Below are 115,343 nucleotides of genomic sequence, written 5' to 3'. Positions count from 1 at the left end.
AAAACGGGCCAACTCGCTCGCCACTTCAAATCCTTTTTGCATCATTCCCTCAAAAACTTCCCCTTTATCGCAGGCTGACCCGACTAAGATCCCTTCACGATACTTTTGAAGCTGAGATCTAGGAATTCGTGGAACTCTGTAAAAATAGTGAATCTGTGAAATCGAAACAAGCTTAAACAAATTCTTTAGCCCAATTTCATTCTGGACGAGGAGCGAACAATGATATGGACGGGCACGTTGAAAAGCATTACCTTGTCCCATATGATCGTTAAACTGGTCGTGATATTCAATCCCTTTCTCCGTTGCATCCTTAAGCATTTTAAGCAGTAAGTACCCTGTTGCTTCAGCGTCATAAATTGCTCTGTGATGCTGAGTAAGTTCGACTTCAAGCTTTTTCGCTAATGTGTTTAAGCGATGATTCTTCATTCCAGGAAATAAGAACCGTGCTAGCTCAAGTGTATCGATGACTGGATTTGTTGCTTTGCCAAGTCCAATATTTTTGTAGCCCACATTTAAGAATCCCATATCAAATGTCGCATTATGAGCAACTAAGATCCCATCCTCAGCCCAGTCATAAAACCTTTTGATGACTTCTGCCTCTTCAGGTGCAGATTCTACAAGGTCATCGGTGATTCCAGTCAGATTGATTGTCGTTGCCGAGAGTTTATGATGTGGATTTATGAATGATTCAAAGCGATCTATTACCTCACCGCCTCGAATTTTGACAGCGGCTAACTCGATGATTGTATCGTAAACTGAAGATAGGCCAGTTGTTTCCACGTCAAACACAACAAAGGTATCATCAGCCAGCAAACGATGAGCATCATTATAGGCAATAGGTACTCCATCATCAACGAGATTTACCTCGACACCAAATAATATTTTAATATCATTTTTCTTACCAGCACCGAATGCTTCTGGAAAGGATTGAACCACGGCGTGATCGGTAACAGCAATCGCCTTGTGGCCCCATCTTTTTGCTTGAGCAATCAAGGCCCCAACCGGCGTGACCGCATCCATCTGGCTCATCGGCGTGTGAAGGTGAAGTTCAACTCTTTTTTCATCTTCAGGGGCTGTGTCTTTCCGCTCGACTGGCTTTACTTCGTTTAGATCATTACCAATCATGACCAAATCCCGGACAAATGTATCGTTTTGGACACTTCCTCGAACCTTAAGCCACATGCCCTTTTTAACGTGCTGGAATAAAGCAGCATCCTCTTTATCTCTTGAAAACATTTTTACCATAATCGAACTTGTGTAATCGGTGATTTTAAAGGTTAACAAAGTCCGACCACTCCGCAATTCCTTCGTTTCGGCATCGAAAACATACCCTTGGACTGCTACACGGCGTTCCTCTTCATTAATTTCTTCTATTCTACGAAATTCGGAATTATCCTTAATCGTTAAGCCAACTGTCAGCGGACCTTGAGGTGCACCTTCTCCACCTTTTTCCTTATCAGCATCCTTCTTCTGCATTTCAACAAGTGCAAGGAATGCCTTTTCTTGGTCTTCCTTTTCTTTCGCCTTGATAAAGTTTTCTACTTCTTTTGTATCGTGTGATACTTCTATATCCATGGCCAAAAGCGGAAAACCAAAGGATTGATAAATATCAGAAATGACGGTGGCGTGTTTTTTCTTGATACTTTGACCTTCTGGTTCATTGCGAGCGGTAATGATGATTTTATTTCCATTTATTTTCGGAACTTGCTCATGAAGAAGCTTTTGTGTCGGAGGGGACATCCCGTCAATTTCTTGAAGACATAAATTCCAATAATCCTGCGCTGTCTCAGCTTGAAATTGGTGGTCCCGAACTTGTAGTGAAAAGGTAGAAGTCTTCGCAATATATGAAAATGTCCTTTGCAATCTTGCAGCCAATAGACTAAAGATATTTGCAGGTAGTATTTTTTCAATTAAAAAGTGAAAATGATATTTAGTTAATTCCTTATCGACAACTACTTTTTGCAATTGGGCATGTTCAAAATGCTGTACGATTGCATCTTCAGTCATTTGTAGCTGTTGGAGCAAGACTAGGAATTGCTCTTTTTTGCCTTTATCATCGCTCAAAAGTTCTCACTCCCATTTATTAAAAATTTATCTCTTTATAAAATTAGATTTTTTTACTATTAAACTGGCTTTGCTAAACTAGAATGTTGTTGATTTCCGTTCCAGGCGCTTCGCTTTCCGCGGGGCGGGCGGTGAGCCTCCTCGGCGCTTATGCGCCTGTGGGGTCTCACCTGTCCCGCTGCTCCCGCAGGAGTCTCGCGCCTTCCACTCCAATCAACATTTGAGCAACATCAGCAATCAGCTTTAACACAGCCTCACTTTTAAATATAAAATAGAACAAAGGATATTATAACATATCGCTAACTTGATTATCAGATAAAAATCGATAAACAACCTTGTCGTGAAGTGGGGGAGATTGATAAAAAATTGCTTTCGCGGATTGGCCTGCTTTTTTCGCGGATTGGCGGCTTATTTTCGCGGATTGAATCCATATTTTCGCGGATAAACGGCCGATATTAGCGGATTGGCCTGGAAAACTTAAATAAAGAAAGGCTGACGAGGGTTTCTCGTCAGCCGTTTATTTATAATGATAACAAAAGTTGTGTTAATCGCTCGACTAGCTCATCTTTTTGCACTTCTAGTACTTCTCCGGTTTTGCGAATTTTCACTTCGACAATCCCTTCAGTTGCTTTTTTACCAATTGTTACACGAATTGGTAATCCAATTAAATCAGAATCAGCAAATTTTACACCTGGACGCTCAATTCGATCATCAAGTAACACATCAAAGCGGTTTTGTTTTAGTGTCTGATAAAGTTCCTCTGCCAATGACGACTGATTTTCATCCTTCATATTAACAGGAATAAGATGAATATCGAATGGAGCGATTTTAACTGGCCAAACCAAACCTTTTTCATCATTAAATTGCTCGGCTACGGCTGCCATGGTTCTGGATACACCAATTCCGTAACATCCCATAATCATAGGTTTCGCTTTTCCAAATTCATCTAAATAAGTGGCATTCATCGCTTCACTATAGCGTGTGCCAAGCTTAAAGACATGGCCAACTTCAATTCCTTTTGCAAATAAAATCTTTCCATTCCCATCTGGAGAAAGATCCCCTTCTTGGATAAAACGAAGATCGACATATTTACTAACAGTAAAATCACGGCCTGCATTAACATTTGTATAATGGTAATGTTCTTCATTAGCTCCCGTCACACCATTAACGACGAATTCAATAGCGTGATCAGCAATGATTTCAACACTTTCTACACCGATTGGTCCTAATGACCCGACAGGGCAACCAAGAATGGCTGCAGTTTCTTCCGCATCGGCTAGTTCAACGGAGCTTGCTTCAAACATATTTTTAAGCTTGATATCATTTACTTCATGATCACCACGAACGAGCACTAATACATTCCGATCATCAATTTTAAACATTAATGATTTTATGCACTTTGACGCATCCACTTTTAAATAATCTGAAACTTCTTCAATTGAGCGTTGGTTTTCAGTTCTGACCTTCTCAAGTCCTAATAATGCATCGTTTGACTTTTCATAATTCGAAATAACTGGAGCCATTTCGATGTTAGCAGCATAATCGGACGTATCTGAATAGGCAATTGTATCTTCACCCACATCTGAAAGTGCCATAAATTCATGTGTGTCCTTCCCACCCATTGCACCTGAGTCAGCAATAACAGCTCGGAAGTCTAAGCCACACCTGGCAAAGATATTAGAATAAGCTGCAAATAATTTATCATACACATCATCTAAACTTTCCTTGGATGAATGGAATGAGTATGCATCCTTCATGATAAACTCTCTTCCTCGTAATAATCCAAATCGAGGTCGTTTTTCGTCACGAAACTTAGATTGGATTTGATAAAGGGTAAGTGGTAATCTTTTGTAGGATTTTACTTCATCACGTACCAAGCTCGTGATCACTTCTTCATGTGTAGCTCCAAGCGCAAATTCTCGAGCGTGTCGGTCCTTCATGCGCATCAACTCTGGTCCGTAAGTATACCAGCGACCAGACTCCTGCCATAATTCAGCTTGTTGCAATGCGGGCATAAGTAATTCCACCGCACCAGCATTGTCCATTTCTTCACGAACAATAGCTTCAACTTTTTGTAGGACTTTTTTTGCCAATGGTAAGTAACTATAAATCCCACTAGCATTTTGCCGCATAAAGCCGGCACGTAATAATAATTGATGGCTCTTAATTTCCGCGTCAGCAGGAACTTCGCGGAGTGTAGGAATAAACGTCATACTCTGTTTCATCTATTAGCACCTCTTATTTTATAAGAAAAATCTTTGTATATCATTCCAAGTAACGACTAGCATCAATAGCATAAGCAATGCGAAACCGATGAAGTGTACCATTCCTTCTTTTTGGCGATCAATTGGTTTTCCACGCAACGCTTCAATCGCAAAAAACAATAATCTTCCTCCATCAAGTGCAGGAATTGGTAACAAATTCATGATTCCAAGATTGATACTTAAAATACCAGCCCATTTCATTAAGTAGTAAATCCCCGATTTAGCAACCATATCTGTCGATTGGTATATACCTACTGGTCCAGAAAGGGCATCGATTGAAAATTGACCGGTAACCAATTTACCTAACATTCCAAAAATATCCTTTGTCCAATTATAGGTTTCATGAAATCCATACGTTACAGCTTTTAAGGGTGATTTTTCTACAGGACTATATACACCAATTATTCCAATGTTTTCCCCTTCGACTTTCTTTTGTTCAGGAGTAACAGGGATTTCCAATGTTTTCCCATTCCGTTCAATCGCAAACTCTAATTCATTATTAGGATTTTTACGGATCATTTCCACTACATCTGTCCAGCTTGAAATTTCAGAGCCTTGAATGCTTTGGACGATATCCCCTTCTTTTAGACCTGCTTTAAGTGCAGCTCCGTCAGGCGTTAGTTTACCGAGCATTGGATCTAATGAAGGTACACCTTGTAACAAGGCAATAATCACAAACACCACAAAGGCTAAGATAAAATTCATCATAGGTCCGGCAAATATAGCCATTGTTCGCTGGCCCAAGGTTTTCGAGGAAAACTGACGGTCATATGGAGCAATTTGTGTTTCAGTTCCATCTTCGACCATAACTGCATCCCGATTAATCGAGAAGGTTTGGAGTGTTTCTTCATCTCCATCGGCATACCCTTTTATGAATAAATCCCGTTCAATATCCGCAGATTCTACTTCAACAATTCGCGCCTCGGGAAACTTATCCTTATTATTTAGAATTATTTTCGTGATTTTTTCATCTTGATCAAGTAAAAGACCGATTCGATGCCCAGGCTTGATTTCAACCATTTCGGGATCCTCACCAGCCATACGAACAAATCCACCAATTGGAAGCAAGCGAATCGTATAGGTGGTTTCCCCTTTTTTATGGGAAAAAACTTTTGGACCGAAGCCAATTGCAAACTCTCTACAAAGGATCCCAGCTCGTTTGGCGAAAATGAAGTGTCCTAATTCATGAAAGAATACGAGGGCGCCGAATATCACAATAAAGGCTATAACTGTAGTCAAACTTAAAAACCACCTTTTTTATAGAAGTGTTTTTATATAGTGTCTCGTTTCTTTATCAATTTCTTGAATGGTTTCAAGACTTGGATTTTTAATACTTTGATGAGCGGTAAGTGCTTTTTCAATTAAATCCTCTATTTGTAAAAACTTAATTTTCCCATCTAAAAATGCTGAAACTGCTGCTTCATTTGCTGCATTCATTACTGTCGGCATTGTGCCTCCAATTTTCCCAGCTTCATAGGCAAATTGTAAACAACGGAATCGTTCAAAGTCCATTTCAGTAAAATGCAATTGACCCACTTGGGCTAAATTTAGCCGCTTTGCGCTTGGAAATGGTAGTCTATCAGGATAGGTTAACGCAAATTGAATCGGAACTCTCATATCAGGGGAACCCAACTGAGCAATAATACTACTATCATGAAACTCAACCATGGAATGAATAATACTTTCTTTATGAAGCAATACACCAATCTTTTCGTAAGGGACTGAAAACAGCCAATGTGCTTCAATTACCTCGAGCCCCTTATTCATCATAGTAGCTGAATCAATTGTTATTTTTGCCCCCATTGACCAATTCGGATGTGCTAAAGCTTCATCTAGTGTTACGGTTTCTAAATCTTCCCGAGTTCGATCCCTAAAGCTTCCGCCTGATGCAGTTAAAATTAACCGTTCAATATTTTTCGCCTTTTCGCCTTGAAGTGCTTGAAATATAGCAGAATGTTCACTATCGACGGGTAACAATTCAACGCCATTTTTCTTCACTGCGTCCATAACTAGATGCCCTGCTGTTACAAGTGTTTCCTTATTAGCAATCGCAATTGTTTTTTTCGCTGCAATTGCTTGGAGGGTTGGGAATAGACCAACACTTCCTAATACAGCATTCACTAAAATATTTGCCTGATCAAAGACAGCCACTTCAGTTAAGCCTTCTTCACCATATGTAAAGGTTGTATCAGGAAACTCCACTTTTAATGTTTCGCATGTTGATTTTTCTAGGACAGAAACTAGCTTAGGACTAAATTGAGAGATGATGGTCCTGGCGAGATTGATATTCCGACCGACAGACATGGCAACCAAAGTAAATTCATTTGGATGTTCTTTAATAACATCAAGTGTTTGTGTTCCAATTGAACCGGTAGCACCTAACAAACTAATATACTTCACTATATTCCAACTCCTAAAAACTACAAAAAATGTCCATTGTCCTTTATAACAAATGGAAAAAATGCATTAATGGTAAGACAAAAAGTAAGCTGTCAAAACGATCTAAGATTCCACCATGCCCTGGCAGGATATTCCCAGAATCCTTCACATTATAATGGCGTTTGATTGCCGATTCGACCAGGTCACCAATTTGCCCAAAAATAGATAGCAGAGTGGTGATCCATAACAATTGCATTAAAGTAGCATCAATGTCTGATAGATATACAAACAAGACAGCTACAACAAGTGCACATAAAATGCCGCCAATGAAACCTTCCACCGTTTTATTAGGACTAATTTCTGGCCAAAGCTTATTTTTCCCAAAGGCTCTACCAATAAAATAAGCACCAGAATCAGTTGCCCAAATGATAAATAAAGAATAAAAGATATAGATTAAGTCAGCTTCCCTTGTTTCAATTAAATAATAAAAACCAGTTCCAACATAGATGATGGCTAATGTCGAAAATCCAACATCCTCAAATGTAAAACGGTTTTTGGACGCCACTGTATAGGTCAAGAATAATAAAATGGCAAGTAATCCAAGCTCTGATTTTGTATAATTTATGTTATCTAGGACGCCCTCATATTGCGTTGGTATCAAAAAAATCCACAACAGTATAAGTGAAATCATTCCTGGAATAGAAAACAGGCTAAGCTTACGCATTTTTAATAACTCAAACAGTGCAATAGATGCAAGGAGGTATGCTAAAAAAATGAAAAGACTTCCTCCAAAAATAACAATCGGTAAAAAAATGGCTGCTGCAATAATCGCTGTTACGATTCGTTGCTTCATTCAGTACTTCAACACCTTTTCATGATGAGAGTGTTTTACACTCCTCCAAATCTTCTTTGACGATTCTGATAGGCTTCGATGGCCTCCATAAAATGTTGTTCTTCAAAATCAGGCCAAAGGACTTCCGTAAACCAAAACTCTGAATAGGCTAGCTGCCAAAGCATAAAATTGCTCAATCGAATTTCTCCGCTTGTTCGAATTAACAAATCAGGGTCTTTTATATTTGCTGACATGAGGTACGATGAAAATGTTTCTTCTGTCAATTCATTTTCATCTAGTATACCATTTTTGCAATCATTTAAGACCTTCTTCACAGCATCAACAATTTCCGCCCTACTCCCGTAATTCAAAGCAAAATTTAAGATTAGTCCTGTATTGTCCTTTGTTTCATCCATCGCTTTTTGAATTGCCCTTAATGTATGACTAGGCAATTTATCCTCATAACCCATCATGGTTACTCTTACATTTTCTTTAACAAGTTCTGGTAAGAAAGTACCTAAGAATTCTTCAGGGAGTTTTAATAAATAATCCACTTCTTTTTTAGGACGTTTCCAGTTCTCCGTTGAAAATGCATATAAGGTTAGGACATCTATTCCCATTTCGCTTGCTAATTTCGTAATTTTCCGAACTACCTTCATACCCTCATGATGTCCAGCAATGCGTGGTAAGGCCCTTTTTTTCGCCCATCTTCCATTACCATCCATGATAATTGCGACATGTGAAGGAACTTGCTGCCCTTTTATTTGTACCATTCGCTCTCGGAGATTGGAAGAGTGTGGCCCGTTCTTCCATAGCTTTAATTTATTTAACATTAGATAGCTCCTCCAAAAAATAAGTTAATCTAAACCAGTGAAAAAGAATCTGAAGTCCATTCTTTCGACTGAGTTTTGTTAAAATTTCCTATTATCATTTTCACATGCTCTTATCATACCAAAAATACAGTAAGATATCTCTATAAAAGACTATGTACAAGGACCTTAATTCAGAAGGTAGAAGTAGTAAAAAAACCCCCTATTAACAGAGGGTTTTATGTGGTGGGTCTTTTGGATATTAGACTTCCATTATTTCTTTTTCTTTATCTTTTGTAATACCATCAATTTTGCTAATGTGATCATCAGTAAGCTTTTGGATATTATCATTGTAGCCCCGAAGTTCGTCCTCCGTAATATCCCCGTTCTTCTCAAGCTTTTTCAAATCTTCATTTGCATCACGACGAATATTTCGGACTGCAACTTTAGCCTCTTCTGAATCCCTTTTAATAACCTTTACAAGTTCCTTACGGCGCTCTTCGGTCAATTGAGGAATCGCCAAACGGATAATGCTTCCATCATTTGATGGATTCAGACCTAAATCTGATTTTAAAATAGCCTTTTCAATGTCACCTAAAATGGTTTTATCATAAGGTTGGATGACCAAAAGACGTGCTTCTGGAACAGAAATCCCTGCAATTTGATTGACAGGCGTTGGGGCCCCATAATATTCTACCGTAAGTTTATCAAGTAAAGATGCGTTAGCTCTACCAGCACGAATACTAGCAAGCTCACGAGTATAGGCAGAAATTGCTTTTGACATCTTATCTTTTGTATTGGCAATAACTTGTTTTGGCATGATTATTTCCCCCTTACAATGGTTCCGATGGTTTCACCCATGACGACACGTTTAATATTACCCTTCTCCATAATAGAGAAGACAACTAAAGGAATATCGTTATCCATACATAGTGAAGATGCAGTTGAATCCATCACTGCTAATCCTTCTTTTAATACATCAAGATACGATAATTCATCGTATTTTTTGGCGTTTTTATCAATGCGCGGGTCAGCTGAATAAACGCCGTCAACATTGTTTTTGGCCATTAAAATAACATCTGCTTCAATTTCAGCAGCTCTAAGTGCGGCTGTCGTATCAGTTGAGAAATATGGATTCCCTGTTCCTGCAGCAAATATGACAACACGTTTCTTTTCTAAATGACGGATAGCTCGGCGGCGAATATAAGGTTCAGCAACTTGACGCATTTCAATTGATGTTTGAACACGTGTTTCAATTCCACATTGCTCAAGGCTATCTTGAAGAGCAAGAGAATTCATCACAGTGGCTAACATTCCCATATAATCTGCTGTGGCCCGATCCATCCCCATCTCGCTGCCAATTTTACCGCGCCAAATGTTTCCGCCACCAACAACTACTGCGACTTCTACACCTAATTCAGCAATTTCTTTCACTTGGTCTGCGACGGACTTAATGACAGAAGGAAGGATTCCAAATCCTTGATCTCCTGCTAATGCTTCACCACTTAATTTTAACACAACGCGTTTATATTTAGGGCTGCTCATAAGAACCTCCAATTAGCTTTTCAGTAAAATTACTCTTAAAAATAGGGAACACTCTGTGTCCCCTATACCATTCATTTAAAGCGATCACTGCTTAAACAATTGTTTGAAAGCAATTCTCTTTAAAAATTATTTTTTGATTTGATTCATAACTTCTTCAGCAAAGTTTTCTTCACGTTTTTCAATTCCTTCGCCCACTTCATAACGAACAAACTCGCGAAGAGTTGCGCCTTTTGATTGAACAAATTGACGGACTTTTTGGTCTGGATTTTTGATGAAAGCTTGGTCAAGAACACATACGTCTTCGAAATATTTACCTAAACGACCTTCAACCATTTTTTCAACAATCTTTTCTGGCTTTCCTTCATTAAGCGCTTGTTGAGTTAAAACCTGACGCTCATGTTCTACTTCTTCAGCAGATACTTCATCACGAGAGACATATTTTGGGTTTAAAGCTGCGATATGCATAGCCACGTCTTTTGCTGCTGCTTCCTCAGTAGTTCCTTCAAGAACTGCTAATACACCAATACGTCCACCCATATGCAAGTATGCACCAAAGGAATCATTGTCTGTTTTTGTTTTAACTGCAAAACGGCGAAGGCTTAATTTTTCACCAATTTTTGCAATCGCTGCATTTACGTATTCAGCAACAGTTGCACCGTTTTCCATTGTTTGAGCTTCAGCCTCTTCAACAGTAGCTGGTTTGTTTTTAAGAAGGTGTTCACCTAATTCTTTTACAAGAACTTGGAAACCTTCATTTTTTGCTACAAAGTCAGTTTCAGAGTTTACTTCTAAAATAACTGCGTTATTACCTTCAGTAACAATTGAAGTGATACCTTCTGCTGCGATACGATCAGATTTCTTTGCTGCTTTTGCAATTCCTTTTTCACGCAAGAAATCGATTGCTTTTTCCATATCACCATCAGTTTCTTGAAGGGCCTTTTTACAATCCATCATCCCAGCGCCTGTTTTTTCACGAAGTTCTTTAACCATTTGAGCTGTAATTGCCATAATGAAAATTCCTCCTTAATATATCTATGTACTATTTTTTACAAGTTCTAATAAAGCTAAACTTAAACATGTTCTGATATTCTTTAAAAAAAGGTGATAAAGGGTGTTCCCTCTTATCACCTTTAATGTCTGCTTAGTTTATCAAATGGAATGAAGAAGTTTAAATTAAGCAGTAACCTCTTCGCCTTGTTTTGCTTCTAGAATCGCATCCGCCATTTTACCAGTTAAAAGTTTAACAGCACGGATCGCATCGTCATTTGCAGGAATTACATAATCGATTTCATCAGGATCGCAGTTTGTATCAACAATACCAACGATTGGAATGTTCAATTTATGTGCTTCAGCAACCGCAATACGCTCTTTGCGAGGGTCGATGATAAATAAAGCGTCTGGAAGACCTTTCATATCCTTAATCCCGCCTAAGAACTTTTCTAAACGCTCTTGTTGCTTTCTTAATTGAACAACTTCTTTTTTAGGAAGAACTTCAAATGTTCCATCCTCTGACATTCTTTCGATATCTTTTAAACGTGAAATACGTTTTTGGATTGTTTCGAAGTTTGTTAATGTACCACCTAACCAACGTTGGTTAACAAAGTACATACCAGAACGAGCTGCTTCATCTCTAACAGAATCTTGAGCTTGTTTTTTTGTACCAACGAAAAGGATTTTACCGCCGTTACCAGCAAGTTCCTTAACGAAATTATAAGCTTCTTCAACCTTTTTAACTGTTTTTTGTAGGTCGATGATGTAGATACCGTTACGCTCAGTGAAGATATATTTCTTCATCTTAGGGTTCCAGCGACGAGTTTGGTGTCCGAAATGTACACCAGCTTCAAGCAATTGTTTCATAGAAATGACTGACATGTTTTTTCCTCCTAAAGGTTTTGGATTTCCTCCGCTAAATTCATCTTTAACCGGAAACTGTTATGAACAGCACCAACCGATTAAATCCATTAGCGTGTGTATTAACACCATGAAATAATATAGCACATGTGGTTATGACAATCAAGTGATTCCTTGCTAATTGCTGTCATTTTATCAAAAAAATTTTATAATCCACCACTACAAAATAATTCAGCAACGTTGTGCTCGTTTCAAAAAAACAACAGAAGTTGGGTTTTCAGATTGTCGAGAAAGGGTATTTTTCTCGGCAATTTTTCATTTTGTCATAGCATTAAATGCCGATTTTTAGATTGTCTATGCTAACGGACCTGTTGATTTCCGCTTCAGGCGCTTCGCTTTCCGCGGGGCGGGCGGTGAGCCTCCTCGTCGCTAGAGCTCCTGCGGGGTCTCACCTGCCCCGCTGCTCCCGCAGGAGTCTTCGCACCTTCCGCTCCATTCAACAGGGGGGAATCAACCCAAAGAATGACAACACAACCAACCTAGCTTTTTTGATCGTGTACATTGGGATAGAAGTGGGCAGTTCTCACATTTCTTCGAATCAGACTTATATTCTCTATAACCCGAATTTCCATAGTCTTCTGCATGTCTCCCTTTCCTTTAAGTGCTTTTTCCCATGCTTTATTCTGTCTTCTTCTACTGCCTTGTTTAGTTCTTTAAAGTATTCACGAGTCTCTATTTCAACCTCTTTTTATGTAAACTTATGCTTATTTGCATTAGCATTGCCTTTAAATGAGTAGAGTCCGTAAATAAAACCCGACCACCCACCATTTATGATTCATTGCTTGAAGGACAATCTCATCAAAAATTTCCTGAAAGATATTGGTATCCTTAAAACGTGTTGACGATTCCAACTAATCGTAGAGTGATGGGGAACTGGATTTTTGAACTTCAAACCTAAAAACCAGCGGTAGGCAACGTTCATTCTTATTTCTCTTTCTAATTGGCTCTCGGAACGAATACCGTAAAGAAAACCAATAAACATCATTTTAAATAGAACAAATGGATCAGAAGGATGACCGTTATCATCACTATAAAAAGGGTGAACTTTTTCAAGAAGAAATGAAAAATTAAAATATTTATCAATCAAACGGAGGAGATGATCGTCAGGAACTAATCCATCAATAGACACAAATTCATATTCACTTTGGCTAGACTCTTTTGGCTTAAACATTGATTTCATCACTTATTTTTATTATTTAATGGTTGAGTGGAAGGTCTGTATTGGAACCGACCTGTTGATTGGAGTGGAAGGCGCGAAGACTCCTGCGGGAGCAGCGGGACAGGTGAGATCCCGCAGGAGCGTAGCGACGAGGAAGCTCACCGCTCGCCCCGCGGAAAGCGAAGCGCCTGGAACGGAAATCAACAGACCTATTGAGCAGCCTATTTATTATTAATTAAATTATAACAAGTTAACGCGGTTAATCGCTAAAGTTTTTTGGTAAAATAATAGGCTGTCGAGAGTTTCTCGACAGCCTGACAACCCAAGTGGGTTGTTTTTACATTTTAATTTATTAGTTAGATTTTAATTTTTCAAGTTCAACAAGAAATTTATCATTAAGAACTTTAATATAAGTTCCTTTCATCCCAAGTGAACGTGACTCAATTACTCCAGCACTTTCTAGTTTGCGAAGTGCATTAACAATGACTGAACGGGTAATTCCGACGCGGTCAGCAATCTTTGAAGCGACAAGTAAGCCTTCATTTCCGTTAAGTTCTTCAAAAATATGTTCAATCGCTTCAAGCTCACTGTAAGATAATGAACTAATCGCCATTTGAACAACAGCTTTACTTCTTGCTTCTCCTTCGATCTCGTCTGCTTTTTCATGAAGAATTTCCATTCCTACTACAGTTGCTCCGTACTCAGCTAAGATCAAGTCATCGTCATGAAACTGCTCTTCTAAACGGGATAAAATAAGCGTTCCTAAACGTTCACCACCACCGATGATCGGTACAATTGTTGTTAAGCCGGCATTGAATAATGATTTATTTTCAACTGGAAAGGCAGTATATTCACTTTCAACGTCAATATTTGAAGAAGTTTCTTGAATGTTAAACAAACTCTTTGTGTAATCTTCTGGGAATTGACGATCTTCTAACATTTGTTTCATACGCTCATTTTCGATTGATTGTTTGATGGCAAACCCTAACAGTTTACCTCGGCGACTTACTACGAAAACGTTCGCTTCAATTACATCACGTAATATTTCAGCCATTTCTTTGAAGTTAACAGGTTTTCCTGCAGCCTTTTGTAGCATCTTGTTGATCGTTCTTGTTTTTGTCAATAAATCCATTGTTCTTCCTCCTATGTGCTTCGAACAAACATCATATTTTATTGTGTTTTTTATCTCTATTTAAACTATTAATTAGTTCCACTAAATTTAATTCACACCTTGCTAGAGAATGAACTGACTTAAATCTTTATCTCGAGCAATAACTCCGAGCTTTTCTTCTACGTAGTTTGGTGTAATTTTCACTGTTTCTAAAGTAATTTCAGGTGCCTCGAAGGATAAATCCTCCAAGAGTTTTTCAAGAATCGTGTGCAGACGTCTTGCCCCAATATTATCGGTATTTTGATTAACCTCAAATGCCACTTCAGCTATCTTACGAATAGCATCGTCAGAAAATTCAATTTGTATACCTTCAGTATTTAATAATGCTTGATATTGTTTTATGAGAGCATTATCCGGCTCGATTAAGATTTTAACAAAATCATCAATAGTCAGTTTTGTTAACTCCACGCGAATTGGGAAACGCCCCTGTAATTCAGGAATCAAGTCAGAAGGCTTAGCCGTATGAAACGCACCCGCTGCAATAAACAAGATATAGTCAGTCTTAACCGAACCGTATTTTGTCACGACAGTTGACCCTTCCACAACTGGAAGAATATCCCTTTGGACACCTTCACGAGATACATCTGCAGAAGACCCACCAGAATTTTTGCTGGCAATTTTATCAATTTCATCGATGAAAATAATTCCGGTCTGTTCAGCACGACGTACCGCATCTAAAGTAACTTCATCCATATCGATCAGCTTTTGAGCTTCTTCGTTGATCAAAACCTTTCGGGCTTCACGGACGGTAAGCTTCCGCTTTTTACGCTTTTTAGGCATCAAGTTACTAAGTGCATCTTGCATGTTCATTCCCATTTGTTCCATGCCAGAACCTTGAAGCATATCAAACATGGACGGCTGTTGCTCTTCAACCTCAACCGTTACCACTTCGTCTTCTAATGTCCCTAATGCAAGTTTTTCTTGCACAATTTTTCGTTTTTCATAGTTCGTTGATTCTTCTGCTGATTCATTATCATTTTGATCGTTTTGTGAAGTGTTTCCCCCAAACAGCATTTCAAGGGGATTTTTGTAAGTTGATGACTTCTTGGTACTTGGAACTAACAACTCCACTAAACGCCGGTTTGCATTTTCTTCTGCTCGATCCTTCACACTGATGATTTTTTCTTCTTTCACCAATCGGACAGACGTTTCCACTAAATCTCGTACCATGGACTCAACATCTCGACCTACATAGCCCACTTCAGTGAATTTTGTTGCCTCTACTTTAATGAACGGGGCACTAACTATTTTTGCCATTCGACGAGCAATTTCAGTTTTACCCACCCCAGTAGGACCAATCATTAAAATATTTTTCGGAACGATTTCCTCACGTAGCTGTTCAGATAAAAGGCTTCGTCGATATCGATTTCTAAGGGCAACAGCAACGGCTTTTTTTGCGTCTTTTTGTCCGACGATATATTGATCAAGCCTTTCAACGATTTGACGAGGGGTTAAATTTGTTGTTTTTCCCATTGACTCAACACTCCTTTTCGTTAAAGCTCTTCAACAATAATATGGTCATTTGTAAAAACACAAATGTCAGCCGCAATTTCAAGTGCTGACTGAGCAATTTCCCGAGCAGTTAAATGATCACCAGTGTATTTTTTTAAAGCTCGTCCTGCAGCTAATGCATAATTGCCACCAGAGCCAATTGCCAAAATACCATCATCGGGCTCAATCACTTCACCAGTCCCTGAAATTAACAGTAAATCCTTTTCATTCATAACAATCAACATGGCTTCCAATTGTCTTAACATTTTATCGCTTCGCCACTTCTTCGCCAATTCTACCGCAGCTCTTTGAAGATTACCGTTATATTCTTCGAGTTTTCCCTCAAACAATTCAAATAATGTAAATGCATCTGCAACTGAACCAGCAAAACCAGCAATCACTTTTCCATTAAACAACTTTCTGACTTTTCTGGCTGTGTGTTTCATCACAACTGTATTCCCAAATGTGACTTGACCGTCGCCAGCCATCGCACACTTTCCATTATGTTGGACAGCAAAAATCGTAGTAGCATGAAATTGAGTCATGTAACAAATCCCCTTTCTTTTCGCTTAAGCCCTCGGATGATGAGACATATATGTTTTTCGTAGAAACTCTTTTGTAACATGTGTGTAAACTTGAGTCGACGAAAGGAAGGCATGACCAAGTAACTCTTGCACTGTACGCATATCGGCTCCGTTGTTTAAAAGATGAGTAGCAAAGGTATGGCGTAGCATATGTGGATGAATCTTACCGCTTAATGCTGACCTATCGATGACAGAATTTAAAATTGTTCGAACTCCCCTTGGTGTTAAAGGACCTCCTCGAAAATTCACAAACAAGAAGTCGTGATCGTCCTTTTTACTTGAGAGAATTTCTTGTCTCCCTTGTTGTATGTACAATTCTAACGCGTCATGTGCAAAGCTTCCAAAAGGTACATATCTTTGCTTTTGCCCTTTCCCGTGTACAAGAACAGTCGAAATAAACATATCTAAATCTTTTAAACTAATTTGGCACAATTCGCTGACACGAATTCCAGTAGCATAAAGAAGCTCTAGTAATGCTTTATTTCTTTGACCGAGTGGGGTTGTTAAATCACAGGCTTTAAAAAGTTGGTCAAGTTCTGTTTCGTAAAAAAAAGCAGGTAGTCGCTTTTCAATTTTGGGTATGGATACTAAAGAAAAGGGGTTATCTTTTACCATTTCTTCTCTGAGTAAGAATTTATAAAAACTGCGTAAACTAGAGACTTTACGGGCCACTGACTTTCTGGCAAGTTTTTTCTCATACAGTTTAGTTAAATAAATCCTTACATCTAAATATTGCACATGCTCAAAATGATCGATTCCTTGTTCAGACATGAACATAAGGAATTCTCTAATATCATGTTGATAATATTCAATTGTATATTGTGAAGAATTTTTTTCTATTTGTAAATATTCAATAAATAACTTTAAAGAAACGTTCACATTTGCCGTCAATTTGGCCACCTCACAAGGGCTTCTAAATATTATCATATTTAATAAGCCGTGACAAGAAACTTTACAAAACTTTCACAAAGTTCTGAATTGTTTGTATTGCTCTGTTTGCATGCTGTTCATTTCGTTCCTTTTTCCCTCTAATTTTTTCCGGAAGTTCTGGAAATAATCCGAAATTTGCATTCATTGGCTGAAAGCTTTTAGGATTGGCTGTTGTAATATATCGGGCCATGCTTCCCATCGCTGTTTCAGGAGGAAATTCTACCGTTTCTTTTCCAAGTACATATCTGGCCATGTTTACCCCAGCAATGAGACCACTTGCTGCTGATTCTACATAACCTTCAACCCCGGTCATTTGACCAGCAAAAAACAAATCACTGCGCGTTTTAAATTGATAGGTCGCATTTAATACTTTTGGTGAGTTCATGAACGTATTCCGATGCATAACACCGTAACGGACAATTTCAGCTTGTTCTAAGCCAGGTATTAATTGTAACACTTCTTTTTGCGGACCCCATTTTAAATGTGTCTGAAAGCCGACAATATTATATAAAGTACCGGCTGCATCATCTTGACGCAATTGAACGACTGCAAAAGGTCTCTTTCCAGTGCTGGGGTCTTCTAATCCTACAGGCTTCATTGGGCCAAACAGCATTGTTTTCTTACCTCGATTTGCCATGACTTCAATCGGCATACAGCCTTCAAAGAATACTTCTTTTTCAAACTCCTTTAAAGGAACAGTCTCTGCACTGATCAATGCTTCATAAAAGCGTTCAAATTCTTCCTCGGTCATCGGACAATTTAAATAGGCTGCTTCACCCTTGTCATATCTTGACTTTAAATAAACTTTATCCAGATTGATGCTATCTTTTTCAATAATCGGTGCTGCTGCATCGTAAAAATAAAGATAATCTTCTCCACTTAACTCTGTTAATTTTTTAGAGAGTAATTCACTAGTTAACGGACCTGTAGCAATGACAGTGGGACCCTCAGGAATTTCCGTTACTTCTTCGTGGATAACAGTTACGTTGGGATGTTCCTTCACTTGTTTGGTTACATATTCTGCAAATTCATGGCGGTCAACAGCCAATGCCCCTCCAGCTGGGACTGCACAGGCGTCTGCAGCTCCCATGATGATTGAGTCTAACATTCTCATTTCTTCTTTTAATACACCGACAGCATTTGTTAGCGTATTAGCGCGCAATGAATTGCTACATACCAATTCGGCAAATTTGTCTGTATGATGAGCAGGGGTTTGTTTCACTGGTCTCATTTCATATAAACGAACCTTAATACCGCGTTTTGCTATTTGCCATGCTGCTTCACTACCTGCCAATCCTGCTCCGATTACGTTTACTGACACTTCCATTCTTTTTAGCCCCCTGTTGAATATATACTCAAAGTTATTTCTATTATTTGCAAAATATTTAGATATAGACTAGTTTCCTGGATATTTTTCCACTTGGCTCTGTATAAATGTTGATTTCCATTCCAGGCGCTTCGCTTTCCGCGGGGCGGGCGGTGAGCCTCCTCGTCGCTAAAGCTCCTGCGGGGTCTCACCTGTCCCGCTGCTCCCGCAGGAGTCTCGCGCCTTCCACTCCAATCAACATTGTGCAAAAATTCACATTGAGCTTTAACACAGCCTTCCACTCTGTCCTATCTCTCTCGCATTTTACATTACGATTCAAAATAAAAATAGTTTCAAATTAAAATTTCAAAACAAAAGAGTGAGCAAGGTGCTCACCCTTTATTTTTGCTGTTCTTCTTTGTAATCACACTGGATACATTGAACTTGGACACCTTTTTTGAGTTTCTTTTCTACTAACACGCTGTCACATTTTGGACAATTACGTGGCAATGGCTTATCCCAAGAAATAAATTCGCATCCAGGATATTGATCACAGCCATAGAAAATCCGCTTTTTCTTACTTTTTCGCTCAATGACATTGCCTTCCTTACAACTAGGACACTTAACACCAATATCCTTAACAATTGGTTTCGTATTACGGCAATCTGGAAAATTACTACAAGCCATGAATTTTCCATAGCGGCCCATTTTAAAAACCATCGGGTTCTGACATAACTCGCAGTCTTCCCCAGCAGGTTCATCTTTTATTTCCACATGTTGCATTTCTAATTCAGCTTTTTCAAGACTTTTTTCAAAACCTTGATAAAAGTCGCTGATGATATTAACCCAATTTACTTTTCCGTCCTCAACATTGTCAAGGTTTTGTTCCATTATTGCGGTGAAGTCTACATTTAATACTTCTGGAAAAAATTCAAGTATTAACACATGAATGATTTCACCTAACTCAGTTGGTACAAACCGCTTATTGTCTAAGGATACATATCCTCTTTTTTGAATCGTATCCAGGGTTGGAGCGTACGTCGATGGTCGACCTATCCCAAGTTCTTCAAGTGTTTTTACTAACCTCGCCTCGGTATATCGTGGTGGTGGTTGCGTAAAATGCTGCTTTGGCTCAATGTCCTTTTTAAGCACTTTATCGTTTTCCTGAAGATTTGGAAGCATTTTTTCGCTTTCTTCCGTCTGATCATCTGTACCCTCTACATATACCTTCATAAATCCAGGGAATTTTACTTTTGATCCCGTAGCTCTAAATTTGACCTCACCATTTTTTAGGTCAACACTCATGGTGTCCATCACCGCTTGAGCCATTTGACTAGCTAAAAATCGTTCCCAAATTAGCTTATACAATCTAAGTTGATCTCGCGAAAGAAATTCTTTCAAACTGCTTGGCTCACGAAGAGTGCTAGTCGGACGAACTGCTTCATGAGCATCTTGGGCGTTTGATTGTTTCTTTTCTTTTCTTTTCTCAGTCTGAAGGTAAGCTTCACCAAACTTATTTTGAATATATTCATTCGCTTCTTTTTGGGCGACTTCAGAGATACGGGTTGAATCTGTTCTCATATAAGTGATTAATCCAACCGTACCTTCTTTACCAAGATCGATTCCTTCATAAAGTTGCTGAGCTAACATCATCGTTTTCTTTGCTCTAAAATTTAACTTCCGAGCTGCCTCTTGTTGTAAAGAGGAAGTAGTAAATGGCACTGCCGGGTTTCTTCTTCGTTCCTTTTTCGTAACGGAATCGACAGTAAATTTATTACCCTTTAGCTGTGCTAGAACATTGTTTACGTCATCTTCGGAATGAAGTTCTACTTTTTCCTTCCCGATTCCGTAAAATGATGCTTCAAACATCTCCGTTCCTAGCAAGAACTCCGCGTTAATAGACCAGTATTCTTCTGGTATAAAATCTTTAATTTCCTTCTCACGGTCGATAATTAGCCTAACAGCAACTGATTGAACACGTCCGGCACTTAGCCCTTTCTTCACTTTTTTCCATAAAAGTGGGCTAATATTATAACCAACCAATCTGTCCAAAATCCGACGTGCTTGCTGCGCATCCACCAAATTCATGTTAATCGGTCGTGGGTGTTTAAACGATTCCGTTATGGCATCCTTGGTAATTTCATTAAAAACAACTCGACAATCAGATGTTATATCTACGTTTAAGCTGTGCGCTAAATGCCACGCAATCGCCTCTCCCTCTCTATCGGGGTCAGCTGCGAGATAAATTTTCTTCGCTTTTTTTGCCGCTGTCTTCAATTCTTTTAAAACAGGACCTTTTCCACGAATCGTTATGTACTTAGGTTCAAAGTTGTCCTCTTTATATACGCCCATTTGGCTCTTCGGCAAATCACGAACATGACCCATGGATGCTTTAACTTTATATTTTTTTCCAAGATACCGTTCAATCGTTTTCGCTTTTGCTGGCGATTCAACGATTACAAGATAATCTGACATCCAGTAGTCCTCCTTAAGAGGGAATATTCTTAAATCATAGCTTAATATCATTTAAGTGATTTATTCACAGTTTGAAATAATCATTATTATTGAACAAGAAACTAAGTTTTGTCAACGATTTGCACTAAGCAATCGTTTTCATTCACTGTACTGACACATTTTCCCCTTGAAAAGTGAACGAACACCTGTTGCAAAATGTATAACAGATTGGCAATAATTTCAACCTTTTTTTACAAAAAAATTCAAAACGTCATTTTTTTATGGCTCTGTTAACTAGAATGTTGATTTCCGCTCCAGACGCTTCGCTTTCCGCGGGGCGGGCGGTGAGCCTCCTCGGCGCTTAAGCGCCTGCGGGGTCTCACCTGTCCCGCTGCTCCCGCAGGAGTCTTCGCGCCTTCCACTCCAATCAACATTGTGCACAAAATCAACATTGAGCTATACCACAGCCTTTTTTATAAAAATGTTCTGTTAAACTTGCCTGTTGATTTCCGCTCCAGGCGCTCCTATCAACTCGTGGCAAAGTCAACAATGTGCTTAAACATCGCCTATGAAAAAAAAGAGAATTCCTCGGTTATATCTGCTCCTGTTTTGACTAGCTTTGCACCTTGTTGAATCAAGTCATTAGTACCCATAGAATGAGGACTAAAAATATTTCCAGGGACTGCAAAAACTTCTCTTCCCTCGTTTACAGCATAGCTTGCAGTAATTAATGAACCGCTTTTCCTTTGCGCTTCGATGATCAATGTACCTAGACACATTCCACTAATAATCCTATTTCTTAATGGAAAATGCCATCTTTCAGGTCTAGATCCAGGTGGATACTCGGAAATAATCAACTGGTTCTCGAACATCTCTTTCGCAAGGATAAGGTTTTCCTTTGGATAAATGTGGTCAAAACCTCCTGCAATCACTCCTATTGTATTCCCACCTAGCTTCATCGCATAATCGTGACTAAGAGCATCAATGCCAGTAGCTAATCCACTAACGATAATAAATCCCTGATTAATTAGTTCAGGAAATAGAATTTGAATAGCCATTTTTCCATAAGATGTTGCATTTCGTGATCCAACTACGGCAATTTTTTTAGTATTCTTCAGAAATTGCAGATTCCCTTTGGCGAAAATAACCCATGGAGGTTGATAAATCTCCTTAAGCAGCGGTGGATATTGATCGTCAAAAATAGTGATTGGATTAATACCATTTCGTTGATAGTGGTTGAGGAGCTCGAGGGTAGCGTTTAAGGGTAGGTCTTGCAACTTAGTGGTTTGTACAGGGACTCCGACATGGCGAAGCTCTACAACTGTAAAAGAATTGAAGGATTCTAGTGTGGGGTCATTTTTAATAATGGTTTGCGTCATAGACCAACTCAATCCCTTCCAGTGATGGAGGAGGATTAGCTTCTTTTGAAAAAGATCCATTCATTAACACTCCTTATAAAAAGATTCACAAATCGTTTAGAAATAGAATTTTTTTGTTGGTAGTTCAATATATTGGAAGTATAGTAGGTGAAGGTTTAAATGAAGATAAGCCCCTCTGAATGAGGGACTTCTTTTTAGGAGATTAGTGTAGAGAAAATGGAGGTATTCCATTTTCTCCAACTAAACCTATCTTAATGAGTTTTACACAAATCGTATATACCTTTGTCCTTAATTACTTCAATTAATGTTTCACCCATTACAGATGGTGTTTCCGCAACCTTGATTCCACATTCATTCATGACACGGATTTTCTCATCAGCCGTCCCTTTACCACCAGAAATAATCGCTCCAGCATGACCCATACGCTTACCTGCAGGCGCTGTACGACCGCCAATGAAGCCGACAACTGGTTTTGTCATGTTTGCCTTAACCCATTCTGCTGCTTCTTCTTCAGCTGTTCCACCGATTTCACCAATCATAATGACAGCATATGTTTCTGGGTCTTCATTGAAGGCACTTAAAGCATCAATAAAGTTTGTCCCATTTACAGGGTCTCCGCCAATCCCAACCGCTGTTGTTTGACCGATTCCAGCCTGTGTCAATTGATGCACTGCTTCATATGTTAATGTTCCAGAGCGGGAGACGACACCAACATGTCCCTTTGTATGGATATAACCTGGCATAATTCCAATTTTGCACTCATCAGCTGTAATGACGCCTGGGCAGTTTGGGCCCACAAGTCGAGTCTTTTTACCTTCCATATAACGCTTTACCTTAACCATGTCTAAAACAGGAATATGCTCTGTTATACAAATAGCAAGGTCAAGCTCTGCTTCCACTGCTTCTAAAATTGCATCAGCAGCAAAGGCGGCTGGTACATAAATAACGGAAGCGGTTGCACCTGTAATTCGGACAGCATCTTTAACTGTATTGAATACAGGTACACCCTCAACTTCAGTTCCACCCTTACCTGGGGATGTTCCGCCAACAATTTTCGTACCATATTCAAGCATTTGTTTTGTATGAAATAATGCTGTCGCACCTGTTATTCCTTGTACAATAACTTTAGTATCTTTATTAATGTATACGCTCACATGTATTCTCCTTTCCTAATCCATCCTTTACTAAGGAAACGATTTTTTGTGCTCCATCAGCCATAGATTCTGCTGCGATAATGCTTAAACCTGACTCATTTAAGATTTTCTTTCCAAGGTCAACGTTTGTTCCTTCTAATCGAACAACAAGTGGCACCTCAAGACCAACTTGTTTCGCAGCTTCAACCACACCTGTAGCGATAACATCACATTTCATAATACCGCCAAAAATGTTGACAAAAATTCCTTTAACGTTTGGATCTGAAAGGATAATTTTAAATGCTTCTGTTACTTTTTCAGCTGTTGCTCCGCCACCAACATCAAGGAAGTTTGCAGGGTCTCCACTATAATGTTTGACGATATCCATTGTTGCCATTGCAAGACCAGCACCGTTAACCATACAACCGATATTTCCGTCTAATGAAACATAGCTTAGGTCGTACTTTGATGCTTCAATCTCTTTGGAATCCTCTTCATCTAAGTCACGATAGGCTAGTACTTCCTTTTGGCGATATAAAGCGTTATCATCAAAGTTTAATTTTGCATCTAAAGCCATAACTTTCCCATCCCCAGTTGTTACTAGTGGATTGATTTCAGCAATGGCGCAATCGTTTTCAATAAAGGCCGTATATAACCCTAACATGAATTTTACTGCTTGGTTTACAAGTTCTTTAGGAATATTGATTGAGAAGGCAATTCGACGAGCTTGGAAAGCTGTAAGTCCAATGATAGGATCAATCTGTTCCTTAAAGATTTTTTCAGGTGTTGCCTCAGCCACTTCTTCGATCTCTGTTCCACCCTCTTCAGATGCCATTAAGACAACTTGGGATGTAGCACGATCTAATACTAGTCCAACATAATATTCTTTTTTAATGTCACAGCCTTCTTCAATTAACAAGCGTTTGACTTCTTTGCCTTCTGGGCCTGTTTGATGAGTCACTAAAGTTTTTCCTAAGATTTCGGTTGCATATGTACGAACTTCATCTAGGTTTTTAGCTACTTTAACTCCGCCGGCTTTACCCCTACCACCTGCGTGAATTTGTGCCTTTACAACACAAACTTTTGTTCCAAGAGATGTTGCTGCTTCGACAGCTTCCTCAACTGTAAAAGCCACTTTCCCGTTCGGTACAGATACCCCGTATTTTCTGAGGATTTCTTTCCCTTGATACTCATGGATATTCATTTCCCATCCTCCTATCAAACTTTCAAATATAGACTGTGAATTCATTTTAATAAAAAAAATGATGCACTGTCTAATAATATATCACAGATACAAAATATTTTGTTATAAAATTCTGAAATTTTAATATTTTTAATATCAAAATTATTATAGAATAACAAAAAAGGAGACCACTAATTTTGTGGTCCCCCAAATTTGAGAATTCTCCCATCCTTATACATAATCTTTGACTGGTGCAAAACTTTTTCGATGATGTGGAGTAATCCCGTTTTTTTCAATAGCTATTAGGTGTTCTTTCGTTCCATAGCCCATATTGTTGGCAAAGCCATACTCTGGATAAACAAGTCCAATTTCTTTCATCAGTCGGTCTCTTGTTACCTTTGCAACAATAGAGGCAGCTGCAATCGAAATGCTTTTGGCATCACCTTTTATAATTGCTTCATAAGGGTAGGGTGAAGTTAGCTTCATTGCATCTATGAGCAGAAAATCGGGTGCGGTATCTAGGCCAGAAACCGCTGCTAGCATAGCTTTTTTTGTTGCTTCATAAATATTTATGTTATCGATTTCTTCTGGAGAAATAGATCCTATACTTACGGAGATTGCTTTGGCCATTATTTGGTCATAGTACTCTTCACGCTTTGTTTCAGTTAACTTTTTGGAATCGTCTATTCCAAAAAGCAAAAAGTCTTCAGGTAAAATAACAGCAGCTGCAACAACGGGACCTGCAAGTGGTCCGCGGCCTACTTCATCGATTCCAGCTATTAATTGGTACCCTTGCTTTCGGACAGATATTTCATATTTGCTCATTTCTGCAAATTTTTCGCGAGCGAGATTTTCCTGCTCGCACTGTCTTTTCCATTTTAATACAAGCTGCTGGACACCTTTTCGTTCATCATTAGAAATAATTCTAATAAACTGTTCGTCGTCTTTTTGGTAACTCTTTAAACGCTCAGCAATTTCTCTAATTGATAATTTACTCACTCTAATCTGATCTCCTGACTATGTAGGGTTTCAATATTCCAAAAAAAATGAATCAAGGGCCCGATTTTTATACGGGTCTTGATTCATTCTCTAGCTCGTCGATTTTTTCCAAAAGATCGCTTGGTCTTTCAAAACTGAGCGGACCTAATTTCTCCATCCGGATTTCACGGATAATCAATTCGGAGACCTTATCGTAATCTACTTCTCCACCACCAACTAAGCAGCCACGGAATTTTCCAATTACATTAAACTGCTCCACTGTATCTTCCGGAATCATTTCAAGTTTGTATCGTTCCTTCAGCCTTTCAGGGTACACTCTTTCCAAATATTGAAGGGCATATGCTGCAATTTCATACATATTAAGGAGCGTGTCTTTAATTGCCCCTGTTACGGCTAATTTCAGACCTACCTCTTGATCGTCAAACTTTGGCCAGAGAATACCAGGAGTATCTAGTAACTCCAACTCCTTGCCAACCTTTATCCATTGCTGTGCTTTTGTTACCCCAGGAGTATTACCGGTTTTGGCAATGTTTTTCTTGGCTAGACGGTTGATAAGAGTTGATTTTCCGGCATTGGGAATCCCGACAATCATGGCTCTAATTGCCCTAGGATTAATTCCTCTAGATTTCATTTTATCAAATTTTTCACTTAGAAGTTTTTTTGCCTCAATAACAATTTCTTTCATTCCAATGCCTTCTTGAGAATTAATTGCTAATGCGGCGACTCCATTATCTTGAAAATAACGAATCCATTGTTTCGTTACTTCCCGATCAGCCATATCGGCTTTATTTAATAAAACCAATCTCGGTTTATGCTGGATTATCTCATCAATCATCGGATTTCTAGATGAAAAAGGAACCCTAGCATCCACCAATTCAAATATGATATCAACCAGTTTAAGCTTTTCTGTCACCTCTCGGCGAGCTTTTGCCATATGTCCGGGGAACCATTGAATCGTCATCACTGTCACCCCTTTTACTTGTTCTAATTTACCTTTTTAATCCACAATCTGCATATCCTTTATTGGCCAATATAGGATGCTTGTCTTTCCTAACACCTTTTTATATGGTACCGTACCGATATGTCTTGAGTCTTTACTATAACGGCGATTATCACCCATAACAAATAAATTATCTGCTGGTACCTTCTTCTTGCCGATTTTTTCTTCGAGAGTAAACGGCTCCGTTAGCGGGCCATCAATGACTGATTTTTTATATTCATCTAAGTATGGCTCTTTATATGCTTTCCCATTTATATAAAGGGTATCATTTTTATATTCTATTTCATCACCGGGTAAGCCAATTACACGTTTTATGTAATCTTTACCTTCTGGAGCGTGGAAAACAATAATATCAAAGCGCTTAGGGTCACCAATTTTATAACTAAATTTATTAACAATCATTCGATCCGAATTATGAAGTGTCGGCATCATAGATAGACCATCAACAACTATTGGTGCGAATAAAAAGGTGCGAATTACAGCAGCTAAAATAACTGCAATTACTAATGCTTTTGTCCATTCCCAAAGTTCGTTTTTCTTTTTTGTCATTAAATTCCCCACCATTCTCAACTTAAAAAGTGTTCACCTAGGTCTATTTTACATAAGTCTAAAAAAATAAACACGATGGGATTACCTTTTTCATAAATATTTAACCTTTTTGTATCTTGTTGGAAATATTTATTTAAAATATGGACGAAATTTGCCCACATGCTTACTTGGCTCTGTTAAAGATTTCCGTTCTAGGCACTTGCCTTCCGGGGGCAGGCGGTGAGCCTTCTCCACTCCAATCAACATTGTGAAAAAAATCAATATTGAGCTTTAACATAGCCAAACTATTAAAGTGGTAATGCTAATTTATTCCTACAAAAAAGGGGCTTGAAACCAAGCCCCCACTTTTTGTTTATTAGCGAATCTCTTTAATACGAGCTTTTTTACCACGAAGATTACGTAGGTAATAAAGTTTCGCACGACGGACTTTACCGCGACGAAGAACTTCTAGTTTCGCAATTTTTGGTGTGTGTACAGGGAATGTACGTTCAACACCTACACCGTAAGAAATCTTACGAACTGTAAATGTTTCGCTGATTCCACCGCCACGACGCTTAATCACAACACCTTCAAAGAGCTGAACACGTTCGCGAGTACCCTCGATAACTTTTACGTGTACACGTACAGTATCACCAGGACGGAACGAAGGAAGATCAGAACGAAGTTGTTCTTTTGTGATATCTTCAATTAATTTTTGCATCGTTTTCAACTCCTCCCACAGATGCTCTTACATTCCTTTTTATGATTGCAGCGGAACATCGTTATCAAGACTTAGTACTTTACAGCCCAAGTCACAAAAATTATCATACCACAAACACTATGCTTTCGCAACAGTTAGTCGTGCTGATTCCGCAATTCTTCCAGCCACTTTTGTTGCTGTTCTGTAAGTTCTACTTTTTCAAGTAAATCAGGACGCCTTAAGTACGTACGACGCAACGATTCCTTTGTCCGCCACTCTTCAATCAATCGGTGATTTCCAGATAAAAGAACATCAGGTACGTTCATGCCACGGAATTCTGCTGGTCTAGTATAATGGGGATGCTCAAGAAAGCCCGTGCTAAATGAGTCTTTCTGATGAGATTCTTCATTTCCTAGGACCCCAGGAAGGAGGCGAACGACGCTATCAATGATGACCATTGCCCCAAGCTCTCCTCCGGTTAAAACATAATCACCAATGGAAATTTCGTCTGTAATTAAATATTCGCGAATTCTTTCATCATAGCCTTCATAATGGCCACAGATAAAAATTAGATGCTGTTCTTCTGACAGTTCCTCTGCCTTTTTTTGCGTAAATCGTTCTCCTTGTGGGCAAAGCAGGATTACACGCGGAGTAGCATCGGTATCAGCATTCAAAAGCTCTGAAACGGCATCAAAAATAGGTTGAGGCTTTAAAACCATTCCTGCTCCCCCACCGTACGGGTAATCATCTACAGTCTGATGTTTATTATCCGAAAACTGCCGAAAATTGACAACATTATAGTTAACCGAACCGCTGTCAGCAGCTTTTTTTAAGATTGACTGGGTGAATACACCTGAAAACATTTCAGGGAAAAGCGAAAGAACATCAATTTTCATCATGATAAAAGGCCTTCCATTGGCTCTATCAAAATGATTTTTTCTTTAACATCTATCTTTTTTACGATTTGCGCAATATAAGGGATTAAAATGTCCCTTCCTGTTTTAGGCTTAATAACCCAAACATCATTTGCACCTGGGGTTAAAATCTCGGTTACTTTTCCTATTTCTTCGCCATGTACTGTACAAACAAGACAGCCTACAATTTCATGGAAATAGAATTCACCCTCATCGAGTGCACCAAGCTGATCTTCAGGAACTTTTAATATCCCGTCCCTAAATTTCTCGACGAGATTAACATCCTCGAATCCTTCAAAGGTTAGTAACTCAAAGTTTTTATGAGTGCGATGACTAACCACTTTTAATTCAATTGGGCTGTTTGAATTCGCCCCTGGCATAAATAAAAATAAATGATTTCCAGGCTTGAACCGCTGAGCAACAAAGTCCGTTGTTGAAATTACCCGAACTTCTCCTTTTAAGCCATGTACATTAACGATTTTTCCAACATTAAACCATTTATCCATAATTAAAGTCACCTTTCTCGTATTTCTGCCACTAAACCATCTTTAATCACAATGGTTTTGCCAGTTAGAAACTCCTCCCAGCTATCTCCTTCATTTAACTCAACAAGTGCTTGTACTTCTCGTTCTTTTAATTCGCTTCCTAATGGTAGGATATGTAGTTGTTCGATTTGGAAGTCTGCTAACTTGATTTTTTCATGCCGTGCTTGGATTTCTTTTTCAAAATGCTTCATTAAACTAGCAGGCTGATATTTTTTTGCTTTTTCCAACTTTTTTAATTCAAACCTAAGTTGATCACATTCTTTTTGTAACTGCAATTTTTTTGAATGGTATTTATCAAATAAATTGTCCTTACTTTGTTCCGTTAATACTTGTTTTATCACGACAGTTTGAAGTAGTTTCATTTCGATCGCCTCCCATAGCACTTATTCCCCGAGGAAAAGACATATGATGGAACTATCTATTAATATATACGAAAAGAGGAGGGATGCCCCTCCTCATTCTGAGATTTCTAAAAAAATCTTCTTCTGTTGTGATGATCCTGCTGCATAGACTACTGTTCTAATGGCCTTTGCAACGCGCCCCTGCTTTCCAATTACTTTTCCCATGTCAATCTTGTTGACAGAAAGCTTATAGGTTACGCGGTGATCCTCTTCAATGACGTCAACTAAGACATCATCTGGAAAATCAACAAGGGGCTTAACAATCGTTTCAATAAGCTGCTTCATAGGAATCTCGAATTACTTGCTGTTTTTAACATTATGGAATTTTTCCATGATGCCTTGGCTAGAGAAAAGGTTACGAACTGTATCAGATGGTTTTGCACCATTTTGTAACCATTTAAGAGCAAGCTCTTCGTTGATTAATACTTGTGCTGGTTGAACAACAGGATTATATGTTCCAACTGTTTCAATTTGACGTCCATCACGTGGTGAACGAGAATCAGCAACTACAATACGATAGAAAGGAGATTTTTTTGCTCCCATACGTTTTAAGCGAATTTTTACTGCCATTTTAAATAGCACCTCCGAATAGTTTCACACAAGATAATATAATAACAATGAATAAAAAGTTTGTAAAGTGTTTTTTCTTAACACCTAAATTTTGGATGCACCAATCAAGCTTTAGAAAGGATTAAACGGTAGCTTAAAACCACCTTTTTTCTTCCCTTTTTGCTGCATGCCAGTCATTTGTTTCATCATTTTCTTCATGTCTTCAAATTGTTTTAGAAGACGATTGACATCAGGAACTGCTGTTCCACTTCCTTTGGCGATCCGTTTACGACGATTCGCATTAATCACCTCAGGATGCAGCTTTTCTTCCTTTGTCATCGATTGAATGATGGCTTCCACATGGGAAATTTGTTTTTCATCAATTTGAACATTATTCAAACCCTTAATCTTGTTCGCACCAGGCATCATCTTTAATAGTTCATCAAGCGGACCTAGGTTACGAACTTGCCCGAGTTGATCAAGAAAATCGTCCAGAGTGAAAGAAGCTGTGCGCATCTTCTTTTCTAACTCTTTTGCTTTCTCCTCATCTACATTAGCTTGGGCTTTTTCGATAAGGGTTAGCATATCTCCCATTCCTAAGATCCTTGATGCCATGCGTTCAGGATGGAAAGGCTCCAACGCATCCATTTTCTCACCAAGACCGACAAATTTAATCGGTGTATTGGTAACAGAACGAATCGACAAGGCTGCACCACCACGAGTATCACCGTCTAACTTGGTTAAGACAACACCCGTAAGTCCCAGAGTCTCATTAAAGCTTTGGGCTACGTTTACAGCATCTTGACCAGTCATCGCATCAACGACAAGGAAGATTTCATCAGGCTTCGTAAGCTCTTTTATCTGTTTTAATTCATCCATAAGTGCTTCGTCAACATGCAATCGACCTGCTGTATCAATTAATACATAGTCATGATGATCTTCCTTAGCTTTTGCAATCGCTTGTTTCGCTATTTCAACCGGATTTACTTGATCACCAAGGGAAAAGACAGACATTCCAAGCTGCTTGCCAAGCGTCTCAAGCTGTTTGATTGCTGCTGGACGATAAATATCGGCCGCAACGAGCAACGGGTTCCGATTGTACTTTTTTCGAAGTAGGTTTGCAAGTTTTCCTGATGTTGTTGTTTTACCAGCACCTTGTAGACCCACCATTAAAATTACAGTAGGAGGACGATTAGAAACGGCAATTTTACTTTGTTCGCCGCCCATTAACTCCGTTAGTTCCTCTTTTACGACCTTAATGACTTGTTGTCCAGGTGTAAGGCTTTTCATAACCTCTTGACCTTGTGCTCTCTCACTTACTTTTTTAACAAATTCCTTGACTACCTTAAAGTTAACGTCAGCCTCTAGAAGAGCGAGACGAACTTCACGCATCATTTCCTTAACATCCGCTTCGTTTACTTTCCCTTTACCGCGGATTTTTTGGATCGTATTTTGCAGTCGGTCGGCCAATCCTTCAAACGCCATGCTTTGCCGCCTCCTAATCTAGTTTCTCTACTTCAGCCACTGCTTCATACAGTGCCTGTTTAGAAGGTGTTTCTTCTGCAAGCATTTCCTTTATGTCGGCAAGAAGCTTGCAACGATCTTGAAATTTTTGTAACAGCAATAACTTTTCCTCGTATTCCTCTAGCATCGCTTCGGTTCTCTTTATGTTGTCATAAACAGCTTGCCGGCTTATATTATATTCTTCAGCGATTTCTCCTAAGGAATAGTCTTCTAGGTAATATAGGGACATGTAGCTGCTCTGCTTTGGGGTTAACAACGATTGATAAAAATCGTATAGATAATTCATGCGTGTTGTTTTTTCCAGCATCGCTATTCCCCCCTTGTTAAGTGAAAAGCCTTTACAACTTATTTTACACAGAACGTGAACCACTGTCAAGGTGTGTCGTCCAGGTTGTTAACTCTCCCTAATTAAGGCCCCATCTAGGAATTTTTTATTTTCTTATACGTCACTTCATCACAAATCACAAACATTTTTGCATCATCCGCAATTGAGTCGTTCGGTCTCCTGGCTATGTCTAAATGACTTCCGTCCGAAATGAGGGTTGCCCCTAAATCAAATAAATCCATAGCCGCATCTTTATATGTATTCCATTGTGGTTTCTTGTAGATTTCATATAGATTGTCTTTATCTGTATTGCTGAGTAATTGCTTAAATAAACGGCTCGACCCAGGGTAGATTGCAGCCTGCGCCATCAAGCGGGAAACCGATTCCTTAGCCAAAATAAACTCATCGACATGTGCGTATTCGAATAAGGAAATATGATTTTCCTTCATGATTTCTACTATGGTGTAGATACTTTTTTGGAACCGTTTAGAGATAGACTCAACCCGGGATGCAATCAGCAGAGTTTTCCCATCCGCATATTCGGTAAGTTCAATTCGCTCATCAGTAAAAATCGAAACGGATCTTGATTCAAGAATGTTCGCCTTCAACAAGATTTCCTCATCGGCGGGATCACCACTGATAAAATGGACCCGTTCGTGTTCAATTGGACATTTAATGTCATTATCAATAATGACTATTTCCGCTTTGGTTTCGGTACTAATGATTTCCTCCAACACATTTTGCATTTTCTCCCTTGATGATCCTATTAATATATAATGACCTTCCCCCGAATATTTCAACTTACCTTCCTCCTTTAGCTTCCGATACAAACTAAAGCTCTCAAATATCTTCCCAATAATAAGACCCATCGCCCCGATTCCAACCGTGTACAGCAATAGCATGGTAAAAATTCGTCCGACCTGACTACTAGGATAGAAATCTCCGTAACCAACCGTTACAATGGTCGTCATCGTCCACCATAAAGCATCAAAAAAGGTCGGAAAGGTTTTAGGTTCTAAATTTCGCATCGTAAAACTGCTTGCGAAAATGACTAAAATCGTAATAGCCACTAATTTCCCAAGACTAACTTTACTTAACTTCGAAAATATTTTATGTAAAATCCACATAGGTTCCCCTCCTTTCCTCCACTTTAGCGGACACCAATTGGTAAAAAATACGACAGATTATCGGTAATAAGGTTCCCAACCCGACACCCAATTCCTCCCGGTTGACCATTTAAGAGAAAACTACCAATAATCATATGTCCCTGTTGTTTCCCTTTTTCACTGAAAAAGGGAACTGTTGGAAGCTCAATATACTTTTGATAGATTGGAATATATTTTTGATACGTTTTTAAGACATCTTCCGCTTTTAGGTTTCCGTTTCCATCATAAATTTCGACCGTGTCTCCCTCTCGACCAAACGAAGGTTTTTTGACGTAGGCCTGCTTCGCTTTTAAAAAAGAGTCTGGTTCAAGGTATGTAGGAAGGAAATGCTCGTTGATCCACCCATGTTCTTCTTCAGTAAAAAATGGGTGTTTATCCTGATGCAACCCCCATATCACCGCCTGAACCGTTTTATTTTGTAAAAGGAAGGAAGAGGGGGGATTAATAATAGCTAGGCAACCTAATTGGACTAATTCGAGAAGCCATATACCAATCGGATTACCCGCTTCATCTTCATCACATATCAAATTTTCAATTGGAAAGGTTTGCCGATAAAGAACATCAATTTTCTGCCCCTCGTCATCGTAAAGACCTTCCCCTTTCACAATACGGAGTCGGTTGAGAGGAAGATATTTAGAAGGAAATTGAGATATCTTTTGAAGATACAACGCCGTGTTTCGGTCTTCAAGATGGTCATAATGCGAGGTGAAAATAACATTTGGTTGTTTCTGTCTTATTGAAGCATTAATGCTGTTTCGAACGACCTCACTGAGCTTTCGGTTCATCCCTCGATTAGGGTTTTCCAGTTGAAACTCCTTACAGATCAACTCATTGATATTAAATACTTCTTTAATAAAGGTCGGAGTATCTGAATTCATTTCTAAACATTTAAAGGTAGTTCCGCTTTGAACCAAGTCGAGGCGAGAAATCACACTTTCCGCCGTGTGCGATGGTATTCGTAAAAAAGAAAGAGTTTCCTCTGGGAACCCCATCTCCAATAATATCTCATCATTGACCTTACGAAGAAGCTTGGATATTTTAAAAAAAATATGGCCAATTCGCTCCGATGATTGGTGGACTTTTTTTATAAAATCACGATCAGTTTCAAAAATATCATAAAGTGCATACTCTTCTCCATAAAGATCCGGCCAGAAATCCACCACTTTATTGAAGAATTGTTGGCGCGTTACATGATAGGATGAGGAATCCACAAAAAATTCTCCTTTACTCTTCATCAATAGGTTTCACATAAATGACATAGGCACCACGATCTTCATCAATTTCTGTTGAGGTTGTCAAAAACTGACCAACCCCCAAAATATCAACAACATCCTTAAGAAGAAAGCGGATTACTTCAAAGTGTGTTTCAATTTGTTCTACTTTAAGCAGTTTGTAGTTTTCTTGTAACTGGGAACTGCGAAATTCAAGGTGAAGTCCATTTCCACGGTAAATGTTTTCATCAGGTAAGCGTTCATTTGCTCCAATTTCCTCAAGAACGAGAATTTCTTCGCTCCCCTTCATTTCGTTTGACAGTAATTGGTATTGCCTACCTTCCATGATGAAGTAAGTGCATAATTGTCTTGCGTAAAACTCGTCTTCCCCAACTAACGGCAGACAATATTCATAAAACGGTTGATATTCTCCATTTCCCCTATCAATAAAATATGTAAGCTTTTGCACCTGTTTCATCTCCTAACGAAGCGCGAATGTTAATAGGTAAGACATTTGGAAACAACCCAGCCAACTGCAATTGATAGCGAAAACAGCATAATCCCCACTGCCCGGTTATCTTCTTCAATTGCTTTTTGAATACTAAAGCGGATCGTGATCACTTCAGCAAGAACAAAGAAAATAATTTGAGCGACAATTCCAATCGCCCCCCAAATAATCATATCTAGTAAAGAAACAGAGTACTCCGCTGCTGCACCAAGTACCACAGCAAGCCCTAATAGCTTCCCACCCAATGATAATGCAGCAGTAATATTTTTTTGAGCGATTAGCTTGAATTCTTGAAGCTTCGTTGTACTTTTTTCAAAGATAAAAATGCCAATCAATAATAATAGTAAGGATACAATCAAGTAAACTGAAAAATTTAAATATAAATCCACTAATATCCCTCTCTCCCTATAAGTTAACCACCGTAGCTCTTTGATCCGCTTCCAAACCCTGAACTGCCTTTTTTATAATTGCTGCCGCCCTTGAAGGATTTGCTATTTTTGTATTTCAAAAAACCTTTATTTTTATGCAAAAGTGATCTCGTAGCATAAAAGGATCCTCCATAATAATAGTGATGAAAATAAGACGAATTTTCATCATCACATTCCCACACTCCATCATCACTATCCCATTCCCAATCTCCACATGCGTTATTATTGGGCTTAGGTGGGATATCTGTATCGTTCCCACAACCTGTTAACCCAAAGGCAAAAGCAGTGGTCGAGATACCAGCAATGATCTTTTTCGTTTTGCTCATTTTCTCTCCCCTTTCAAAAAAGCTATTTTCCATCAATAATAACATACATTGTAAGCACTTTATTAGAAAAATATGACATTTTAAATGGGCGTAAAAACAGGGCTGCCAAGTACTCCTTCGGCAGCCCCATTTTCATCTTTATTTTAAAATAAGGATTGATTCCCTATTCTTCATCCGACTCATTTTCCACTTGATCCGCAAATAATCCATAAACGTATTTTTCAGCATCAAACTCTTGTAGGTCATCCATTTTTTCACCAAGACCGACAAATTTGACAGGAATATCAAGCTCATTACGAATCGCGAGAACAATTCCTCCTTTAGCCGTTCCATCGAGTTTTGTTAACACGATGCCACTAACATCTGTCGCTTCTTTAAAAGTTTTTGCTTGAATCATCGCATTTTGCCCTGTTGTTGCATCGAGGACGAGCAATACTTCATGCGGTGCTCCTGAAATTTCCCTTTCGATAACCCGTTTTACCTTTTCCAGTTCTTTCATAAGGTTGACCTTATTTTGTAGACGACCAGCTGTATCACATAGGAGGATATCAGCATTGCGGGCTTTTGCTGCCTGAATGGCATCAAACATAACTGCAGCTGGATCGGAACCCGCTGCCTGTTTAATTACTTCCACGCCAACTCGCTCTCCCCATACCTCTAACTGCTCAATAGCACCAGCACGGAAAGTGTCCCCGGCAGCCATCAATACCCGCTTACCTTCCGACTTGAATTTATGCCCTAGCTTTCCGATCGTCGTGGTTTTACCAACTCCGTTAACACCGACAAATAAAATAACGGTTAACTCATTATCCTGAATGTTCAATTCAGAAGTTATGGTTTCACCCTTGTCTCCTTGATAAATCTCAACGAGTTTTTCAGAAATGACACTTTGAACTTCTTTTGGATCTTGAATATTTTTCCGCTTCACTTCTAATTTCAGTTCATCAATCAACTTCATCACTGTATCAAAACCAACGTCTGCCTGAATCAGGATTTCCTCAAGTTCTTCAAAAAATTCCTCATCAACCTTACGATACCGCGCAACAAGGTCGTTTACTTTTCCGGAAAAATTATCACGGGTTTTCGTTAACCCCTGTTTAAATTTTTCAGTCACGCTGTCTGTTTGTTTAGAAATTTTCTCTTTTAATTTTTTAAAAAAGCTCATCTATTTCACTTCCTCGCCTTTATAATGTCTACGATTGAACTAAATCTAGGGTATCGTCTAAACGAACCGATACGAGCCTTGAAACCCCTGACTCTTGCATGGTGATCCCATAAAGTACATCGGCCTCTTCCATTGTGCCCTTACGATGGGTGATAACGATAAATTGCGTTTCATTACTATATCTTTTTAAATATTTACTGAATCGATGCACATTAGCTTCATCAAGTGCCGCTTCCACTTCATCGAGAATGCAAAAAGGAACGGGACGAACCTTTAAAATTGAGAATAATAATGCAATTGCCGTTAGCGCACGCTCTCCACCTGATAATAACCCGAGGTTTTGCAATTTTTTACCTGGCGGCTGAGCAACGATCTCCACTCCAGTGTTTAGCAGGTCACTTGGGTCTGTTAAGCGCAAATCCGCCCTGCCTCCACCAAACAATGCTTGAAAGGTAGGCTCAAAATGCGAACGAATTCCATCAAACATTTCGGAGAAGCGTTTTTTCATTTCTTCATCCATTTCACCAATAACCTGAAACAGAGTATCCTTGGCTTCCTGAAGATCCGTTTTTTGCTCAAGTAAAAACTCATACCGCTCTGACACCCGGTCATACTCTTCAATTGCCCCGAGGTTAACTGAACCTAATTCTTCAATGGCAAGCTTTATCAGTTTCACTTTTTTACGTGCTTCATCCACAGGGATGGACAGTGGGTATTGCTCCTTTGCTCCTTCAAACGTTAACATGTATTCCTCTCGAAGATGAGAGAGACGATTTTCAAGTTCAAAATCATATCGATTTAACTTAATTTCTTCGTCCTTTAAACTTTCCACCATGCCTTTATGCTGCCGTTTTAATTCCTTGGCCTCTAACTCTTCATCCTCAAGCTCTAACTGGATTTTAACTCGTTCTTCGCGACGGGAAGAAATAAGTTTCACCGTTTCATTTTTATCCTGCAGCATTCGGTTCGCCGCAATTTCAAGCTGTTCTTCGCCAGAAGAGCTATTGGTCATTTCTGAAGACAATAGTTGTAAATCTTCAGAAACTGTCTGCAGCTTTTCTTGATTTTCTGAAAGCTCAATTGTCACTCTAGTTAGTTTTTCATTCGCATGTGACAGTTGCTCATTTTTAGCGGCAATCAAAACTTTGCGGTCGTTTATACCGGATAGGAGCGTCTCGCGTGATGTCGATTCAATGCTTTTTTGTTTAGAAAGCTTCTTGATTTCTGCATCTAGATTGGCTATTTCCTCAGTAAGTTGATGAAGGTCCGATTGTAGCTCTACCTTTCTAGAAAGAAGAGTCTCGGTCTCTTTACTAGTTTGAAGTTTATCCATATCATATAATGCCAACCGTTCGTTAACATTTTTTTCTTCAAACTCGATTTCACGCAGATCACCTTTTAAAGTTTGTTCTTTAAGGCGAAGTTCCTCACCCATTTTGCGTAGTAATTCCAATTCGGATTCTTTAGAAGTTGTCTCATTTTTTAAACTCTTCACCTGATTTTCAAGGTGGGCCGTTTTTTCTTCCATATCGACTAGCTTTTTCTTTAATTCTTCAAGCTCTCCTTTACGGCTCAACAAAGAATTTGTCTTTTGCTTTACCGCTCCCCCTGTCATGGAACCGCCTGGATTCACTACGTCACCATCTAACGTGACGAAACGACAACGATATTGAAGAATTTTTGCTAGTTCGTTTGCACCTTTTAAGTCCTTCGTGATGACGACATTACCCAAAAGATTCGTGATGATTTCCTGATATTTTGTATCATAACGAATCAACGAGGAAGCTGCCCCAATAAACGATGGATGTTGTCCAATCGCTTGAAGCTGACTTGACGAAAGATTCCTTCCTTTGATAACACTTAACGGTAGAAAGGTAGCTCGACCATAGGAATGCTGTTTTAAGAAGGAGATGGCGGCTCGGGCATTTTGCTCCGTATCCACCACAACATGCTGCATCGCTGCACCTAAAGCTATTTCAATTGCTGTTTCATATTCTTTTGGGGAGGATATTAGTTCAGCAACAGCGCCCTCTATCCCTTTTAGGCTATGATTTCTTGCTTTTAAAACTTCCTTAACACCTTGGAAGAATCCAGAGAAATCTTCCTCCATCTCTTCCAGCATTTCTTTCCGTGATTTGGATTGCTGCAAAAATTGGTAGGCCTGATATAAGGTTTTTTCTTGCTTTGAATAATTATTTTTTATCGACTCAAGCTTTCTTTGCTCTTGATAAAAGTTCTGAACTTGTTTTTCAAGCTTCTCCTTTGCTTCATCCAAAAGCAATAATACTGAATGCTTTCGTTCAGCTATATCTTGACGTAGACCGATAAATTTTTCGTTCGTTTCATCAAGTTTTCCGTTTCTACTTTCTTGCTGTTGCAGCTGAGTATCGATATAACGAAGTTCATTTTTGGCATTTGCTTGACTGTTTAATAACTCAATATAATCACTTTTTAAAGAATCTATCTTTTGTTCAATATTTTCGCTAAATAACTGGAGCTGTGCAAGGCTGGTCTCCAAATCTTGTTGCAGAACATTTGCCTCGTCATGAAGCCTGCAAACAGCAAGTGTTTGCTCGTCTTTCTCTGCTTGGAGAAGCACCACTTTATTTGAAAGTTCAACCACATTTTTCTCTAGTTGATGTTTGTTTTGAGAGGCGTTTTTTTTCCGTTCTTTTAAGACTTCCTTTCGCCCCTCTAGCTTTTCAAGTTCCTCTGTGGCATGGAGCAGGACAGTTTGTAGATCATCAATTGACTCATCTAAAGCAAAGATTCGATCGCGACGTTCCTCAATTTTAGCCTCTTTTTTCTGAAGCTCACTCGATAGCCTTAGCTCATCTCGTTGATGGAGTTCAAGCGTGGCAGAGAGCTTTTCCCATTTAGCGTGGAAATCCTCTATATCATAGACTGTAAGGGCAACCTCAAAATGTTCTAGCTCTTCCTTTTTTTCTAAGTAATCCCGAGCAATCGATGCTTGAATTTTTAATGGCTCTACTTGGCCTTCAAGCTCATGAAGGATATCGCTGACACGATTTAGATTTTCTTGTGTCTCCATCAACTTGAATTCTGCTTTTTTCTTGCGATTCTTGTATTTTAATACACCTGCCGCTTCTTCAAAAATCGTCCGGCGGTCTTCGGCTTTGCTGTTTAATATTTCTTCGACTTTACCTTGGCTAATAATCGAAAAGGCTTCCCTGCCAAGACCAGAATCCATAAACAATTCAATAATGTCTTTTAATCGGCAGGACTGTTTATTAATCAAAAAATCACTTTCCCCGGTTCGATACACACGTCTTGTTACACTCACTTCATTGTACTCAACCGGCAGAAATTGATCTTCGTTATCGAGAGTTAATGTTACTTCAGCAAAATTCAAGGCTCGTCTTGAATCGCTTCCAGCAAAAATAATATCCTCCATTTTCGTTCCGCGAAGTGATTTTGCTGATTGTTCTCCAAGTACCCATCGAACTGCATCGGTAACATTGCTCTTTCCACTTCCATTAGGACCAACAACCGCTGTTACACCCGGAACAAAATCGACGGAGATTCGTTCGGCAAAAGATTTAAAACCAACTACATCCAAACGTTTTAAAAACATGCTGTCTCCCTCCTACTTGTCTTATTGCTCCTGATTGGGCTGTTCGGGATTGTTCTCATTTTGGATAAAAGACTTCTTTAGCTTTTCTAATGCCATTTGGGCAGCGTGTTGCTCTGCCTCCTTTTTGGATCTTCCTGTTCCAGTCCCTAATTCATCTCCACTTAAAGAGACACGAGAAACAAATTCACGATTATGTGCAGGTCCTTTTTCATGGAGCACCTTGTACTCAATCATACCTGTACCGTCTCTTTGGACCAATTCTTGAAGCTGACTCTTATAATCCATCACATGAGAAAAAGCACCAGCATTGATTTTTGGGAATACAATTTTTTCTAAGAATTCAATGACTACGTCAATTCCTTTATCCAAATATAAAGCACCGATAAATGCCTCAAAAACATCAGCTAGTAATGCCGGTCTTGCCCTACCACCTGTTAATTCTTCACCTTTGCCTAGTAAAACTAGCTGACCGAAAAATAATTCGTTAGCAAAGAAAACGAGAGAGGGTTCACAAACAACAGCTGCTCGTAATTTTGTCAACTCTCCTTCGCTCATCAACGGGTATTTCTTGTAAAGGAATTGAGAAACAGTCAATTCTAGGACAGCGTCCCCCAAAAATTCAAGCCTTTCATTATCTTCATAAGGCTTTTTGCGATGCTCATTCACATAGGATGAATGAGTGAATGCTTGTTTTAATAAATTACTATCTTGGAATTCAAAACCCAGTCGGCTTTGAAATTCTTTAAATTGCATCTCTTTTGCGCGGTTTAATTTGATTTCTCGTTCATTTCCATTCTTGCGCATCCTGGTCTCCACCTTGATCATATATTTACATCTATACTAGTTTATTAAAAATGGGCTCTTTACGCAAAGAAACTTGGAGTGCATTTAGAGCAACCCAAGTTTATTGATGACAAAATCATTGTAATAAAGCTCCGTTATAGAAACGGAGCTTTTGTAGGGAACTAACGATTACAAAGTGCTTTTTATGTAATTCACAGCGTCACCTACTGTGGCAATTTTCTCAGCATCATCGTCAGAAATTTCCATATCAAATTCATCTTCTAATTCCATTACTAATTCAACAACATCTAATGAATCAGCACCAAGATCTTCTTTGAAAGAAGCTTCAAATTTAACTTGAGACTCTTCAACACCTAAACGATCAACGATGATTTTCGTTACACGTTCTAATACATCTGCCATGCTTGTTCACCTCCCCTCAAGACATTATAGAGTATTTTCTTCTAATAATAAATGCTTCAACAGAACTTTCTTTAAAAAAGGCTGTTTTCGTAATCTTTGTTGCTATTTACTAAAAGAAAAGAGTGGTTGATTTCCGCTCCAGGATGCTCGCTTTCCGCGGGGCGGGCGGTGAGCCTCCTCGGCGCTTAAGCGCCTGTGGGGTCTCACCTGTCCCGCAGCTCCCGCAGGAGTCTCGCACCTTCCGCTCCAATCAACTTTCTTCTAATAGGTTTTCTTTCCACAAAACCTACTAAAAAAACAACAATTTTTTAGAAAAGAGCCTTAAAAAAACAACTACATGAACATTCCACCATCAACATGGAGTGTTTGTCCAGTCATATAACGGCCACCCTCAGAAGCAAGGAAAGCCACCACATTAGCAATATCCCTTGGCTCACCAAACTGTGCAAGCGGTATTTCCTTTAACATCGCTTCTTTTACTTCATCTGTTAGTTTATCCGTCATGTCTGTAGTTATAAACCCAGGTGCGACTGCATTTACAGTAATTCCACGTGAAGAAAGCTCTTTAGCTGTTGTTTTTGTTAAGCCAATTACTCCTGCTTTAGCAGCAACATAATTTGCTTGACCAGGATTTCCAATAACCCCAACGATTGAAGCAATGTTAATAATTCGACCGCTACGCTGCTTCATCATTTGACGAGTTACTGCTCTTGTACAAAGGAAAACTCCTTTTAAATTTGTATTAATGACCGCATCCCACTCATCATCCTTCATTCTCATGAGGAGATTATCTCTTGTGATTCCTGCATTATTGACAAGAATATCAAGAGAACCGAAGCGTTCAATCGTTGCTTTAACCATGTTCGTAACAGATTCATTTATTGCAACATCACATTGAATAGCAAACGACTCTCTACCAAGTGCTTGGATTTCAGCAACTACCTCAAGAGCTTTTGCCTCACTACCTGAATAGTTTACAGCTACATTTGCACCCTGTCTTGCTAATTCTAAAGCAATTTCACGACCGATTCCTCTAGAAGCTCCCGTAACAAGTGCTGCTTTCCCTTGTAAATTCATTCTGTTTCCTCCTTCAATGCTTCAACTGTTGCCAGTAAGCTTTCTTGATCGGAAATAGAAAAGGTTTTGACCGAACGGTTTATTTTCTTAACTAACCCGGACAACACTTTCCCTGGACCAATTTCGATAAAGGTATCTACTCCAAGTTCAATCATTTTATTAACTGAATCTTCCCAAAGGACAGGAGAATACAATTGTTCAATTAATTTTTGTTTAATTTCTTCCGAATCCGTCATCCCATCTGCGGAAACATTAGCAATAACCGGGATACCAGCATCGTTAATGGTCATTTTGTCCAAAACATCTGCAAGCTTTTGGGCAGCTGGTTTCATCAATGAAGAATGGAAAGGACCGCTAACGTCTAATGGAAGTACACGTTTTGCACCTGCTTCTTTTGCTTTTATAGAAGCTAGTTCAACACCTTTTCGAGATCCTGAAATGACGATTTGTCCAGGACAATTCAAATTAGCAAGCTGAACTGGGTTCCCCTCATTGGTTACTTCTTCTGTTACAGCAGTTAGACTATTTCGATCCATTCCAAGGACAGCAGCCATTGTTCCTTCTCCGCTTGGAACTGCTTCTTCCATAAACTCTCCACGTTTCCGAACGGCATACACACCTTCTTCAAACGAAAAGGCTCCAGCAGCTACAAGAGCTGTATATTCCCCCAAGCTGTGGCCGGCTACAAAATCAGGTGTAATATGATATTGCTTCAAACTCTCAAGGATAGCAATGCTTGTTGTCATTAATGAAGGTTGGGCATTTGTGGTTAAGGTTAACTCTTCCTGTGGTCCTTCAAAAATCAGCTTAGATAATGGTGTATGTAAGGTTTGATCCGCTTTTTCAAAAATAGTTTTTGATTCTACATAAGAGTCCGAAATTGATTTTCCCATACCAACCGTTTGTGATCCTTGGCCGGGAAACAAAAATGCCATTTTACCCATTTATTCGAAATCCCCTTTATTTTTATTTTTCAGGTAGTAGTTGTTAGGTTTGCAATTGAAGTTTTGATTAATCCTGACACGTCTTTTTGGACCATTTCTCTTGTTTGACGAATAGCATTGTAAATTGCATTAGCATCAGAAGATCCATGGGCTTTAATAACTGGCGACTTCAATCCAAATAGACCTGCACCGCCGTATTCAGAGTAATCCATTTTATTTTTAAGTTCTAATAAGTTTGGTTTTAAAACAGCCGCTGCTAGTTTCGTTTTCAAGCTGCTCATGAGGGCTGATTTCAACATTTTAAAAACAGAAAGAGCGGTGCCCTCAAGTGTTTTTAAAACCATATTCCCCGTAAACCCGTCGGTAACCACCACATCTGCGACCCCTTCTAACAGGTCTCGTGCTTCCACGTTCCCAATAAAATTGATGTCAGCGTTTTTAAGGAGATCAAATGCCTTTTTTGTTAGTTCGTTTCCTTTTTTCTCCTCTGACCCGATGTTTAGTAACCCAACACGCGGTTGCGCAATCCCTCTTACTTTTTCAGAGTAGATGGAACCCATTATCCCATACTGCACTAAATGCTCAGGTTTGGCATCGGCATTGGCGCCAACATCTAAAAGCAAAAATCCTTCTCCGCCAAGTGTTGGAAGCGTCGGAGATAATGCAGGTCGATCAATCCCCTCAATTCTTCCAACTACAAATAGCCCCGCTGCCACAAGTGCTCCTGTATTCCCAGCGGAAATGCAGGCATCTGCTAAGCCATCTGCTACTTGTTGTGCGGTTAGAACCATTGATGCATTCTTTTTCCGGCGCACTGCTCTAACTGGTTCATCAGTTCCTAAAATAACTTCCTCAGTATGAATGATTTCTATTCGTTCACTGTTAGTTAAATAGGTTTTTATTTTATTTTCATCACCGACAAGGGTGATTTGTACATCTTGGAACTGTGCTACTGCCTTCATCGCTCCGAGCACAATCTCTTTAGGGGCATTGTCTCCCCCCATTGCATCTATTGCAATTTTCATATTTGTTTCATCCCTTAATTATTTTTGGCTCTGGTAAACTAGAATGTTGATTTCGGTTCCAGGCACTCGCTTTCCACGGGGCGGGCGGTGAGCCTCCTCGGCGCTAAAGCGCCTGTGGGGTCTCACCTGTCCCGCTGCTCCCGCAGGAGTCTTCGTGCCTTCCACTCCAATCAACATTGTACAAAAAAATCAACATTGAGCTTTAACACAGCCTATTTTTTAGAACGGAACATTTCAAAATCGCCTTTGAATACAAGCTCATTATTCACAAAACTTGTTACTTCTACAAACGTTCTCCCGGTCTCTAAGTCTATTTTTTCGACTTTTGCCTTGGCAATGATTCGTTCATTTTCTTTTACAGAACGTGTAAAAAGTATATTTGCTTTGGCAGTCAATGCTAGTTCATCATTAATGACCGCGACCGCAAGCGAATTTGCTTGCGCGAATAAATGATGGCCTCTGGCAATTTGATTTCTTTTAAAAACATGTTCACTTCGCACATCAAAAATAGAGATGGCGCTTTTGTCCAATTCTATATCAATAATTTCCCCAAAAACTTCGTCAATCGGCAAAGAGCGAACTTCATCATCAAACCGTTTTTCAGCAACATGTTTAATTCGTTCACGTAGCTCAGGAATAGATAATTCCAGGCGATCTAAACGAATGGTTTGAACACTAACAGAAAATTTTTCAGCAAGCTCTTCATCAGTAATAAAAGGGGTTTCTTTAATGGTCATTGTTAATAAGCGCTGACGCTCTTTTTTATTCCTTCTCATTTCATCACACCGTTCACATCTTATGACTAGGTACTAATAGTAGTATATAAGTTAGATGTGTATATTGCAAGTGGAAAATCGAAATCCAATCTTGCCTAGTAAGCTATCCTTGTGGTGCTAGATACATAAAACTAATCTAGTTTTTCTCCAGCCATTGCACCTGATTCCTCCAAGTAACCCCTGAGGGCAGCGTACTCAGGCGAAGACCAAAAAGCGTTTGATTGAATTAGAACGGCTGCATCACTCCTTGCCGTTTCGAGCGCTTTAAAATCAAGAACCATATCGGCCAACTTAAATTCTGGCATTCCACTTTGCTTTCTACCGAAGAAATCACCAGGTCCTCTTAGCTCAAGATCCTTTTGACTTACAATAAATCCATCATTCGTCTCCGTCATAATTTTCATGCGCTCTTTCCCAACCTCTGTTTTGGGATCGGCCAATAGAATACAAAAAGATTGTTCTGTACCCCGGCCTACCCTACCCCGAAGCTGATGAAGCTGGGCAAGACCAAACCGTTCAGCATCATATATGAGCATAAAAGTCGCATTAGGGACGTTCACGCCCACTTCAACAACGGTTGTTGAAACAAGAACTTGAATTTCATTTCTACTAAACTCTTTCATGACGGATTCCTTTTCGTCTGATCCGAGGCGGCCGTGCATAAGGCCAACTTTAACACGGTTTTGAAAAAAATGAGTTAAGGCACTGTGAACGTCAATTGCATTTTGAAAATCCATTTTCTCTGATTCTTCAATAAGCGGACAAATACAATAAGCCTGTCTTCCTTTTACCAACTCTTTTTCCATTAACCGCAAAACTCTATCAAGCATGTCATGTTTTGCCCAATACGTTTCAATCGCTTTTCGTCCTGCCGGCATTTCATCAATTACAGAAACATCCATCTCACCAAAAACCGTTATAGCAAGGGTTCTGGGGATTGGGGTTGCCGTCATAAACAATACATCCGGATTGCCACCTTTTTCACGAAGAATTCGGCGTTGCTCGACACCGAAGCGATGTTGTTCATCCGTAATGACGAACCCTAGTTTTTGAAATTGGACTTCTTCTTGAATTAAGGCATGAGTTCCAATTAGGACATGGATTTCTCCCATAGATAATTGCTGTAAAATTTCCCGACGCCGCTTCCCTTTAACTGAACTCGTCAACAGTTCACATTTGACCCCAACTGGTTCAAGTAATATTTTAAGTGACTCCACGTGTTGCTCTGCAAGTATTTCAGTAGGAACCATTAACGCACCCTGAAACCCCGCAATAAAACTGGCGTATAACCCAATTGCTGCCACCACGGTTTTCCCCGAGCCAACATCACCCTGGAGAAGACGATTCATTCGATATGGCGATTTCAAATCAGCCAAAATTTCATCCACCACACGATTTTGGGCATTGGTCAACGGAAAAGGGAGTCCTTCAATAAATTGCTGGACTATATGTTCGTCAAATTGTAGAGCGACTCCAGCTGATTGCTCACGCTCATATTTACGTAGAGCCTGCATTTTTAATTGAAACAGCAGGAATTCTTCGTAAACAAAACGTCGTCTTGCTTGTTTAACATCATTCTGAGATAAAGGAAAATGGAGAGCTCTTAAAGCATCCCTGCGCTTTAACAACTTGTATCTGTTCATGATTGACTCAGGTAGTGTTTCTTGAAGAGAATGAGCATATTGCGCAAAGGCAACCTTAATAAATTTCCTCATACCCTTTACTGTCAATCTTCCTTTTACAGCGTAAACTGGTTCTATCTCCTGTCCTTGTGAAAATGAACCGGTCTTCATTTCGTTAGCGGTAATGGTTTGACGGTGCTGGTCCCATTTACCGGTAACCGTAATGATTTGATTTAAACTTATTTTATTTTTTAAAAATGGTTGATTAAAAAAAATAACCTGAACCAAATAACGATCGACCAAAAGCCGAACCGTCAACCGCGATTTCTTGCGACCATAATAAACAAGAGAAGGCTCACTATGAACCTTCCCTTCCACCGTTACTCTTTCATCATGTAAAACATCTGCTAAATCGCGTAAACGGTGGTCTTCAAAACGATACGGAAAGTGTTCAAGCAAATCTTGCACAGTATATATATTCATTCCTGCCAACATTTCTGCAGTTTCTTCCCCAATACCTTTAATTACGGACACCGGTTCTTTAAGATTTAGATTCACGTCTTTTTAACGGTTTGCCGAAAATCTTCGCTTCTAGCTCTCGACCTGTCGGCGTAGCCGCTAACCCTCCTTGTCCTGTTTCTCTTAGTGTTGTCGGCATTGTTTGCCCGATTCTAAACATGGCTTCTATCACTTCATCACATGGGATTCGACTGGTAATACCAGCTAAAGCCATATCGGCAGCAACCATGGCATTTGCGGCACCCATCGCATTTCTTTTCACGCAAGGTACCTCGACTAATCCTGCAACAGGATCACATACTAAGCCTAACATATTTTTAAGGGTAATGGCCATTGCTTCAGCACTTTGTTCAGGAGTTCCGCCAGCCATTTCAACAACTGCCGCTGCCGCCATTCCTGATGCCGATCCTACTTCGGCTTGACACCCGCCGGCTGCACCGGAAATCGAGGCATTGTTTGCCACTACAAAGCCAAAAGCTCCTGCAGTAAACAGAAATTTAACCATTTGTTCCCGAGTTGGATTTAATTTGCTTTTTACTGCAAACAAGGTGCCTGGAACAACTCCAGCGCTCCCAGCAGTAGGTGTGGCGCAAATGGTTCCCATAGCCGCATTTACCTCATTTGTCGCTACCGCTTTACAAACCGCATCCAATATCGTTTCACCCGACAAGAACTGTCCTTTTTCAATATATTTTTTCAAAAGAACAGCATCTCCTCCAGTTAATCCAGAATGGGAACGAACCCCGTTGATGCCTCGTTCAACTGCTTGTTCCATTACCGTTAAATTTTGATCCATTAGGGCTAAGATTTCTTGCTTCGTCCGACCAGTAACATGGATTTCCTGCTCAATCATGATATCGGCGATTTGTTTATTCTGTTCTTTTGCCTGCTTAACCAATTCAGCTACGTTGCGAAACACGATAATGTCCTCCCTGCTAAGAATTGATGATTGTTTTTTTTGAAAGCGCTACCATAACCAAACACTTCTAATCCACAATTTTGGCAACTTTGATTACGTTTTCAAGCTTTTCTATTTCTTCCAAAATTTCCTTATCAATATTTTGGTCTACCTCAATTGTCATTAAAGCCTGCTGCCCCACATCTTTACGCGAAACCTCCATGTGGCCAATATTAATTTCGTATTTAGCTAGAGTATTGGAAACACTCGCAATAGTACCATATCGATCATTGTGTACAACCAAAATGGCCGGATGATTACCAGATAGCTTTAGCTCAAATCCATTTAACTCGATGATTTCTATTTTTCCTCCACCAATTGAAATTCCAACTAGTTCAAGTTCTCCTTCATCATCACCGATTCTAACCTTCGCAGTATTTGGATGATTAGGTATGGCTTCCTCTTCAAAAAAATGTAGTTCTATTCCCGATTTTTCAGCGATATTAATGGCTTCGATAATTCGTTCGTCAAAAGTATCAAAGTCCAAAATTCCACCAACGATGGCCACGTCGGTACCGTGACCTCTGTATGTTTTGGCGAAGGATCCATAAAAATGTATATTAGCCCATTGAGGTTCTCTCCCAAACAAGCTTCTTGCAACCCGACCAATCCGGGCTGCTCCTGCAGTATGTGAACTTGAAGGACCAATCATAATTGGACCAATGATGTCAAACACACTTTTGTATTTCACGTACTTGCACCCTTCCATGTCTATTATGTTATTGTATGTGAGTGACTGAATTTCGTTTTTTAAAATAGTCCAATAAAAATTGAAATAGAAGGGGGATCCCCTTCTATTTCAATTATAAATCACTATTTGATTTATTCAATCGCAAAGATAAATGCATATAATGGTTGTTGTCCATTATGTACTTCTATTTCCACATCTGGATATTTTGTTTCAATAAATTCACTTAGTGCAGCGACATCGCTTTCCGTTGCATCTTCACCCCTAAAAATCGTAAGGATTTCCGCATCTTCATCGACCATTTCAACAAGTAAATCTTCTGCTGCTTTTACTCTATCTTTATTTTTCACAACAATTTTCCCATCGGAAATTCCCATAAAATCATTTTTTTCAATTGAAAGACCATCAATGCTTGTATCACGAACAGCAAAGGTAATCTGACCTGTTTTCACGTGGTTAAGAGCATCTGTCATGGCTTCTTTATTAACCTCTGAAGAAGAACTTGGATTAAAGGCTAGCAATGCAGACATTCCTTGAGGAACTGTCTTTGAAGGGATGACAATCACTTCTTCATCAGTAACCTCTGCAGCCTGCTGAGCGGCCATAATGATATTTTTATTATTCGGTAAAATGATCACTTTTTTTGCGTTTACTTCTTTTATAGCTTTAACAATATCCTCTGTGCTCGGATTCATTGTTTGTCCACCCTCAATAACAGCATGGGCACCAATACTGCGGAACAAATCTGCAATACCTTTTCCCATCGAAACTGTAACAATTCCGTATTCCGCTATTTCTGGTTTTTTAATTGGAGCATGGACTTCCTGATGAGGTTCAGAGTGCCCAACAATATTAGAATGCTGCTCCCGCATGTTTTCAATTTTCATGTTGACCAAGCTACCGTAACGCTGTGCATATGATAACACTTCACCGGGATATTCAGCGTGTACATGAACTTTGACAAGCATTTCATCAGCAATTACAAGTAAGGAGTCCCCGTGAGTGCTCAAATCCTGACGGAACGTTTCTTCAGAAAATGATTGTTTTTGGTTGTCAAGCTTCACCATAAATTCTGTACAATACCCAAACTCAATATCTTCTGTATGAATATGGCTTTGGACACTTTTATGATGCTCTGCGCTTACTAGTTCTACCATACTAATTTGGGCTGAAGGTGAATCTGGAAGCGACTCTCCTTTTAATTCTGCTAGGAATCCTTCATAAACAAAAACAAGTCCTTGTCCGCCACTATCTACGACTCCAACCTCTTTTAACACAGGGAGGAGATCAGGCGTGCGATTTAAGGATGCTTGTGCTTCTTTCAGGACTTCTTCCATAATAACAATAATGTCATCTTGTTTTTTTGCTATCTGGACAGCTTTTTTAGCAGAATCCTTTGCAACGGTTAAAATGGTTCCTTCAACAGGCTTCATCACAGCTTTATAAGCAGTTTCTACTCCCGCTTCAAGTGCAGCAGCAAATTCCTTTCCCGTAATTTCAAGTTTAGTCTCGATTGACTTCGAAAAACCACGGAATAATTGTGATAAAATAACCCCAGAATTTCCTCGCGCACCCATTAGTAATCCCTTTGAAAGGGCAGTTCCTACTTTCCCGATATGTTCTTGTGTGTTATTTCTTACTTCCTTAGCTCCGGAAGTCATAGACAAGTTCATGTTTGTACCAGTGTCTCCATCTGGAACTGGGAAAACGTTCAACGCATCGACATATTTAGAATTGGCAGCCAATTGATTAGAACCTTGTATAATCATTTCTGCGAAACGTTTTCCATCAAGTAAATTTATTGACACAAAACTTTCCTCCTCACTACGGGTTCGTTACACGAACACCCTGTACATAAATATTAACCGAGTCAACTGAAAGCCCCACGGTTTTATCCAATGTGTATTTAACTTTTGATTGTACGTTGTGAGCAACTTCGGAAATTTTAGTACCGTAACTAACGATAATATACATATCGATATGTACTTCTTCTTTTTCCTGGCGAACGATAACGCCGCGCGTAAAATTTTCTTTACGCAAAATTTCAGTCAAACCGTCTTTTAATTGCTGTTTTGAAGACATACCAACGATACCATAGCAGTCAATTGCTGCACCACCAGCGATCGTTGCAACAACATCATTAGAAATATCAATTTGCCCGTACTTTGTTTTCAGTTCAATAGACATCAATCGTTCCCCCTTTGGAAATTGCTCCTTAACTAAAGTCATTTTACTATAAGCAGTACAATTTTTAAAGTTATACTTCCACAGTCTTATTATGAACAATGTTTCATCTACTATGTCAAGGAGTTTTTCTTGAAAGCTTCTTCTAGAAGTATTGCATTCCAAGAAGTTGTATGTTAAATTATTAAAGTATCTTTTTATGTCTGAAGAACATGCGCTGCTTGTTTTTCTAATGGTCTGACTAAGGTCTGGCGATTCTAAATAAAAGCATGAAAAATAGTTTCAAGCTTCGGTAGTTAGGAGGGAAAGAAACATGCCACGTAAATGTGTTGTAACTGGTAAAAAAACCACTACAGGTAATGCACGATCCCACGCGATGAACGCAACAAAACGTAGCTGGGGTGCTAACCTTCAAAAGGTACGCATTCTTGTTGACGGAAAGCCTAAACGTGTATGGGTTTCAGCAAGAGCGTTAAAGTCTGGTAAAGTAGAACGCGTATAATGGAGCTTTGAAGGCACCCTATGGGTGTCTTTTTATTTTCCGATTAATCTTATTTTCAATCAAATATATAAATACAATTTAAATAAGGCTCTTTTCTAAAAAGATTCAGATTGTCGAGAAAGGTTATTTTCTCGGCAGTTTTTCATTTTGTTTGAACATCAAACACCGATTTTAATATGAGATTGACTATGCTAACAGGCCTGTTGCTTTTCCGCTCCAATTAACATGGGGCAAATCACCCTAAAGAATTGCACTCACCTTATCCAACCTGGATAAATTTGTTGCAATTTTTTTATGTTTTGTCAGGCTGCAGTAAGGAGAGCATGTTTACTTACATTCTTCAATCCCCGGAACCGGCAGTAACGAATCCCGTGTAGATTTTTTGAGTCTGCGAAGCTTTGCTCAATTTTTTCTTTTTTAAAGGCAGGTTTCACAAAGAAAGTTGTTTTTCGAACAAATTTTAAATTTTTACCTAGGAACCTCGGATTTATGCATGACCTTCCTTGGAATCACCAAAGCTGTCCGAACACGCCACTCATTCGGACGACGCTTCGGATTTTGGGCATCATAGCGACTCTTTGATTCCCGTTTTTCCGCGACTCTTTGATTTTGGGCACCATTGCGGCTCTTTGATTCCCATTTTTCCTGACGCTTCGTATTTTGGGCACCATTGCGGCTCTTTGATTCCCATTTTTCCTGACGCTTCGTATTTTGGGCATCATTGCCGCTCTTTGATTCCCATTTTTCCGTGACTCTTAGATTTTGGGAATCATTGATAGTAGAGTGATGTAGAACTGGATCCTTGAATATTAAACCTAAAAACCAGCGGTAGGCGACGTTTGTTCTTATTTCTCTTTCTAATTGACGTTCAGATCGAATGCCAAAAAGATAACCAATAAACATCATTTTTAAAAAAATAAGGGGATCAGTAGGGCGTCCGTTATCATCGCTATAATAAGGACGGACCTTTTCAAGAAGAAACGAAAAATCGATATATTTGTCAATAAAGCGAAGATGGTGTTCGTCTGAAACTATTTCATCAATAGACACAAATACATATTCACTTTGGCCAGACTCTTTTGGCTAAACATTGATTTCACCACTTATTTTTATTATTTATTGGTTAAGTGGAAGGTCTGTAATGGAACCGCCCAGTTGATTGGAGTGGAAGACGCGAAGACTCCTGCGGGAGCAGCGGGACAGGTGAGACCCCGCAGGCGCTTTAGCGCCGAGGAGGCTCACCGCCCGCCCCGCGGAAAGCGAAGCGTCTGGAACGGAAATCAACAGACCTATTGAACAGCCTGGCTCTTTTCTAAAAAGATTGTTGTTTTTATACAGGTTTTGTGGGAAGGAAACCTATTAAAAGAAAGGGGGGATTGGAGCATCCAGGAGCCAGTTGACTTTAACGCAGCCTAAAAATAAAGAAGCACCCATATCGGGTGCAGTGAGTTTAATCTATAGTTGTCTGTCTAGGATTTTCAAAAGACATTATCCTTTTTTAAAGGCCCCTAACATTACACGGACAAGCCCGCCAATAAACTTCGGCAGTTTAATCGTATAAAATCTCATATTATTGTCCCTCCTCACCATCTAAAACAATCCATCTCGGTTTCCCATTAGTCCTTAACATCATATTCAATATAAAAAGATGAGTACTTTATCAAGGGTGATATTTTAATCACAACTTCTTATCACCAATAATATGCCTTTTGTAAACGAAAAAGTACCACTATCCTTATTAAGTTCATTACTAATACATAATGTAGAACCTAAAGGAATATGTCGATTTGTTAATGGATATTTGAAACCGATAAGTGACAGATTTTCTACATTCGTTATCGGGATAAACGAGATATATTTTTTTTTCGGCATTCGGTGGATGGGATGAATCCCTTCCTGCTTCAAAAACAATTGGTTTTTTTGATCAACAATCATCACTACCGTCTGAGATGCTTGAATGATTGGTTTAAGCAAAAGTTGAACGTTAGCAAGGAAATGATCTAATCTCCCACCTGTTCCACCAAAAATTCGAATTTCACTTGCACCTTGTTCTATTCCCCAATTCAAAGCTAGTTCCATATCAGGTTCATCTTTTTCTGGGAGGAATTTTTTCAAACCCTTTACTTTCCGCTCTATTTCTCGCCATTCATCCTCCGAAACAGAGTCAAAATCACCAAAACCTAGAGCAGGGATAATTCCCTTTTCTAACAAGATGGAAACTCCTCTATCAACACCGACCCAAACGCAGTTTTCTTGATCATACTGACGCAAATCGGGAAGGAGTTCGGCAGGCCCACCACCAACAATATTGACTATCATGCTTCTCACCTGAAAAATTATTATTTTTTAGTGTCAAAAGAGTCAGCATTTTGCTGACTCTTTGATTATCGATTATCCTCTTAAGGCAGCGATTGCTTTTCCTCTATCTGATTTGTTATAGACAGCAGAGCCTGCCACAAGCACAGTTGCTCCAGCCTGAATGCAAAGCTTGGCCGTTTCTTCATTAACGCCGCCATCCACTTCAATTTCAAGATGGTGATTTTTTGCTTCTGCCATTTCTTTCAAGTGGGTAACCTTTTCAAGGACAGATGGTATAAATGCTTGACCACCAAAACCAGGATTTACAGTCATGAATAAGACCATATCAACATCCTCTATAATATGTTGAATCATTTCAACAGGTGTTGCTGGATTTAAGACCACTCCTGCTTTCACACCAAGTGATTTAATGTAAGAAATGGTTCGGTGAAGATGCTTACAAGCCTCAACATGGACTGTTAAGTAATCTGCACCTGCTTTTGCAAATGCTTCGATATATTGATCAGGATTTTCAATCATTAAATGGACGTCCAATGGTAGCTTTGTAACAGGACGAATAGCCTCAACTATTAGAGGTCCTATCGTAATATTCGGAACGAAATGCCCGTCCATGACATCAACATGGATAAGATCAGCTCCCCCCATTTCTACATCCTTAATCTCTTCTCCCAATTTTGAAAAATCAGCTGATAATATTGAAGGTGCTATTTTTACCATATTAATACCTCGGCTTTCTCTCTTTTATCTCTTGCAAGAAATCTTTATAGTGATTAAATCGGTATTCCGGGATTTGTTCTTGTAAAACGGCAGCTTTAACTGCACATTTTGGTTCAGACAAGTGAAAGCATCCTCTATATTTGCACTTCTCTCCTTCCAAAGCAATTTCCGGAAAACATTGCGATAACTGTTCCGCTTCGATATCCGTAAATTCCAAGGAACTAAATCCTGGTGTATCTGCCACGAGACCATTTCCAACTTTAATGAGTTCGACATGTCTGGTGGTATGTTTTCCTCTGCCAAGATGTGTTGAAATCTCATTAGTTAATATATCTAAATCAGGTCGTAACACATTTAGCAAAGATGATTTTCCCACGCCTGATTGTCCAGCGAAAACTGATATTCCACCTTCTAAAAATGGCGTGAGTTCTTTTATCCCGAGCTCTGTTTCGGATGAGGTTAAAATAACCGTATAACCTGCTTTTTGGTAATCTGAAGCATATTGAGCGATGCTTGACTTTTGAGCCACGTCCGTCAAGTCCATTTTTGTAATACAAATGATTGGAGTGATATGATTAAATTCAATCAGAACAAGAAAGCGGTCTAGTAAGGTTGTACTAAATTCAGGTTCAACGGCAGAAAAAACGAGAATAGCCTGATCAACATTTGAAATAGGAGGTCGAACGAGCTCATTTTTTCGCTCCTTAACCTCTAAAATATAACCTTCTCGATCATTTTCCGCTTGGTAAACAACATAGTCCCCAACAAGGGGATTCACCTTGTTTTTCCGAAAAACACCCCTGCCCCGACATTGAACGATTCCTTCTTCACCTAAAACATAATAAAAGCCGCTCAGCGCTTTAATAATTTTGCCCTCTGGCATAGCAACACTCCTTTAATCAGTTGGATATTCAATTTTTTCATCAATGATTACGCTTTTGTCACGGATGACTCTAATTGCGCCAACTCCCCCATATGCAATTCTAAGTTGATATGGTTTAGTAACTGTTTGGGAAATAATCATTGTTTCAAATGGCTCAGTCATACTATTATCGACATCTTCAATATATACTTGTACATTATTTGCCTGTCCTGGGGTGGAAGGCTGATACGGAATGGAAATTGTCTTAGTCACCGTTTTGGGTGGGATTTCTTCCTTACCTTTTGAAATGACTACCGAAACTTTATCGCCTTTAGTAAGTTCGGTGCCAGCAGCAGGGATTTGGGAAATTATCAGACCTTTGCCAATCGTATCATTGTATTCTTCTTTTGTCATATCAATTGTCAACCCAACCGAATCAGCATAATCCTGCGCACTTTTAGTATTGTACTCAGTTAAGTCTTTGAGCTTAATTTTTTCGACACCTTTGCTAACAGTAAATTCAAGGACGGTTTCTTCTGGAATGACCTCTTCATCAGCCTCTGGTGACTGTTTTAAAATCGTTCCTGGATCACTCTCATCATAGACTTCTGTTTTCGTGATATCTTTAAAATTTTGCTTTTCTAATAATCGGACTACATCATCGTATTGACGATCAGTGTAGTCTGACAGTTGATACGTTTCTTTTCCCGTGCTTTGATAGACATCAACTTTTAAACCCTCTTTTGCAGTTTTACCAGCTTTGGGGTCCGTTCTAATCACATAGCCATTCTCCACTTCATCACTGCTAATATCGATCGTATCACCAATCTTAAACCCAGCAGTACGCAATTCAGAGAGCGCTTCCTCCAATTTCAGCCCACTAACATCCGGCACCTCGACATCTTTTGGTGCCATCAAATCAGGTAGTATAAATACTGTAAAAAGAGCAATTAATACTAAAGAAACAAATGAAGTCACCAGTATAATCGGCCACTTTTTCCGTTTTTTCTTTTGTTTCCCCTTTTTTGTTTGCTGCTGATCATCGAACGGCTTATCTTTATCATGGACAAGAGTATGATCTAAATTCTGATTAACACGATCATTTGTAATAATTGGAATCGCTTTTGTTGCGTCATTATCTAAAGGGATTACAAATTTAGGTTCGTTGATTCTTTCTAAATCTAAGGAAGATCGTAAATCTTCTTCCATTTCGTCTACACTATTATAGCGATGAAATGGATCCTTGGCCGTCGCTTTTAACACGATATTTTCCACGCTTTGCGGAATGAGCGGATTCCATCTTCTTACCGATGGTGTCTCAGATTGTAAATGCTTCAATGCAATCGATACTGCAGATTCACCTGAGAACGGGAGTCTTCCAGTTAATAGTTCAAACATGACAATTCCTAGTGAATAAATATCTGACTTTTTATTCGCCATCCCTCCCCTAGCCTGCTCAGGTGATAAATAATGAACAGATCCAAGGACAGAATTTGTCTGTGTGATACTTGTTGCGCTAAGGGCCATCGCAATACCGAAGTCGGTAATTTTAACATTCCCCATGTTATCAACTAAAATATTATGTGGTTTAATATCTCGATGAACGATGTTGTTTTGATGAGCATGTGAAATAGCTGAAGTTAATTGTTTCATGATATCAATGGTTTCTTCAACCGCAAGCGGTGAATTTGTTTGTATGTATTGTTTTAATGTTTGACCTTCGACGTATTCCATGACAATGTAATATAAATCTTTTTCTTCTCCGACATCATAAATACTCACAATATTTGGATGAACTAAACTAGTGGCTGATTGTGCCTCCCGATGAAAGCGACGAATAAACTCTTCGTCATTAGCAAAATCAAGGCGAAGCATTTTGACTGCAACATCTCGATCAAGAATCATATCATGTGCTAAATACACGTTTGCCATCCCGCCGCCGCCAACCATATCAATGATTTTATAGCGACCACTTACACGTTTCCCAATCATCATGAATTACTCACCACTTTCCTTGTCATCATAGAATTCTACAATCACGAGGGTGATATTATCTTCGCCACCATATAGATTAGCAAGTTCGATGAGTTGGGATGCCTTTTGTTCTAACTGGCCATTCATGACTAATACGTCCACCATTTCTGTTTCTTTTACTTTATTCGATAATCCATCAGAGCATAATAGTAAAAGATCGCCTTCTTCAAAGGTAATCGTTTTAATATCCATCTCAACTTCAGCTTCTGTTCCCAATGCTCGTAATAGGACATTTTTCCGTGGATGATGTTCTGCATCTTCTTTAGAAATTTGACCAGAGCGAACGAGCTCATTCACTAAAGAATGATCTTCAGTGATTTGCTTAAAACCAATATCATTTGACATATAACAACGACTATCACCAATATTGGCGATTGTCGTAAACCTATTCGTACAAATCGCGGCAACAATCGTTGTCCCCATTCCCTCACATTCATTATGGGACTGTGAGTGCTGGAATACCATCTGGTTCACTTTAGTAATATGATCCTTCAGCCAACTTTCGGCATCTTCGGCAGTTAAAATTTCGTTTGTTTCTTTCCAAAAATCCTTTAAACTATTTAGTGCCATTTCACTTGCCACATCACCGGCACGATGGCCACCCATGCCATCTGCAACAATGGCAAGGCGTTGACCAACGAAATTCACAAAAATCCCACCATTATCTTCATTATGTTGGCGGATTTTCCCTTTATCTGTCATAAAAACTGCCTTCATTCTTTCACCTCGTCTCCTCTTTTCGCTCCTTTGCACGAAGTTGCCCACATGCTGCATCGATATCAGAACCGTGCTCCCGGCGAATCGTAACATTTATCCCATTTTTCTTTAATGTTTTTTCAAATTCAAAAATTTGACTTCTTGGTGTCCGAACATAATCTCGTTCAGGAACATAATTGACGGGGATTAGATTAACGTGACATTTGATCCCTTTAATCAATTTCGCTAATTCCTCGGCATGTTCAACCGTATCGTTCACTCCGCCAAATAAACCATATTCAAAGCTGATTCTTCGCCCCGTCTTTTCAATATAATAGCGCACTGCATCCATTAAATCTGGTAACTTATAAGCACGGTTAATTGGCATTAGACGGCTTCTTAGCTCCGTGTTCGGTGCATGAAGGGAGATAGCAAAATTTATTTGCATGTTTTCATCAGCAAATTGATAAATTTTTGGAACGATTCCACTGGTTGAAACCGTAATATGACGTGCACCAATATTTAGGCCTTGTTCATGATTCATAATTTTTAAAAAAGAAAGCAAGTTATCATAGTTGTCAAATGGTTCCCCAATTCCCATAATGACGATGGAATCAACCCTTTCTTCTGATTCATCAAGAGCCTGTTGCACTTTGACTACTTGTGCAACAATTTCCCCTGCTTCTAAATTACGTTTTAAGCCACCAAGTGTGGAAGCACAAAAGGTACAACCAATTCGACAGCCAACCTGCGTGGTCACACAGACAGAATTACCATAATCATGGCGCATTAACACTGTCTCAATTGAATATCCGTCCTTTATTTCAAATAAGAACTTGATGGTCCCATCAGCAGATGTTTGTTGAATAATGGTTTTTAATGTCGTTAGAACAAAATATTCGTCAAGCTTATCTCGTAATCCTTTGGAAAGGTTTGACATTTCCTCAAAAGATGAGGCTCTTTTTTTGTATAGCCAATCATAGATCTGTTCAGCACGAAATGCTTTTTCTCCGTGTTGCTCTAACCAGTCCTTTAATTCTCCAAGCTGAAATGAATATATTGATGGTTTTTCTTCACTAGTAGTATGATTCTCAGTTGAAATTTCATTTTGCAATTCCTTACACCTTCTTTCTTAAACAAGCTATATAAAATCCATCTGAACCGAAGTCCTGAGGTAAAATTTGTAGAGAAAAATCGTTTATCAGTGACCCAACCGGTGCAGGCATCCGTTCTACCATCGTAGTATCACCATAAAACTCCGGATGTTTTTGCAAAAAGTTTTCGACAACGGTTGAGTTTTCTTCTTTATCTATCGTACATGTACTATACACTAAAATTCCACCTTTTTTTAACAAAGGGGCTACTGAAGAAAACAGGTCTGTTTGGATCACTTGCAGTTTATTAAGGTCTTCAACCTTTTTTGTGTATTTCATGTCTGGTTTTCGGCGCATAACCCCAAGCCCTGAACATGGTGCATCTAAGAGAATTTTATCGAAGGATTCTGGAGCAAAATACTCTTGGACCTTTCGACTGTCAAGGGCTTTTGTCTCAATATTATTGAGTCCTAACCGCTTAGCAGATTCTGAAATTAATTTTACTTTATGTTCATGGAGATCTAGAGAGACGACTGCCCCGGTATGATCTAAACGTTCAGCAATATGGGTTGATTTGCCACCTGGGGCTGCACAAGCATCAAGAACCCGGTCATTCAGGCTGATTCCTAAAGCATAGGCAACTAGCATCGAACTCTCGTCTTGAATCGTGAATAATCCATCCTTAAAGGCCTTTGAGGTTGCGAGATTTCCTCTTAATGCTTTTATCGCTTCAGGAATAACCGGACTCGCTTCAACGTTATAGCCTTCTTCCTGAAGTAGCGCAAGACATGCATCTCTGCTGATTTTGGTGATATTCACACGTGCCGTTTGTACGGGTGCGGTTAAATTAAGCTCACACATTTCCTTTGTTTTATCAAAACCTAGTTGTGTGACCCAGCGCTTTACTAACCAAAGCGGATGGCTAGTCTCAATACTTAAGCGTTCAACTGGATCAACAATATCGGACAAGTTCCTAAGGCCACTCCGCTGAATGTTTCTTAATACACCGTTTACTAATCCAGAAATCCCTTTATGTCCGCGTTTTTTAGCAATTTCTACCGCTTCGTAAATCGCTGCCCGATCAGGGATTTTATCTAAATAGACCATTTGATATAGCGTGACTCTAAGGAGGTTCATAACCCAACCTTGGATTTTTTTGCTGTCTTTTAAAAACGGCTCCAAATAATAGTCCAACGTCATTTTACGTTGCAGGGTTCCATAGGTCAGTTCGGTCAAAAGACCAACATCAATTCGATCAACCTGATTTTTTTCAATCGTTTTATTCAGTAAAAGGTTGCTGTATGCCTGATTCTTATCAATGGTTTCTAATAATTCAAGCGTGGCTTCCCTAACATTTTTTTTATTTTCAGTCATGTTGGTCCCCTATCACATCACCGACGCTGATGGATCCAGCGCCTAGTAAAAATTGTTCCGCTAACATTCGTTTTTTACCTGAAGGCTGCAACTCTGTTATTTTTATGGCCGTTTGATTACCAGTGGCAACAATAATGCCATCTTTTTGGATCTCGATAACTGTCCCTGGTGCCTCTTGTTTTGTTACTTGGAACTTTACAGCTTGCCAAACCTTTAAAGGTAAGCTATTCCAAATAGTATAAGCAACCGGCCACGGATTCAATCCCCTGATATGGTTGAAGATTTCCTCACCCGATTTTGACCAGTCAATTTTCTCCTGTTCACGCTTAATGTTCGGAGCAAATGTGGCTTTTTCTTCATCCTGAGGAATCGGTGTAATCTCCCCGCTCAAAAGTTTAGGCAAAGTTTCTAATAAAAGCTTAGATCCAGCGTCGCTTAATTTTTCAAACAGCGTACCCACATTATCTTCCTCGGTGATCTGAACCTCTGCCTGAGTCAGAATATCGCCAGCATCTAATTTTTCCGCCATATACATAATGGTAATACCGGTTTTTTTCTTACCTTGCAAAATAGAATAATGAATCGGAGCCCCACCGCGTAATTCCGGTAATAGTGAGGCGTGGACATTGATACACCCATACTTTGGTGCTTCTAATAATTCATTCGGTAAAATTTGCCCAAATGCTGCCGTAACCACCAAATCAGGCTTTAACGCGAGGATCGGTTCAAGCTCCTCCATTCGCCGAATCTTTTCTGGTTGAAAAACAGGGATTCCTTGATTTATTGCTTCCACTTTGACAGGTGGCGGGGTCATCACTTTTTTACGGCCAACAGGTTTATCAGGTTGAGTAACGACGGCAATAACATCATATCCACCCTCAACAAGTGACCTCAATACAGGCACTGAAAAGTCTGGCGTACCCATAAATACTATTTTCGTCATTCCTTTTCTCCTCCACCTAACTCTTTTTCATCCATGTACCTTGTCACCTTCGAAGTGAACAATATCCCATTTAAATGATCAATTTCATGTTGAATGGCTCTTGCTAAAAACCCTTCAGCTTCAAGGACAAAAGCTTTTCCTTTGCGATTTTGTGCCGCAACTTTGATAAAATTGGGACGGGTCACTTCTCCGTACAGGCCTGGAAAGCTTAAACAGCCTTCAGGACCGGTCTGCTCTCCAGATGCTTCCACAACTTCTGGATTTATTAGCTCGACGGTTCCCAGCTCATCATCAATATCAACAATGGCAATTCGTTGTTTTAAACCTATTTGTGGTGCAGCCAATCCGACACCATCAAACTCGATCATCGTATCATACATATCATTTAATATTTTTATTAGCCTTCTATCAAATTTTGTTACTTTATCACAGTTTTTCTCCAATATATCTGCTGGGTAAATGACTACTTTTCGTACCGCCATACCTTTCCTCCAATTGTTTCTCTTATTATTGTCTAGCTCAAGCCCCTTGCTCTTTTCCTATTCATTCTCAACAAAAATAAAACCGTTCATAACCTCACATTAAAATATAAGGATTCATATCAATGGCTATTTGCAAGCCGCTTTTTGAACTTTCCTTCATTAGTTGATTACTTATATATTTTAATGCATTACCTAACTCTGGTTCCCGCTTGTATTTTACCAAACATTGATAGCGATATCTATCTTTGATCCGTGGAATAGGAGAGGCAACAGGCCCCAATATGACTGCGTCATTCTTCAATTTTGATCGTAAATATCTGGTGATTTTTTCGGTAATCGATACGACCTTCATTAATTCCTCATGGCTCACCGTCACTAGCGCTAAATAATAAAATGGTGGGTAACGATGGATTTTTCGCATCATCATTTCTTTTGCATAAAAACGATCAAAATCCTGATCACCAGCAAGTTCGATACTATAATGCTCAGGCGTATAGGTCTGGATGACAACCTCACCTGGTAATTGATGGCGCCCCGCCCGTCCGCTTACCTGCGTTAATAATTGAAACGTCTTTTCCGACGATCTGAAATCAGGTAAATGGAGCATCGTGTCTGCTGACAATACCCCTACTAGGGTAATATTGGGGAAATCGAGACCCTTTGCAATCATTTGCGTTCCCAGTAAAATATCTGCTTTTCCCTGATGAAACTCAGTTAACAGTTTTTCATGGGATCCTTTACGGCTTGTCGTATCGACATCCATCCTGATTACCTTTGCTTCTGGCAACAGCTTTCCAAGCTCTTCCTCAACCTTTTGCGTTCCTGTCCCAAAATAGCGAATATGGTCGCTCTGACATTCTGGGCAAATATTAGGTACCCCGGATTCGAAGCCGCAGTAATGACACTTCATGTTGTTCTGAACTTGGTGGTATGTTAACGATATATCGCAGTGTGGACAAAGGATGACATATCCGCAATCTCGACACATCACAAACGAGGAGTGACCGCGCTTATTTAAAAATAGCACTGTTTGTTGCTTTTTCTGGATACGATCTTGTAACTTTTCAAATAAATCCCGTGAAAACATCGAACGATTACCTTCACGTAATTCCTCCCGCATATCGACAATGTTAACGGTGGGAAGGCCTTGGTCATTCATCCGTTTCGATAAGGTCAACTGCTGGTAAACTCCTTTTTGGGCCCGGGCAAATGTTTCAAGCGAAGGGGTGGCACTTCCGAGGATCACTGGGCATTGATAGAGGATCCCACGATGGATGGCTACATCCCTAGCGTGGTAGCGGGGATTCTCCTCCTGCTTATAACTCGTCTCATGCTCCTCATCAATAATAATAATCCCTAAATTTTCAAACGGAGCATAAATCGCCGAACGAGCTCCGACAACCACCTTGACTTCTTTACGTTGGATTTTCCGCCATTCATCATACTTTTCACCTATCGACAAACCACTATGTAAAACAGCCACCAAATCCCCAAATCTCCCTTTAAAACGATGCACCATTTGTGGTGTCAGCGCTATCTCCGGAACAAGGACAATTGCCTCCTTGCCTTTTTCAATCACTTGTTGAATCGATTGAAGATAGATTTCCGTTTTTCCACTTCCGGTTACTCCATATAAAAGAAAGACGTCATGGCGATCATTTTTTATCGATGATAGAACAGGGGTAATGGCTTGTACCTGTTGATCTGTTAATGGCAAAGGCTCTGTTTTGGGAAACTCTCTTTCCGCATAAGGATCGCGATAAACTTCCTTTTCTTGCTGAATAAGAATCCCTTTTTCGACCAAACCTTTTATTGTTCCAGCGTTTACTCCTAGATTAGTTTGGAGCTGTCGCAACTCGATTGGTTCTGGATGATCGATGAAATAAGCTAGGACCTCCTGTTGCTTACGAGCTCTAGTAAGTCCATCCTTTTCTCGGAGCAATTGTTCTTTTGGTAGGCCTGGGAAAACATGCATTAAGCGCTTCTTTTTCATCCGTTCCTTCACTTCATATAAGACTTCAACTGTCCCTTTGGCCAATTCCTTTTTAACTGTTGAAATGACACCAGCTTTTAGTGCGTCTTTCCAAGCTAGTACTTGGCTATTTACTAAGAATGGTTGTAGATCAAAAGCCAAATCCTCTACCCTAGTTCCTGGGGTTAGCATAATATTTTTTTCATATTGAGCTTTCAAAGCCGCGGGAATCATCGCTTGATAAGCAGCGATTTTCGTACATAACACTTCTTCCGTTAACCAATCACCAATATTTAGCATTTCACCATTAAGGACGGGTGTTAAATCCATTGGTTCAATGATTTCTCTTAATTTTTCAAATGAGGAGGAGTCTTTAAGCTCTCTCACAAATCCTTGTATATTGCGGCTACCAAACGGAACAATAACCCGCATTCCTGGCTCAATCATCCCCATCCACTGTTCTGGAATAAGATAATCAAAGCTTTTATCAGTTTGTTTTGCTGGTACATCCACGATCACACTGGCAATGTTCATTTTTTAACATCCTGTAATAGGAGCGAAATTTGTTCTACTATATTCTGGGCGACCTTCTGCTTTGTCATCTTCGGTAATTCGAGACTTGTCCCATCTTTTTTAAAAATCGTTACGATATTCGTTTCCGAACCAAAACCGGCACCCTCTGCTTTAACATTGTTGGCCACAATCATATCAGCGTTCTTTTTTCGCAATTTTCCAATTGCATATTCTTCAACATGTTCTGTTTCCGCAGCAAATCCGATTAAGATTTGGTGAGTCTTTTTCTGTCCAAGTTCAAATAATATGTCCTTCGTTCTTTCTAACTCAAGCACTGTTTCACCAGGTTTTTTCTTCATTTTATTATCATAAGTAATCTTAGGTCGATAATCCGCTACTGCAGCTGTTTTTATGACGACAGCAGCATTTTCAAACTGTTCCATTACTGCCTGATACATGTCTTCCGCACTTTCAACACGAACAAGCGTCACCCCATTTGGAGCCTGAAGGTTAACTGGTCCGGAGATTAACACCACATTAGCGCCTTCTTTAGCCGCTTCCTCAGCAATTGCATAACCCATTTTTCCAGTTGAATGATTGGTAATAAATCGAACAGGGTCAATTTTTTCCCTTGTTGGTCCAGCCGTTACAACGATCCTTCGACCTGCTAGCTTTGGATTCTTATTATTAAAGAACTCAGCCATGATTTCGATGATTTTTTCTGGTTCTTCGAGTCTGCCTTTACCGATATATCCGCAAGCTAAATAGCCTTCACTCGGTTCAATAAAACGATAGCCATACTGGTCTAAAATCGAGATGTTTTTTTTCACAGCAGGGTGGTCATACATATGAACATTCATGGCAGGGGCAATCCAAACTGGTGCACATGTAGCAAGCAAAGTGGTCGTAATCATATTGTCGGCGATGCCATTTGCCAATTTTCCGATTGTATTTGCCGTTGCTGGTGCCAACAGTACAAGATCAGCCCAATCTGCCAAATTGATATGAGCAATCACCTTGGAATTTTTCTCATCAAATGTATCCGTATAGACATCATTTTTCGATAATGCCTGAAAGGTCAATGGTGTTACAAACTTTGCTGCCGCATCACTGAGGATTACTTTTACCGTTGCCCCAGTTTGAGTCAGCTTGCTTGTTAGCGCTGCTGCTTTATAGACAGCAATCCCCCCTGTGACACAAAGTAATATCTTTTTCCCGTTCAACATAAATGTCCACCCACCTATATAATTTCTTTCTTCTATTATGCAAGAATACTAATTAATTTTCATCTTTAATATGAACTACCGATAAAATAAAATAACAACCTGAGAAGGTTGTTATTTTATTTAGCACTATTTAGAAAGGGAATCGTCTTGATCTGGTGCCTTCGTAAAATGAAGTTTACCTGCGTAAATTTCCTCTAATGATTTACCCACATTTTTATGTGATACATATTTAGCCAGCTTCAAAGTACCATTTTCTTGAAGATTTCTAGCCCGTTTTGCCGCAACTGATACTAATGAGTATTTTGAATCGATAATCGTTAATAATGAGTCAATAGATGGATATAACATGTTTAATCAACCTCCAGCATTTTTTTATAGCGATGTTCCAAGCGTTGTCTTCGGCAGTGCTCCGCGATGACAATCGCCTTTATTTTGTCGCAGGCATGGTCCACTTGATCATTTTCTACTACATAATCATAAAGGGACATCAATTCAATTTCTTCCTTTGCCACACTCATGCGATTGTTTATGATATCCTCTGTTTCAGTTCCCCTTGTCGTGATCCGATTTTTTAATTCAGATAGACTCGGCGGGGCTAGGAAAATAAAAAGACCTTCCGGGAACTTTTCACGGACCTGTTGAGCTCCTTGAACCTCAATTTCAAGGAAAACATCTTTTCCTTTTTCCAATGTTTCTTTCACATAATCAACAGGTGTTCCATAATAATTACCAACAAATTCAGCATATTCTAATAGCTTGCCTTTGCTGATTAGCTCTTCAAATTCTTCTCTCGTTTTAAAGAAATAATCAACACCATCAATTTCTCCTTCACGTGGTGTCCTAGTTGTCATAGAAATCGAATATTCAAAAGCCGTATCATGATGTGAAAATATCGCTTTTCGAACGGTCCCTTTTCCCACTCCGGACGGTCCGGAAAGTACGATTAATAAGCCTTTATCCTGCATCCTGCGAATCCTACCCTTCTTCTATAATATCCTCACGGTCATTCAATCTATGTGCAACTGTCTCAGGTTGAACAGCTGATAATATCACATGGTCACTGTCCATGATCAAAACAGCACGTGTCCGTCTCCCATACGTTGCATCAATCAAAGATCCTCTTTCACGAGCATCCTGGATAATACGTTTAATCGGTGCAGATTCAGGACTTACAATAGAAATAATTCGGTTTGCCGACACAATGTTACCAAAACCAATATTGATTAACTTTATTCCCATGACGATCCCCCAATTATTAATATACTATTTTCCCCGTTCCTGCTCTCCTTAAACCTTCTACTCAATATTCTGCACTTGTTCTTTTATTTTTTCGAGCAAGCTTTTCATTTCAACAACTTCGCTTGCGATCGCTGAGTCGTTCGCTTTTGAACCGATTGTATTAACTTCTCGGTTCATTTCTTGGACAAGGAAATCTAACTTTCTGCCAACTGGTTCAGTTAGCAATAATATTTTGTTAAACTGCCCAATATGACTTTCTAATCTTGTCAATTCCTCATTAATATCTGCTTTGTCGGCAAACAGAGCCACTTCGGTTAATATTCTCGTTTCATCGACTTGTCCCGATAAAAACTCTAACATCCGCTTTGTTAATCTATCTTTAAACTGGGATACAACTAATGGCCCAAGTTCTTTTAGTTTGTTCCCTCGATTGTGAAGCAGTGCTAAATTTTGCGAAATATCTTGTTCAAGCGCTAAGCCTTCTGTCAGTCTCATTTGTTTCAGTTGGATGCCCGCATCTTCTATTGCTTCAAGGACAAGCCCTTCAAGCTCAATGTTTTCTCCATCCTCATCTTCAATGCTGAGAAGTTCTTCTCGCGCAATTAGTTCATGAAGGGAGATTTGTTCGGTAAAATTATATTTTTGTTTTATGGATAATATGTGTTGGTAATATTCATCAAGAAGATTCCAGTCAATATGTACCTTACGATTTACTACAGCTTCACCAGACAATGTCACATATACTTCTACTCTACCTCTAAGAATGTGTTCATTTAGCTTCTTTTTCAATTTATCTTCTATTTTTAAAAGCTGTCTTGGCATCCGAATATAAAATTCACAAAAACGATGATTTACCGTCTTCACCTCTACGGTGACGGAAAGACGATTGGATTCTTTCTTGCTACGTCCAAAACCGGTCATGCTTACGACCATGAATACACATCCAATCTTTGAAGATAATCAAAAGCAGTATAAAGAAAAGCGGAAGCGCCTTGCTCAGCCCCGACAAGCATAAGACAAGCCCTGCAGGAAATCCTGATTTCCGGAAGGGATTGGCTTATGACCTCGAGGGGCTAGGCGCTGTAGCTAGACAATAAAGAAAAGGTAATAGAGGCCTTCTCTATTACCTTTTGGATTATATCATATTTTATTTTGTTTTTCTTGCGAAAAATGAACCTGCTAGTAAAAAAGTTGGAATTGAAGATAATGCAGTAATCAAAATCCAATCTCTTGGAACGATGGGAATGGTATGAAAAATAGGTTGTAAACCTGGATAGTATATTACAATCAACATCAAAATTAAAGATGAAATGACCGCAAAAACTAAATACTTGTTCCCTAATGGATTCCTAGAAAACACAGAGCGTTCACTTCGACAATCAAAAACATGGATAAGCTGTGCCATAACTAATGTGGCAAAAGCAACAGTCTGTGCGTATGCAAGATTATCTGGTTGCCGATAAGTGACGATAAAGGATAGTAACGTAACGATTCCTATAAGGAAACCTCTTGAAATAACCTTCCAGCCCAGTCCTCTTGCAAATACTCCTTCCCTAGGACTACGCGGCTTTCTCTTCATTACATTTTCCTCAGGCTGATCCAAACCCAGTGCCATTGCTGGCAGACCATCTGTAACAAGATTTACCCATAAAATTTGGATTGGTACAAGAGGCAATGGCAAACCCATTAACATCGCAAACAACATCACTAGAATTTCACCAACATTAGAAGCCAACAAATACCTTATGAACTTACGGATATTTTCATATATATTTCTGCCTTCTTTTATGGCAGCTTTTATGGACGCAAAATTATCATCAAGTAGAACTAAGGCGGAAGCTTCCTTCGCTACGTCCGTTCCTGTAATCCCCATCGCTATCCCAATATCGGCTGCTTTGATTGCTGGAGCATCATTAACACCGTCCCCGGTCATCGCGACGATATGCCCTCTATTTTGTAGTGCTTGGACGATTTTTAATTTATGTTCCGGAGAGACCCTAGCAAAAACCGATACATCTTCAACAACATCTTCTAATTCATCGACTGTCATTTCAGCCAATGCTTTTCCATCAATGACTCTACCTTTTCCTGAGATAATTCCTAATTGCTTTGCAATCGCTTTAGCTGTATTGACGTGATCACCCGTAATCATTACCGTTTTGATTCCTGCTTCGCGACACTCCTTAACAGCTTGCTTTACTTCTGGACGCGGTGGATCAATCATTCCTTGCAGGCCAATAAAGATTAAGTCCCGTTCTGCCTCCGTTTCGTGTAATATGACTGTATTTTCCGGAATGGGCTTAAACCCAATGGCGATTGTTCTAAGTGCCATTGAAGAAAGATCGTTTATCGAGTTTTGTACCGTTAGTTTTACTTCATTTGTTAAATACTGAGTTTTGTGATCCCATAGAATCGATTCACATAATCCAAGTAAAACATCTGGGGCTCCCTTCGTTACAATAAACTTTTTCCCCTGCTGATCTTGCACAATAACACTCATCATTTTCCGAGCTGAATCGAACGGAAATTCATTGATAATTACAAATTGGTTTAGCAATGAGCTACTCTCATATCCTGCTTTCATAGCAGATACGAGTAAGGCTCCTTCAGTTGGATCTCCGTCGATGATGTATTCATCATTTTTTATTGAAATTCCGGCGTGATTACAAAGCATCCCAAACATTAATAACTGTTGCAGAGCCTTATCCTGTTGTGGACTGCAAACTCGTTCCTGCTGATAAAATTTCCCCTTTGGCTCATACCCGACTCCATCAACTGTCCACACCTGTCCCCCACTCCATAAATGGGTAACGGTCATTTTATTTTGCGTCATTGTACCTGTTTTATCTGAACAAATAACTGAAGCGCAGCCTAATGTTTCTACTGCTGGTAGTTTTCGGACAATGGCATTTTTTTTGATCATTCGCTGTACCCCTAAGGATAACGCGACTGTAACAATAGCCGGTAATCCTTCTGGAATGGCTGCAACCGCGAGAGATACCCCTGCAAGGAACATCGTATATAGGTCATGTCCATTCCAGACACCGACAACTACGACCAGGACAGTTAATAAAAGGGCAGCGATGATTAATATTTTTCCAAGCTGTTCTAAACGACGCTGTAATGGAGTATCCAAAGTGACTGCCGACTGCAGTAGGTCGGCAATTTGCCCCATTGCTGTTTTCATCCCGATGCCACATACGATACCGACACCACTTCCACGAGTGACCATCGTTCCCATGAAGGCCATGTTTTCTAAATCACCAATTCCAACCGAATCAGCGGTGAGTGGATCAGTGCTTTTTTGAACAGGCAAGGATTCCCCAGTTAAAGCTGATTCTTCAATTTCGAGACTCTTTGTTTCTATCAGTCTCACATCTGCACCAATTCGATCTCCACTGACGAACTTTAAGACATCGCCGGGAACTACCTCTCTTGATGGAAGCTTGACCCATTTCCCATCCCTTAACACCGTTACCTGTGGTGCGGAAAGTTCCTTCAATGCCTGCATCGACTTTTCAGCTCTACTTTCTTGATAAAAGCCCAGAAATCCATTGACTATCACAATAGCAATGATGGCAATTGCATCGATGTATTCACCCAACATTCCCGATATTAATGTGGCTGCTAGAAGAACAAGTACCATAAAGTCTTTAAATTGACTTAAGAATAGGAGGATGGCAGATTGCTTTTCCCCTTCTTCGAGTTCGTTATATCCGTACTGTTTTCTCCGTTTATTCACATCATCTTCGGATAATCCTAATGAAAGGTCGGTATTTAATGCTTCTTCAACTTCATTTCTACTCATTTCATGGAACTTCATCCGGCTATCTCACTTCCTCCTTCATTTTTAGCACAAGCCATCTTCCTGGAAAAGCGGAAGGTGCCCTCTTATCGGCGACAACCACAAGACAAGCCGGCAGGAAGGTCGCTCTTTGACCTTCTGGACGGATTGGCTTGTGACCTTGAGCCAATGGCACCTAGAGCTAGACACATTCTAAATAAAGCTTATTCAGCCTCGTCCCCAAAAATGATAGAATGAAAAGAAAAGCGTAAGAGCCCGTTTAGCGACGTATGGACTGGAGCACACCGACTGAGATAAAGGAAACACGAAGCGCGCCAGCGATTCGATGTTGACTTATCGTAGGGAGGTGAGTGAAGTCCACTAGTCGTTGGGCTCTGGAGCTGGACAAATAGAAATAGCGGAAACTGTCCGCAAGTAAAGGATGTCATGTAATATGTCTTTTGATGGAATATTTACTAGAGCGATCACAAACGAACTTTCCCTCGCACTTAAAGGGGGGCGAATTAATAAAATACAACAACCTTTCCCAAATGAACTCTTAATGGTGATTCGAGCAAACGGAAAGAATCATCGACTATTGCTTTCAATCCACCCGAGTTATGCCAGAGTTCAGCTAACAAATGAAGTGTACGAAAACCCTAATGAACCTCCTATGTTCTGTATGCTTATGCGTAAACATTTAGAAGGTTTTATTCTTGAAGATATTAGCCAGATCAGCTTAGACCGAATGATTGTTTTCGAAGTAAAAGGCCGAAACGAGTTAGGTGATATTTCCTGCAAACAATTAATTGTTGAAATCATGGGACGTCATAGCAACATTATCCTAGTGGATAAAGATCGAAACATGATTTTAGACAGCATTAAGCATGTTTCATTTGCTGTTAACAGCCACCGGGCTATTTTACCTGGGCAACCATACATACTGCCTCCAGCGCAGGATAAGGTGAGTCCATTCGATCTTAATGAAGAGGCAATACTTAGGACGTTAGATTTCAATGCTGGAAAGCTTGATCAACAGCTTGTAAGTAGCTTTGCAGGAGTTTCTCCACTATTGGCTAAAGAAGTGGTTTTTCAAGCTGGAATAGCCAATCGGGTGAGTTTACCCAAAACCTTTACCACCATGTTTCAAAAACTTAAAAATTATGATTATTCTCCAGCGATTACGATAAGTAAAGGGAAGGAATCGTTTTACTTATTTCCGTTGGAGCATTTGCAAGGAGAGACAAAAATCTTTCCTAGCTTAAGTGAAATGCTTGATCGATATTATTTTGGGAAAGCGGAACGGGATCGTGTAAAGCAAAAATCATCTGATCTTCTTCGCTTCATGATAAATGAAAAAGAGAAGAATGAAAAAAAGATTGTTAAATTAAAAGCTACATTTGCAGATGCTGAAAAAGCCAACGAATATCAACTTTATGGTGAACTATTAACAGCCAATTTGTATGCTGTTACAAGAGGGATGAAAGAAGTTCAAGTCATTAATTATTATGATGAAAACGGAGCAACCATAAAGATCCCTCTTGATCCACAAAAAGGTCCATCCGATAATGCTCAAAGATATTTCACAAAATATCAGAAGGCCAAGACAGCATTAGAAATTGTAAAACAGCAAATTGAAAAAGCCGAGCAAGAGGTGGGGTACTTTGAATCATTACTCCAACAAGTTGAAACGGCTTCTCCAAGAGATATTGAGGAAATCCGTGAAGAATTAATCGAAGAAGGCTATATGAAGGATCGACGGAAAAAGCAAAAAAAATCACAAGCTAAACCGCTGCTAGATAGTTATCAGGCCACCGATGGAACTGAAATATTGGTTGGGAAAAACAACAAACAAAATGATTACTTAACGAATAAAGTAGCTGCACGAGACGAAATATGGCTTCATACGAAAGATATACCGGGTTCACATGTGGTAATTCGTAGTCGCACACCACAAGAAAAAACGATCATAGAGGCAGCGGAACTAGCAGCTTATTTTAGCAAAGCTCGTACCTCCAGTTCAGTTCCCGTTGATTTTACCCTAGTCCGTCATGTGAAAAAGCCAAGCGGTGCAAAACCTGGCTTTGTAATTTACGATCATCAACAAACAGTCTTTGTAACACCTACGGAAGAAATAGTGCTTCAATTAAAAAAATAAAAAAGATGCTGACACTCAATTTATGAGCGGTCAGCATCTTTTTGTATACATATTTTCCTCGGTTTACTGCACTCTAATTTTAGGAGGTGGTTTGCTTGGACAAAACATTAGGCTATTTAAGAGAAACTTTATCAAACTATACCGAACAGTACTCGATCGGACAAGAAATCTATAATAAACTTAAGGAGCACAATTTTAAAAGTGAGGGTTCATTCGTAAGAGCCTTATCTCAGGAGGAAAGCGATTTTCTTAATCGAATTTTACCTGATGAAATAAATTATGCAAATGAAGAGCAGGATTCACTTCGCTCAAAGCAATTAAACGAAGTATTCGAGTTGCTTTTTTAAAGTTTATTTAACCGTTTTCGAGATTTATTTGCCGATCTTGCGAGTTTATTTGCTGTTTTCGAGATTTATTTGCCGATTCTGCGAGTTTATTTGCCAATTCCGAGATTTATTTGCCGATGCCACAATTTTGACAAATACACACACCAAAAAGAGGATAACCCTTCCGAGATTATCCTCTTCCTCAAAAATCGTAAATTAAGCGTTCTGTTTACCCCACTCAGTTGGGTCTTTTCGCCAAGCTACAAGAGTGTCCAAATCTGCCTCTTGAATGTATCCTTTTTCACTCGCCACTTTAGAAAGAGTCGTAAAATCAGTTAAAGAGTATGCAGTAATCCCAGCTTCCTTCAGCAACTCTTCTCCCTTTGCCAACTGGTAAGTAAAGATAGAAACGACTCCAAGCACCTCGCACTCTGCTTCACGTAGTGCATCCACTGCAGTGATAACACTGCCTCCAGTCGAAATTAAATCTTCGACGACGACCACTTTTTGACCAGCGACCGTTTTTCCTTCAATTTGATTGCCTTTACCATGACCCTTCGGTTTTGAACGAACATAGCACATTGGTAGATTGAGTAGATCACTAACCCATGCGGCATGAGGAATTCCTGCAGTAGCCGTTCCAGCAATTACTTCAGCATCAGCAAAATTTTCAAGAATGAGCTGTTTTAAGCCATTAGCAATTTCCTTACGAACAACAGGATAAGATAAAGTCAAACGATTGTCACAGTAAATAGGTGAACGAATTCCTGATGCCCATGTAAATGGGTCATTCGGCTGCAAGGCCACCGCTTCAATCTCTAATAATCTTTCGGCAATTAACTGTTTCATCGTAAAACTCCCTCCCATGCTTGTTTAACTCTAAAGTAACTCTGTAACGGATCTGCTGCTTGCGTAATCGGACGGCCAACCACAATGGCTGATACTCCTGATGCTTTGGCAGTTTCAGGTGTCGCGATCCGTTTCTGATCCTGCGTTTCATCCGTACTTAACCGAATCCCCGGTGTAACTGTTAAAAAGGATGGTCCAAGATTAGAACGAATCTTCCCAGCCTCCCAAGTTGAGCACACAACACCATCCATCCCAGCATCTTGTGCCACTGATGCATAGTGAAGAACAGATTCCTCAATCGAAACGGGAATCAACTGTTCTGTTCTCATTTGGGTTTCTGATGTGCTTGTCAGCTGAGTAACCGCAATACATTTAGGTCGGGCAAGACCACTTGGCGTACCTGCTGATAAACCTTCGAGAGCGGCGATCATCATGTCTTTTCCCCCAGCTGCATGGACATTGACTAAGTCCGCACCTAGGCGCGCAAGACCTTTCATCGCTTTATTGACCGTGTTAGGAATATCATGGAGCTTTAAATCGAGAAAGATTTGATGATCCTTCTCTTTTAATTCCGAGATAATGGCCGGACCTTCTTGGTAAAATAACTCCATCCCTACTTTTAAAAATAGTGATTGTCCTTCAAACGGTTCAAGAAACTGGAATACTTCCCGCTTTGACGCAAAGTCAAGAGCGATGATTAGCGAATTGTTCATGATGTTTCCCCCAGCTCCTTCCCGTACATTCTGAAATATGATCAAAACCTAATTTTTTCAACAATGGGGGTAAGTCCGTAATGATCGTTGGACAAACAAATGGGTCTACAAAATTTGCCGTCCCTACCGCCACAGCACTTGCACCTGCGTAAAAGAACTCGATTACATCTTCAGCAGACTGGATTCCGCCCATACCGATGATTGGAATCGATACTTGTTGGCTAACCTCGTATATCATTCGAATGGCGACAGGTTTTATTGCTGGCCCTGATAAGCCACCTGTTTTGTTGGCAAGAATGGGTTTGGCTGTTTTCAAATCAAGCTTCATACCTATTAGCGTGTTAATCATAGTCAGCCCATCTGCACCGCCTGCTTCGACTGCCTTGGCAATCTCAACGATATTGGTTACATTCGGAGATAATTTCACATAAACTGGAACTTCCGATACTTCCTTAACCTTGCGGGTTAGACTTGCAGCAACCTCAGGAATCGTACCAAAGGCAATTCCTCCCGTTTTCACGTTCGGGCATGAGATATTTAGTTCTAATGCATGAACATTCGGTGCAGTTGAAATTTTCTTTGCTACTTCAATATAGTCTTCTTCAGTAGAACCAGAGACATTAGCAATAATTGGAACAGAAAAGCGTTCCGCAAGCCATGGTAGCTCTTGTGCCATCACATGTTCAAGCCCAGGATTCTGCAAACCAATTGCATTCAACATGCCCGCTTCGGTTTCAGCCACCCGAGGGGTTGGATTACCAAACCGTGGCTCTGCTGTTGTCGCCTTTATCATAATCGCACCAAGCTGATTTATATCATATAACTGACTATATTCCTTGCCGAAACCAAAACAACCTGATGCTGGCATAACTGGATTTTTTAATGATAGACCTGGTAATTCAATTTGTAAGGAACTCAAATGACTACCTCCCCTGCCCGAAAAACAGGCCCGTCAGTACAAACCTTTTTGTAAGAATGGCCTGTTGGATCTTCCCCTGTATGACAAACACAGGCAAAGCATGCGCCAATTCCACAACCCATTCGTTCCTCTAATGATAAAAATACCTTTTTGTTTGGAAAATTAGCCTCTAGCGCTTTTAGCATGGGAGTAGGTCCACATGCATAAAGGGTATTAAAATCAAGCCCCTCTTTAACGATAACATCTGTTACAAAACCCTGATGACCGTAACTTCCATCAACAGTGGCCACATAGGTTGTCCCGAGTTCGGTAAACATTTTTTCATAAAATACAACATTTTCTGTTTGAAACCCGAGAATATGAATAACTTTTATCCCACGACTAACCAATTGACGTGATAGCTCATAGAGCGGAGGAACACCAATTCCTCCACCTACTAATAGAGCCGTTTCACCAACATTTGTTTCGGCAACCGGGAAACCATGTCCAAGCGGACCTAACACATCAACGGAATCTCCTGCAATTTTCTCAGACAGGAGCGTTGTACCCCGTCCTTCACTTCTATATATCATGGTGAATTGCTTGTTCTCCTTATCGATGCTGGAAATACTTATCGGTCTTCTTAACAAAGGGTCCAGACCATTGGATACTTTAAGATGAACAAATTGACCGGGATCGCCCATTTCGCGTGTGATGTCCCCCTGAAGCGTGAGCTCATACACCGATGCTGCTATTTCTTGTTGATCGATAACGATACATTGTTCTTTGTTTATCACATTAAGACCGCCTTTCGGGCTTCAACAGCCGTTTCCATCGCTTCCGCAGAGAACGTCATCGATTCAATGACTCTAAGAATGGCTTCAGCCGTATCAAGTGAGGTCAAGCATGGAATGCCGTTTTCAACCGCTTCACGACGAATTCGGAACCCGTCACTCATTGGTTGCTTCCCTCTAGTAAAGGTATTAATCACTAATTGCGCTTCCCCAGTTCGGATAACATCAAGCAGATTCAAATCAGTGGAATCGATTTTTTCAACCACGTTAACTGGGATAGCATTTGCTTTCAGATAGTTTGCTGTTCCACTAGTTGCCAAGAGTCGATATCCTATCGAAGCAAATCGTTTGGCAAGCTGTAAGGCTTCTTCCTTATCTTTATCAGCGATTGTTAACAAGACAGTCCCCGACTTATGAATCTTCATCCCTGAAGCAACAAAGCCTTTATACAATGCCTTTTCAAATGTAATGTCTTTTCCCATGACTTCCCCAGTTGATTTCATTTCAGGGCCAAGCGTAATATCCACACGACGTAGTTTTTCAAACGAGAACACCGGAACTTTTACAAAAACGCCTTTCTTCTCAGGGACAAGACCCGATTGGTAACCAAGGTTCGAAAGTGTTTGACCCAAAATAACCTTTGTGGCTATATTCGCCATTGGAACGTTGGTGATTTTACTTAGAAATGGCACAGTTCTACTTGAACGTGGGTTGACTTCTAATACATACACATCTTCACCCGCAACGACATATTGGATATTGAGCAATCCAATAATTCCTAACCCTCTAGCCAATTTTTCAGTATATGAGACCAATTTTTCTTTGACCGAAGCAGAAATTCTTTGAGTTGGATATACAGCAACCGAATCTCCTGAATGGACTCCCGCTCTTTCGATATGCTCCATTATTCCTGGTATCAAGACATCCTTACCATCACAAATCGCATCCACTTCAATTTCCTTACCTGTTAAATAGCGGTCAATCAAGACTGGGTCCGAATTTACCTTTACAGCGTTTTTCATGTAGTAAATTAATTCTTCTTCTTTTGTGACAATTTCCATTGCTCGACCACCGAGTACATAGGAAGGACGTACTAATACAGGGTACCCTATCTCCGTTGCAACTTTTACCGCTTGATCTACTGTTAAAGCCGTTTTTCCTTTAGGCATCGGCACTTGAAGTTTGGAAAGTGCTTGCTCAAACTTATCGCGATCTTCGGTTCTATCAAGATTTTCCAAGCTAGTTCCAAGGATTTTTACGCCTCGTTCAACTAAGTCTGCAGCAAGGTTGATCGCTGTTTGCCCACCAAATTGAACAATTACACCTTCTGGTTTTTCTAAATCGATAATATGCATGACATCTTCAATCGTAAGTGGCTCGAAGTATAATTTATCAGAAATACTGAAATCGGTTGAAACAGTTTCTGGATTACTATTAATAATAATCGCTTCATATCCCGCTTCCTTTATCGCCCAAACGGAATGAACGGTGGCATAATCAAATTCAATTCCCTGACCAATCCGAATTGGACCTGAGCCCAATACAATGACACTTTTGCGGTCCGTTACAATCGATTCATTTTCTTCTTCATAAGTACCATAAAAATATGGTGTTTCTGATTCAAATTCTGCCGAACAAGTATCAACCGTTTTAAAGACAGGAACAATCCCCACCGAAGTTCTCCAATTGTAGATCTCTAGCTCAGTCGAATTCCAGCTCGCTGCTAACACTTTATCAGAGAAGCCCATTGCTTTTGCCTTCCGTGCTACTTCAACATCGAAAGGTTTCTTTTCAACCTCAGCTGTATATTTAACAATTCCTTCAAATTTTTTAAGGAAAAATAAATCAATTTTGCTCCAGTCATGTATGGTTTCAATGGTAACGCCTCGTTTAAGTGCTTCAGCAAGATAAAATAACCGCTCGTCTCCTGCTTTGCGAATCCGTTTTTCCAACAACTCGTCATCAACTTGATCTGCTTCTTTTAATTCTAAATGATAGATTTTTGCTTCAAGTGAACGAACTGCCTTTAAAATGGCTTCTTCAAAGGTACGGCCAATCGCCATTACTTCTCCGGTCGCTTTCATTTGCGTACCGAGAAGGCGATTTGCTGATTCAAACTTATCAAACGGCCAACGCGGTATTTTTGCCACAATGTAATCAAGTGCTGGTTCAAAACAAGCGTATGTTTTTCCCGTAACAGGATTCATCATTTCATCTAAGGTAAGTCCAACCGCAATCTTGGCTGCAAGCTTGGCAATTGGGTACCCTGTTGCTTTTGAAGCAAGTGCAGATGAACGGCTAACCCGTGGATTTACTTCGATAATATAATAATTGAAGCTATCAGGATCAAGAGCTAACTGTACGTTACAGCCCCCCTCGATTCCTAAAGCTCGGATGATTTTCAGCGATACATTTCTTAACATTTGATATTCGCGATCACTCAAGGTTTGGCTTGGTGCGACTACGATTGAATCACCAGTATGAATTCCAACCGGGTCGATGTTCTCCATGTTACAAACCACGATGGCATTGTCGTTGGCATCACGCATTACTTCATACTCAATTTCTTTATATCCGGCAATGCTTTTCTCAAGTAAGCATTGATTAACTGGGCTGTATTTCAAACCGCTCAAAACAATATCGTTAAGCTCCTGTTCATTGTGGCAAATCCCTCCGCCTGTTCCACCTAATGTATAGGCGGGACGAACAATGACAGGATAACCAATTTCATTTACAAACTGATAGGATTCCTCTAAATTATGAACAATGGCACTTTCAGGCACTGGTTCACCAAGTTCATTCATTAAATCACGGAACAATTCACGATCCTCTGCTTGTTCAATCGCAGATAACCTAGTTCCTAATATCTCGACATTTAATTCTTCAAGGATTCCGGACTTAGCTAATTCAACAGCTAGGTTTAAGCCTGTTTGTCCTCCCAGGGTTGGAACAAGAGCATCAGGACGTTCTTTACGAATTACTCTTGACACAAAATCAACCGTAAGTGGTTCTATATATACGGCATCTGCAATTTCAGTATCAGTCATAATCGTGGCCGGGTTTGAGTTTACAAGAATAACTTTATAACCCTCTTCTCTCAAAGCCATACATGCTTGAGTTCCAGCATAGTCGAACTCTGCTGCCTGACCGATGACAATCGGACCTGACCCAATTACTAATATACTATTTATATCTGTACGTTTAGGCATTGTTCAGTACTCCCCCTTGTTTGTAAATGTCAACCATTTCTAAAAAGCGGTCAAATAATCCGTTCGTATCTTCTGGTCCAGGTGAAGCTTCAGGATGAAATTGGACAGTGAACGCTGGATAGTCTTTATGTTTTAAACCTTCAACAGTACCATCATTTAGGGCAACATGGGTAATCTCCAAGCGGGTACCAGAGATGGAATCTCCTTCAACTGTATAGCCATGATTTTGTGATGTTATCGCTACTTTTCCAGTTGCTAAATCTTTGACTGGATGGTTAGATCCTCGGTGACCAAATTTCATTTTTTCCGTGTTAGCACCACATGAAAGGGCAAATAATTGGTGACCAAGGCAAATGCCAAACACCGGAACTTTTCCTAATAATCCTGCTATCATCGCTTTTGCCTCAGGAACATCTTTAGGGTCCCCAGGTCCATTTGACAACATCACACCGTCTGGACTTAATTGTAAAATTTGCTCTGCTGTAAAATGATACGGAACTACTACAACATCACAATCACGTTTATTTAATTCTCTTAAGATACCGTGTTTCATACCAAAGTCAACTAGAACCACTCTGTTTCCTCTACCTGGACTGGCATAAGGAGCTACAGTTGAAACCTGCTTCACTTGATCATTTGCAAGAGGCTTAGCTCGTAAAGTTTCGAGAACCGTTTTGGCATCCTCATCTATATTACAAAATGCACCCTTTAACGTACCGTGATTTCGAATGATGCGCGTTAATTTTCTTGTATCAATCCCGGATATTCCTGGAATATTCTTCATCCGGAAGTACTCATCAAGCGACATTTGATTTCGCCAGTTTGACGGAAAGTCGCTTGCTTCCTTAACAATAAAGCCTTTTATAGCGGGTTGAATGGATTCAAAATCATCCCGGTTAATCCCATAGTTACCTACCAACGGATATGTAAGCGTCACAAGCTGACCACAATAAGATGGGTCGGATAAGATCTCTTGATACCCTGTCATTCCAGTGTTAAACACGACTTCCCCAATCGTATTAACATCACTACCAAACCCTTCACCAACTAAGATGGTTCCGTCTTCGAGGATCAATTGTCTTTTCATCTATCCACTCTCTCCTTTTTCCAAGCAATTTTTCCATCGGCGATAGTCAGAACTGGCCAGCCCTTACACTTCCAGCCTTGAAATGGTGTATTCTTCCCCTTTGAAAGGAAATTAGTCGGATCAATTTCTTCTTGATGCTCTAAATCAAGCAAGACTAGGTCTGCTATGGCACCTACCTCCACTTTACCGTATGGAAGACCAAATGCATTTGCAGGCTTTACTGTTAAATAATCAATCAATTCTTTAGTTGTTATGATTCCGGTCTCAACAAAGTGCGTATATAGAAGTGGAAAGGCTGTTTCTAAACCCACAATTCCAAATGGTGCTAGTTGCATCCCTTGGTTTTTTTCTTCAGTTGTATGTGGGGCATGGTCTGTTGCTATAAAATCAATCGTTCCATCGAGTAATCCCGCGATTAACGCTTCTTTATCCTTTTTACCTCTTAAAGGTGGATTCATTTTGAAGTTTGCATCTAATCCTGGGATATCCTCTTCACTTAATAATAAATGATGTGGTGTTACTTCAGCTGTTACTTTAATACCCGCACGTTTTGCATCCCTTACGGCTCTAACTGATTCTTTTGTGCTGATGTGACAGACATGGTAATGGCAATCAGCTGCTTCAGCTAGTAATACGTCTCGAGCAATTTGAACTGATTCACAAGCTGATGGAATCCCGTTCAAAGAGTTTCTTTGAGAAAATTCCCCTTCATGAACACATCCCTTATTAATCAAAGAATTATCTTCACAATGGGCAACAATTGCCTTACCAAGGCTAGCGGCTTTTTTCATTGCTTCTAACATCATGTTAGCAGTTTGAATCCCTACGCCGTCATCAGTAAATGCGAACGCTCCTGCTTCGGTTAACTCTTCAAAATTAGTAAGCTCTTGACCGAGTTCTCTCACAGTAATAGATGCATAAGGTAAAACCCGAATGGCCGCGGTTTCCTTAATGCGGTTGTTTAGTGCTTCTAAATGCTGTTTTGAATCTGGAACTGGTCTGGTGTTTGGCATTGCTGCAATGGTTGTAAAACCACCCCTGGCTGCAGCCAAAGTTCCCGTTTCGATTGTTTCCTTCTTCTCCCCACCCGGTTCACGAAGGTGGACATGTAAATCTATGAAACCAGGTGCGATTAAAAGCCCTGTTGCATCAATGGTTTCATCTGCACCCCTAGTAATTTCTGGTTTGATTTCAATAATTTTTCCTTCTTCTATATAAATATCGGCCTTATTTACTGTCCCATTCTCAGTAAGAAACTGACCATTTTTGATGATGAATGACATTTGCACTTCCCCCTTTTGAAAATTCAATTGCTCGTTTTAACACTGCCATCCGAGCAAATACTCCATTTTCCATTTGTTTGAAAATCCTTGACCGCTTACATTCGACTAGCGAGTCAGCAATTTCCACACCCCGATTGACTGGTGCAGGATGCATAATAATGCTTCCTTTTTTCATCCTTTGCTCTCTTTCTTCAGTTAAGCCGTATTTAAGGTGATAATCAAGTAAATTGCCTTCCTCTTTTTCATGGTGCCGTTCATGTTGAATCCTTAAGAGCATGACGACATCTGAAGTGGTGATTGCTTCATCCACTGGTTCGATTGTACACCCAGTTGGAAGAACATTTTCAAACCATTCTTCTGGACCTGAGAAAACAACCTTTGCCCCAAGACGCACAAGTGCATCAGCATTTGATCTTGCTACTCGGCTATGGAGGATATCACCGATAATCGCGACTTTTAAGCCTGCAAACTTTCCAAATTCCTGTTGGATAGTTAGTAAATCTAATAAAGATTGGGTGGGATGGTGACCACATCCATCCCCAGCATTAATAACTGAAAGATGAACCTTATTTTCTAGCTGTTCAAAAAAACGATCTTGCTGATGCCGTATGACCACTGCATCAAGTCCGATGGACTCAAGGGTTCGGACCGTATCGTACAAGGTTTCCCCTTTTAAAACGCTAGAACGGTTTGTTTCAAACGGAATCACTTGTAATCCTAATTTCCGCTCCGCCATTTCAAAGCTACTTCTTGTTCTTGTACTTGGTTCAAAAAATAAATTAGCCACAAAAGTGGGTTTCTCCGGTGTCCATAACTTCCCTTCGGCAAAGAGCTGTGCATCTTTTAAAATCTGCCTTATTTCATCGGTTGATAATTCCGTTGTTGTAAGTAAATGATTCATTTATACCCATCTCCTCGGTTGAAATCCTTTTCACCTGGCAATATTTATACAAAAAACACCCTGATTATGAGGAATCAGGGTGTCAAAAAATAACTCGCGAGCATGAATTGATAAAGTGGTTAACTTTCACAATTCATCATGTTATTAACACCCTTGTAAGTCTCTCTGGACCTAATTTAAAAGGTAAGTTTTAAGCTACATGATCATTTTCAGTTTCAAACATATCTTCTTTCATCGCTTCTCTTCCAGGGAGAATTAGGTTAAGTAACACTCCACAAATTGCAGCTAAGGCCATTCCTTGTATTTGGAATTGATCCGATACTTTAATGTATGCTCCACCGATTCCAATTACTAGGATGACAGAGGCAATCATTAAGTTACGCTTATCTCCAAAATCCACTTTGCTATCAACTAGCATTCTTAATCCTGAAGAAGCGATGATTCCAAATAACAGTATCGATACACCACCCATAACAGGGGTTGGAATTGAGGCGATCAGGGCTGTTATTTTCCCAACAAAGCCGAAGATCGTAGCAATCACAGCAGCTCCTGCAATGACATACACACTATATACTCTTGTGATGGCAAGAACTCCGATATTTTCTCCATACGTGGTTTTAGGTGGTCCACCGATAAGAGCAGAAATCATGGTGGCCATACCGTCTCCTAAAATAGAGCGGTGTAATCCTGGATTTTTAATATAATCGCGTCCAACTACTTTACTTAGAACAAGCTGGTGCCCAATATGTTCTGATAAAGTTACAACGGCCACGGGAACCATAAGAAGAATGATGTCTAAGGTAACATTTACTTTATAATCAACAAATGGGAAGATAAAGTCTGGCATTTCAAACCAATGTGCTTGTTGTACTTGTGTAAAATCAACCACTCCAACCGCTAATGCGTAGAGGTACCCGACAACAATTCCAGCTAGAATCGGGATGAGACTTAACATGCCACGCATGTAAATCGAGCAGATAATTGTTGCTGCTAAGGTTACAAGGGCAATTGAAAAGTGCAATAAGCTATATTTTCCATCGGGATTATTCATAGCCATCCCGACAGCAGTTCCTGATAATGCTAACCCGATTACGACGATGACAGGGCCGACAACAATTGGAGGTAGTAAATTCATGATCCATCGGTAACCTGCTTTTTTTATAATAAGAGCAACTACACCGTATACTAAACCGGCCATAAAAGTTCCGACCATCGCAGCACCTGGTCCTCCAGCTGCTTTAGCGGCAATGACTGGTGCGATAAATGCAAAGGATGATCCAAGATAGGCAGGTACTTGCCATTTGGTAATGATCAGGAAGGCAAGAGTACCGAGACCACTTGAGATAAGAGCAATTGCTGGACTTAATCCGACTAAGTAAGGAACAAGGATGGTAGCCCCGAACATCGCAAATAAATGTTGGAGACTTAATGTTAACCATTTTCCGGGTGTTGGTACGTCTTTGATGTCTAATATAGGTTTACTCATATTCTCTCTCCTTTAAATAATAACCCTCTTTTGCCTAAGGCAAAAGAGGGAAAGAAGCTTGGCGAAACAAAATTTTTTTGTTTTGCCCTCTCCCCTTTTGCCAGCCTCACTGGACTGCATTAAAAGGGCTATTTATTTTTCATAAATACTTACTTGATCAGCGTCATCTACTTCGATTAATTCCACAACTATTTTTTCAGAGCTTGAGGTAGGAATATTTTTACCAACGTAATCGGCTCTTATTGGAAGTTCTCTATGCCCTCGGTCGACCAAGACCGCAAGCTGAACTGCTGCTGGGCGTCCTATATCAAAGATAGCATCTATTGCGGCACGAACCGTTCTACCTGTAAATAAAACATCATCCACTAAAATGATCACTTTGTTATTAATGTCGACCGGGATGTTATTCCCTTTTACAATTGGTTGTTCATCTAAAGTTATTTTGGTCAAATCATCGCGATATAATGTAATATCAATTTCACCAACTGGTGCTTTCGTTCCTTCGATTTGTTCAATTCTTTCACTTAGTCGGTTAGCCAAGTAGATTCCCCTTGTACGAATTCCGACCAAAACACAGTCTTTTATTCCTTTATTTCTCTCGATAAATTCATGTGCAATTCTTGTTAAGGCTCTGCGTATCGCTTGTTCATCCAAGACAACAGCTTTCTGGGCCATGTGGGATCCCCCTTTTTCAAATAGGAGCTATATACATCAAAAAACCCTCTCACCGATTGAGTGAGAGGGTGTACGAACACATTGAGCTAATCTGGTGGAATAAATCTCGTTACCATCCATCAGATATCCGTTTCCTTCTCAGCCTCTCGGGACTGTATTAAAGGTGTTATTTGACTATAATTATCTTATGACAGGAGTCGAAATTTGTCAACGATTATTTCTAAGCTGTTCCAAAACCGTTTCAAACTCAGCTGGAAGTGGTGCTTCAAACTCCAAATATTCATCTGTTCGAGGATGTTTGAAACCTAAAATCCCTGCATGTAAGGCTTGACCGCCAATGTCCAGCGTCTTTTTAGGCCCATATTTAGGATCGCCAGCTAATGGATATCCAATATACTTCATATGAACACGAATTTGGTGGGTTCTTCCCGTTTCAAGCTGACATTCAATAAAGGTAAAATCACCAAGTCGTTCTATTACATGAAAATGAGTAACGGCATGCTTTCCATTATCAACAACTGTCATACTCTGACGATCTCTTGGATCTCTTCCAAGTGGAGCATCAACCGTTCCATATTCATGAGGGATATTCCCATGGACAATGGCTTGATATTTCCGAACCACTGTTTTATTTACCAATTGGTTTACCAAGCTTTCATGAGCAACATCGTTCTTAGCTACCATTAAGAGCCCTGAAGTATCTTTATCAATTCGATGGACAATCCCAGGTCGAAGTACGCCATTTATCCCAGATAAATCCTTGCAGTGTGCCATTAAACCATTGACCAGTGTTCCACTTAAATGGCCAGGCGCAGGATGAACAACCATTCCACTAGGTTTATTTACCACTAACACATCTTTATCCTCATAATAAATTTCAAGATTCATTTCCTCTGGTTCAACATCTAAATCTTCAGGATCTGGAATCGTCACGGTTAATTCATCCTGTACATGACATTTATAATTTGTTTTAACTTTCTCTCCGTTTACAAGGACATGTCCTTCTTTAATCCATGACTGTACTTGAGTTCTCGACCATTCTTGGTTTAAGGTTGATATTACCTTATCAATTCGTTCGGATTTTTCTTCCTCAAGAATTGTGTGTGTTATTCTTTCCATTCAATTTCTCCTTTGATCCTCTTTCTTCGTATAACATATGAATCATTAACAAGATGACACCAAGGACTAATGATGAATCAGCTATGTTAAATACAGGAAAATCATATCCAAAAATGTAAGTATTAATAAAATCGACCACTTCTTTTCGGAAAACTCGGTCAATAAAGTTCCCGATTGCTCCACCAAGCATTAATCCAAGTGATACTCCTAATAACCATTTCCCTTTGGCTACAGTCTGAATATAGTAAATAATTCCGATTATTACTATGACAGTAATGACATAAAAAAACCACATTTGACCTTGTAAAATTCCCCATGCTGCCCCGCGATTTCGGTGTGAGGTGATATACAGAAAATTGTCAATAACCTTTATACTTTCACCAATTTCAAGATTTTTTTTAACTAACCATTTTGTTAGCTGATCAAGAATAATAACAAATACCGCTATTATGTAATAAAACACAAAGGCAACCTCCAAATCTTCACATAGATACCTTTGCATTTTAGCATAATCCTGCCAAAAACGATAATATATTTATAAATCGCCTAATCATAAATATATCGGCTTACGAAAAAAATGGTTAAGATCCTCCATGTCATTTAGCGTCTTTATGGTAGGAATGATTTCAAGAACTTCGATTGGAATAAGTTCTCCAGACAGTTCACACCTTCCATAATGACCCGTTATTATTTTAGATAAAGCTAATTCAATGTCCTGAATTTCTTCTTTGATAATTGTTTGGACGGCTGAGGAACTTGTATTTTTATTTATTCTGTCCAATAATTCACTTTTTGTATTACGGAGTTCGGAATAGAGCTTGTCATAGTTTGCTTCCATATCTACACCTCCGTTATTTTTATTGCTTTTATTATCACCATCTTGTTCATTCAAACCCGTTAAAACAATTGACAAATGGAACAACAAATAGAGAATGTGGAAAAATAAGAAAGAGGCTGTCTCCGGAAAAGGAGACAGCTCAGATTGTCGAGAAAGGTTATTTTCTGGGCAATTTTTCATCAGATAAAAAAGTTATAATTTGAACTTAGAAAATGCTGAGTTTTAATATGAGACTGTCTATGCTAATGGACCTATTAATCTCCGCTCCACTTCTTGTTTTGTAACCTTGTGTTTATTTGCGTTTGACTTTTAATGTGTAAAATCTGTAAATAAAACAATTCCGCCAACCATCATATGATTTATCGCTAGAAGGAAAATCTCATCAAAAAAGCTCCTTGTATCCTTAAAACGGTGTTGACGATTCCAACTAATCGTAGAGTGATGTGGAACCTGGGTCCTTGAATTTCAAACTTCACTTTGGCTAGACTCTTTTGGCTTAAACATTGATTTTGCCACTTATTTTTATTATTTATTGGTTGAGTGGAAGGTCTGTTTTGGAACCACCCTGTTGATTGGAGTGGAAGGCGCGAAGACTCCTGCGGGAGCAGCGGGACAGGTGAGACCCCGCAGGCGCTTTAGCGCCGAGGAGGCTCACCGCCCGCCCCGCGGAAAGCGAAGCGTCTGGAACGGAAATCAACAGACCTATTGAACAGACTATTTATTACAATGAATTACCGCGGTGAATCACTAAGGTTTTTGGATGAAAATAATAGGCTGTCGAGAGTTTCTCGACAGCCTATTTCTTCCTTATTTAACCTACATAATTTTCCTTCACAACACTTGCACAGCGTAGGCATAGTGTTGGATGCTCGGAATCTTGGCCAACTTCAGTTGTAACAGTCCAACAACGATCGCAAATCTCACCTTCAGCCTTGGAAACAACAATTGCAGCATGCTCTAACTTAATTGCATTTTCAGGAGCTTGCTCATAAGTGCCAGCAACTTCAAAACCTGAAACGATAAAGAGCTGAGTCAAATTTTCTTCAATCGTATCAAGCAAGGTTCTGGTTGATTCATTAACATAAAGTGTAATCTTCGCTGTTAAAGATTTACCGATTACCTTTTCATTCCGTGCTTCTTCTAATGCTTTTAATACATCATCACGAAGCTTCATGAACAATGACCATTTATCTTCAAGTTCATTTGCATTCGGAAGCTCGACGTATTCCGGTAGATCTGTCAACTGTACACTTTCTTCTTTTTCAGAAGGAATATAAGCCCAAACCTCGTCAGCAGTATGTGAAAGGATTGGCGCTACAAGTTTTACTAGTGTAAGTAAACTTTCATGTAAAACGGTTTGAATCGAGCGGCGTTCAAGATTATTATTCGCTTCAATGTATAGAACGTCTTTGGCGAAATCCAAATAAAACGAACTTAAATCTAACGTACAGAAATTATTAACTGCATGATAGATAGTGGCAAACTCATAGTTTTCGTATGAATGACGCACTGTCTTAATGACTTTGTTTAATTTTACCAACATAAATTGGTCAACTTCACGTAGCTTTTCGAATGGTACGGCATCAGTCTCCGGATTAAAATCAGCAAGGTTTCCAAGTAAGAAACGGAAGGTATTACGAATTTTACGATACACCTCGGCAACTTGCTTCAGAATGGCATCCGAAACACGAACATCCGCTTGATAATCAACGGAAGCTACCCATAAGCGAAGAATATCTGCACCTAATTGATCCATTACCTTTGCTGGGATAACGACATTTCCAATTGATTTACTCATTTTACGTCCTTCACCATCGAGCGCAAACCCATGACTTAGAACCCCCTTATATGGGGCTTTACCAGTCACGGCAACACCTGTTGATAACGACGAGTTAAACCAACCACGATATTGGTCTGAACCTTCTAAGTAAAGATCTGCTGGACGCTGTAAATCTTCACGCTCTTCTAACACAGCTTGATGGGAAGATCCAGAATCGAACCATACATCCATAATATCGGTTTCTTTTGTAAAGACCCCATTCGGACTTCCCGGATGTGTAAACCCTTCAGGAAGGAGATCTTTCGCTTCACGCTCAAACCAAATATTTGAACCATTTTCACGGAAAAGTGCCGAAATATGATTAATGGTTTCATCAGTAATAATCGGTTCGCCATTTTCAGCATAAAATACTGGAATTGGTACTCCCCATGCACGTTGACGGGAAATACACCAATCCCCACGATCACGGACCATATTAAACAGACGAGTTTCACCCCACTCTGGAACCCATTTTGTTTCCTTAACCGCTTCTAATAGTTCAGAGCGGAAATCCTTAATAGACGCAAACCACTGTGCTGTTGCTCGGAAAATAACTGGTTTTTTCGTTCTCCAGTCATGTGGATAGGAGTGAGTAATAAACGAAAGCTTTAGCAATGCGCCTGCTTCTTCAAGCTTTTCAGTAATTGGTTTATTGGCTTTTTCATAAAATAACCCTTCAAATCCTGGTGCCTCGTGGGTCATATGACCTTTATCATCTACTGGATTAAGTACGTCTAGTCCGTATTTTTGCCCAACTAGGAAGTCATCTTCACCATGTCCAGGAGCAGTGTGTACACAGCCTGTTCCAGCATCAGTAGTTACGTGTTCTCCTAGCATAACTAACGATTCACGACCATATAAAGGATGAAGGGCAATAATATTTTCCAGTTCATTACCTTTTACCTTTTTCACTACAGTTGGGTTTTCCCAACCAATTTCGGTTGTAACGGCTTCTAATAATGCCTCTGCAACTAAATATTTAAGACCTTTTTCTTCCACTACCACATAAGTAAGGTCAGGGTGAACGGAAATTCCAAGGTTAGCTGGAATCGTCCAAGGTGTTGTGGTCCAAATGACAATTTTCGTATCAGCGTCTAAAACACCTTTTCCGTCTTTTACATTAAAGGCAACATAGATGGATGCAGATCGTTTATCTTGGTATTCAATTTCTGCTTCAGCTAAGGCTGATTCGCTTGATGGAGACCAATAAACCGGTTTTAACCCTTTATAAATATAGCCTTTTTTGGCCATCTCACCAAAAACCTTAATTTGCTGTGCTTCATATTCTGGTTTTAAGGTAATGTACGGGTTTTCCCAGTCCGCTCGAACGCCTAGGCGTTTAAACTGACTCCGTTGATTGTTGATTTGTTCATAAGCATATTTTTCACAAAGCTTACGGAATTCAGCAACCGTCATTTCCTTGCGTTTTACCCCTTTATTCGTTAGTGCTTGTTCAATTGGTAAACCATGTGTATCCCAACCTGGTACATAAGGGGCATTGAATCCACTCATGGACTTGTAACGAACGATAAAATCCTTTAGGACTTTGTTCAAGGCATGCCCCATGTGAATATCACCGTTAGCATATGGAGGTCCGTCATGTAGTATAAACATAGGTCGTCCTTTAGTTCTTGCTTGGACTTTCCCATAAATGTCCATCTCTTCCCATTTGGTTTGAATATCAGGTTCACGTTTTGGGAGATTACCTCGCATTGGAAATTCAGTTTTCGGCATTAATAATGTATCTTTATAATCCATTTCTTTTCCTCCTATGGAATGTTTTCTAATGAAATATGATAAAGGACAACAAAAAAAACCTTCTCATCCCTAAAAGGGACGAGAAGGTTTCCCGCGGTACCACCCTAATTGACAGTGGCTATAAGCTACTATCCTCTAAGCATTCGTAACGTGAACACACGCCAATGTTTACTAGTCCATTCGCGAATGGCTTTCAACTTGGAACTCAAGGGTGATCTTTCGAATCTTCTACTTTCCCAGGCTTTCACCATCCCCGGTTCGCTATAAAAGCAAATGAAAAAACGTACTGTCCCTATCATCGTCAATCATTATTAACTATTTTCTAGTCATTATATGCGAACAGCAAAGCATCGTCAAGCTAGTTATTCTTTTTCTGCTGCTTGTAACTCACTTGCATCCAATTCATACTCAAGCAAGTGATCCCAATCATCATTGTTTAATAAATCAAGTTGGGCCTCAATCAACATTTTAAAACGAGTACGGAAAACCTTCGATTGTTTCTTTAAATCTTCAATTTCTAACGCAATTTTTCTGGCCTTTGAGAGAGACTCATTGACGATACGATCGGCATTTTTCTCGGCCTCTTTAATAATCAATTTCGCTTCCCTATTGGCACTACGTTTTACTTCTTCGCCAGCTTCTTGCGCAATGACAATCGACTTATTTAAAGTTTCCTCAATACTTGAAAAATGGCCAAGTCTATCTGTTTGGTCACCTAATCTCTCTTCCAGTTCCTTTTTCTCACGGATGAGTAATTCGTAATCCTTTATCACCTGATCAAGGAATTCATTCACTTCATCTTCATCATATCCTCGAAATCCCTTGCTGAATTCTTTATTGTGTATATCTAACGGTGTTAACGGCATAACGCCACCTCCTAAATCAATACTCGTATGTATAAAACATAAATTCGACAGTTGCTTTCATTCTCCTGCTCAGTCATCAATTTATTTTTGCTGTTTCGCTAAAATTCGCCATTTGTCCTTTTTTGTTCTTCCTTCAATAGACAAAATTTTGACCCTACCAAACCCGCGGACGGACAATGTGTCTCCTTCGCAGCATTCAAAGGAAGCAGACTCAACCACAGTCCAGTTTACCTTAACCAACTTCTGGCCAATCAGAGTTTGAGATTTTTGTCTCGAAATGGGATAGATAGAAGAGATTAGCGTATCTAACCGGAGCGAGGATGCTGTAATAGATACTTCCTGCCATATTTCTTGAACAGAAACAGCCTTTTTAAACGGAATTTCCTCTAACCTAATTGTAGCCTTACCAACCATTTGTAGTTGCGTGCTAAGATAACTTCCTATCTCCTCAGCAGCAAAAAATTGCACAGTGGACTCATCATAAAGGATGTCGCCATATTTCCCTCTTTTTAATCCAAGGGACATTAAACTTCCTAAAACATGTCTGTGTTCAATTGTCACAAATTTACTCGGGTAATGAACCTCGAACAATGTGATACGAAAATCTTCTTCTGATACCTGATAATAATCCGGGGAAAATAGCGCTCTTTTTCGTTCGGCATTTTGAGTGCCACCAAAGAATGCAACCTTTACCTCCCCATGTTCACCAAGGATCGTTTTCACAATTTGTTGTTCCCTTGGATCTAAAAAATCGGTTAACTTTGGGGCATATGTATTTTCAACATAGTGCTTCCAATCAACTATTTGATCAATTAGATCCCGCTCTTCTGGACGAAAATGCTGGTATATATCCATAGAATCATTAACTCCTTGCAATCTTGAAAAAGGAAAAGGCCCAAACACAGAGTAGAGCCCTTTCTATTAAGCAATCCACCTAAAAATTTGCGTAATACCACTTGTTGCGAATCTAAGCACCATAATAGCGACGATTGGCGAAATATCAATCATGCCTAGCGGGGGGATAATCCGGCGAAACGGCTCTAAATAGGGTTCGCAAATGGTGACAAGTAACCTTCCAATCCCAGTATTACGTGCATTTGGAAACCAAGACATTAAAATATAGATAATCAATGCCCAAGAGTATACTTCGATTATTGATGTTAATAGATAAAGCAATGTATTCATTTAATTACCACCTCGAATTCTGAATGTCATGTTCTTGAAGAAATTCTGAAATATTCCCGGACACCTCAACATTATCCGGCGTGCACAGAAAAATATTCATCCCAATCTTTTGGATGTCACCGCCAATAGCATATACAGTTCCACTTAAAAAATCAACGATACGTTTTGCTTGATCATGATCAATACGTTGGAGATTAACCACAACGGAACGGCGGTTTTTTAAATGATCGGAAATATCTTGAGCCTCCGCGTACACTCGGGGTTCACACAAAACTAATTTTGATGACTTTTGAATGCTTTGTAAACTTACCACATTTTGTTTGGAAACAGGTGGTTTATTGGTTCTTCGTTGATCGATTTCATCTTCCTCGTATTTTTCTTCCTCATAATCATATTCATCATCTAAGAAAAAAAATGTTTTAATTTTCGATTTAATGCTCATTTTAACGCACCTCCTCTGTTTCTTCTCCTACCAACGCTGTCCCGATACGAACCATTGTAGCCCCTTCTTCCACAGCAATTTCAAAGTCATTGGACATCCCCATCGAAAGCTCACGGCATGGCGCATATGTAAGGTCTAATTCAATGATCTCATCTCTTAGTTTTCTCAAACTACTAAAACATTCCCTAAGAACATATGTGTCTTCTGTATTTGGTGCCATAGTCATTAATCCGCAAACAATGATATTAGGAAACTGCCTAAGCTGATGAATGAACTCCACTACTTGATCGAGCTCTATCCCATGCTTTGACTCTTCACCAGAAACATTCACTTGAACTAAACATTTTATTTTTGATGTTGCTCTTTTATTAATCTCAGCGGCTAGTGACAAGCGATCAACAGAATGAATATATTCTACTTTATCGATAATATTTTTTACCTTACGGGTTTGTAGGGAGCCAATAAAGTGCCAGACAGGCTTGTCCATTAAAATATTCCACTTTTCTTGTAGCCCTTCATCTCGATTTTCTCCAAGGTGATGAATCCCCGCATTTAGAGCCTCTTCAGCTCGTTCGACACTAACATATTTTGTAACGGCGATAATGGTAACTTCATCCTGACTTCGTCCTGACTTTTCACAAGCTAATTTTATTTGTTGTTCAATCGTTTTTAATTTTGATAATACACTCATTTTTTGTTGCTAAGCCTCCTTCCAGCCAATAAAGCTTATCATTCTTCCGGTTTTACCATTGTCTCTTCGATGCGAAAAAAAGACATCATGGTTACAGCTGGTACACAATTTAGTCATCAAAATATGTTCTTCCAGTACACCTTCATTCATTAATATCTGCTTGTTTAGTTCCTGCAAATTTAATCGATATTGGTTTTCTTTTATTAAATGATAAGGCTTGTTCTCTACATCTTGAAGTGTATTTTGTAAAAGTGTAATGACATTTTCGTCTACGATATAACAATTTTCACAAATAGACGGACCGATTACCACAAGAACCTCGCTAGGGTTTGTTCCTTCTCCTTGCCAACGGGAAATCATTTCTGCACCAATTCCAGCGACAGATCCACGCCACCCAGCATGAGCAATACCAATTAGCCGTTTATTCGGTTCTATAAAATAAAGTGGTACACAATCAGCATAACACAGTGTCAGTAATAATCCCGATTCAGAGGTATAAAATCCATCTGTTTTTTTAAAAGCATCACTGTAGGCGGAAGATCCTTTCCCGCTATCAGACTTTGTTACTTTCTGAATGGTTGTTTGATGAGTTTGTTCTGCACCAACCCATTGTTTTAGCGGGAAATCGAGCATATTAGCTAATGTTCGACGGTTTTGACATACGTCATTATCGCGATCTCCGACATGAAATCCAAAATTTAATGTACTAAAGGGCTCTTTGCTAAATCCTCCGTGTTTTGTCGAAAAACCAACAACTAAATCTTGATACTTATCTGCCCAATCTTGAATCTCGTAATAGGTTGTGTCTTTTTTTACGAAAGGCTCCATGGAACAATCCCTCACCACATTTTCCTATAGTTTACCACAACGTTACATAAGGTCACAGTAAAAAAAAGCGCGTTACTTGACCTCCGTCCCAAGATATTTCTCATCACCAGTTTCTTTATAACGAACTAATATAACATCCTGGCCAATTTTTAGAATATTTCTCCATGGTATGACAATTTCTTCATCTTTTCCAAATATACCAAGTACTTTTCCTGAGCCACTAATGACCACAGCATCAATTTTCCCCGTATTTAAATTTATATCAATATCCCCTATATTCCCAAGTCTTTTTCCATCCGAAACATTGACGACATCTTTTATTTGGAAATCAGATATTTTTACCATTTCTCCACCTCACAAAGCATTCTTCTAAATTATATGATTTGAGTGGATGAAAAAATGTTTATTTCTTAAAAATACGAAAAGCCGCCAAAAGGCAGCTTTAGCTTTGAATATTTTTATTCATTTGTTTAATGGCAGCTTTCTCTAATCGAGAGACTTGAGCTTGAGAAATTCCAATTTCATCGGCCACTTCCATTTGTGTTTTTCCCTGGAAGAATCGTTTTCTTAAAATCAATTTTTCTCGGTCATTTAAACGTCTCATTCCCTCTTTTAAAGCTAGTTCTTCAATCCATTGTGTATCTTTATTTTTTTCATCACTTAATTGATCCATCACATAAATAGGGTCTCCACCATCATTATAGATTGGTTCAAATAACGAGACAGGATCTTGAATCGCGTCTAATGCAAATACAATCTCTTCATGCGGGACTTCTAGTACTTTTGCAATTTCCTCAGCTGTCGGTTCTCGGGATGTTTCGCTCATTAACCGCTCTCTCACTTGAAGAGCTTTATAGGCAATATCTCGTAATGACCGTGATACTCGTATTGGGTTATTATCCCGTAAGTAGCGGCGAATCTCCCCAATAATCATTGGAACAGCGTAAGTGGAAAACTTCACGTTTTGACCTAAATCAAAATTATCAATTGATTTCATAAGACCGATACAACCAACCTGGAACAGGTCGTCTACAAACTCACCCCGGTTATTAAATCGTTGGATAACGCTTAATACCAAGCGGAGGTTGCCGTTTACGAGTTTTTCCCGAGCGGTTATATCCCCCTTATGCATTTGCCTGAAGAGTTCTCTCATTTCCTCATTCTTTAAAACTGGAAGCTTTGATGTGTCGACCCCGCAAATTTCAACTTTGTTTCGAGTCAATCCTTTTCCCTCCTAACAGGAGCTGCTGTACAAAATTCAGTATTTCCTTGAGCAGGAAAAATATGCACAAGCTCTCTGTACAGGAGAAGGATAAAAATGTGGCAGGTATATGATATATTTGGAAATATTCTTTTAAAAAAAATTTTTTTAGATTTTGGAAGACTATACTTTTTTAGGTGATTGTCTGCTTTAACTTGGCTGTTGATTTCCGCTTCAAGTGCTTCCAATCAACTTGTGGGCAAAATCAACTTTGAGCTTAAAATGATCTTCTGATTAAACCATTTTATTAAATTCTTTTCTTAACCTTTTGATGATTCTTTTTTCTAATCGTGATATATAGGATTGGGAAATCCCCAGCATGTCAGCAACATCCTTTTGCGTTTTTTCCTCACCGCTCCCAAGTCCAAATCGGAGTTCCATGATTTGCTTTTCCCGGTCAGAAAGTTGATGCAATGCTTTTACTAATAGTTTTCGATCAACATTCGCTTCAAGATCCTTGGTAATAATATCATCTTCAGTTCCTAGTACATCCGACAATAGCAGTTCATTCCCATCCCAATCAATATTCAACGGTTCGTCAAATGACACTTCAGACCGTATTTTATTATTCCGTCTTAAATACATCAGTATTTCATTTTCGATACAACGAGATGCATATGTAGCCAGTTTGATTTTCTTTTCAGGATTAAAGGTATTGACTGCTTTAATTAACCCTATTGTTCCAATACTAATTAAATCTTCAATATTAATCCCAGTGTTTTCAAATTTTCTCGCAATATAAACCACTAAACGAAGATTTCGCTCAATTAACATTGAGCGTGCTGTTTTATCTCCATTTGGAAGCTTTTTCAAAAGGATTTCTTCTTCCTCTTTTGATAGTGGAGGGGGTAAGGCTTCACTCCCACCAATGTAATATATTTCGTCCGTTTTAAGACCAAGCTTCATTAAAAATTTATACCAATAATAGGATAACCGAAGTTTCAAACTTTTCATGACTTATCCTCCTTCTAAAATTTCATCTTCCGAGTATAGTAATATTAGCTTACTTTTGTTGTTGCGCTGTCTTTAGGGCCCGATAACATTTTAGGATGAACGATGCATTGAAATGCATCTTCACTAGAAAGTTCTTGCATTGTAAATGAGACCAACCCTTTTTTTATGGTGTAGCTGTGCTGTTCCTGTTCAATGACAATTTTGTCTGGCTTTATGGCAATAATGAGTTGATGCTCTCTCCCCATCACTTTACAGGGGATAATCTTCATCTTCCCTTGTATGTGTTCTGGTAAAGTGTTTGTTCCAAATAAAATCTCATCTGGATTTTGTGCTAATTGAAGAATAGGAGGAGAAAGATTCTCCAAACTATTTTTTACCGATACAAGCATGACTGGTGACTTTGTAATCGGATCATAAAGTTGGTTCCCACTATCCACCAACCCCCTAAATTCAAACCTCATTTCATCTAAAAAAATGAATACCTTTACCATATTGTCAAATTGGAGCTTAGCTGTTTCCACCTTATCTATATTTACATGTGAAAAATGCCATGCTATGGGAAATCCCAGTAAAACAAACAGCCAGCTAATCGGGTCTCCAAATCCTTTAATGCTTGCAAGCATAACTGAGGAGGATAATTGGAAATCGAAATTGACAAAATAATGAGTCCCTATTAATGCACCACCAATCAAAAAGGTAGTGAAATAAAAGGTCATTAACCCTGTTATGAAATAACGAAATCTTTTATAGCCAAATACAATTAAGACCATAAAAATAGAGAATAGTAATTTTGAGATTGGATGGCCTGAGTAAACATGAAGCGGAGTTACAGCTAGTAAGATGATGACGGACCCAAGTAAACCACCTAAAAATATACGCCATTTTGAAATTTGCCTTTTTAGAATAATCGCGGTTAATAAAAGGAGGAGACTATCAAACAACAGGTTCAATGCCCAAATTACATCCAAGTAGACGGTCACTTAGTTACCCCCTTCCTAAGACCGTTCCTATTTCTACAACATTGTTTTTGTTACCAAAAAGTATAACTTATTAAGGTAACCGAAGTATGTCACTTCCTGTATACAAAAATGGAGAAGTTTTCTCTTTTCTATTCGGTTTTTGTCATAAATTATTGCTTGTTTAAATGGGGTGTTTGCGATGGCTGAAGGCATAAAAAAATGGCTCTAAAAAAGAGCCATTCAGGCTGTCGAGAAACTCTCGACAGTCTATTATTCCACCCAAAAAATTTAGTGATTCACCAAGTTAATTTGTTATAACATTATTAATAAATAGGCTGTTCAATAGGTCTGTTGATTTCCGTTCCAGACGCTTCGCTTTCCGCGGGGCGGGCGGTGAGCTTCCTCGTCGCTACGCTCCTGCGGGATCTCACCTGTCCCGCTGCTCCCGCAGGAGTCTTCGCGTCTTCCACTCCAATCAACAGGCCGGTTCCAATGCAGACCTTCAACTCAACCAATAAATAATAAAAATAAGTGGAAATCAATATTTAAGCCAAAAGAATCTAGCCAAGGTCCGTCTTTATTATAACAATGATATCGGCAACCCTACTGATCCCCTTATTCATTTTTAAAATGATGTTTATTGGTTATTTTTTCGGCATTCGTTCTAAACATCAATTAGAAGGAAATAAGAACAAACTTCGCCTACCGCTGGTTTTTAGGTTTGAAATTCAAGGTCCTAGTTCCATCACTCTACGAGTAGTTGAAATCGTCAACACCGTTTTAAGAATACAAATATTTTTCAAGAGCTCTTTATGAGATTGTTCTACTAGCGATAAATCATAAGATGGTTGGCGGACGTGATTATTTACAGATTCTACACCCTTAAAGGCAAACGCAAATAAACACTAGTTTACAAAAAAAGAAGTAGAAGTGGATACTCGGGAATATTTTGATGACTTAAACAAGGCAATAGAAGAGGATAGAATCAAACACGAAAAAATGCTTTATAAATTTAGAAAGGAAGAAATCGAGCGCAGCTTCGCAAACTAAAAAAAGAGCTGCTTAGGCTTCATTACTGCCGGAAACAAAGATTGAAGAATGTAAGTGAACAAGCTCTCCTTACTGCTTCTTCCAAAACCAAAAAAATTGCAACACGTTTAGCTAGGTTGGATATGGTGTGTTGTAATTCTTTAGGTAGATTTGCTCCATGTTGATTGGAGCGGAAGGTGCGAAGACTCCTGCGGGAGCAGCGGGACAGGTGAGACCCCGCAGGCGCTTAGCGCCGAGGAGGCTCACCGCCCGCCCCGCGGAAAGCGAAGCACCTGGAGAGGAAATCAACAGGTCCGTTAGCATAGACAATCTCTTATTAAAAATCGGCATTTAATGTTCTGACAAAATGAAAAATTGCCGAGAAAATAAACTTTCTCGACAATCTGAGTGGCTCTAAAAAAGAGCCACTTTTAAGTATTATTCTGTATTCGTTTTGTGAAGCTTCCGCTTTTCGTGTTTAACGTCTACGGTTACGATTTCTTAAAAAGGTTGGAATATCTAAAGTGTCTTCAGGTTGTTGAGATGTAGGTGTTTGACGGATTGGTTCTTGTGGAATTTCTTCCCGTTTAGATTCACGTTTAGCAGAATTTAATCCTGGCTTAACTTGTCCAAAAGAAGGACGAACCATTTTCGGCTGAACAACTTCCTCATTAAATCCAGTCGCAATTACTGTAACAACAATTTCATCCTTTAAGTTCTCGTTAATTACGGAACCAAAAATCATATTTACTTCTTGATCAGAAGCGGTAGCCACAATATCAGCTGCCTCCTGAACTTCGTAGAGACTTAAGTTTGAACCACCTGTGATGTTCATTAAGACCCCTTGAGCACCATCGATGGAAGTTTCCAACAGTGGAGAGGAGATTGCCTTTTTAGCTGCTTCTGCTGCGCGATTTTCCCCTGCAGCAACCCCAATTCCCATTAAGGCAGAACCTTTGCTCGACATGATTGTTTTTACATCAGCAAAGTCAAGGTTAATTAATCCTGGAACAGCGATTAAATCAGAGATACCTTGAACACCTTGACGGAGGACATTATCAGCTTCACGGAATGCTTCTAGCATTGGAGTACTCTTATCAACAATCTCCAATAAACGATCATTTGGAATAACGATGAGAGTATCAACTGCTTCTTTCATTCCAGCAATACCGCCTGCTGCTTGTGCCGCACGCTTCTTCCCTTCAAAAGTAAAGGGCCGAGTAACAACACCTACAGTAAGAGCACCTAATTCACGGGCAATTTGCGCAATAACAGGCGCTGCACCAGTTCCAGTGCCTCCACCCATACCGGCTGTAACAAACACCATGTCTGCCCCTTTTAATGCCTCTTCAATTTGTTCGCGGCTTTCTTCCGCAGCCTTCTTCCCTACTTCAGGGTTAGCTCCGGCACCAAGACCACGTGTTAATTTTCCGCCAATCTGCATTCTAATTTCTGCTTTGGATAAATTTAAAGCTTGTGCGTCTGTATTAACAGCAATGAAGTCAACACCTTGTACCCCGTGTTCAATCATTCTATTTACAGCATTGTTTCCGCCGCCACCAACGCCGATGACTTTTATTGTAGCTAGTTGATCTAAATTCGTATCAAACTCCAACATGACAAATCCTCCTAATTCGTCGTTATTCCTGGTACTTGTTTACTCAAAAAAGTATCCTAGGAACTTTTTAACTCGTGTTGTCATTTTTTCTTCTGGTTGATGTTTTTCTGGCTTCGCTTTTGGTTGCGGCTGTTTTTGAACACGCTTTTCCTTTAACTCATGAACCTGTGAATGATCATGTTGTCTGCCTTTTAATTTAGAATTTTTATAGGCAAATTGGATTAGACCAACAGAAGTAGCATATTGCGGTTCACGAACACCGATATAGTCAGGGATAGCCATTCTGACACGGTTTTGGAAAACAATTTGTGCCAATTCCAATACCCCTTGCATATTGGCAACCCCACCGGTTAGCACAATCCCACCAGGTAAGTCAGAATATCCTAAGCGAATTAATTCTGCTTGGATCAAATCATATGTTTCTTCCATTCTTGCTTCAATAATATCAGATAATTCCAACTGATTAAATTGTTGATGCTGATCACTTCCGATAGTCGGAATACTAAAAACTTCTTCCTCAGAGGCGTGATCATAAAATGCGTGTCCATACTTAATTTTGATTTTTTCGGCATCCTCTGTCGACGTTCTTAGCCCCACAGATATATCTTTTGTAACATGATCCCCACCCACAGGTAGTACACTTGTTGCTTGGAGATAACCATTTTCAAACACTGCGATGGTAGTAGAACCGCCGCCAATATCAACTAATGCAACCCCAAGGCTCTTTTCATCCTTTGATAATGCAAAGGAACCTGCTGCCAAGGGCTGCAAAGTAATGTCTAAAATGTCTAACCCAGCTCGCTCCACGCACCGAAGGGTATTATGTAGTATGGTCTTTGAACCCGTGATGATTGTCCCTTCCATTTCGAGTCGAACCCCAATCATTCCCCGAGGATCTGTAATTTCATCTAATCCATCCACAATAAACTGTTTTGGGATTACATCAATGATTTCCTTTTCAGGTGGGATTGACACCACCTGAGCAGCATCAATTACTCTAGCTACATCCTCATCTGAGATTTCACGGTTTTCACTTGATACAGCTACAACTCCATGACAAGGCTGTAAGGAAACATGGTTTCCTGTTACACCGACAATGACTTGTCTAATATCCATCCCTATCATGCGCTCTGCTTGCTCAATTGCCCTTTTAATTGAACGAACGGTATCATCTATATCCACAATGGAGCCCTTACGCAAACCTTCGGACTTCACATTGCCAACACCAATAATATTCAAAGAGTCATTAACCATTTCACCAATAATAACCTTTACACTGGATGTACCGATGTCAAGACTCACATATATTTCATTGCTGTTCATTCATTGGCACCTCCTTTTTCATTATTTCTGTTATTGAACAACAACTAAAGATTGGAAAAACACATATCTTATAGAATTATTCGTCACAATTAAATTATTCCCTTTATTAAATATCAATTTTTTTCTAATTTTCCCGAGTTGTTGACCATTTTGTCAATAATATTCTACGAATTACTGCTATATTCTGAAATAGTCTTACTCCAAATGCAAAAACAGCAGCTAAATACAAGTCTACACCAAGATGTACGCCTAGAAAAGCTAAACTTGCAGCTAGTAAAATATTGAAAAAAAATCCGGACACAAATACCCTTTCATCATAAATATTTTGCAGATGTGCCCTGATTCCACCAAATAGCGTATCAAGTGCTGCTAGTACAGCGATCGATAAATAGTTAGAGTATTCATCAGGAATCCTAATATCAGTAAGCAATCCAAGTATGACCCCGACAACTAACCCCAATAAGGGGAGCCACATATTTTAACTTCCTCCTTTGTCAGAATCCACAGGTTCCATATTTCTGACGGGAATTGTATCTTGGTAAGCAGGGATCGTAATGTTTGCAGATGGATTCGCCACATCCACCCTTAAATTATCAAAACGAAATAATTCTTCTGCTGATTGTGACGCCTGCATCCGATTGTATAGCTTTTCTGCATTTTGCATGTTATCTGCTAGCACCTTGATTTCAATCGGAAAGTCCTTCAGTGAGTGTCCATCAATTTTTGTATCTTTATTGATATCCCGAACGACTGTTGTATTAATAACCCGTTGTCCAGCAACAGAAATGTTCAACGCGCCATTCATATTTAGTTCGTTAATTAACCTTTTTAGTGAATCAGGAGAAATAGTTGGAGCAGACTCACCTAACAAGATTTCCTCATACACAGGTTCAATCGTAAGAATAATTCCCGGTCCAGTCACCTCGGTAAGACCTGACTGTGTTTTTAATTCATCGAGCGTTTCTCTTAATACTTGTTCCTTACTTGTTTTACGCTCGGTTTCATATTTCGCTAATTTTTCTTCATTGGAGCGAATCTCTTGTAGGAGTTTAGATTGAATCTCCTTTTCCTTGAGGTAATCTTCTCTAAGTTGCCATGTATCACGTGTATCTCTTACAACCGGTTTCTTAACTGTTTGAAATTGGATTGCCATCATCAGTCCAATGACAATCGCAACTGCAGTAAAATTAAGAAATTTTTTGTCCACTTTTTTCACCCGGCTTTCTTCATATAATCGAGATTGTGGACGCACCACCAAAGTAAATCTATTCGTGAGGCTTATTACTTACTTCCCAAGGATAGCGTTTAATACAATGCTATCTATCTTTTCGATTTTCACAGTAATATTATCGTTAACCAATTGGTCCTTAACCCCACCCTTTAAATTCAAAGCGGAGTTTAACACATCAGGGTCTCCAATTGCGGAAATAACAAAAGGAGCTGGGTGCTGGTATCCATCTACGGTAATGACTGGTCCGTTACAAACAATATAGGAATTATATGAAAGTCTTTGACCATTGATCGCGACGGCTGACGCACCTGATATATATAATTCATTCATAGCCTTGAACACATGTTGCTCGTGAACAAGGTAATTATTAATATTTTCTTCTTTAGGGTCATAATCGCCATCGGCTAAGGTGACTTCAACGCCTTTTCCCTTTACTTTCACTTTCCCTAAATACATCCGATATTTTTCAGTGTCTTCAGCCAAGTTATAAAATACTTGAGCTTCCTTTGATAAATCCTTTTCTTTTTCGAGGACTTTTTGCTGCTTACTATTTAATTCCTTTTGCAAATCACGGTTAATCTCTTCTTGTTCAATTAGTTGGTTCCTGAGGTCTAAATTTCTTTGCCACTGCTTGTCCGATATTTTGGACTTTTCGCTTTCCATTTGTGTCCTTTGATATGAGAATGCAATCATAAAGCCCAAAACCAAAAAAACTAGGGAGAAGACAACGTGTTTACCCTTCACCTTCTTTTTCAACTTTTTCAGCTCCTTCCTGTTGAAAAGCTTTGAAGTAAGAGCCTACTTCTAGATCGATAATACCTTTGACATTTGGATTTAATTGACTGATTATGGAAGGATAATGGGACATTTTCTCTGAGAAATTTCTTAAGGTAGCAACGACCTGAAACCCGTCGTTCATATATAAAGTTACTCGATATTTATCCGTATCCTTTGGTGTGTAATGAATTTCTGAAATAGAATTGACAATTCCAACTGGCAATTGTTCAAGGCCAACTATCATTTCTTTCAATACTTTTCCCTCTTTAAAATCAATTAAGATAGGTGCATTAACCGGGATTGTACCCCGTTTCATTTTTGGTAATATTTCGCCATTTTCTAAAACTGCAGAAAAACTGCCATTATGGCCTATGTAAGCAATTCGTTTATGTTCAGTTACCTTAATTGTAACCGAATTAGGAAATTTGACTCTTATCGTCGCGGAGTTTATTTCTGGTAGTTTCTTAATCCTTGTTACAGTTCCTTTTTTATCAACTTTCCATAAATTCGTTTTTCTTGTTAGTCCACTGATTTTTTTAATTTCATCAGTAGAATAAAGTTCATTTCCCGATACTTCTATATTTTTTATATGGCTCAAAGGTGATTGAAAGTAGATTATACAGCCTATTAATAAAAAGAAAAAAAACAGTAAAATAATCAACCTCTTATTTGCTTTTCTTCTTCTTTGCTGTTTTAACTTTGGAATTCGATCCTCAAGGGAGACAACTTTCCCTTTTTCCACTTTTCTCACCTCTTAAAATCTGTCCAATTCGTCTATAAATCAAAAACAACGGCACGATAAACATGCCGTTATTTACAAAGAACATTAAAATGATCCTATTCAATTATTATAGCATATCAATGGTTTCAAACAGCATTATTTTTGTAAGTTTTTCCCGATTATTTCTACTTCTGTTTCCATTGAAACGTCATATAAATTCTTGATTTCATTCTTAATATATTGAATAAGTGATAGGACATCATGAGCGGTAGCATCACCATTATTCACTATGAAATTCCCATGCATTTCCGAAATTTTCGCTCCCCCAATAGAGTAACCCTTAAGGCCAGCGGATTCAATTAGTTTACCAGCATAATTTGGAAGGGGATTTCTAAAAATACTGCCTGCACAAGGGAAATTCCAGGGTTGTGTATGTCGCCGATAATCCTTATTTTTTATCATTTCAGCTACAATAACATCTTTATCACCTGGTTCAAGTTTAAAAACCGCTTCAACTATTATCCCAGGTCGTTTCTTTTGCAGAACGGATGTACGATACGAAAACTCCATTTCTTGATTTGATAGCCATTCGATTGTACCATCAGGAAACAAGATATGCGCCTTTGTTAATATTTTCGAAATATCTCTGTTGTGGGCTCCGGCATTCATATACACAGCACCACCGACTGAACCGGGAATTCCACCAGCAAATTCTAGTCCAGATAACCCCTTCTTGCTAATTAACGTCGCTAGGCTAATGAGGGAATAGCCCCCTCCAACCTTCACTTCATTGCCGTTTTGGACGAGATGATCTAGTCCAGAACCGAGCTTGATGACCACACCTTCAATTCCTAGATCCGACACAAGCATGTTTGAGCCTCTTCCTATCGCTCTCCATGTCACGTTATATTTACGAATCAGTTCCATTGTCTTTTGCAAATTCTCGATGGACGATGGTTCGATAAATATTTCAGCAGGTCCACCTATTTTTATTGTTGTATGGTTGGCAAGCGGTTCATTTTCTTTAACTTTGCCAAGTTGGCTTGCATACAATTCAGTAAGAAAATCGTTCATGTTTACCTCCCTTTCAATAGTTAGGTTAGGTCTATATTAGTTTATGCTTAAGGGATATTCTGGGCTACATTTTCACTTATTTTGTTATTTCTTTCATGACTTTGGATAATCTGTTAGCCGCATCAGGTATTCCGAGCTTTTTCGCTTCTGTTTTCATTTTTGCTAATTTTTGCGGTTTCAAAAGGATTTCATCAATTTTTTCAATAAGTTTTTCTGAACTTAAATCCGATTCTAATAAAAGCTCTGCAGCACCGTGATCACTTAGCGCTCTTGCATTTTTTTCCTGGTGATTATTGGTGACATATGGACTTGGAATCAAAATACTCGGAACGCCAAGTGATGTGAGTTCTGCAAGACTAGTCGCACCCGCACGAGAAACAGCTAAATCAATTCCCGCTAACACTTCAGGCATATTATGAACAAACGGTTTGATGATCACATTTTCCGGATTCCCAATCATTTCCGCTTCTTTTTTTACTTTTTCATAATGCACGTCCCCAGTTACGTACAACACTTGATAAGGCTTTCCACTTAATAATGCTAAGGAATTTAAGACCGCATCATTGATTGGGCGTGCCCCCCTGCTTCCACCAAATATTAATACAGCAGGAAGATTTTGATTTAAGCCAACTGAGTTTCTTCCACTTACACCGTCCTGGCCAAGGACTTCAGATGCACGCGGATTACCAGTTAACACCACTTTTTCTGCTGGGAAATACTGTTTTGCCTCCTCAAAGCATATAGCGACCCGATCCACATATCGACTTAAAAATTTGTTTGTTAATCCTGGAACACTGTTTTGTTCATGAATAATGGTGGGTATTCCGAGCTTTGCAGCAGCATACACTACTGGTCCGCAAACATATCCACCTGTTCCAATTACAACATCAGGTTTATACTCCTTTAGAACTTTCTTACTCTTCTGTACTCCTTTAAAGAAACGCATAATTGTTTTGAAATTTTCAATTGACAACTTACGCTTAAATCCCGTTATATGTATGGATTGAAACGGAATATTTCCCATAGGAACAAGCTTACTTTCAAGTCCTTTTTCAGTTCCAATGTATAAAAATGAAGCTTCTTTATTTTCTTTTTTTATTTCTCTAATTAAGGCCAACGCAGGATAAATATGTCCCCCGGTTCCTCCACCACTTACAACAATTTTCATTTTTCCACCTCTATTATAGAAAGGTTTTATTTATATGAAGACCATATAGAATCTCCACCACTTTCCAATTTTACTATAAAACATATGAACACTTGAATCAAAAATATACAGAAATGAAAGAAACCCTGTTTAACAGGGTTTCTTTATAGTCTTGCATACCGGCTAATATTTAACAGGACTCCAATGGCCATCAGCATCAATGTCAGCGAAGACCCACCATAACTTAGAAAAGGCAAGGTAATTCCGGTAACCGGCATTAAACCGGTAACTACGCCAACATTAATCATAACTTGAATGGCAATCATCGCAATAATCCCTACCGCTAAAAAACTACCATATAAATCAGGGGCACCTAAGGCAATTCGGATGCCTCTCCATAAAAGCAAAGCAAACAATAATAACACAAAAGATCCACCAATAAATCCAAGCTCTTCTGCTAAAATCGCAAAAATAAAATCTGTTTGCGGCTCAGGGAGATAGAAAAATTTCTGTCTACTTTGTCCAAGACCAAGACCAAATAATCCGCCGGGACCGATTGCATAAAGAGATTGAATGATTTGAAATCCACTTCCTAATGGATCCTGCCATGGATCTAGGAAGGACGTGATTCTTTTCATTCTATAAGGAGCAGAAATAATTAACGCCACAAAACCGGCTACTCCCACCATTCCTAATCCGGCGAAATGACTGACTTTTGCACCAGCAATAAAAATCATAATCACACATGTTCCGACCATTACTGTCCCTGTTCCCAAATCAGGCTGGAGCATGATCATCGCAAAAGCTGTAAAAACAAGAGCCAAAGATGGTACTAAGCCAAGCTTAAACGATGTAATTAACTTTTGTCGTTCTGAAAGAAATTTTGCTAAAAAAGCAATCATTGCCAGCTTCATAAATTCGGATGGCTGAATTGAAAAGGCACCTACACCAATCCAGCTTTGTGAACCATTTCGAACCTTTCCGATTCCAGGAATTAATACAATAACAAGCAACACAAAACAAACAATGATGATTGTCTTCGACCATGTCCTCCACGTCCAATAGTCAATGTTCATGATGAAAAACATCGCAAAAATACCGACACCCGCAAAAAGAAGCTGTCTTTTTGCAAAGAAAAATGAATCATTAAATTTAAATTCAGCCCAGATGGCACTTGCACTGTATACCATAATGAGGCCTACAGCAAGTAAAGTAAAAGTAATGATTAAGAGAATTAAATCTGGAGTAGTTTTTTTTGACGGCAATGCGACACACCTCTACAGCACAAGTTTAGAGCTTACCCTCAGCAAAACCGAAAAACGCTTGAGCGCTGTAGCTAGATAAGGACAAGCCCTTAGTTAAGCTTATGCACTGCATCTATAAAAATGTCTCCTCTTACTTCGAAAGTTTTATATTGATCCCAACTTGCGCAAGCAGGAGATAATAGAATAACATCGCCCTTTTCGGAAAGCTTGAATGCCTCAGGTACCGCTTTGTCAACATTATCGACGCGTTTAATTTCTTTTATTCCAGCAAGCCTACCTGCCTCTTCTAACTTTACCGCTGTTTGGCCAAAAGTAATCATAGCTTTTACATTCCGTAAAGATGGAATAAGCGTATCAAAGCTGTTTCCGCGATCCAATCCCCCAGCAAGCAAAATAATCGGGGCTTGAAATGCAGCGAGCGCTTTTGATGTTGCCAAAATATTTGTAGCTTTTGAGTCATTGTAAAATCGTCTACCATCCTTTTCTCCGATAAACTGTAGGCGATGTTTAACCCCTTTAAAAGTACTTAAAACATGATATATTGCTTCATTAGAAACACCGCTCAATTTGGAAGCAGCAACGGCTGATAAGATATTCTCTAAATTATGAACACCAGGTAAAACAATGTCTACAAGCTTAACCACTTGTTCGCCTTCGAACATGACCCAACCATCTCGGATAAATGCACCTGTTCCTAGATCTTTGGTTGTCGAGAAAAAGATCACGTTTGCTTTTGATTTATCCGCAATCTCAACAAGTTCTATTTGATCATGATTAACAATTAGATAGTCATCTTTTGTTTGATTCTTGGTGATGCTAGCTTTCGCATCTCGATATTCCTGTTTAGACTCATGATAATCAAGATGTGCATCATACAGATTAGTCAAAATAGCAATCTTTGGTCTAAATGTATCAATACCCATTAGCTGAAACGACGATAACTCGATGACAATGGTATTATCTGCCTTTGCTACTTCAGCAACACCAGAAGCAACTGTTCCGATATTACCGGCAATCAGCGGCTGTTTATCATCAGCAGCAAGCATCTCGTAAATAAGAGTTGTTGTCGTGGTTTTCCCATTAGTTCCAGTAATACCAATAAAAGGTGCCTCGGAAATTTGATAGGCAAGCTCCACTTCAGTAATGACAGGTATTTCTCTGTCCAAAGCTCCGATAATTAGCGGGTTTCGATAAGGAATTCCTGGATTTTTTACAATCAATTCGAACCCCTCATCTAAAAGCTCAATCGGATGATCCCCACAAACCACCTTTATTCCTTGCTCTAACAGTCCTTGACCTTCTGGATTTTCTGATAATGGTTTTTTATCATTTACAGTAACAAATGCACCTAGCTTATGTAGTAATGAGGCGGCACTAACCCCACTTTTTGCTAACCCTAAAACTAAGACCTTTTTATGACGATATTGTTCGATTTTTCTCATTTATAACCACACCTCGACATAGATTCCTAGTATTGCAAACAGTAAACCGACTGCCCAAAAGGTTACGACTACGCGCCACTCCGACCAACCAACTAATTCATAGTGGTGGTGCAACGGACTCATTCGAAAAATTCGTTTTCCCGTTGTTTTAAATGATGCGACTTGTAAAATGACGGAAAGGGTCTCTATTACAAACACTCCGCCGATTATAACCAAAATGATTTCAAGCTTGGTCAAAATAGCAATGGTGGCAATTGCTCCCCCTAACGCTAAAGAGCCAGTATCCCCCATAAATACCTTTGCCGGATGGGCGTTAAAAACCAAGAACCCTAACACTGCACCCACAACAGCCACAGAAAAAATGGCAATTTCAAACTGGGATTGATTCCAAGCTAACACGGCAAACGCTCCAAACGCAATTGCTGCCGTTCCCGAAACTAACCCATCCAAGCCATCAGTTAAATTGACAGCATTCGAAAATCCAACCAACCAAAATATTACAACAAAAACAAACATCCAACCCAAATCTATTGAGTGTTTTAAGAACGGAATGCTTATTTCAGTAGAAAACTCATTCTGTTTAAAAACAATATAAAAAATGACGGCAACAATAATTTGTCCAAATAGCTTTTGTTTTGACGTCAATCCAAGATTACGCTTCAACACAACCTTGATGAAGTCATCTAAAAAACCTAATAACCCGAAACCAAATGTGACAAACAATAAAAGATAGGTCTTTACAGTCGGCTCGGCAAACTTCCCTGTCATGACTAGCGTCGTTACAATAATCGAAAGTAAAATCATGACCCCACCCATAGTTGGGGTACCTGTTTTCTTTTGGTGTGATTTCGGACCTTCTTCACGAATGCTCTGTCCAAATTTCAACCTTCTTAAGAAGGGAATAAAGATTGGAGAAAGTAGAACTGTGATTAAAAAACCCATAATAATAGTAAAAAATATAACTTGCTCCAGCATTTTTATCCCCTCCTTAACCCTTCTAGCTTTTGTACAAGTGGAACAATCTGATGCAGAATATCAGACTTATCATATGTTTTCACTTTTTCATTAAGAAGCTCAAAATCTGAAATATGAAAATTAGTCACTTGTTTTACTTCTTCTTCTTGTGTAATCATTTCTAGATATAATTCCAACATGTTTTTTACGTCTTCCTTTATGTTCTTAGTAAGAAAAATTGGAAAGTGATTAGGTGTAAAGGCCGGAATCCCTCGATCTTCTTCCCAAACAGCGGCTACAGCTCCATTGTTGATAGCCATCATTAATTCGGCACTGTTATTCCATAGCGGAATAAACAGGCCATGTGGTTGTTTTACAGCTCCAGTCAATGCGATTGTAGAAAAAAGTAGTTCTGAATCTTTTATTCCTAAAGAATTCGGCATAATTTGCGCAAGTAAGCTATAGCCTAAATACATCCTTGTCGCCCCTTTATCGCCTCTTTTGCAACAATTCTATCATCAAAGTCAAGAATTTCATGACCAATTTGCTGGTACGTTTCATGCCCTTTTCCAGCAATTAAGATCACATCTCCAGGCTCCGCTACATTGATCGCATTTATTATTGCGGCTTTGCGATCAACAATAACCTGATAGGTTTCTCCGCTTACTCCCGCTTCCATTTCCTTCAATATTTCTTTTGGATCCTCACTGCGAGGATTATCTGAAGTGAAAATGGGATCAGTTGCATATGTACAAGCAATTTTGGCCATTAATGGACGCTTCGTCCGGTCACGGTCGCCACCACATCCCACCACAACAAAAATTCTTTTTTTCGCAAACTGTTGTACTGTTTTCAACACATTTTCTAGGCTATCTGGTGTGTGTGCATAGTCCACAATGACTGGAAAAGATTGTCCAGCATCAACAAGTTCAAATCTTCCGGAAACCCCCTTAACCTCTTCGATTGAAGTGATAATTTGTTTGATAGGAACCCCATAAACAAGGGCGACACCTATACTGGCAAGAACATTATAGACACTAAATTTTCCGATCAGTTGAATCGATAACTTTTCTGTTCCCATTGGTGTAATCAAATCAAATTTTGTTCCACCTGCATTCATCGAAATATTGATCGCACGTAAGTCAGCGTTATGATCGATGCCATAAGTGAGAATATGAGCGGCAGTTGATTTTGTATAAACTTTAGTTGCCTCATCATCTACATTTAATACAGCAAATTTAGGTGTTTGTTGAAGGAAGGCATTGCCTAGCTGGGAGAATAATAATCCTTTAGCCCTTTTATACTCTTCCATTGTTTGGTGATAATCAAGGTGATCCTGAGTTAGGTTGGTGAAAACGGCGGTATTATAGTCACAACCATGAACTCTTCCCATATCTAACGCATGTGAAGACACCTCCATCACCGCTACTTCAACTTGTTCATCCACCATTTTCTTAAATGTTTTTTGAAGAGTTAAGCTTTCTGGCGTCGTATTTTTCGTTTCAAAGATTGTTTCACCAATCTTTGTATACATTGTTCCAATCAGTCCGGTTTTTTTTCCCATATCCGCAAAAATCTTTTCGATTAGATGACTGGTAGTTGTTTTACCATTAGTGCCCGTAATCCCAATCAAATGAAGCTTTTGGGTCGGGTGATCATAAAAAGCATCAGCAAGTACAGCCATAGCCCTAGTCGTATTTTTCACGATTATTACTGGGACTTCAAGCTCAAGGTTTCTTTCAGCTAATACGGCTACTGCACCGTTTTCCACAGCTGCAGCGGCGAAATCATGACCATCCACTGTATAACCTTTTACACAAATAAATAGGCTTCCTTGTTGAACCTTCCGATTGTCATTTTCTATTGATGTAATTTCAACATCAGCGAAAGGAACAGATCCAACCGGATGTAAGGATGCAAGTAGCGTATGTAAATTCATTTTATGAATCAATCCTCTCATTGGGTGAACCTCGTGCTACAAAATTTCCCCACTTTTCCTAATTACCCCATTAATTTATCCATAGGGCAAGGTTAAACAATATTGCGGTTTATATTTTACATCATTACGGGAAATTAAGCCACGACCACATTATATATTTTTGAAGTTTTCTAGCCTTTTTTCCACGGCAAAGGGGACGGCGAAATCACTGTTTGCCGCCCCTACTATTTTACTAATCTTTTTTTGGTTCATCTGAAAAATACAGTCTTATGGTTGAACCTTCTTTAATTTTCACACCTGGCTGTGGAGATTGCTTTACCACTGTATTCCCTTCTCCACTTGCATCAATTTTTAGATTTACAAAAACTTCACCAAGATCCGTTTTCGTTAACCCTACCACATCTGGTACCTCAATCATTGGAACATCAAGAAAGTTCTTTTTCTTCTCAATCTGTGTTTTTCGAGGTTCAACACCAAGGACGGGAAGCACATCCTTCATGATATTTCCGACAATCGGTGCAGAGACTTGACTACCAAATTGGATTGCCCCCTTAGGATTATCCACCGCAACGTAAACAACAATTTGCGGGTCATCTGCTGGAGCAAAGCCAATAAACGAGAGAACATAATTATTTTCGAGGTATCGTCCATTCTGCGCCTTTTGCGCTGTCCCTGTTTTTCCTCCGACCCGATAACCATCAACAAAAGCCTTACCCCCTGACCCTTGAGCAACAACGTTTTCAAGAGCAAACCGAACCTTTGCTGATGTTTCTTTAGAGATGACATTGCGCTTTGCGACAGGAGAATTCTTCATGACCACTTCTTTAGTCGCTGGGTCAATCAATTCTTTTGCTATAAATGGGGTATATAACGTCCCACCATTTACAGCAGCTGATATTGCAGCAACCTGTTGAATCGGCGTAACCGATACCCCTTGTCCAAATGCTGTAGTGGCTAATTCAACTGGGCCAACGCGATTTAATCTAAATAATATTCCCGTTCCTTCACCTTGAAGGTCAATCCCTGTTTTCTCACCAAAGCCGAAGTTCCGAATATATTTAAATAAAGTATCTTTCCCTAACCTTTGCCCTAATTCAACAAAACCGGGGTTGCAGGAGTTTTGGACTACCTCAAGAAACGACTCACTTCCATGACCGCCCCGCTTCCAACAACGCAATCTAGCACCGCCTACCTTAACAAAACCAGGATCATGAAACCGATCTTTTTCAAGGTCAACTTTTTTCTCTTCCAAGGCTGCAGCTAAAGTAATAATTTTAAAGGTCGAACCTGGCTCATACGTACTCCAAACTGGTAGATTCCGATTATAAACCTCTTGTGGAACATTTCTAAAATTGGCCGGATCAAAGCTTGGACGACTCGACATCCCCAAAATTTCACCATTATTTGGATTCATTGCTATTGCCACAATTCCATCTGGATGATACGTCGCCTCAGTAATATCAAGCTCCCGTTCAATAACGGTTTGAATTTTAGTATCGATGGTTAGTTTTAAATCAAGACCATCTACTGGCGGTTGATAATCATCAGCCATATCATTCATCCGTTTTCCTTTTGCATCGGCATAAAATTTAACTGAACCTTCTTTTCCATTTAACTCTTTATCATAATAAAGTTCCAACCCCATTAACCCTTGGTTATCAACACCGGCAAAGCCTAACACATGAGATAAATAGGTGCCAAATGGATAGTGCCGTTTTGAATCTTCACCAATATAGACCCCTTTTAATCCTAATGACCTAATCTCCTTGGCTTTCTCATGCGAAATCTTTCGACCTTCAGGAATTCTCTCAATCGAATTCTTTTTGGTTATATGTTGATATGCTTTTTCCTTTGACATATTCAAAACAGCCGCTAATTTTTCAGCCGTTTTTACCGGGTCAACAATTTGCCTGGGAACAACATATACGGTTGGGGAACTAATATTGGTAGCCAACTCCACATCGTTCCGATCAATGATTTCGCCTCGTTTTGGTTCAAACGGTATATTACGGCTCCAAGAATCCTTTGCTCGATCCGTTAACATTCCACCTAAAAAAAACTGGACATAACCAAGCCTCATATCAATGATTAAAAATATTAGAAGCCCGACTAAAAGTGCTATGGCTAACCTTTTCCGGACCGTGACTTGAGATACACGCATAATGAACGAAACCCCTTTCTATTAGGCTCGTTCATTTATATGCTTGTACATTTCTCAATAGAACGTGTTACAGATTAATCCTGAACGTCTACTTCTTGATTATTAACTGTGTCTTTTTTTGATTTATCCTTTTCGGATTTTTCCTTAACCTCAGTAGGGACCTTACAATCTACGATTAAATAGCTGCCTTTTGTTAAGACTGTTCCTTGCTCAATGTTTTGGGTAATGACATAGCCAGTTCCGGAAACCGTTAATTTTAAGCCAGCTACCTTCGCTATTTTCATGACATCCCGTCTTGACCAACCTGTAAGATCAGGCATTTTGAGGTT

At 39.4% G+C, this 115,343-nt stretch carries 108 protein-coding genes, 3 pseudogenes and 1 other annotated feature (2 of these 112 cut by a window edge); of the genes and pseudogenes, 4 read left to right on the top strand and 107 right to left on the bottom strand.

Annotated elements, in window-relative coordinates; translation table 11 throughout:
• The 49 genes from B1NLA3E_RS07040 to B1NLA3E_RS06795 all read right to left on the bottom strand — a co-directional run.
• Positions 1 to 2,064, bottom strand: partial view of a PolC-type DNA polymerase III gene (locus tag B1NLA3E_RS07040; protein WP_015593147.1) — the start only. Its footprint begins 2,256 nt before the window's first position; the window shows 2,064 of its 4,320 coding nt (coding positions 1-2,064); it begins with the start codon at positions 2,062 to 2,064; the stop codon falls past the left edge of the window.
• Positions 2,065 to 2,585: 521 nt separating this feature from the next.
• The gene (locus B1NLA3E_RS07035) at positions 2,586 to 4,289 is read right to left on the bottom strand and encodes a proline--tRNA ligase (RefSeq protein WP_015593146.1); all 1,704 of its coding nucleotides are present in this window, start codon (positions 4,287 to 4,289) and stop codon (positions 2,586 to 2,588) included.
• Between the two features lie 18 nt (positions 4,290 to 4,307).
• Positions 4,308 to 5,567: an RIP metalloprotease RseP gene (gene rseP / locus B1NLA3E_RS07030; RefSeq protein WP_015593145.1), complete on the bottom strand. Its 1,260-nt coding sequence runs from the start codon at positions 5,565 to 5,567 to the stop codon at positions 4,308 to 4,310.
• An 18-nt stretch (positions 5,568 to 5,585) separates the two neighbouring features.
• On the bottom strand, positions 5,586 to 6,728 hold the full coding sequence (gene dxr, locus B1NLA3E_RS07025) for a 1-deoxy-D-xylulose-5-phosphate reductoisomerase (RefSeq protein ID WP_015593144.1): 1,143 nt from the start codon (positions 6,726 to 6,728) through the stop codon (positions 5,586 to 5,588).
• Positions 6,729 to 6,771: 43 nt separating this feature from the next.
• On the bottom strand, positions 6,772 to 7,560 hold the full coding sequence (locus tag B1NLA3E_RS07020) for a phosphatidate cytidylyltransferase (protein WP_015593143.1): 789 nt from the start codon (positions 7,558 to 7,560) through the stop codon (positions 6,772 to 6,774).
• 35 nt (positions 7,561 to 7,595) lie between these two features.
• A complete protein-coding gene (locus B1NLA3E_RS07015) occupies positions 7,596 to 8,372 on the bottom strand; it encodes an isoprenyl transferase (protein WP_015593142.1) in 777 nt (258 codons plus the stop codon).
• A 238-nt stretch (positions 8,373 to 8,610) separates the two neighbouring features.
• Positions 8,611 to 9,168 carry a ribosome recycling factor gene (gene frr, locus B1NLA3E_RS07010; RefSeq protein WP_015593141.1) on the bottom strand — a complete coding sequence of 186 codons (558 nt, stop codon included), beginning with the start codon at positions 9,166 to 9,168 and terminating at the stop codon, positions 8,611 to 8,613.
• A gap of 2 nt (positions 9,169 to 9,170) precedes the next feature.
• A complete protein-coding gene (gene pyrH, locus B1NLA3E_RS07005) occupies positions 9,171 to 9,893 on the bottom strand; it encodes a UMP kinase (RefSeq protein WP_015593140.1) in 723 nt (240 codons plus the stop codon).
• 126 nt (positions 9,894 to 10,019) lie between these two features.
• Positions 10,020 to 10,901 carry a translation elongation factor Ts gene (gene tsf / locus B1NLA3E_RS07000; protein WP_015593139.1) on the bottom strand — a complete coding sequence of 294 codons (882 nt, stop codon included), beginning with the start codon at positions 10,899 to 10,901 and terminating at the stop codon, positions 10,020 to 10,022.
• Positions 10,902 to 11,066: 165 nt separating this feature from the next.
• Positions 11,067 to 11,765 carry a 30S ribosomal protein S2 gene (gene rpsB / locus B1NLA3E_RS06995; RefSeq protein WP_015593138.1) on the bottom strand — a complete coding sequence of 233 codons (699 nt, stop codon included), beginning with the start codon at positions 11,763 to 11,765 and terminating at the stop codon, positions 11,067 to 11,069.
• A gap of 814 nt (positions 11,766 to 12,579) precedes the next feature.
• Positions 12,580 to 12,975 (bottom strand): IS1182 family transposase, encoded by a 396-nt coding sequence (locus tag B1NLA3E_RS06990; protein ID WP_015593137.1) that lies wholly within the window; start codon positions 12,973 to 12,975, stop codon positions 12,580 to 12,582.
• A 340-nt stretch (positions 12,976 to 13,315) separates the two neighbouring features.
• Positions 13,316 to 14,095: a GTP-sensing pleiotropic transcriptional regulator CodY gene (gene codY / locus B1NLA3E_RS06985; RefSeq protein WP_015593136.1), complete on the bottom strand. Its 780-nt coding sequence runs from the start codon at positions 14,093 to 14,095 to the stop codon at positions 13,316 to 13,318.
• A 102-nt stretch (positions 14,096 to 14,197) separates the two neighbouring features.
• On the bottom strand, positions 14,198 to 15,607 hold the full coding sequence (gene hslU, locus B1NLA3E_RS06980) for an HslU--HslV peptidase ATPase subunit (RefSeq protein ID WP_015593135.1): 1,410 nt from the start codon (positions 15,605 to 15,607) through the stop codon (positions 14,198 to 14,200).
• Between the two features lie 20 nt (positions 15,608 to 15,627).
• The gene (gene hslV / locus B1NLA3E_RS06975; RefSeq protein WP_015593134.1) at positions 15,628 to 16,170 is read right to left on the bottom strand and encodes an ATP-dependent protease subunit HslV; all 543 of its coding nucleotides are present in this window, start codon (positions 16,168 to 16,170) and stop codon (positions 15,628 to 15,630) included.
• A gap of 24 nt (positions 16,171 to 16,194) precedes the next feature.
• Positions 16,195 to 17,100 carry a tyrosine recombinase XerC gene (xerC, locus tag B1NLA3E_RS06970; RefSeq protein ID WP_041580369.1) on the bottom strand — a complete coding sequence of 302 codons (906 nt, stop codon included), beginning with the start codon at positions 17,098 to 17,100 and terminating at the stop codon, positions 16,195 to 16,197.
• A gap of 61 nt (positions 17,101 to 17,161) precedes the next feature.
• Entirely contained in the window at positions 17,162 to 18,466 is a 1,305-nt protein-coding gene (trmFO, locus tag B1NLA3E_RS06965; RefSeq protein ID WP_015593132.1) for an FADH(2)-oxidizing methylenetetrahydrofolate--tRNA-(uracil(54)-C(5))-methyltransferase TrmFO, read from the bottom strand.
• Between the two features lie 378 nt (positions 18,467 to 18,844).
• Positions 18,845 to 20,920 carry a type I DNA topoisomerase gene (topA, locus tag B1NLA3E_RS06955; protein WP_015593131.1) on the bottom strand — a complete coding sequence of 692 codons (2,076 nt, stop codon included), beginning with the start codon at positions 20,918 to 20,920 and terminating at the stop codon, positions 18,845 to 18,847.
• A 545-nt stretch (positions 20,921 to 21,465) separates the two neighbouring features.
• Complete coding sequence (gene dprA, locus B1NLA3E_RS06950) at positions 21,466 to 22,338, bottom strand: DNA-processing protein DprA (protein WP_015593130.1); 873 nt, start codon at positions 22,336 to 22,338, stop codon at positions 21,466 to 21,468.
• 191 nt (positions 22,339 to 22,529) lie between these two features.
• Positions 22,530 to 23,432 (bottom strand): succinate--CoA ligase subunit alpha, encoded by a 903-nt coding sequence (sucD, locus tag B1NLA3E_RS06945; RefSeq protein WP_015593129.1) that lies wholly within the window; start codon positions 23,430 to 23,432, stop codon positions 22,530 to 22,532.
• Entirely contained in the window at positions 23,416 to 24,615 is a 1,200-nt protein-coding gene (gene sucC / locus B1NLA3E_RS06940) for an ADP-forming succinate--CoA ligase subunit beta (protein ID WP_015593128.1), read from the bottom strand. Before sucC ends, sucD begins: the two co-directional genes overlap by 17 nt.
• Positions 24,616 to 24,825: 210 nt before the next feature.
• The gene (locus B1NLA3E_RS06935; RefSeq protein WP_015593127.1) at positions 24,826 to 25,593 is read right to left on the bottom strand and encodes a ribonuclease HII; all 768 of its coding nucleotides are present in this window, start codon (positions 25,591 to 25,593) and stop codon (positions 24,826 to 24,828) included.
• Between the two features lie 67 nt (positions 25,594 to 25,660).
• Entirely contained in the window at positions 25,661 to 26,554 is an 894-nt protein-coding gene (ylqF, locus tag B1NLA3E_RS06930; protein WP_015593126.1) for a ribosome biogenesis GTPase YlqF, read from the bottom strand.
• A 36-nt stretch (positions 26,555 to 26,590) separates the two neighbouring features.
• Positions 26,591 to 27,142 carry a signal peptidase I gene (lepB, locus tag B1NLA3E_RS06925; protein ID WP_015593125.1) on the bottom strand — a complete coding sequence of 184 codons (552 nt, stop codon included), beginning with the start codon at positions 27,140 to 27,142 and terminating at the stop codon, positions 26,591 to 26,593.
• A gap of 355 nt (positions 27,143 to 27,497) precedes the next feature.
• Positions 27,498 to 27,842, bottom strand: coding sequence for a 50S ribosomal protein L19 (gene rplS, locus B1NLA3E_RS06920; protein ID WP_015593124.1), 345 nt, complete (start codon positions 27,840 to 27,842; stop codon positions 27,498 to 27,500).
• Positions 27,843 to 27,976: 134 nt separating this feature from the next.
• A complete protein-coding gene (gene trmD, locus B1NLA3E_RS06915) occupies positions 27,977 to 28,717 on the bottom strand; it encodes a tRNA (guanosine(37)-N1)-methyltransferase TrmD (RefSeq protein ID WP_015593123.1) in 741 nt (246 codons plus the stop codon).
• Positions 28,717 to 29,241: a ribosome maturation factor RimM gene (gene rimM / locus B1NLA3E_RS06910; RefSeq protein WP_015593122.1), complete on the bottom strand. Its 525-nt coding sequence runs from the start codon at positions 29,239 to 29,241 to the stop codon at positions 28,717 to 28,719. The genes trmD and rimM overlap by 1 nt, the downstream gene beginning before the upstream one ends.
• Before the next feature lie 8 nt (positions 29,242 to 29,249).
• Positions 29,250 to 29,642 carry a YlqD family protein gene (locus B1NLA3E_RS06905; RefSeq protein ID WP_015593121.1) on the bottom strand — a complete coding sequence of 131 codons (393 nt, stop codon included), beginning with the start codon at positions 29,640 to 29,642 and terminating at the stop codon, positions 29,250 to 29,252.
• A 93-nt stretch (positions 29,643 to 29,735) separates the two neighbouring features.
• On the bottom strand, positions 29,736 to 29,966 hold the full coding sequence (locus B1NLA3E_RS06900; RefSeq protein ID WP_015593120.1) for a KH domain-containing protein: 231 nt from the start codon (positions 29,964 to 29,966) through the stop codon (positions 29,736 to 29,738).
• 12 nt (positions 29,967 to 29,978) lie between these two features.
• Positions 29,979 to 30,251: a 30S ribosomal protein S16 gene (gene rpsP / locus B1NLA3E_RS06895; protein WP_015593119.1), complete on the bottom strand. Its 273-nt coding sequence runs from the start codon at positions 30,249 to 30,251 to the stop codon at positions 29,979 to 29,981.
• 111 nt (positions 30,252 to 30,362) lie between these two features.
• Positions 30,363 to 31,715, bottom strand: coding sequence for a signal recognition particle protein (gene ffh, locus B1NLA3E_RS06890; RefSeq protein ID WP_015593118.1), 1,353 nt, complete (start codon positions 31,713 to 31,715; stop codon positions 30,363 to 30,365).
• Between the two features lie 13 nt (positions 31,716 to 31,728).
• On the bottom strand, positions 31,729 to 32,061 hold the full coding sequence (locus B1NLA3E_RS06885) for a putative DNA-binding protein (protein ID WP_015593117.1): 333 nt from the start codon (positions 32,059 to 32,061) through the stop codon (positions 31,729 to 31,731).
• 113 nt (positions 32,062 to 32,174) lie between these two features.
• Positions 32,175 to 33,206, bottom strand: coding sequence for a potassium channel family protein (locus B1NLA3E_RS06880; RefSeq protein ID WP_015593116.1), 1,032 nt, complete (start codon positions 33,204 to 33,206; stop codon positions 32,175 to 32,177).
• 23 nt (positions 33,207 to 33,229) lie between these two features.
• Complete coding sequence (locus B1NLA3E_RS06875) at positions 33,230 to 34,480, bottom strand: glutathionylspermidine synthase family protein (protein ID WP_015593115.1); 1,251 nt, start codon at positions 34,478 to 34,480, stop codon at positions 33,230 to 33,232.
• Positions 34,470 to 34,934 carry a hypothetical protein gene (locus B1NLA3E_RS06870; RefSeq protein WP_015593114.1) on the bottom strand — a complete coding sequence of 155 codons (465 nt, stop codon included), beginning with the start codon at positions 34,932 to 34,934 and terminating at the stop codon, positions 34,470 to 34,472. The genes B1NLA3E_RS06875 and B1NLA3E_RS06870 overlap by 11 nt, the downstream gene beginning before the upstream one ends.
• A 20-nt stretch (positions 34,935 to 34,954) precedes the next feature.
• Complete coding sequence (locus B1NLA3E_RS06865; protein ID WP_015593113.1) at positions 34,955 to 35,353, bottom strand: DUF350 domain-containing protein; 399 nt, start codon at positions 35,351 to 35,353, stop codon at positions 34,955 to 34,957.
• A 23-nt stretch (positions 35,354 to 35,376) separates the two neighbouring features.
• Positions 35,377 to 35,718: a hypothetical protein gene (locus tag B1NLA3E_RS06860; RefSeq protein ID WP_041580364.1), complete on the bottom strand. Its 342-nt coding sequence runs from the start codon at positions 35,716 to 35,718 to the stop codon at positions 35,377 to 35,379.
• 163 nt (positions 35,719 to 35,881) lie between these two features.
• On the bottom strand, positions 35,882 to 36,883 hold the full coding sequence (gene ftsY, locus B1NLA3E_RS06855) for a signal recognition particle-docking protein FtsY (RefSeq protein WP_015593111.1): 1,002 nt from the start codon (positions 36,881 to 36,883) through the stop codon (positions 35,882 to 35,884).
• Positions 36,884 to 36,911: 28 nt separating this feature from the next.
• Positions 36,912 to 40,478, bottom strand: coding sequence for a chromosome segregation protein SMC (gene smc, locus B1NLA3E_RS06850; RefSeq protein WP_015593110.1), 3,567 nt, complete (start codon positions 40,476 to 40,478; stop codon positions 36,912 to 36,914).
• A 21-nt stretch (positions 40,479 to 40,499) separates the two neighbouring features.
• A complete protein-coding gene (gene rnc, locus B1NLA3E_RS06845) occupies positions 40,500 to 41,282 on the bottom strand; it encodes a ribonuclease III (protein ID WP_015593109.1) in 783 nt (260 codons plus the stop codon).
• Between the two features lie 168 nt (positions 41,283 to 41,450).
• Positions 41,451 to 41,684 carry an acyl carrier protein gene (gene acpP / locus B1NLA3E_RS06840; RefSeq protein ID WP_015593108.1) on the bottom strand — a complete coding sequence of 78 codons (234 nt, stop codon included), beginning with the start codon at positions 41,682 to 41,684 and terminating at the stop codon, positions 41,451 to 41,453.
• A gap of 333 nt (positions 41,685 to 42,017) precedes the next feature.
• On the bottom strand, positions 42,018 to 42,761 hold the full coding sequence (fabG, locus tag B1NLA3E_RS06835) for a 3-oxoacyl-[acyl-carrier-protein] reductase (RefSeq protein WP_015593107.1): 744 nt from the start codon (positions 42,759 to 42,761) through the stop codon (positions 42,018 to 42,020).
• Entirely contained in the window at positions 42,758 to 43,705 is a 948-nt protein-coding gene (fabD, locus tag B1NLA3E_RS06830; RefSeq protein WP_015593106.1) for an ACP S-malonyltransferase, read from the bottom strand. Before fabD ends, fabG begins: the two co-directional genes overlap by 4 nt.
• Positions 43,706 to 43,734: 29 nt before the next feature.
• Positions 43,735 to 44,730, bottom strand: a complete 996-nt coding sequence (gene plsX, locus B1NLA3E_RS06825) for a phosphate acyltransferase PlsX (RefSeq protein WP_015593105.1) — start codon at positions 44,728 to 44,730, stop codon at positions 43,735 to 43,737.
• 212 nt (positions 44,731 to 44,942) lie between these two features.
• Positions 44,943 to 45,506: a transcription factor FapR gene (gene fapR / locus B1NLA3E_RS06820; RefSeq protein ID WP_041580363.1), complete on the bottom strand. Its 564-nt coding sequence runs from the start codon at positions 45,504 to 45,506 to the stop codon at positions 44,943 to 44,945.
• 131 nt (positions 45,507 to 45,637) lie between these two features.
• Positions 45,638 to 47,686: an ATP-dependent DNA helicase RecG gene (gene recG, locus B1NLA3E_RS06815; protein ID WP_015593103.1), complete on the bottom strand. Its 2,049-nt coding sequence runs from the start codon at positions 47,684 to 47,686 to the stop codon at positions 45,638 to 45,640.
• Positions 47,670 to 48,566 (bottom strand): L-serine ammonia-lyase, iron-sulfur-dependent, subunit alpha, encoded by an 897-nt coding sequence (gene sdaAA, locus B1NLA3E_RS06810; RefSeq protein WP_015593102.1) that lies wholly within the window; start codon positions 48,564 to 48,566, stop codon positions 47,670 to 47,672. Before sdaAA ends, recG begins: the two co-directional genes overlap by 17 nt.
• 67 nt (positions 48,567 to 48,633) lie before the next feature.
• Positions 48,634 to 49,296, bottom strand: coding sequence for an L-serine ammonia-lyase, iron-sulfur-dependent subunit beta (sdaAB, locus tag B1NLA3E_RS06805; RefSeq protein ID WP_015593101.1), 663 nt, complete (start codon positions 49,294 to 49,296; stop codon positions 48,634 to 48,636).
• Positions 49,297 to 49,427: 131 nt separating this feature from the next.
• The gene (locus B1NLA3E_RS06800) at positions 49,428 to 51,101 is read right to left on the bottom strand and encodes a DAK2 domain-containing protein (RefSeq protein WP_015593100.1); all 1,674 of its coding nucleotides are present in this window, start codon (positions 51,099 to 51,101) and stop codon (positions 49,428 to 49,430) included.
• 16 nt (positions 51,102 to 51,117) lie between these two features.
• A complete protein-coding gene (locus B1NLA3E_RS06795; protein WP_015593099.1) occupies positions 51,118 to 51,480 on the bottom strand; it encodes an Asp23/Gls24 family envelope stress response protein in 363 nt (120 codons plus the stop codon).
• Between the two features lie 310 nt (positions 51,481 to 51,790).
• Here B1NLA3E_RS06795 and rpmB point away from each other — a divergent pair, with 310 nt between their 5' ends.
• On the top strand, positions 51,791 to 51,979 hold the full coding sequence (rpmB, locus tag B1NLA3E_RS06790) for a 50S ribosomal protein L28 (protein WP_015593098.1): 189 nt from the start codon (positions 51,791 to 51,793) through the stop codon (positions 51,977 to 51,979).
• 753 nt (positions 51,980 to 52,732) lie between these two features.
• Here the strand turns inward: rpmB and B1NLA3E_RS25565 are convergent.
• From B1NLA3E_RS25565 to B1NLA3E_RS06700, 18 genes and pseudogenes are all read right to left on the bottom strand, one after another.
• A pseudogene (locus tag B1NLA3E_RS25565) lies at positions 52,733 to 53,029 on the bottom strand (transposase); the annotation flags it as partial.
• Between the two features lie 438 nt (positions 53,030 to 53,467).
• On the bottom strand, positions 53,468 to 53,548 hold the full coding sequence (gene spoVM, locus B1NLA3E_RS06780) for a stage V sporulation protein SpoVM (RefSeq protein WP_041580362.1): 81 nt from the start codon (positions 53,546 to 53,548) through the stop codon (positions 53,468 to 53,470).
• 105 nt (positions 53,549 to 53,653) lie between these two features.
• Entirely contained in the window at positions 53,654 to 54,298 is a 645-nt protein-coding gene (locus B1NLA3E_RS06775; RefSeq protein ID WP_015593096.1) for a thiamine diphosphokinase, read from the bottom strand.
• A gap of 72 nt (positions 54,299 to 54,370) precedes the next feature.
• A complete protein-coding gene (rpe, locus tag B1NLA3E_RS06770) occupies positions 54,371 to 55,015 on the bottom strand; it encodes a ribulose-phosphate 3-epimerase (protein ID WP_015593095.1) in 645 nt (214 codons plus the stop codon).
• A 1-nt stretch (position 55,016) separates the two neighbouring features.
• Complete coding sequence (gene rsgA / locus B1NLA3E_RS06765) at positions 55,017 to 55,898, bottom strand: ribosome small subunit-dependent GTPase A (protein WP_015593094.1); 882 nt, start codon at positions 55,896 to 55,898, stop codon at positions 55,017 to 55,019.
• A gap of 12 nt (positions 55,899 to 55,910) precedes the next feature.
• Positions 55,911 to 57,872, bottom strand: a complete 1,962-nt coding sequence (pknB, locus tag B1NLA3E_RS06760; RefSeq protein WP_015593093.1) for a Stk1 family PASTA domain-containing Ser/Thr kinase — start codon at positions 57,870 to 57,872, stop codon at positions 55,911 to 55,913.
• A 3-nt stretch (positions 57,873 to 57,875) separates the two neighbouring features.
• The gene (locus B1NLA3E_RS06755) at positions 57,876 to 58,628 is read right to left on the bottom strand and encodes a Stp1/IreP family PP2C-type Ser/Thr phosphatase (RefSeq protein WP_015593092.1); all 753 of its coding nucleotides are present in this window, start codon (positions 58,626 to 58,628) and stop codon (positions 57,876 to 57,878) included.
• A gap of 4 nt (positions 58,629 to 58,632) precedes the next feature.
• The gene (gene rlmN / locus B1NLA3E_RS06750; protein WP_015593091.1) at positions 58,633 to 59,721 is read right to left on the bottom strand and encodes a 23S rRNA (adenine(2503)-C(2))-methyltransferase RlmN; all 1,089 of its coding nucleotides are present in this window, start codon (positions 59,719 to 59,721) and stop codon (positions 58,633 to 58,635) included.
• A 4-nt stretch (positions 59,722 to 59,725) separates the two neighbouring features.
• On the bottom strand, positions 59,726 to 61,075 hold the full coding sequence (gene rsmB / locus B1NLA3E_RS06745; RefSeq protein ID WP_015593090.1) for a 16S rRNA (cytosine(967)-C(5))-methyltransferase RsmB: 1,350 nt from the start codon (positions 61,073 to 61,075) through the stop codon (positions 59,726 to 59,728).
• On the bottom strand, positions 61,068 to 62,018 hold the full coding sequence (fmt, locus tag B1NLA3E_RS06740; RefSeq protein ID WP_015593089.1) for a methionyl-tRNA formyltransferase: 951 nt from the start codon (positions 62,016 to 62,018) through the stop codon (positions 61,068 to 61,070). Before fmt ends, rsmB begins: the two co-directional genes overlap by 8 nt.
• A complete protein-coding gene (gene def / locus B1NLA3E_RS06735) occupies positions 62,015 to 62,500 on the bottom strand; it encodes a peptide deformylase (protein WP_015593088.1) in 486 nt (161 codons plus the stop codon). The genes fmt and def overlap by 4 nt, the downstream gene beginning before the upstream one ends.
• A gap of 94 nt (positions 62,501 to 62,594) precedes the next feature.
• On the bottom strand, positions 62,595 to 65,006 hold the full coding sequence (gene priA, locus B1NLA3E_RS06730) for a primosomal protein N' (protein ID WP_015593087.1): 2,412 nt from the start codon (positions 65,004 to 65,006) through the stop codon (positions 62,595 to 62,597).
• Positions 65,003 to 66,211 carry a bifunctional phosphopantothenoylcysteine decarboxylase/phosphopantothenate--cysteine ligase CoaBC gene (coaBC, locus tag B1NLA3E_RS06725; protein ID WP_015593086.1) on the bottom strand — a complete coding sequence of 403 codons (1,209 nt, stop codon included), beginning with the start codon at positions 66,209 to 66,211 and terminating at the stop codon, positions 65,003 to 65,005. Before coaBC ends, priA begins: the two co-directional genes overlap by 4 nt.
• Positions 66,212 to 66,337: 126 nt before the next feature.
• Positions 66,338 to 66,559: a DNA-directed RNA polymerase subunit omega gene (rpoZ, locus tag B1NLA3E_RS06720; RefSeq protein ID WP_015593085.1), complete on the bottom strand. Its 222-nt coding sequence runs from the start codon at positions 66,557 to 66,559 to the stop codon at positions 66,338 to 66,340.
• 2 nt (positions 66,560 to 66,561) lie between these two features.
• Positions 66,562 to 67,176, bottom strand: coding sequence for a guanylate kinase (gene gmk / locus B1NLA3E_RS06715; protein ID WP_015593084.1), 615 nt, complete (start codon positions 67,174 to 67,176; stop codon positions 66,562 to 66,564).
• Positions 67,177 to 67,186: 10 nt separating this feature from the next.
• Positions 67,187 to 67,450, bottom strand: coding sequence for an extracellular matrix/biofilm regulator RemA (remA, locus tag B1NLA3E_RS06710; protein ID WP_015593083.1), 264 nt, complete (start codon positions 67,448 to 67,450; stop codon positions 67,187 to 67,189).
• A gap of 57 nt (positions 67,451 to 67,507) precedes the next feature.
• Entirely contained in the window at positions 67,508 to 68,383 is an 876-nt protein-coding gene (locus tag B1NLA3E_RS06705) for a YicC/YloC family endoribonuclease (protein ID WP_015593082.1), read from the bottom strand.
• A gap of 214 nt (positions 68,384 to 68,597) precedes the next feature.
• Entirely contained in the window at positions 68,598 to 71,273 is a 2,676-nt protein-coding gene (locus B1NLA3E_RS06700; RefSeq protein WP_015593081.1) for a cation-translocating P-type ATPase, read from the bottom strand.
• A gap of 415 nt (positions 71,274 to 71,688) precedes the next feature.
• Here B1NLA3E_RS06700 and B1NLA3E_RS06695 point away from each other — a divergent pair, with 415 nt between their 5' ends.
• Together B1NLA3E_RS06695 and B1NLA3E_RS06690 are read left to right on the top strand one after the other, a co-directional pair.
• Positions 71,689 to 73,392 carry an Rqc2 family fibronectin-binding protein gene (locus tag B1NLA3E_RS06695; protein WP_015593080.1) on the top strand — a complete coding sequence of 568 codons (1,704 nt, stop codon included), beginning with the start codon at positions 71,689 to 71,691 and terminating at the stop codon, positions 73,390 to 73,392.
• A gap of 95 nt (positions 73,393 to 73,487) precedes the next feature.
• Positions 73,488 to 73,739, top strand: coding sequence for a sigma-G-dependent sporulation-specific acid-soluble spore protein CsgA (locus tag B1NLA3E_RS06690; RefSeq protein ID WP_015593079.1), 252 nt, complete (start codon positions 73,488 to 73,490; stop codon positions 73,737 to 73,739).
• 195 nt (positions 73,740 to 73,934) lie between these two features.
• On the opposite strand, the gene pyrE is transcribed toward B1NLA3E_RS06690, so the two are convergent.
• The 25 genes and pseudogenes from pyrE to spoIIGA all read right to left on the bottom strand — a co-directional run bounded on the left by pyrE (position 73,935) and on the right by spoIIGA (position 98,354).
• Entirely contained in the window at positions 73,935 to 74,567 is a 633-nt protein-coding gene (gene pyrE, locus B1NLA3E_RS06685; RefSeq protein WP_015593078.1) for an orotate phosphoribosyltransferase, read from the bottom strand.
• Entirely contained in the window at positions 74,564 to 75,280 is a 717-nt protein-coding gene (pyrF, locus tag B1NLA3E_RS06680; protein WP_015593077.1) for an orotidine-5'-phosphate decarboxylase, read from the bottom strand. The genes pyrE and pyrF overlap by 4 nt, the downstream gene beginning before the upstream one ends.
• Complete coding sequence (locus tag B1NLA3E_RS06675) at positions 75,252 to 76,199, bottom strand: dihydroorotate dehydrogenase (protein WP_015593076.1); 948 nt, start codon at positions 76,197 to 76,199, stop codon at positions 75,252 to 75,254. Before B1NLA3E_RS06675 ends, pyrF begins: the two co-directional genes overlap by 29 nt.
• Positions 76,196 to 76,975: a dihydroorotate dehydrogenase electron transfer subunit gene (locus tag B1NLA3E_RS06670; protein ID WP_015593075.1), complete on the bottom strand. Its 780-nt coding sequence runs from the start codon at positions 76,973 to 76,975 to the stop codon at positions 76,196 to 76,198. The genes B1NLA3E_RS06675 and B1NLA3E_RS06670 overlap by 4 nt, the downstream gene beginning before the upstream one ends.
• Positions 76,972 to 80,181, bottom strand: coding sequence for a carbamoyl-phosphate synthase large subunit (carB, locus tag B1NLA3E_RS06665; protein ID WP_015593074.1), 3,210 nt, complete (start codon positions 80,179 to 80,181; stop codon positions 76,972 to 76,974). The genes B1NLA3E_RS06670 and carB overlap by 4 nt, the downstream gene beginning before the upstream one ends.
• Complete coding sequence (locus B1NLA3E_RS06660) at positions 80,174 to 81,268, bottom strand: carbamoyl phosphate synthase small subunit (RefSeq protein WP_015593073.1); 1,095 nt, start codon at positions 81,266 to 81,268, stop codon at positions 80,174 to 80,176. Before B1NLA3E_RS06660 ends, carB begins: the two co-directional genes overlap by 8 nt.
• Positions 81,265 to 82,551, bottom strand: coding sequence for a dihydroorotase (locus B1NLA3E_RS06655; protein ID WP_015593072.1), 1,287 nt, complete (start codon positions 82,549 to 82,551; stop codon positions 81,265 to 81,267). Before B1NLA3E_RS06655 ends, B1NLA3E_RS06660 begins: the two co-directional genes overlap by 4 nt.
• Complete coding sequence (locus tag B1NLA3E_RS06650; protein ID WP_015593071.1) at positions 82,514 to 83,452, bottom strand: aspartate carbamoyltransferase catalytic subunit; 939 nt, start codon at positions 83,450 to 83,452, stop codon at positions 82,514 to 82,516. Before B1NLA3E_RS06650 ends, B1NLA3E_RS06655 begins: the two co-directional genes overlap by 38 nt.
• 190 nt (positions 83,453 to 83,642) lie before the next feature.
• Entirely contained in the window at positions 83,643 to 84,938 is a 1,296-nt protein-coding gene (locus B1NLA3E_RS06645; protein ID WP_015593070.1) for a solute carrier family 23 protein, read from the bottom strand.
• Positions 84,939 to 85,070: 132 nt separating this feature from the next.
• Positions 85,071 to 85,613, bottom strand: coding sequence for a bifunctional pyr operon transcriptional regulator/uracil phosphoribosyltransferase PyrR (gene pyrR, locus B1NLA3E_RS06640; RefSeq protein ID WP_015593069.1), 543 nt, complete (start codon positions 85,611 to 85,613; stop codon positions 85,071 to 85,073).
• 207 nt (positions 85,614 to 85,820) lie between these two features.
• On the bottom strand, positions 85,821 to 86,732 hold the full coding sequence (locus B1NLA3E_RS06635; RefSeq protein ID WP_015593068.1) for an RluA family pseudouridine synthase: 912 nt from the start codon (positions 86,730 to 86,732) through the stop codon (positions 85,821 to 85,823).
• Entirely contained in the window at positions 86,704 to 87,195 is a 492-nt protein-coding gene (gene lspA, locus B1NLA3E_RS06630) for a signal peptidase II (RefSeq protein WP_041580361.1), read from the bottom strand. The genes B1NLA3E_RS06635 and lspA overlap by 29 nt, the downstream gene beginning before the upstream one ends.
• 87 nt (positions 87,196 to 87,282) lie before the next feature.
• Complete coding sequence (locus tag B1NLA3E_RS06625; RefSeq protein WP_015593066.1) at positions 87,283 to 87,570, bottom strand: hypothetical protein; 288 nt, start codon at positions 87,568 to 87,570, stop codon at positions 87,283 to 87,285.
• 312 nt (positions 87,571 to 87,882) lie between these two features.
• Positions 87,883 to 88,020 (bottom strand): annotated as a pseudogene (locus B1NLA3E_RS24690) (IS5/IS1182 family transposase); the annotation flags it as partial.
• A 361-nt stretch (positions 88,021 to 88,381) separates the two neighbouring features.
• Complete coding sequence (ileS, locus tag B1NLA3E_RS06620; protein WP_015593065.1) at positions 88,382 to 91,147, bottom strand: isoleucine--tRNA ligase; 2,766 nt, start codon at positions 91,145 to 91,147, stop codon at positions 88,382 to 88,384.
• 71 nt (positions 91,148 to 91,218) lie between these two features.
• Positions 91,219 to 91,455: a binding site (T-box leader), on the bottom strand.
• Between the two features lie 54 nt (positions 91,456 to 91,509).
• The gene (locus B1NLA3E_RS06615) at positions 91,510 to 92,013 is read right to left on the bottom strand and encodes a DivIVA domain-containing protein (protein WP_015593064.1); all 504 of its coding nucleotides are present in this window, start codon (positions 92,011 to 92,013) and stop codon (positions 91,510 to 91,512) included.
• A gap of 81 nt (positions 92,014 to 92,094) precedes the next feature.
• Positions 92,095 to 92,868, bottom strand: a complete 774-nt coding sequence (locus tag B1NLA3E_RS06610; RefSeq protein ID WP_015593063.1) for a YlmH family RNA-binding protein — start codon at positions 92,866 to 92,868, stop codon at positions 92,095 to 92,097.
• 66 nt (positions 92,869 to 92,934) lie between these two features.
• Positions 92,935 to 93,198 (bottom strand): YggT family protein, encoded by a 264-nt coding sequence (locus B1NLA3E_RS06605; protein WP_015593062.1) that lies wholly within the window; start codon positions 93,196 to 93,198, stop codon positions 92,935 to 92,937.
• Positions 93,199 to 93,202: 4 nt separating this feature from the next.
• On the bottom strand, positions 93,203 to 93,640 hold the full coding sequence (locus B1NLA3E_RS06600) for a cell division protein SepF (RefSeq protein ID WP_015593061.1): 438 nt from the start codon (positions 93,638 to 93,640) through the stop codon (positions 93,203 to 93,205).
• A 1-nt stretch (position 93,641) separates the two neighbouring features.
• Positions 93,642 to 94,331: a YggS family pyridoxal phosphate-dependent enzyme gene (locus B1NLA3E_RS06595; protein WP_015593060.1), complete on the bottom strand. Its 690-nt coding sequence runs from the start codon at positions 94,329 to 94,331 to the stop codon at positions 93,642 to 93,644.
• A 9-nt stretch (positions 94,332 to 94,340) separates the two neighbouring features.
• The gene (gene pgeF, locus B1NLA3E_RS06590) at positions 94,341 to 95,159 is read right to left on the bottom strand and encodes a peptidoglycan editing factor PgeF (protein WP_015593059.1); all 819 of its coding nucleotides are present in this window, start codon (positions 95,157 to 95,159) and stop codon (positions 94,341 to 94,343) included.
• A 72-nt stretch (positions 95,160 to 95,231) separates the two neighbouring features.
• A complete protein-coding gene (locus tag B1NLA3E_RS06585) occupies positions 95,232 to 95,504 on the bottom strand; it encodes a YlmC/YmxH family sporulation protein (protein ID WP_015593058.1) in 273 nt (90 codons plus the stop codon).
• Between the two features lie 97 nt (positions 95,505 to 95,601).
• The gene (gene sigG, locus B1NLA3E_RS06580) at positions 95,602 to 96,381 is read right to left on the bottom strand and encodes an RNA polymerase sporulation sigma factor SigG (RefSeq protein WP_015593057.1); all 780 of its coding nucleotides are present in this window, start codon (positions 96,379 to 96,381) and stop codon (positions 95,602 to 95,604) included.
• Between the two features lie 273 nt (positions 96,382 to 96,654).
• Complete coding sequence (gene sigE / locus B1NLA3E_RS06570; protein ID WP_015593055.1) at positions 96,655 to 97,374, bottom strand: RNA polymerase sporulation sigma factor SigE; 720 nt, start codon at positions 97,372 to 97,374, stop codon at positions 96,655 to 96,657.
• Positions 97,375 to 97,418: 44 nt separating this feature from the next.
• The gene (gene spoIIGA / locus B1NLA3E_RS06565; protein WP_015593054.1) at positions 97,419 to 98,354 is read right to left on the bottom strand and encodes a sigma-E processing peptidase SpoIIGA; all 936 of its coding nucleotides are present in this window, start codon (positions 98,352 to 98,354) and stop codon (positions 97,419 to 97,421) included.
• A gap of 539 nt (positions 98,355 to 98,893) precedes the next feature.
• On the opposite strand from spoIIGA, the pseudogene B1NLA3E_RS25560 reads away from it, so the two are divergent.
• Positions 98,894 to 99,356 (top strand): annotated as a pseudogene (locus tag B1NLA3E_RS25560) (transposase); the annotation flags it as partial.
• A gap of 484 nt (positions 99,357 to 99,840) precedes the next feature.
• Here the strand turns inward: B1NLA3E_RS25560 and ftsZ are convergent.
• From ftsZ to B1NLA3E_RS06490, 15 genes are all read right to left on the bottom strand, one after another.
• Positions 99,841 to 100,980 carry a cell division protein FtsZ gene (ftsZ, locus tag B1NLA3E_RS06560; protein WP_015593053.1) on the bottom strand — a complete coding sequence of 380 codons (1,140 nt, stop codon included), beginning with the start codon at positions 100,978 to 100,980 and terminating at the stop codon, positions 99,841 to 99,843.
• A gap of 39 nt (positions 100,981 to 101,019) precedes the next feature.
• Positions 101,020 to 102,303, bottom strand: a complete 1,284-nt coding sequence (gene ftsA / locus B1NLA3E_RS06555; protein ID WP_015593052.1) for a cell division protein FtsA — start codon at positions 102,301 to 102,303, stop codon at positions 101,020 to 101,022.
• Between the two features lie 124 nt (positions 102,304 to 102,427).
• The gene (locus B1NLA3E_RS06550) at positions 102,428 to 102,778 is read right to left on the bottom strand and encodes a small basic family protein (RefSeq protein ID WP_015593051.1); all 351 of its coding nucleotides are present in this window, start codon (positions 102,776 to 102,778) and stop codon (positions 102,428 to 102,430) included.
• 3 nt (positions 102,779 to 102,781) lie between these two features.
• Positions 102,782 to 103,510: a DUF881 domain-containing protein gene (locus tag B1NLA3E_RS06545; protein ID WP_015593050.1), complete on the bottom strand. Its 729-nt coding sequence runs from the start codon at positions 103,508 to 103,510 to the stop codon at positions 102,782 to 102,784.
• A gap of 78 nt (positions 103,511 to 103,588) precedes the next feature.
• Complete coding sequence (locus B1NLA3E_RS06540; protein ID WP_442852651.1) at positions 103,589 to 104,290, bottom strand: DUF881 domain-containing protein; 702 nt, start codon at positions 104,288 to 104,290, stop codon at positions 103,589 to 103,591.
• On the bottom strand, positions 104,268 to 105,053 hold the full coding sequence (locus tag B1NLA3E_RS06535; protein ID WP_015593048.1) for a cell division protein FtsQ/DivIB: 786 nt from the start codon (positions 105,051 to 105,053) through the stop codon (positions 104,268 to 104,270). Before B1NLA3E_RS06535 ends, B1NLA3E_RS06540 begins: the two co-directional genes overlap by 23 nt.
• A gap of 135 nt (positions 105,054 to 105,188) precedes the next feature.
• Positions 105,189 to 106,106, bottom strand: a complete 918-nt coding sequence (gene murB / locus B1NLA3E_RS06530; protein WP_015593047.1) for a UDP-N-acetylmuramate dehydrogenase — start codon at positions 106,104 to 106,106, stop codon at positions 105,189 to 105,191.
• Between the two features lie 76 nt (positions 106,107 to 106,182).
• On the bottom strand, positions 106,183 to 107,274 hold the full coding sequence (gene murG, locus B1NLA3E_RS06525) for an undecaprenyldiphospho-muramoylpentapeptide beta-N-acetylglucosaminyltransferase (RefSeq protein ID WP_015593046.1): 1,092 nt from the start codon (positions 107,272 to 107,274) through the stop codon (positions 106,183 to 106,185).
• Between the two features lie 143 nt (positions 107,275 to 107,417).
• Positions 107,418 to 108,518 carry a stage V sporulation protein E gene (gene spoVE, locus B1NLA3E_RS06520; RefSeq protein ID WP_015593045.1) on the bottom strand — a complete coding sequence of 367 codons (1,101 nt, stop codon included), beginning with the start codon at positions 108,516 to 108,518 and terminating at the stop codon, positions 107,418 to 107,420.
• 89 nt (positions 108,519 to 108,607) lie between these two features.
• Positions 108,608 to 109,960: a UDP-N-acetylmuramoyl-L-alanine--D-glutamate ligase gene (gene murD / locus B1NLA3E_RS06515; protein WP_015593044.1), complete on the bottom strand. Its 1,353-nt coding sequence runs from the start codon at positions 109,958 to 109,960 to the stop codon at positions 108,608 to 108,610.
• Positions 109,961 to 110,935, bottom strand: a complete 975-nt coding sequence (gene mraY, locus B1NLA3E_RS06510; RefSeq protein ID WP_015593043.1) for a phospho-N-acetylmuramoyl-pentapeptide-transferase — start codon at positions 110,933 to 110,935, stop codon at positions 109,961 to 109,963.
• Between the two features lie 2 nt (positions 110,936 to 110,937).
• A complete protein-coding gene (locus B1NLA3E_RS06505) occupies positions 110,938 to 111,390 on the bottom strand; it encodes a hypothetical protein (protein WP_015593042.1) in 453 nt (150 codons plus the stop codon).
• The gene (locus tag B1NLA3E_RS06500) at positions 111,381 to 112,853 is read right to left on the bottom strand and encodes a UDP-N-acetylmuramoyl-L-alanyl-D-glutamate--2,6-diaminopimelate ligase (RefSeq protein WP_015593041.1); all 1,473 of its coding nucleotides are present in this window, start codon (positions 112,851 to 112,853) and stop codon (positions 111,381 to 111,383) included. The genes B1NLA3E_RS06505 and B1NLA3E_RS06500 overlap by 10 nt, the downstream gene beginning before the upstream one ends.
• Positions 112,854 to 113,085: 232 nt before the next feature.
• Complete coding sequence (locus B1NLA3E_RS06495; RefSeq protein ID WP_015593040.1) at positions 113,086 to 115,014, bottom strand: stage V sporulation protein D; 1,929 nt, start codon at positions 115,012 to 115,014, stop codon at positions 113,086 to 113,088.
• 74 nt (positions 115,015 to 115,088) lie between these two features.
• Positions 115,089 to 115,343, bottom strand: partial view of a penicillin-binding protein gene (locus B1NLA3E_RS06490; protein ID WP_015593039.1) — the 3' end only. 1,968 nt of this gene lie beyond the right edge of the window; 255 of the gene's 2,223 nt are visible here — the last part of the coding sequence; its start codon lies off the right edge, out of view; the stop codon is at positions 115,089 to 115,091.

It is taken from the genome of Bacillus sp. 1NLA3E (assembly GCF_000242895.2).
GTDB lineage: Bacteria > Bacillota > Bacilli > Bacillales > Cytobacillaceae > Bacillus_BU.
The sequence above is the reverse complement of the archived record's forward strand: the minus strand, read 5'-3'. Positions and strand labels throughout refer to the sequence as shown.

Bases quoted from the DNA above. Each gene is read 5' to 3' on its own strand.
- rnc (WP_015593109.1), bottom strand. From the start codon at position 41,282: ATGCGCAAGAATGGAAATGAACGAGAAATCAAATTAAACCGCGCAAAA.
- topA (WP_015593131.1), bottom strand. From the start codon at position 20,920: ATGTCAGATTATCTTGTAATCGTTGAATCGCCAGCAAAAGCGAAAACG.
- B1NLA3E_RS07020 (WP_015593143.1), bottom strand. From the start codon at position 7,560: ATGAAGCAACGAATCGTAACAGCGATTATTGCAGCAGCCATTTTTTTA.
- mraY (WP_015593043.1), bottom strand. From the start codon at position 110,935: ATGCTGGAGCAAGTTATATTTTTTACTATTATTATGGGTTTTTTAATC.
- B1NLA3E_RS07035 (WP_015593146.1), bottom strand. From the start codon at position 4,289: ATGAAACAGAGTATGACGTTTATTCCTACACTCCGCGAAGTTCCTGCT.
- rpoZ (WP_015593085.1), bottom strand. From the start codon at position 66,559: ATGTTATATCCATCTATTGACTCATTATTAACGATTATCGATTCAAAA.
- B1NLA3E_RS06600 (WP_015593061.1), bottom strand. From the start codon at position 93,640: ATGAGCATTAAATCGAAAATTAAAACATTTTTTTTCTTAGATGATGAA.
- pgeF (WP_015593059.1), bottom strand. From the start codon at position 95,159: ATGGAGCCTTTCGTAAAAAAAGACACAACCTATTACGAGATTCAAGAT.
- carB (WP_015593074.1), bottom strand. From the start codon at position 80,181: ATGCCTAAACGTACAGATATAAATAGTATATTAGTAATTGGGTCAGGT.
- pyrR (WP_015593069.1), bottom strand. From the start codon at position 85,613: ATGGCCCAGAAAGCTGTTGTCTTGGATGAACAAGCGATACGCAGAGCC.
- B1NLA3E_RS06495 (WP_015593040.1), bottom strand. From the start codon at position 115,014: ATGCGTGTATCTCAAGTCACGGTCCGGAAAAGGTTAGCCATAGCACTT.
- acpP (WP_015593108.1), bottom strand. From the start codon at position 41,684: ATGGCAGATGTATTAGAACGTGTAACGAAAATCATCGTTGATCGTTTA.
- B1NLA3E_RS06870 (WP_015593114.1), bottom strand. From the start codon at position 34,934: ATGAAACAGGTGCAAAAGCTTACATATTTTATTGATAGGGGAAATGGA.
- B1NLA3E_RS07015 (WP_015593142.1), bottom strand. From the start codon at position 8,372: ATGTTAAATAAATTAAAGCTATGGAAGAACGGGCCACACTCTTCCAAT.
- B1NLA3E_RS06990 (WP_015593137.1), bottom strand. From the start codon at position 12,975: ATGTTTAAGCCAAAAGAGTCTAGCCAAAGTGAATATGAATTTGTGTCT.
- B1NLA3E_RS06550 (WP_015593051.1), bottom strand. From the start codon at position 102,778: ATGTGGCTCCCCTTATTGGGGTTAGTTGTCGGGGTCATACTTGGATTG.
- gmk (WP_015593084.1), bottom strand. From the start codon at position 67,176: ATGCAGGATAAAGGCTTATTAATCGTACTTTCCGGACCGTCCGGAGTG.
- rsgA (WP_015593094.1), bottom strand. From the start codon at position 55,898: ATGCCAGAGGGCAAAATTATTAAAGCGCTGAGCGGCTTTTATTATGTT.
- B1NLA3E_RS06505 (WP_015593042.1), bottom strand. From the start codon at position 111,390: ATGTATTTAGGCTATAGCTTACTTGCGCAAATTATGCCGAATTCTTTA.
- B1NLA3E_RS06500 (WP_015593041.1), bottom strand. From the start codon at position 112,853: ATGAATTTACATACGCTACTTGCATCCTTACATCCGGTTGGATCTGTT.
- sigE (WP_015593055.1), bottom strand. From the start codon at position 97,374: ATGAAAAGTTTGAAACTTCGGTTATCCTATTATTGGTATAAATTTTTA.
- B1NLA3E_RS06885 (WP_015593117.1), bottom strand. From the start codon at position 32,061: ATGCTGGAAAAAACAACACGCATGAATTATCTATACGATTTTTATCAA.
- rpe (WP_015593095.1), bottom strand. From the start codon at position 55,015: ATGGTAAAAATAGCACCTTCAATATTATCAGCTGATTTTTCAAAATTG.
- hslV (WP_015593134.1), bottom strand. From the start codon at position 16,170: ATGACTCAATTTCATGCTACTACGATTTTTGCTGTCCAACATAATGGA.
- murB (WP_015593047.1), bottom strand. From the start codon at position 106,106: ATGAACGATTTTCTTACTGAATTGTATGCAAGCCAACTTGGCAAAGTT.
- hslU (WP_015593135.1), bottom strand. From the start codon at position 15,607: ATGGGAAAAACAACAAATTTAACCCCTCGTCAAATCGTTGAAAGGCTT.
- B1NLA3E_RS06860 (WP_041580364.1), bottom strand. From the start codon at position 35,718: ATGAGCAAAACGAAAAAGATCATTGCTGGTATCTCGACCACTGCTTTT.
- fabG (WP_015593107.1), bottom strand. From the start codon at position 42,761: ATGAATTTACAAGGGAAAGCAGCACTTGTTACGGGAGCTTCTAGAGGA.
- trmFO (WP_015593132.1), bottom strand. From the start codon at position 18,466: ATGGAAGTGTCAGTAAACGTAATCGGAGCAGGATTGGCAGGTAGTGAA.
- B1NLA3E_RS06900 (WP_015593120.1), bottom strand. From the start codon at position 29,966: ATGAAGCAGCTTATTGAAACGATTGTTAAGCCCCTTGTTGATTTTCCA.
- pknB (WP_015593093.1), bottom strand. From the start codon at position 57,872: ATGATGATTGGGAAACGTGTAAGTGGTCGCTATAAAATCATTGATATG.
- rsmB (WP_015593090.1), bottom strand. From the start codon at position 61,075: ATGACTGAAAATAAAAAAAATGTTAGGGAAGCCACGCTTGAATTATTA.
- sucC (WP_015593128.1), bottom strand. From the start codon at position 24,615: ATGAATATCCATGAGTATCAAGGGAAAGAAATCCTCAGAAAATACGGG.
- fabD (WP_015593106.1), bottom strand. From the start codon at position 43,705: ATGGGTAAAATGGCATTTTTGTTTCCCGGCCAAGGATCACAAACGGTT.
- B1NLA3E_RS06595 (WP_015593060.1), bottom strand. From the start codon at position 94,331: ATGAGTGTATTATCAAAATTAAAAACGATTGAACAACAAATAAAATTA.
- B1NLA3E_RS06755 (WP_015593092.1), bottom strand. From the start codon at position 58,628: ATGAAGGCAGTTTTTATGACAGATAAAGGGAAAATCCGCCAACATAAT.
- rpsB (WP_015593138.1), bottom strand. From the start codon at position 11,765: ATGTCAGTCATTTCTATGAAACAATTGCTTGAAGCTGGTGTACATTTC.
- B1NLA3E_RS06705 (WP_015593082.1), bottom strand. From the start codon at position 68,383: ATGGTCGTAAGCATGACCGGTTTTGGACGTAGCAAGAAAGAATCCAAT.
- B1NLA3E_RS06655 (WP_015593072.1), bottom strand. From the start codon at position 82,551: ATGTCATTCATCATCAAAAATGGTCAGTTTCTTACTGAGAATGGGACA.
- B1NLA3E_RS06650 (WP_015593071.1), bottom strand. From the start codon at position 83,452: ATGAATCATTTACTTACAACAACGGAATTATCAACCGATGAAATAAGG.
- dprA (WP_015593130.1), bottom strand. From the start codon at position 22,338: ATGGATCTTTTTCAAAAGAAGCTAATCCTCCTCCATCACTGGAAGGGA.
- ffh (WP_015593118.1), bottom strand. From the start codon at position 31,715: ATGGCGTTTGAAGGATTGGCCGACCGACTGCAAAATACGATCCAAAAA.
- B1NLA3E_RS06875 (WP_015593115.1), bottom strand. From the start codon at position 34,480: ATGAAGAGTAAAGGAGAATTTTTTGTGGATTCCTCATCCTATCATGTA.
- murG (WP_015593046.1), bottom strand. From the start codon at position 107,274: ATGAAAATTGTTGTAAGTGGTGGAGGAACCGGGGGACATATTTATCCT.
- spoVM (WP_041580362.1), bottom strand. From the start codon at position 53,548: ATGAGATTTTATACGATTAAACTGCCGAAGTTTATTGGCGGGCTTGTC.
- murD (WP_015593044.1), bottom strand. From the start codon at position 109,960: ATGAGAAAAATCGAACAATATCGTCATAAAAAGGTCTTAGTTTTAGGG.
- rimM (WP_015593122.1), bottom strand. From the start codon at position 29,241: ATGGATAAATGGTTTAATGTTGGAAAAATCGTTAATGTACATGGCTTA.
- coaBC (WP_015593086.1), bottom strand. From the start codon at position 66,211: ATGTTGAACGGGAAAAAGATATTACTTTGTGTCACAGGGGGGATTGCT.
- def (WP_015593088.1), bottom strand. From the start codon at position 62,500: ATGGCGGTACGAAAAGTAGTCATTTACCCAGCAGATATATTGGAGAAA.
- B1NLA3E_RS06695 (WP_015593080.1), top strand. From the start codon at position 71,689: ATGTCTTTTGATGGAATATTTACTAGAGCGATCACAAACGAACTTTCC.
- rpmB (WP_015593098.1), top strand. From the start codon at position 51,791: ATGCCACGTAAATGTGTTGTAACTGGTAAAAAAACCACTACAGGTAAT.
- ftsY (WP_015593111.1), bottom strand. From the start codon at position 36,883: ATGAGCTTTTTTAAAAAATTAAAAGAGAAAATTTCTAAACAAACAGAC.
- pyrH (WP_015593140.1), bottom strand. From the start codon at position 9,893: ATGAGCAGCCCTAAATATAAACGCGTTGTGTTAAAATTAAGTGGTGAA.
- trmD (WP_015593123.1), bottom strand. From the start codon at position 28,717: ATGAAAATTGATGTTCTTTCGCTTTTCCCTGAAATGTTTTCAGGTGTA.
- lepB (WP_015593125.1), bottom strand. From the start codon at position 27,142: ATGACAAAAAAGAAAAACGAACTTTGGGAATGGACAAAAGCATTAGTA.
- B1NLA3E_RS06610 (WP_015593063.1), bottom strand. From the start codon at position 92,868: ATGGATATATACCAGCATTTTCGTCCAGAAGAGCGGGATCTAATTGAT.
- B1NLA3E_RS06615 (WP_015593064.1), bottom strand. From the start codon at position 92,013: ATGCCGTTAACACCGTTAGATATACACAATAAAGAATTCAGCAAGGGA.
- rpsP (WP_015593119.1), bottom strand. From the start codon at position 30,251: ATGGCAGTAAAAATTCGCTTAAAACGTATGGGAGCAAAAAAATCTCCT.
- rplS (WP_015593124.1), bottom strand. From the start codon at position 27,842: ATGCAAAAATTAATTGAAGATATCACAAAAGAACAACTTCGTTCTGAT.
- smc (WP_015593110.1), bottom strand. From the start codon at position 40,478: ATGTTTTTAAAACGTTTGGATGTAGTTGGTTTTAAATCTTTTGCCGAA.
- ftsA (WP_015593052.1), bottom strand. From the start codon at position 102,303: ATGAACAGCAATGAAATATATGTGAGTCTTGACATCGGTACATCCAGT.
- fapR (WP_041580363.1), bottom strand. From the start codon at position 45,506: ATGAGAAGGAATAAAAAAGAGCGTCAGCGCTTATTAACAATGACCATT.
- plsX (WP_015593105.1), bottom strand. From the start codon at position 44,730: ATGAAAATTGCAATAGATGCAATGGGGGGAGACAATGCCCCTAAAGAG.
- frr (WP_015593141.1), bottom strand. From the start codon at position 9,168: ATGCCAAAACAAGTTATTGCCAATACAAAAGATAAGATGTCAAAAGCA.
- ftsZ (WP_015593053.1), bottom strand. From the start codon at position 100,980: ATGTTGGAGTTTGATACGAATTTAGATCAACTAGCTACAATAAAAGTC.
- remA (WP_015593083.1), bottom strand. From the start codon at position 67,450: ATGGGAATAAAGTTAATCAATATTGGTTTTGGTAACATTGTGTCGGCA.
- B1NLA3E_RS06905 (WP_015593121.1), bottom strand. From the start codon at position 29,642: ATGAAACTACTTCAAACTGTCGTGATAAAACAAGTATTAACGGAACAA.
- fmt (WP_015593089.1), bottom strand. From the start codon at position 62,018: ATGACGAAAATAGTATTTATGGGTACGCCAGACTTTTCAGTGCCTGTA.
- B1NLA3E_RS06645 (WP_015593070.1), bottom strand. From the start codon at position 84,938: ATGAGTAAACCTATATTAGACATCAAAGACGTACCAACACCCGGAAAA.
- pyrF (WP_015593077.1), bottom strand. From the start codon at position 75,280: ATGAACAATTCGCTAATCATCGCTCTTGACTTTGCGTCAAAGCGGGAA.
- B1NLA3E_RS06660 (WP_015593073.1), bottom strand. From the start codon at position 81,268: ATGAAAAGACAATTGATCCTCGAAGACGGAACCATCTTAGTTGGTGAA.
- B1NLA3E_RS06880 (WP_015593116.1), bottom strand. From the start codon at position 33,206: ATGTGGATTTTACATAAAATATTTTCGAAGTTAAGTAAAGTTAGTCTT.
- ylqF (WP_015593126.1), bottom strand. From the start codon at position 26,554: ATGACGATTCAATGGTTCCCCGGACATATGGCAAAAGCTCGCCGAGAG.
- B1NLA3E_RS06635 (WP_015593068.1), bottom strand. From the start codon at position 86,732: ATGGAAAGAATAACACACACAATTCTTGAGGAAGAAAAATCCGAACGA.
- B1NLA3E_RS06775 (WP_015593096.1), bottom strand. From the start codon at position 54,298: ATGATAGTCAATATTGTTGGTGGTGGGCCTGCCGAACTCCTTCCCGAT.
- pyrE (WP_015593078.1), bottom strand. From the start codon at position 74,567: ATGAAACAGTTAATTGCCGAAAGATTATTAGAGATTGAAGCGGTGGCC.
- ileS (WP_015593065.1), bottom strand. From the start codon at position 91,147: ATGGATTATAAAGATACATTATTAATGCCGAAAACTGAATTTCCAATG.
- B1NLA3E_RS06585 (WP_015593058.1), bottom strand. From the start codon at position 95,504: ATGGTAAAAATATCTGATTTCCAAATAAAAGATGTCGTCAATGTTTCG.
- B1NLA3E_RS06700 (WP_015593081.1), bottom strand. From the start codon at position 71,273: ATGAAGTTCCATGAAATGAGTAGAAATGAAGTTGAAGAAGCATTAAAT.
- codY (WP_015593136.1), bottom strand. From the start codon at position 14,095: ATGGATTTATTGACAAAAACAAGAACGATCAACAAGATGCTACAAAAG.
- B1NLA3E_RS06795 (WP_015593099.1), bottom strand. From the start codon at position 51,480: ATGTCTATTGAACTGAAAACAAAGTACGGGCAAATTGATATTTCTAAT.
- B1NLA3E_RS06625 (WP_015593066.1), bottom strand. From the start codon at position 87,570: ATGGAAGCAAACTATGACAAGCTCTATTCCGAACTCCGTAATACAAAA.
- priA (WP_015593087.1), bottom strand. From the start codon at position 65,006: ATGAACATTGCCAGTGTGATCGTGGATGTACCAGCAAAACAAACTGAT.
- B1NLA3E_RS06605 (WP_015593062.1), bottom strand. From the start codon at position 93,198: ATGAATACATTGCTTTATCTATTAACATCAATAATCGAAGTATACTCT.
- tsf (WP_015593139.1), bottom strand. From the start codon at position 10,901: ATGGCAATTACAGCTCAAATGGTTAAAGAACTTCGTGAAAAAACAGGC.